Origin of the sequence: Photobacterium sp. TLY01, assembly GCF_021432065.1 — a bacterium.
Classification (GTDB): domain Bacteria; phylum Pseudomonadota; class Gammaproteobacteria; order Enterobacterales; family Vibrionaceae; genus Photobacterium; species Photobacterium halotolerans_A.
Map to the genome: position 1 here is coordinate 1,378,423 of NZ_CP090364.1, position 114,940 is coordinate 1,493,362.

Below are 114,940 nucleotides of genomic sequence, written 5' to 3' on the forward strand. Positions count from 1 at the left end.
GAAAGCTCAGGCATCAAACGACAAGCTGGTCACGCTGAAGGACTTCGAGACCATTGCTGAGCCAAGTGAGAATGCACCGGTGAGTTATTACTCCAATGTGCCTTCAACCATGCTCACAACCATCCTGAATCAATTCGAAGGCTCGTTGATGTGCACAATCACGCCATCAAATTCCACTGAGCAAACATTCTAGGACATATTATGTTTGGACGATTAACACTGGACGCCATCCCGTTCCATGAGCCCATTCTCATGGTGACTATGGCGATCATCATGCTGGGCGGCGCGGCCCTGGTAGGCGGTATTACCTACCTGGGTAAGTGGCGTTACCTATGGACAGAGTGGTTCACGACTGTCGATCATAAAAAAATTGGTGTGATGTATATCATCATTGCCTTTGTCATGATGATGCGCGGTTTTGCCGATGCCATCATGATGCGTAGTCAGCAAGTGCTGTCTGCCGCGGGTGAAACCGGCTATCTGCCGCCACATCACTACGATCAAATTTTCTCTGCGCACGGCGTAATCATGATTTTCTTCATGGCGATGCCTTTCATCATTGGTCTGATGAACATCGTCATTCCGTTGCAGATCGGTGCGCGTGACGTTGCTTTCCCGTTCCTGAACTCCCTGAGCTTCTGGTTGTTCGTGGTGGGTGTGGTGCTGATCAACCTGTCGCTGTTTGTCGGTGAATTCGCGCAAACTGGCTGGCTGGCGTATCCGCCACTGTCGGGCAAGGAATACAGTCCCGGAGTAGGGGTCGACTACTGGATCTGGGCACTGCAGATATCCGGTATCGGGACCACATTATCGGGCGTGAACTTCTTTACGACGATCATGCGCCTGCGTACACCGTCAATGCCGTTGATGAAAATGCCAGTTTTCACCTGGGCTTCTCTGTGTGCCAACGTGCTGATCATTATTTCGTTCCCGATCCTGACCGTGACCATTGCGCTGCTGACGCTGGATCGTTACCTGGGCACGCACTTCTTCACCAATGACATGGGTGGCGACATGATGATGTACGTCAACCTGATTTGGGCCTGGGGTCACCCTGAGGTTTACATTCTGGTACTGCCGGTCTTCGGTGTGTTCTCAGAAGTTGTGGCCACGTTCTCGCGCAAGAAACTGTTTGGCTACACCTCGCTGGTGTGGGCGACGGTTGTGATCACCATCCTGGCCTTCGTGGTCTGGCTGCACCACTTCTTTACCATGGGTGCCGGCGCAAACGTGAACGCCTTCTTTGGTATCGCCACGATGGTGATCTCCATACCAACCGGTGTGAAGATCTTCAACTGGCTGTTCACGATGTACCGTGGCCGCATTAAGTTCACGACACCGATGCTGTGGACTGTCGGTTTCATGATCACCTTTACCATCGGTGGGATGACAGGGGTGCTGCTGGCGGTACCGGCTGCGAACTTTGTTCTGCATAACAGTCTGTTCCTGATTGCACACTTCCATAACGTGATCATTGGTGGTGTGGTATTTGGTTGCTTTGCCGGCTTTGCGTACTGGTTCCCGAAAGCAACGGGCTACATGCTGGATGAGAAATGGGGCAAGCGTGCCTTCTGGTTCTGGATTACCGGTTTCTTCGTGGCCTTTATGCCGCTCTATATCCTGGGCTTCATGGGCATGACCCGTCGTCTGAGCCAGCACATTGAACCACAGTACTTCCCAATGCTGGCGATTGCCGCCTTTGGTGCAGTCCTGATCCTGTGCGGTATCCTGTGTCAAATCATGCAGTTATACGTGACCTTCCGTGACCGTGAAGCGCTGCGTGATGTGACCGGCGACCCTTGGGATGGCCGTACCCTGGAGTGGGCGACCTCATCACCACCGCCGTTCTACAACTTTGCCCATTTGCCTGAAGGGAATGAACTGGATGCGCACTGGTATCAGAAAGAACGTGGTGAAACCGAGCAGTCGCGTGATTATCAGCCCATCCACATGCCGAAAAACACCGGCGCCGGTGTGATTATTTCTGCGTATGCACTGGTATTTGGTTTTGGTCTGATCTGGTACATCTGGTGGCTGGTCGCTATCGGTGTAGTCGGCATGATCGGGACTTGGATCAAGCACAGCTTCAACGAAGACGTGGATTACTATGTGACGGTTGAAGAAGTGAAAGCGATCGAAGAAGCACATAAAGCCCGTGTTGCAGGCGCAAGCACTAAACCTGTCACCAATAACGACGACGAAGATGAGATGGAGGTCGAATATGCAAACTAATGCTGTCGATCATCACGCGCACGACGAACACCATCACGACATCGGTGAAACCAAGCTGCTGGGCTTCTGGATTTACCTGATGAGCGACTGCATTCTGTTCGCAACGCTGTTTGCTACCTATGCCGTATTGTTTAGCAATACGGCAGGCGGTCCGAGTGGGAAAGATATCTTCGAGCTGCCGTTTGTGTTTACCGAAACCATGATGCTGCTGTTCAGTAGTATCACTTTTGGCTTCGGTATGATTGCCATGAAACGTAAAGATGTTGCTGGTCTGAAGCGTTGGATGTACGTCACCTTCCTGCTGGGCTTCGGCTTTGTGGCGATGGAAGTGTATGAGTTCCACCACCTGATTGAAGAGGGCTTTGGTCCGGATCGCAGCGCGTTCCTGTCTTCCTTCTTTACCCTGGTGGCGACTCACGGTCTGCACGTGACTGCCGGTCTGATCTGGATGCTGGTGTGCATGATTCAGCTCAATACCAAAGGCCTGAACGAGACGATGGAAACCCGTTTCCAGTGTCTGAGCCTGTTCTGGCACTTCCTGGATATCGTGTGGATCTGCGTGTTTACCATTGTCTACCTGTTGGGAGTATTGTAATGGCGAATCAAGCACATCAAACCGGTTACGGTGATTACATCAAAGGATTCATTGCGTCATTAATCCTGACCATTATTCCTTTCTACTTTGCGGCGACCAAAAGCCTGCCAACGACGACCACAGTCATCATCCTGGTGGCCTGTGCTGTGGTTCAGCTGGTGGTTCATCTGGTGTATTTCCTGCACCTGGACCGCTCTGAGAAAGGCATGTGGAACTCAATGTCCTTCGTGTTTACTGCGATTATCGTCCTGATCCTGATTGCTGGCTCCGTCTGGATCATGGTCAATCTGCACGACAACATGCTGCTGTAATTCGGATGACGATCATGATCAAAGGATACATTTCCATTACCAAACCTGGGATCATCATCGGTAACCTCATCTCTGTGCTGGCCGGATATTTTCTGGCTGCGAAGACGGAGGGGCTGAACGGGCCCCTCCTGATTTACACATTGCTGGGTGTGGCTCTGGTGATTGCTTCCGGTTGCGTGATCAACAATATTTTTGACCGGGATATCGATCAGAAGATGTCCCGCACCCAAAGCCGTTTACTGGCGAAAGGGGCAATCAATGCAGACGCCGCCTTTGTGTACGCGGTTGTGTTGCTGTTGTCAGGTACGGCGGTGCTGTATCAGAAAGCCAATCCGCTTTCAGCGGTCGTGGTGCTGCTGGGGTTTGTGTTTTACGTCTTTTTTTACACCATGTGGTACAAGCGTACCTCGGTGTACGGCACGCTGGTTGGTAGTGTGTCAGGCGCTGTGCCGCCTTTAGTGGGCTATCTGGCGGTGACCAATTATATCAGCCTGGAAGCCATGCTGTTGTTTGCGATGTTCTGCCTGTGGCAAATGCCGCACTCATACGCGATTGCTATGTTCCGCATGCAGGATTACAAAAATGCTGAGATCCCTGTATTACCTGTGGTTGAAGGCATTCACAAAGCCCGCCGTCATATGATGGCTTATGTGGCTGCGTTTACTGTTGTTGCACTGGCAATGTTTGCTTTAGGTTTCAGCGGTTATGAATATTTACTGGTGACGTCTGGTGTGTGCCTGTGGTGGTGCATCGTCACTTTCCGTCCTCTGAGCGAGGACACCTATGTACAGTGGTCAAAATCAGTATTTAAGACATCACTGTTTGTGGTAACCGGAATCAGCTGTGTGCTGGGCCTGGAATTGATTCCGTTCATATGACGGCAGGCGGTTCATCACAATTTACCGATTCAACACTCTCTTGGCTAACAACTTAATTAGCTACTTTTGTTCCGGTTTGGGTTTTTCCTGCCTCGATACTATCTCCATCGAGTCAGAGAAAACCCTTTTTTTTTTGCCTAATACCCGTCCTACTTGAAGCCGCAGCGGTGTTGGCTGCGTGCATTCCTGGAACGCCAGTCCGACCCAATCACATAGTTAACTATGCTCATGGGGATTCATTTACTTGCCGCCTACCTGCGACTCCAAGTCGTTTGGGTATTGCTCGATGACGACAACTGTTACTTCACGTAGCAGGCAAAACCTTTCAGGTAGAAACCTTCCGGATACGCAGAGTCGAGTGGGTGATCAGCTGCCTGGCTGAAACGCTCAATAAACTGTACTTCACGTTTCGCATCCAGTGCTGCATCGGCGACAATTTTCTGGAACAGGTTGCTGTCCATCAGACCAGAACAGGAATAGGTCAGCAGTGTGCCGCCCGGTTTCAGGATCTGCATCGCCAGCATATTAATGTCTTTGTAACCCCGGCAGGCGCCAACCAGTTGTGCTTTGGATTCAGCAAACTTTGGCGGGTCCATGATCACCACATCAAACAGCTCTCCACGCTCCCGGTACTCGCGCAGCAGTTTAAACACATCGGCATTGACGAATTCTGCGTTCTCAACCGGCAGACCGTTGATTTCAGCATTTTGACGTGCCGTATCCAGCGCAGGCTGAGAAACGTCAACGTTGATGACTTTGTCTGCACCGCCTTTGAGCGCATACAAACCGAAACCGCCGGTATAGCAGAAACAGTTCAGCACCCGTTTGCCTTTCACATACTTGATGGCTGCCTGGCGACTGTCACGCTGATCCAGATAGAAGCCGGTTTTGTGACCACCAACGATATCAACGTGAATTTTGATGCCGTTTTCTTCGATGGTGACAACCGGTGGCGGCGTCTCGCCGTGCAATACACCGGTGCGAGGCTTCAGGCCTTCTTTTTTACGGACTGAGACATCAGAGCGCTCATAGATGCTGCACTCCGGGTAGCAGGTTTTGAGTGCTTCAATCAAATTGTCTTTCTGTGCTTCTGCGCCGGCACTGAGCAACTGACACACCAGGAAATTCTGGTATCGGTCGATAGTAATCCCCGGCAGTCCGTCTGACTCAGCTGCGATCAAACGGTAACCTGTCAGTCCGTCACGTTCAGCCAGAATGTCACGCAACCCCTGTGCGGCGTTCAGACGCTTGATAAAGAACGCGGTATCAATGGTATCGTTTTGCTCAAAGGACCAGACACGGACACGGATCTGAGACTGAGGAGAATAGGCACCACGGGCGAGCCATTCACCCTTGTGATCAAACACATCAACGGTGTCGCCCAATTCCGGTTTTCCTTCGACACGTTGAATACCACGTGAAAAAACCCAGGGATGGCGGCGGCGCAGTGATTTATCGCGACCTTTCACCAAATAGATAGAAGCTGTCATGTTAGGACCAGAAGCTGTAAAAGAATGGAGGCGTATTATCTTGTTCAGTGTGAGGAAAATCAACCGCAAGTCCGGGCATTTCAGTGATACTGAAGTTCCTGCGGGCAAAAGGGTAAGCAAAGAAGAAATTTCCCTCCCCTGATGAAGGGGAGGGTGGGGTTGATACAGCGATGACTGAAACCACGATGATTCCCTCCCCTTGGCAAGGGGAGGGTTAGGGTGGGGTTCGTGAGGCGAGCGCGTATTCTGCGCCAGTGCCAGCTAACCCCCGCCTAGCCTCCCCCTTGAAAAGGGGGAGGAACCAAAAGGCATTTTAATTCTCTCCCCCTAGGGGAGGAACGAAGAAGCAATTTCAGACAGCCAGGTATCAGGCTTTTACGCCATTCATCAGAATTTCCAGTTGTTGTGCCTGTTGATTCAGGCGCTCAATATCACTGGCTGTGTGGGCAATCACTTGCTTGACCTGGCGCGATTGCTCCCGCACCTGTTCGACGCTGCTGGCAATCCCATCCGCGACCGAGCCCTGCTGCTCAGCGGCAGCAGCAATTTCCGTGCTGCGATCTGAGATATGCTGATTGCGCTCCGATATCTGAGTGATTTGCTGATCAACCGAGCCCATCAGGGTTTCACTCTCACCGGCGTTGGTGACTGTGCTTTGCATCACAGCCATCAGGGTCTGGCTGTTTTTCTGCAGCGATTCTATCATCTGCTGGATTTCGACGGTCGCCGTTTGCGTCCGGCCCGCCAGGGTGCGCACTTCGTCCGCGACCACGGCAAAACCACGCCCTTGCTCGCCAGCGCGGGCTGCTTCAATGGCGGCATTCAATGCCAGCAAGTTCGTTTGCTCAGAAATGGCGTTGATGGTGGTGACCACAGCGTCAATTTTTGCGGCATTACTGTCGAGCGCATTGACCGCTTCAGCGGCCTGATGAATTTCGCGAGTCAGTTGATTAATGGCCTGCTTCGTATGGCTGACCTGAATACGGCCCTGCTCAGTCACGTCCTGGGCTTCCCGGGTTTGCGTTGAGGTGTCGTGCGCATGGGCGGCCACTTCACGAATTGAAGAGGCCATCTCTTCTGTGGCACTCGCAAGCGAGTCCAGGTGTGCTTGCTGGTCGGCTGAAAGATTTTCAGTTTGCATTGAGCGTTGACGAAGCTCGCTGCTGATCTGCTGCATGAGCGCCGTTGCTTCCTGAGTGGCCAGCACCAGTTGCTGTTCGCGCTCTGCAACTTTGTCGATCGTGATGGCAATGGTGCTGAATTCATCCCGGACTTTAAAAAAGTTCAGGCGTTGCGTCAGGTCGCCATCTGCCAGCGTCGACAGGGCTCTGTGTGTGGTGAACATCGCACCGCCAATAAAGGTCATGATGTAGTACACCATGGCACAGGCCAGTAAAACAACCAGGACACCTAATCCCATCTGAAACTCGGTGAGATAGTCAAACAGACCTGAAGATTCAGTGGATATCAGGCTGTAATGCATTCCCGCCACCGATACCGCATGCTCGCCACGCCCTACAGCGATCCCCGTATTACTCAATAATTGCGCTGCATCAGACTGGGAAACTTTCAGCTCAGATAATAACTGGGCTGAAGCCTGTAACTTTTGTGTGATAAGTGATTGATACTGCTTTTCTCCAGCATCAGCTAAAATTGCACTGACAGTGATCATTCCGATCAGCGGCAACAGGAACAAAAGGTAAAATTTTTCCTGCAGCTTAAGGTGAATGAGGTATTTATCAATCCATCGAAATGCAACTTCTTTCATTTTGTCTTCCTGAATAAAGGGTGGTGTGGCGTAAGTGAATACTAATATTTTATCTTTTAAATAGGGCTAATCTTGAGGTGATATATGTCACAAATTTGCGTCTTGGTCAGAGTCACGGGCCATGTTCAGGGAGTGGGGTTTCGTTTTCATACTGCGCATGAAGGATTGAAAATCGGTGTGAGCGGCTATGCGAAGAATTTACCCGACGGCAGCGTCGAAGTGTTAGCGTGCGGGAAAGCTGAAAAAGTCGAACAACTGGTGGATTGGCTGGCCAGTGGCCCGCGCACATCCCGGGTGGACAGTATTAGCCGGGATGAGCTGGAATGGCGTGCCATGGATGGTTTCGAAATCATTTAGCCGAAGCTGTATGGCCCCGGCTAATGGATCACAGACATTTTGCCGGTTTAGGTAACCCTGCCAGTTTGGTGGCTTGTTTCGCCGGTCCTTTGGGAAAGAGTTTGAACAGATACTTGGAACTGCCTTTTTCTTCACCGTATTTTTTTGCCATTGCCTTCACCAGCATGCGGATAGCCGGTGAGGTATTAAATTCCAGATAGAATTCACGAACAAAAGTGATCACTTCCCAGTGGGCATCAGTGAGCGCTACACCTTCTTCTCTGGCCAGCAATGGGACCAATTCGGGTGTCCAGTCGCTGACATTTTTTAAATATCCCTGGGCATCGGTGTCGATGACATTTCCGTCAAATTCAAGCATGGTACGTCTCGCAGTTGTTAACCCGGCAAGGATAGTGATATCGCTCTTCCTTCGCAAGTATCTGCGCATGAATACTTTGCAACCCAAGGCTGTTGATTGCATCGCAGAAAAACAAAAAAGCGCCCCGGAGGGCGCTTCTGGTATTGTCAGTAACAGACGGGATTAATCGTCGCTGCCCATGATGCCCAGAATTTGCAGCAGGCTCAGGAACAGGTTGTAAATAGACACATACAGGGTCACGGTTGCAGAGATATAGTTTGTCTCACCGCCACGAACAATCGACTGAGTAGTCAGCAGGATGGCCGCAGAAGAGAAGAGCACAAACATACCGCTGATCACCAGAGACAGCATTGGCATTTGCAGGAAGATGTTTGCAATCACAGCAACCACGATGGCGATAAAGCCAGCCAGGAGCATGCCGCTCAGGAACGACAGGTCGCGCTTGGTGGTCAGTGCATAGGCAGAACACGCCATGAAGGTCAGTGCCGTACCGCCCAGTGCCGGCATGATCACATGTCCCATCCCTGCGCCGATATACATGTTCAGGATTGGGCCAAGGGTGTAACCCATGAAACCCGTGAGCAGGAAGGTAAAGACCAGACCCAGGCCGCTGTCACGGTTCTTTTCTGTCAGGAACAGTAAGCCGTAAAAGCCAACCAGAGTGATGATTAAACCCGGATGCGGCAGGTTCATCGCCATAGAAACACCGGCGACCACGGCTGACCACAGTAAGGTCAGAGATAGCAGGAAATAAGTGTTGCGCAGAACCTTGTTCGTTGACAGTACGCCTTCGTAGCCATTACTACGGACAATACGATCGTTCATAAATGCTTCCCCTTAGGGTTAGTGTTGAAATTTACTATGCCATATATGGCGGCAACATCGGTCACTTTCAAGATTAAGTCATTGAAACTTTGAACCGACATTGAAAAAAATCGTTGAAAGTATTGGCTTAAATATACTGGAGAGCTGGCCAATACCTATGATCAAAGATGTAACAGTGTGTAAATCTGCCGGTTCGATCCGCCAGTTCAGGCCAGACTAGCGTATCGGGGGCGCATAATGCAAACCTCCCTGGGTCCAGAGGCTGTTTTGTGCCCGCTGAATATGAAGCGGAGACTGGATACCAACTGTACGATCAAAGCTTTCGCCGTAATTCCCCACTTGCTTGATGATCTGATAAGCCCAGTCAGGCTTCAGCCCCAGACTTTTGCCCTGCGGGCCGTCTAAGCCAAGAAACCGGCGAACTTCCGGAATTTCACTGCTTTTCATCTCATCGATATTCTGTGAGTTGATCCCCAGCTCTTCGGCATTGATCATGGCATTCAGTGTCCATTTCACGATGTTGTACCACTGATCGTCCCCCTGGCGGACTACAGGTCCCAGCGGCTCTTTGGAAATGATATCCGGTAAAATAATCGCGTCTTCGGCATTTTTCAGATTCAGCCTTAAGCCGTAAAGGCCGGACTGATCCGCGGTCAGCACATCGCAGCGCCCTTCCTCAAAACCCATGATCGTTTCCTGTGCAGTATCAAACGGCACCAGGGTGTAAGTCAGGTTGTTGAGTTTGAAATAGTCTTCAAGATTCAGCTCGGTCGTGGTGCCGGACTGAACGCAAATGGTGGCGCCGGACAAATCTTCCGCTCGGTTGGCGTTGAGGGATTTTTTCACCATAAAGCCCTGGCCATCGAAATAGAGGATGCCGGCAAAATGCAGTTCGAGCGCTGTGTCGCGCTGTAAAGTCCAGGTGGTATTGCGTGACAATATGTCTATCTCGCCTTTTTGCAGCGCCGCAAAGCGCTCCCGGGCATTGAGCGGGATAAATTTGACTTTGCTTTTATCTCCCAGGGTTGCAGCGGCGACAGCCTGGCAGAACTCCACATCCAGGCCATACCATTCGCCTTTCTGATTGGGCATGGAGAATCCGGGCAACCCGGTACTGACCCCACATTCGAGGTAACCTTTTTCGGCGATGTGTTCTAAGGTCGGAGAAAAACTAATCTGTTTGCTCAGCCGGCCCCTGAGTGTATTGACTTCTTTTTCAAGCTCTTCGACACGTTGCGAATCCTGACTCAGGACGTTCTGAACCGGCTGCTCTTCCATCTGCTGTTCGAGCATCTCGACTTTATTTTCCAGTGCTTTGATTAACGCTTTGTCTTGCGCATTGTCGCGATCGCATCCTGAGATCATCAGCAGGCATAGGGTTCCCAGCAGACAAGCCTGAATCGTGTCCGTCATAACGTGTCCTTCTGCTTCATCGGCCTGTAGGCGAGAACCGACAGGTAATGCTTATGAATAGAAATATCAATCTTCAGTATAGGAACCGTTCACGGATGTGCGAGTATCAATATTTATAAAGGGATCAGGGGTTTGACAGGTGACATGTTAATCACCTCCCGTTTGGCAAACAGATCCGTCAGTATCCGGGTTTCCATGTCAGTGGGCGGGCGGCTGACAGTCAACCGGAGAATGGGATCTGTTGAATTGGTCTGGCGGGTTAAAGTGTCCAGATCCACAACCGAAAGCAGTGCATGAAATTTGTGCACATAGTCGCGGGTTTCTTTCGGTAATGTCAGGGCGGTGAACTGACGGCTGTTGGCTTTTTTGATGGCCCGGCCAACCCGGCCTTCGCCGGCATTGTAGGCGGCCAGTGTCAGTGCAAGGTCCTGATCGAACTTGTTGTACAGAAATGACAGATAAGCGACGGCGGCCTGAGTGCTTTTCTGGACATCAAAGCGCTCGTCGTTATCGGCTTGTACCTGCAATCCGAACCGTTCGGCAGTGGCTGGGATCAGCTGCCACAGACCGGCTGCATTGGCTGAGGAGACCGCATCCACTCTGAAAGTCGATTCAATCATGGGCAGTAATGCCAGATTGGCCGGGAGTTGTTTAGCACGCAGAACCTGCTCAATATCACGCAGTGTTTCTTGATTACGCAGCAGGTGTTGCTCAATCAGATGGCGGTGGGGCAATAACTTGTCAACCTGTGCCTGTAAGGCATCAGCACTGAGCGAAAAAGACGACAATGCCGGGCTGGCCAATGCGACACCCGGCAGGAAAAAAAGTGTGAACCAACAACAGAAACCGGCCCAGAAGGGGACGCCGGTTTTGCGGGCAATCGACATATCAGCTCTGCATCAATGCCGTGCCATAGGCAGGTTCACCTTTAATCTGCATCAGCAATTCACCGTAAGAAGCGGACAGATTGCCGTTCACCTGATTGGTTTTCTGGCAGGACTGGACATGACTCTCCAGTTGCTGCCAGCTCTGGCGAACCTGGGCGTTTAGTGGGGAAGGCAGTTTTTTCATCAGCATTGTCATGCCTTGCTTATCGGCAGGCAGTCCGAGCTGTTGTAACAACTGCCGGCGCTGCGAGGCACTGTGCTGAAGCTGAGCAAGCACGTGTTCCTGCTTTTTGACCAGTTCGGTTAACGTGGTGCCGTTAAATTGCAGATAACTGGCTTGCTGTCGCAACAGTAATTGTCCGAGTTGCTGGTAAGCCTGAAGGTCGTGGCGGATCCCCTGAATCAGTGCTTTCACTATCTGCTGCTTGCTCATGTCTGGCCTCATTCGTGTCCGGTGTGGAATTCCAGAATTGCGCTGGACAGGGTATCAATGTCCAGTTTGAGATCGCCTTTTGCCAGTGCCTGCTTCACAGCATTCACTTTTTCCATATCGATGTCCGGTAAGTCGGCCAGTTTTTCCTGCGCCTGTGAAATGATCTGGTTGCTGGCGCTGATCACCGGTTCCAAACCTTTCGATTTACCTGCGGTTTCCACTTGTGCCGGGCTGGACGGACGTTGGGTTGATGACGCCACCTGAGAATTAATTACTTTGTCAATTTTCATGAATGTATCCTGCTCGTTTGTTCTACCGCTTGAATTTAAGTAACTGCTAAAGAGGAAAAGCGACCGCTTCCGGGCGGAAATTAAAAAATAGTTTCAACTTTTCCACGCTCAACCACGACAGCCTGAATGACCTTTCCTGAACTGATATTGCGGACAGAAACCTGTTCACCTTTAACACCATTTTGCAAGGCTTCTCCTTTCATGCTGGCCTCCAGACCATTCTTGCTGGCGACGATGATGACAGTGTTGCCTTCTTCAACCAGCCACAGCGGCTGGAGCTGCAGCGGATTGATGATCTGACCACTCCGGACTCGTCTTAACGTCCGCTGACCAATGAGCTGCTCCGGGTGGGTCGCAAACGCTTCATCGCGGGTCAGGGTCAGTACCTGAGATTTGAGCATCGCCGCCGTCAGTCTGGTATCACGCCGGATGTGTGTCGCCGAGACGATCACCGGTAACCGGAGACTGACCTGCGCGGTAATGTTCAGTTTCCATGGCTGAGCGCCGGACTGGCATTCAAGCTGACGGCGCAGATAACCCACCGGCAGGCTCTGCTGATCGGCGGCGCTGATATACAGCTCAGTGTCACAGGCCGGCAGGTGATCCACAGAAGCCGGCACACTGATACTAATCTCAGTGTCATAGTCCGGCCATTGTTGCCTGGCGGCATAACTGGCGATTTCCTGCGCTATCTGAGCCTGGGTCCAGGCCACCAGTTCAGACGCATTCTGTTTATTGCCACTGTCTGCCAGGGCGACAGAAGGCAGCATCAGCACTGCAGTCCACAGCGCATGAAAGTAGCCGGATTTCCTGTTTCCTGATTTCCGCCTGTGTGTGAAAGGGCGGAAGTTCCGCTTCCTTTCCTCTTTGTAACTCACTGAAAAATAAAGCATAAAATATTGGCATGTTTCTTGTTAGTAGTCATGGTGCAAGCGTGACCGATTTAAAGGAAAAACAATGGCGATCAGTTTTGAAAATGCGCTGGGTGTCCATCCTGATGCGCTTAATTTCAGGGTACAGCGCAGCAAAGTATTGGCAAGCAACTTAGCAAATGTCGATACCCCTGGATATCTCGCCAGAGACCTGGCGTTTGAAAGCGTGATGAAAAACACAAGCTCACGCGTGGATACTCCTCCACCGCAGTTGGATGTGAGCGCGAAATACCGGGTGCCGTACCAGAACAGCAAAACCGGTAACACCGTTGAGCTGGGCGTGGAACAAGCCAAGTTTGCCCAGAACAACATGGATTTTCAAACCAGTCTGACGTTTATGAACATGAAGTTCAGCGGACTGGCCAAAGCAATTGAGGGTCGTTAATTACTATGGCTTTTACGGACATCTACTCAATCGCTGGTTCTGCAATGACGGCGCAAACCGTCCGTCTGAATACGGTAGCCAGTAACCTGGCCAATGCCGATGCAGTAGCCAGCAATCCGAATGATGCTTACAAAGCGCTGAAACCTGTGTTTGCCACTGTGTACAGCCAGACACAATTATCTGCCGACAAAGATGTGTACCCGAATGCGGAAGTGCGCATTGTCGACGTGGTTCAGCATGATGGCAAAGTGGATAAGCGTTTCGAACCGAATAACCCGCTGGCGAACGAAGAAGGCTATGTCTTCTATCCGGGCATCGACGTTGTGGCGGAAATGGCAGACATGATGTCCGCCACCCGCAGTTACGAGACCAATGTTGAAGTGATGGCCAATGTGAAAAGTATGCAGCAGGGCCTGCTGCGTCTGGGGGAGGGTAGCCGATGAGCTTAGCACAATATACCGCTTTATCCGGGGATAGCCCGACAACCACAAGCGGCAATACCGGTGTTCAGGCAAACCGTGCCAGTGATAACAGTGCGGATGCGCTGCAGAACGAGTTCCTGACCCTGATGGTGGCTCAGATCCAGAATCAGGATCCGCTCAACCCGCTGGACGGCACCGAATATGTCGGTCAGCTGGCGCAGTTCTCTCAGGTTCAGAGCACCGAGAATATGTCCAAGATGATGCAGAACAGCATGGTCTTGATGGACAACATGCAGGTACTGGCAACGGCGGGTTTAGTGGGACAGACAGTGTATGTCAGCACTAATGAAATGACCCTGGGTGAAGGTACCCAGAGCGGCAAGATTGAACTGGCGCACGCGTCTAATCAGGTGAACCTGCTGCTGGAAGATGACTATGGCCGTGTGACCAAAGTACCGCTGGGCGCACACGGCGCAGGCGATGTGGATTTCACCATTGACCCGGAAGCGCTGGAACTGCCTGAAGGAAACTACACAGTGTCGGTGGAAGTTCAGTCCGGTCAGACCGAGCCTAAGGTGCTGCTGGCCGGTCAGGTTGAACAAGTACGTGTTCCAAGTAACGGGGGCTCAGCCCTGGTCAATGTTGCCGGTGTCGGCAGCGTTCCTTTCTACCAGATTAGCCAGTTCGGCAGCTGATTTTCATACAAATTAACGAGGATATTATGAGTTTTGATATCGCGCTGAGTGGCCTGGGAGCCACCAATACACAGCTGAATACCATCAGTAACAACATTGCAAACGTGTCAACCACAGGCTTTAAAGAGTCACGTACTGAGTTCTCTTCTGTTTACAACGGTATTCAGGCCGGTGGTGTTGAAGTGGCTGCCATCTCTCAGAATTTTGATAAAAACGGTTCTGTGAGCGGCACAGGTCGTTCATTGGATCTGGCTATTGGCGGTAATGGCTTTTTCGTCACCAAAGACACCAGCGGCCAGGTGGTTTATACCCGCTCTGGCGTGTTTAACACTGATAAAGACAACTACATTGTCAGTAACACTGGCATGAAGCTGCAAGGTTATACCGTTGACGCGAATAACAACCTGCAATCGGGCGCTGTGGGCGATCTGCAAATTAAAACCGCGTCACTGGCTGCACAAGCCACTGATCGTGTGGATTTTGTTGCCAACTTCGATTCACGCGTGAATACACCTGCGGTTGCGCCATTCGACATGGCTGATCACGATACCTATAACTCTTCTTACACCACCAAGGTGTATGACTCGCTGGGTAATCCGCACACCATGACCCAGTATTTCGTGAAAACCGGTGCCAATGCCTGGGATATTCATGTGTCTGTTGACGGTGCTGCGCCAGCGACCACGCAAGCGGCCACGTTTAATACCGACGGTACGCTGGCAACCCCTGCGGCCCCTTTCAATGTTGCCTTTAACCCTGCCGGTGCTGACCCTATGAGTGTGGATATCGACCTGCTGGGGACCACCCAGTTCGGCGCCGATTTCGGCACCAGCACCAACAACCCTAACGGTTATTCATCCGGTGAGCTGACAGGCGTGCGTGTGGAAGACAACGGCATGGTATACGCCACTTACACCAACGGTCAGTCTCTGCTTCAGGGTCAGGTCATGCTGGCCGATTTTGCTAACCCACAAGCCCTGGTCAAAGTCAGCAACACTGGCTGGCAGCAAAGCTTTGGCTCTGGTGCACCGATTACCGGTCAGCCTGGCAGCGGTATTCTGGGCAGCCTGACGCCGGGAGCACTGGAAGGCTCTAACGTGGACCTGACCAGCGAACTGGTCAACCTGATGACAGCACAGCGTAACTATCAGGCGAACGCCAAAACCATCTCGACCACAGAGCAGCTGACTCAAGCGCTGTTCAACGCGATTTAAGGGTTAGTTGATGGATAGCTTGTTATACACAGCAACCAGTGGAGCAAGTCGGGTACTGAGCGCACAGCAGGTGCGCTCAAACAACCTGTCGAATGCCGATACCACAGGTTTTCGTGCCGACATGGAAAGAGCCAGAAGTTACGCCGTTCAGGGGCGCGGTTTTGACGGCAGCACTATGGTGGTGACGAACTCGGCCTCGACCCGTTTTGATGCCGGTGACATGGTGAAAACCGGCCGCAAACTGGATATCGCCATCAATGGCGAAGGTTTTCTGACAGTACAGAGTCCGGATGGCGGCGAGTCATACACCCGGGCCGGTAACCTGAAAATTGACCAGCAGGGCAACCTGACAGTCAACGGTTTTCCTGTGATGGCAGAAGGCGAGCCGATTGTGATTCCGCCGAACCAGAGCATTGAAATCAGTGAAACCGGCATGGTGACTGTGATTCCGCCGGGTGGTGGCGCAGAGCTGGAAGTCGGTCAGTTAAAACTGGTCAATCCGAATATTGCCGATGTTCAGAAAATGAATGATGGCTTGTTTCAGGCTCGCAACGGTAATGATTTCGCCGCGGATGCCACAGTGCGTCTGGCGCCTGAGCACCTGGAAGGCAGTAACGTTTCCGCGATTGAAGAACTGGTCAGCGTGATGTCGCTGACGCGTAATTTCGAAATGCAGGTGCGGATGATGAAGACCGCAGAAAAACTCGCTCAGGCTGGTAACCGCCTGTTGCGTAACGGCTAATAAGAAGGAGAGATCACATGCATTCTGCATTATGGGTCAGCAAAACGGGCATGGCGGCGCAAGACACTAAGATGACCGCCATCTCGAACAACCTGGCAAACGTTAACACAGTAGGTTTTAAACGCGACCGCGTTGTTTTTGAAGACCTCTTCTACACCATTCAGCGTCAGCCTGGTGCGCCGGTCGATCAGGTGAACGAACTGCCGACAGGTGTGCAGTTGGGTAGCGGTGTGCGCGTCGTCGGCACACAAAAAGTGTTTACCCAGGGCAATTCGCAGAACACCAGTCAGGAATTGGATATGGCCATTATGGGTGGCGGTTTCTTCCAGATTGAAAACTCTGACGGTGAAGTCATGTACAGCCGCAACGGCCAATTTCATGTCAACTCGGAAGGCCTGATTGTGAATACTCAGGGTTTGCCCCTGATCCCTCAAATTGAGATCCCGGATGCGGCAACCCGCATCAGCATCGGTGTGGACGGTACCGTCTCAGCGCAGGTGGCCGGGGATCCTCAGCCTCAGGAACTGGGTCAGATCACCCTGGCGCAGTTTGTGAACCCGGCCGGTCTGGAAGCCCTGGGTGGCAACCTGTACCGAGAAACAGAAGCCAGCGGCCAGCCGGATGAGCTGGTACCGGGTCTTGATGGTGCGGGCAGCATCAAACAGGGCGCACTGGAAGGCTCTAACGTGCAGGTGGTGGAAGAAATGGTCGATATGATCACCACGCAGCGCGCGTATGAAATGAACGCCAAAGTCGTCTCAGCTGCGGATGACATGCTGAAGTTTGTCGCGCAGTCAGTTTAATGCTTACACCGAAAGGAAATCCTATGAAGTGGCTGATTCCATTTCTCATGGTGTTATTGACAGGGTGCACCATGCGCCCTGAGTTCTCCGCACCCGAACCCGATGATGAAGCCTTCGCGCCACCGGTACTGGATTACTCTTTGCCGGAAGCGTCTGACGGCAGTCTTTATCGCAATAACTACATGATGACCTTGTTTCAGGATCGCCGTGCTTACCGGGTCGGTGACATTCTCACGATCGTGCTGGACGAAGAAACCCAGTCGAGCAAAAAAGCCAATACTCAATTCTCTAAAGACTCTGAAGTTGGCATCAGTGCGCCGGTATTTGGCAATTACACCGCCGATAATTTATCGGCTAGTGTGGACGCCAGCCGCGGCTTTGATGGTTCCTCACAGAGCTCACAGGGCAACAAACTCAAAGGCGCGATTACCGTGACGGTGAATGCCGTGTTACCCAACGGGGTGCTGCGTGTCCGCGGGGAAAAATGGCTGCGCCTCAATCAGGGCGATGAATTTATCCGCCTGTCAGGGATCGTACGTGTGGATGACATTAACCGCTTGAATCAGGTGTCTTCGCAACGGATTGGTGATGCGCGTATCACCTACTCAGGTCGCGGAGCACTGGCAGACAGCAACTCAGCCGGCTGGCTGACTCAATTCTTTACTAGCCCATGGATGCCGTTCTGATGAAATCGTTCAAAACTCTATTGCTGTTGATGGCAGTGGCGCTTTGGGGAGCTCACTCTGTCTCTGCCAACGCCTCCATTGCCATGCCGATTATGGATTTAGTGGATGTGCAAGGCATTCGTGGTAACCAACTGGTGGGCTATGGTCTGGTCGTTGGCCTTGATGGCACGGGCGACCGTAATCAGGTGAAATTCACCAGCCAGTCGGTCACCAATATGTTGCGCCAGTTTGGTGTGCAGATCAGCGAGGGCACCGATCCTAAGCTGAAAAACGTGGCGTCCGTCAGTGTGACTGCCTTTATCGATCCCATGGCAGGGAAAGGCCAGACAGTGAACATTGTTGTGTCCTCTCTGGGGGATGCCAAAAGCCTGCGCGGCGGGACATTGCTGCTGACCCCGTTGCGGGGCGTGGACGGTGAAGTTTACGCCGTCGCGCAGGGTAACGTGATTGTCGGCGGCGCCAGTGCCGAAGGCCTGAGTGGTTCGAAAGTGACCATTAACACCCCAACCACAGGCCGCATTCCTAACGGCGCGACACTGGAACGTGAAATCCCGACCGATTTCAATCAAAAGCCGAATATCACGCTGAATCTGCGCACCCCGAGCTTCACCACAGCGAAAAATATTGCCCGCGCCGTCAATAACACCTTTGGTTCGGGTGTGGCAACGGCGATTAATAAAGCCAAAGTCGAAGTACTGGCTCCAATGGATACCCAGCAGCGCGTAACCTTTATGTCGATGCTGGAAGAGCTGGTTGTCGAAGAAGGCCGCCGTCCGGCCAGAGTCGTCTTCAACTCCCGCACCGGTACTGTGGTGGTCGGCAAAAACGTGACTGTCAGCGCCGCTGCCGTCAGTCATGGCAGTCTGACCGTCACTATTCGTGAAATGCAGTCGGTCAGTCAGCCAAACGCTTTTGCCGACGGTGAAACCAAGGTGGTGAATAACTCACTGGTCGATATCAATCAGGACGAAGCCCCGATGTATATCTGGCCGGAAGGGACTGAACTGAGCACGATTGTCGATGCGGTGAACAGCCTGGGTGCGACACCGGATGATCTGATGTCAATTCTGCAGGCCTTGCATGAAGCGGGTGCGCTGAATGCTGAGCTGGTGGTTATCTAAGGAGTGGCAATGAAAATTGATGGTCAGGCGAATGCCCTGCTGTATCACGACAACAGTGCAGTGAATAACCTGAAATTTCAGGCGGACAAAAAACAGGCGCTGCATGAGGTGGCCGGTCAGTTTGAAGCCATGTTTCTGCAGATGGTGCTGCGCCAGATGCGCAGCAGCAGCGATGTACTGGCAGCGGAAGACAACCCGTTTTCGAGCAAAGAGCAGGGCGTTTTCCGCGACTTCTATGACGGCCAGCTGGCGATGGACATGGCGAAGCGGCAAAGTGCCGGTATTGCCGACATGCTGGTGAAGCAACTGAGCCCGCATGACAGCAGCGATTCGGCGCTCAGCCGTGAAAATCTGGCGGCCAACAGCGCCTCGCTGTCACCGGAGACGGGCAAATTTAACAGCGCCAGTGCGCAGGTCGCCCTTGATAAAGAACAACTTCCGGCGACTCAACGAGTGACAGCCATAAATAATATGGCATTTCAACAGCCGTTAATTACCAGGATTGATGCGAAAATGGAGCACGGATCTTAATGAGCATTATCAATATTGCATTAACCGGTTTGAATGCAAACCGTGTTGGCCTTGATGTGACCGCGCAAAACGTCGCGAATGTGAATACCCCGGGCTACAGCCGTCAGCAGGCGCAGTTTGCGGCGCTCGGTCCCAGCTCCGCTCTGGGAGTCAGCGCAGGGAATGGCGTGGAAGTCACCAGTATTCGTCGTATATCTGATGAATTTGTGGTGAGACAAACCTGGGCGACTCAAAGCCAGGCATCTTATTCTTCCCGTTATCTCAGTAATATGTCCCAGCTTGAAAGCGTGATGGGGGCAGACAGCTTCAATATCGCCAAAGGCCTGGACAACTTGTACGCCGCCCTGAATGATGCGTCGGTGAAACCCGAGTCTACGCCACTGCGTCAGCAAATCATCAGCGAAGCTAACGCCCTGACGCGCCGGTTTAATACCCTATCTGAGTCTTATTACGCTCAGCACAAAGATCTGAGTGAGCAGCGCACGGCGGCAGTTGAACTGAGTAATAGCCTGCTGGTCAATATTGCCGATGTGAATAAGCGTATTGTGGAAATGAGCTCGACTAATGGTAATCCGTCCCATTTGCTTGATGAACGTGACGCCCTGATTGGACAATTGTCTGAAATGATGTCGATCAAAACCAATCAGCAGCCGGATGGCAGTTTGCAGGTGACTCTGGCCTCTGGTCAGCCACTGGTATTGGGTGATCAGGCCTCTCAGATTAAAGCCATTCCTGATCCGTCAGATCCTTATCTGGCCGACATGGAAATCAATTTTTCAGGCCAGCGTTTCCCGATTAACGGTGATATTGGTGGTGAGCTTGGTGCAATCACGGATTATCAGGTCGACACTTTGCTGCCTTTTCGCCAGACCCTGGACGAAATGGCTGTTGCGTTCGCCGATGCCTTTAATAACACCCTGGCAACCGGGCAGGATCTCAACGGCAATCCCGGCCAGCCCCTGTTCAGCTATGATCCGGCCAGTCCGTCTTCAAGCCTGAAAATCACGGGATTGGATCCAGAAGAGCTGGCCCTGTCTTCAGACGGGACTCCGGGTAACAGTGACGTACTGACCGATTTAGTTGCTCTAAGCAACCAGACCTTTGCGATTACAGGGTACGGTAATATCGCCATCAGCGATACGTTTACCGCTATGGTTGGGGATACGGCGATTAAAGCACGGCAGGTCACTTCTGATGCGAAAGCGGCTGAAAGTCTGAATGCACAGGCCATTTCTGTCAAAGAAAACCTGAGTGCAGTGAACAGTGATGAGGAAGCTGCCAATCTGATGGTCTTTGCCAATGCGTATCAGGCAAATATGAAGGTGATCAGTACGGCGAATAACCTGTTCGATACTGTACTAGCTCTATTTTAAGGAATAATTATGCGTATCAGTGACACTCAATTCAGCCAGATGATGCTGAGCAGCCTGAGCAAAAACAATGTGGGTTTGGGCGAAGTGATGCAACAGATGTCGACCGGTGATCGTTTGACCAAATTGTCGGACGATCCGATTGATTCCATCAAACTACTAAACCTCGGTCGGGAAGGCAGCGCACTGACTCAGTATCAGGCCAATATCGCCAACGTGAAAACCACACTGTCAAGTCAGGAAGCGTATTTAGACACGGCAAGTGAAAGTTTAAAGAGTTTACGTGATCTTGTGCTATGGGGTTCAAATGGCACCATGACAGATGACGATCGCAAAGGCATTATGACGGAAATGGAAACCCTAAAAGAGGGTTTACAGGCAATCTTTAATTCGCAGGACGAAGAAGGTATTTATTTGTTTTCCGGCACCCAGACTGACACGCAGGCACTGACGGATACCGACACAGGTTATACTCTGAACGGCAATGCCGATAAGCGCTTGGTGACGGTGGCCAAAGGGGTGACGATGGAATCGAATGTCACGGCACTGGAATTGCTGGATTTGGGAGGCGGTGCCACCGTCTTTCAGAAAATTGATGACCTGATTGCCGAATTTCAGGTCCCGACGGCTAATTTCAGAACCGAAGTGAATGACACGATAGCTGCTATTGATAGTACGTTCGGAAATGTCCTTGGCGCGATGACGGAAATGGGTGGCCGTCAGAATAATCTGGATTTAATTGCAGAGGGACACGTCGATAACAAATTATTCGTTGATAAGGTCGACGGTGAGCTGAAAAATCTGGACTACGCAGAAGCGTCCGTCCGTTTGAGTAACTATCTCTCGGCACTTCAGGCCACACAGGCCAGCTTTACCAAGATTAACGATCTGTCATTGTTTGATCGCTTATAAGGAAGAGAGAACACTATGGTGAACTCTACTGCAGAGATTCGGCAACAGTCGATTTCACTGCTGAAAAATGACAAGGCAACAATTTCACCACCGGCACCCGCCGGTGGCTCTGTTTCCGCTGTTCAGGACACAGTGCAGACACAACGTCCGGCTGTCGTCAAAGGCGGATACACGGCAACCAGCGAGTTATTCTCGCAGGGCCAGCAACAAGTGACCCGGGGGCAGATAGCGCATCAGAGTCTGATCAGTGTCGGGCGTGATCTGCAGGGGATGAAAAAAATTCTTACGCAGATGCTGGGAAGCTCGACCGCGATTACCCAAGGCCGTGTTGACCAGCTTCAGCGCCACCACAGCCATCTTCAACAAACGCTCAATGCCGGTCAGTTTAATGGGGAACGAGTGCTGGACAGCCAGCTTCAGTTTCAGCCCAAAGGCGATCCCAAGCAAAGCTTTACTGTGAACGGACTGAATCTGGTACGCCAGCGTCAGCAAAGTGAGCAGTTGCACCTGACGGTACAAGACCGCGGGACCGCGCTGCTGACATTCGACGCCTCGCAAACTGATCGTCAGTTAACCCAGCAAATCGACAAAGCGGTCATTCCGCTCGGTTTGCGTGCGGCGGCAACGGAAAGCGGCGATGTGATCTTTTCAACCTCTCAGTCGGATTTCCAGACTTTGGGTCAGCATGTGACGATCAGCGGTCAGGGGCATCGTTACCCGGCAGGTCAGCCGAATCGTATTAAAGTGCAACCCGAGCCACAGGGCATTGAGAATATCGCACTGAAACTGGCCGATGGTGAGCAAATCCGCCATACCATGCGTCATGTCAATCAGGGGTTACAACAGGTTCAGAAAGGCCTGGATCAGCTGAGACATTTCCAGGCCGATCTGGACTCGAAAGTTGGCAAGGCGATGGCCGGTCAATCTGTTGAGAGTATTGAGTCCAAGCTGCAATCGTTGCAGAACTCCCAGTCTTTCGCCGCCGCCTTCCAGGTGGTCTCTGCTCAGGCGAACGTTCACCGCCATACCGTGGTTGCTTTGCTGAAGTAACGACTGTATTGAAACCGGTGATTTGCTGAAAAGCCGGAAGGGGAAACAAAGCTTCCGGTCAGAAAACGGTCTGCTGTGCAGGCCGTTTTTTTATGCATGAGAAGGTGTATCCGCCTGATATCTGCTGTCTGTCACTGCAAAAATCTGTGCAAAGCCACAGATATGCATGTAAATAGATTTTCAGTGGTGAAACTTTGCTCATATCAAATTAAGATGCCCGACAGAGACCTTATTACAAGTTCGAGTTAACAGGTCAGTCATGTTATGAATTTTAAGTGGCAATAAATATGGACATTTTAGTCAAACATATCGAACCAGGAAATCGTGAACATAAAAATCTATTTGAGTCTTTGTTCAGAGAGTATCTATCCAGTTTTTCTGTAGCGTTTGAACCTGCAGTCATTGAACAACTGTTTGCGTTACCCTATTTTCATGGTTTTATGAGTTTCATTGACAGTAAACCTGCAGGTTTTGCTGTTTGCTTTGAATCTTTTTCTACATATCGAATGCAGCGAGTCATGAACATTCATGACTTTATGGTTTCGAATCGCTGTAGAGGTCAAGTGGTGGGTAAGACACAACTCCATGCAATAGAGCAGTATTGTCGTGATAATCATTATCTGAAAATTACCACTGGAAGTGGCCGATGATAATGTTGCTGCTAAGAAACTGTATCGCTCATCTCACTACGAAGATTACAGGGTAGTTTTGAAAAGTCAGCAACATTGGCAAAAGTATCTCAGTGAGTGCTGATGATAATTTACGATAGGTTCAATCGCTGGTTTTACTGATCCTTTTATCACACATGGCACAACATGAAGTACCAAACTTAAGATTGGATATTCATAGAGTAGGGCAATCACGTTATCAGTAACGAATAACAATGTTCAGTTAAACCAGATAGAAAATCTTAAAAAACACATTAATTGAATCCTCTCGCAACTATAAGCTAACACTTTCGTTTGCGGTGGATTAATCATCTGAATCAAGCATTAATATTGCCTGCAGCTTGTCGCCCTTAGCTGTGTGTGGAACCTGTTTGATGACGACGGCGTGAATGATTGACCTGCCTTTCAGAATTTTTACAGGTTTCAGTGAGACTTCTATTGATAAAAATAAAGGTTGGCAGGTATGCAATATTATTTAAATGCGATCAAAAAATATGCGGATTCAGAAGGCAGGGCGCGTCGTCGTGAGTATTGGATGTTCTGCCTGATCAATGCGCTGTTAAGTTATCTGTTTTTTTTCATTGGCGAGGCCATCAAGGATGACTATGCACTGTTCGCAGTGTATACCAGCCTGACTGTCATCCCTTCGCTCATGGTTACTGTACGCCGATTGCATGATACCAATCGTAGCGGTTGGTGGATGCTGATTGCTTTTGTCCCCTTGATTGGCGCAATCATTGGTCTCAGTGTCATGATGGAAGCAGGGACTTCGGGTGAGAATGACTATGGTCCAGACCCGAAAGCGATGCCTGACTCAATTCAATATGTGTAAAACAAGGAGCGTGACGTGTATCAGAGAGCCATCGTTTTCATTGCTGCCATTCTGACTGTTTCGGGCTGTACAGATCGGGATGACACCTATGCAAACCCGCCGCAGCAAGTCCTGCAGCAGGTTGAAAGGTTACTGCCGGCCGCAGAACAGTATGTACGTGACAATGAAGCAGAAGCATTGGAAAAGGGTGTGCCGTTAAACGCAAATCAGTTGAGAATTGCTGCCAGGGTTGGTTTGAAATCTGCAAACAAGGTGCGTGTTTATTATGTCGATAAACTTCCTTTTCCCGAGGATCCTGAGCTGGCTGCGTTAGCCAAAAAGTATGGCTACAGTTCTCCATTAACGGGTGCCTATACGTATGGCTACGGTATCTGGATCAAACGCTCAGAGAAAGGCAATCAGGAACTGCTGGCACACGAGCTCATTCATGTCCGTCAGGCAGAGCAGATGGGCGTTCGGGAACAAACAAAACAGTACTTACTGCAATTGTTTATTTACGGCTATCGCGATGCGCCTATGGAGCTTGAAGCCTATCGAGAAGCCAGCCAGTACCTGTGAGCGCTGAATCTGTGATGGAAGAACGGGCTTCGTCGGCAGGTTGAACCACACTGAAATAAATATCAGGGAGTGATTGGTACTCAATGCCACCATCAGGAAAAGACATGGACGAGAGAGTAAAAGGCAAATTCGACAGTTATCCGGCTCATATCAAAGCTGTGATGATCAACTTGCGCAGTTTGGTGTTAGGTGTTGCTGAAACCCATGCTCTGGGGAAGGTTGAAGAAGCTCTAAAATGGGGCGAGCCCAGCTATCAGGTGAAAGGCGGCAGCCCGGTCAGGATGAATTGGTTGGAGAAGGCTCCTGACCATTACTTTCTCTATTTCAACTGCAATACCAGGTTAGTGGATACTTTCCGTGAAGTATACGGACACGCACTGTCTTTGCAGGGCAACAGGGCTATTGTCTTGAATGTTGCTGATCCGCTGCCCGAGCCGATTGTCTGTCATTGCGTCGAACTGGCGTTCAACTATAAACGCCTGCGTCATTTACCGCTGCTAGGTGTGTAACTGAAGCTAAATTGTGATCCGTATCACTGTGTATCGTGATGCCGTAACAGCAGCTCTTTTTGCAGACTATGCTAATGCATGCTTACGTTTGGCCGGTTTATCAGTGCAAACCTGAGTGATTCCCCATATGCGTGTTTTGCCGTCATCACTTTTGAACTGTCTGGTTACTTGTGCCGTCTGGTAATGAGGAGAATTCAACATGAAAGCTGTGTTTCAACCCGGTCATAATATCGCCATGAAGATACCTTCCCATGAGTATGAGCAAACGCTGCATTTTTATCGGGATATCATTGCCATTCCGGAACTGGCTCGTGAGAAAGACACGGATACACCCCGGTTTCAGTTTGGCGATAAAACGTTGTGGCTCGATAACGTCCCGGGAATCAGCCAGGCTGAAATCTGGCTCGAAATTGTGACGAATGATCTCGCCGCTGCTGCAGAACATCTTGCAAACCACAAGGTGACCCGATGCGATGAGATAGAACCTTTGCCGGAAGGATTCGCCGCATTTTGGGTTGCCAGCCCTTCGAATATTATCCATCTGATATCGCAATCTGACGAAGGCCGTTCAGGCAACTGACTCGGCACTTGCCTGAAGCACCTGAAAGCAGGCAATATGGCCAGATTGAATCGGTAAGGTGAAATTGTCATGGTTGTTTGGCCTGCAGTGTTGAAATATGAGGGTGATCAGGAGCTGAGTGTAGTGGCTGATCGCCAGACCTGGGAGTCGGATGCTGATTTGCATTGTTTTGGCTTTCAGCCTGATGATGTGCTGATCGATTCGACCGGGCAGGTGTTTCGACCTCTGAGCCTGCGTCCGGGCGAGACCCGTTTAGAAACGTCGGAAAAGACAATGCGCCTTGAGGATATAGTTGAACTCATCAAAGCGCATCAGTCTTGTCTGGGCGCATGTTGTGCGGCCAAGGTAGCTTTTGATTCTGTCGCAGAGGCAATTGATGCCTTATCAATGAATACTTTATAAAAGTGTACTGTAAAAAGGGCAGTCAGCGAGTACATGCGAACAGGCCAGTCAGCCGCTCAAACGGTTGCTGATTTTATTCCCAGCCGAACACGGCATCGTAGGTCTGGCAATTACTGACCAGTGTTTCCGTATCTTCAAGGTAGAGCTGCTGTTCTGCCGACACCGGGTAAGTCAGCCATTCTGAACACTGCGCACTCTGCCCATTGCCGATCACCAGTTTGCTGCCTGGCTTCAGTTCGCAACGGGTCATTTTGTCCAGCGGCGACCATTGATAGCAAATTTCGTAGCCTTCCCGATACTGGGCCACTTTTCCGTTTGGCTGGTTTGCCGCCCACCAGGCACCAAACTGGCTGTTGGGGTTGGTACTGTTCCAGGCCCGAAAGACAGTCAGCGATTCCCCTTCTTTCACTTCATAAACCTGTCCCTGACACAGTTTGCCTTGTGTCGGCTGACCCAGAGAACTGGCCAGTAGCTGGGGATCATCGACACGGTTGAGCTTACTGGCCCATGCCGCAGGCGGTTCGGTTGAACCGATACAGGCGCTGGCATCAAGGATGTCCTGTGTGGCGGTGGCAGGATTGGCCGTCTCAGTTTGTGCAGTGCTGCCCGGCGTTGATGTACAGCCTGAGAGCGTAAAACTGGCCATAAAGATAGCGGTCAGAGTAAGCCTTGTTTTCATTGCATGATCCTTATGTATCTCACTGAATATGTACTGATTATTGTACTTTAGTGGCTTGTTTTTCGGATTGAGTGAAAGCAAAGGATCAATTTGCGACGCAGATAACAGTTTATAGCTGGCAGGGAGTCAGCAGGAGAGTGGAGGGCAAACAGCAGAGAAAAAACCGGAATACTGGATTCCGGTTCTCGTGTTTATTTTCGGGCGTTGACTTGTTTTCTGGTATCCGTGACAGGAGTCGCCGCTGTTGATGCCGAAGACGCTGCAGGTTTAACCGCTGTTGCTGTTGCTGCTGCGGTTGCATTTGCTGCTACCGGCGCTGCGCTTTTATCAGCAGAGCTGGATGTGTCTGCTGATTTGAGCTGCGTTGGTGGTGTCAGTGGTGCGGCCTCTTTAGCGTTTTCTTTCTTGCTGAGTTCTTGTGAAGGCTCGGCAGCTTTGACCGGCTCCTCTTTGTTGATGGTGACGACTTTTTCCTTATCTGCCGGGTAAGTCTGGCCATGGAAGCAGCCGCCTCGCTCAATGCAAATGTCGTTGGTGTAGATCACGCCTTTGGCTTTGCCTTTTTCCAGGATCTCAATGCTGTCGGCGTGACAGGCACCTTCGTGCAAACCGTTGATGACCACTTTACTGGCAAAGATCTCGCCCGATACACGGCCTGTTGCGCTGATCGATAATGTCTGTTCTGTGCGGATACGTCCTTCAATGTAGCCGTCAACCTGGATATTACCACTTAGTTCGATATCGCCTTTGAAGGAACAGCCTTGTGCAATGATAGTTGCAGTTGAGTGCTTGCCTGTGCTTCCAGCACTTTTACTAAAGAGTCCCATTGGATGCTCCTCTCATGGTTAAACAGATAGTCAAAGTTGTCGGGCCCCCAGTTGATGAAATACTTGGGATTTAAAGCCCGACCCAGAAAACGAACCTCATAATGCAGATGGGGGCCAGTTGAGGTACCACTGTTGCCTGATAATGCAATTAAATCGCCTTTTCTGACGAAATCCCCGGTTTTGACTTTGAATGCTTTCAGGTGCGCATACAAAGTCATGAATCCAAAGCCGTGGTCAATTTTCAGCAAATTGCCGTAGCCTTTCTTGCTGGGCCGTACCAGCTCTACCACGCCATCAGCAGGCGAGTGGACGGATGTTCCTGTGTGCCCGCTGAGATCGATCCCCAGATGACGACGCTTGTTCCCGTAAACCGGATGGTTACGAGAGCCGTATGAGGAAGAAATACGCCGGTATTCCATCGGACTACCATTCGGTATCACCTTCAGCATGGCGACACGGACCGCTGAGTTCAGGGCTGCAGTATCGAGTCGGGTTTCCAAAGGCTGTTCGCCTTCGCTTTCAATCCCCAACACGTTTTCCAGCTCATTCACACGGCCAGAAATTTGTTCCAGTTCATAGCGCCTATCAGCCAGATTCTGTTCCAGCGACTGCCGATCGCTTTCCAGGCTCAGAATTTCATCTTTCAGCTCATTGGCATGCTGGTTTAACTGCGATTTTTCCTGTTGTGTCTGATCAACGGCATTCCATAAATACTGAATCGAGAATGCCATCACCACGACGGAGACAATGAACAGCAGCAGAGTCGCCATCAGGTTTCGCCGTAAATACTTACCCAGTTGAAAATGGTAAGACCCGTTAATTGTTGATATCGAGATAGTGAGTTGATCTTTCATTACGCTAAGCTCATTCGCTTTCTCTTACCGCATAAGGCGACAAGCTGGATGCAGGATTAACTCTAGCCAGGAAAGGATGATGCAAAACTGTGCTCTGTGGCATAAGTTCCTGAAATGTCCTGCTGCCTGTCCCGTTAAGCGATGAGAAAGAAAAAATACAAAAATAGAATAAAAGCCAGCAATATCGCGGCAAGCGTCGGGTAGATAATGTAAAAATCACCGCTGCGCCGGGCGCGTTTGAAACACAGATAGGAAAGCAGTCCGTTGTAGCCTAAAAGCAGTAAACTGATTGTCGTCCCTGTATTCAGTGTCATGCTGTGCATCCTCAGCAAAAAATGGCTGAGCAGAAAATAATCCAGCACGATGAGCCAGAGAAATAACTTTTGCAGACTGTCCGGCCGTCGTACGGGAGGGACAACTGCGGAAGAAGATGCAGCTCTTTTCATGGGTTAACTTCGCTAACGTTCTCCGGGCGGCAAAGGGATAACCCCTTTGCCGGTTTTATACACTAAGACGCCTTGATGTAGTCCTGACGAATCACAGGCTGATTGAATTCCGCTTTCTCACGGGCCTGCTGTAACACCGGGCCATCATCGTGGCTTGGTGCCCCTTTGAACAGTGTTTCCACCATACGTGCTGCCACGGAAGTGAGGACAAACAGTTCAATGCGCCGGTTTTCACTGGCTTCCGGTTCTTCAGGATTCAGAGGCGCGCGGTCTGCCATGCCGGCAACCTGCAACACATGGTTTTCAGGTGCACCGCCAGCGATCAGGGTCTGACGAGCAACGTTGGCGCGTGAAGCGGACAGTTCCCAGTTCGACTTTTCGCTGAAGGTGCCGCTGTAACGAACTGCATCCGTGTGGCCACTGATAATCAGCGGATTCTGAATTTTATGGAAGATAGGGGCCAGTGCCAGCAATAAATCTTCAAAGAAAGGTGTCAGTTCACTGCTGCCCCGGTGGAACATGTTCTGGCGGAAGTCGTCCTGCAAGACGATCCGCAGCCCCTGGGGTGTCACATCGACATGCACATTGCCTTCCGCTGAAACCTGTTTTGCAAGCTCTTCAACCACTTGCGCCAGCACTTTCAGCTGCTCCTGCGTTTCATACGTGCCCTGAACCAGCGCATCGGTTTGCGAACCATCGCCATTACCGTCGTAGAAGGAGGTAACAGTCACAGCAGCATCGTGCGAGCTGAGGTCTGCTGCTTCACCACCCAGATCAATCGGCGACAGGCTGGTGGACGTATTAAAAGGATTCCCAGAACCCTGGTCGAATAAACTGGAGCTGTTGAGATAAGCCACGATCGCTTTACGCTCTGTTTTGTCGACAATGGCCAGGATCCACAGCACCAGAAACAGCGCCATCAGGGCTATCATGAAGTCGGCAAATGCGACTTTCCATGCCCCGCCATGACCTGCTTCATACGAGTTCCGGCGTGCTCGTTTGATGATGATCTGATCGTGCCGTTGCATTATGCCTCCTGCTCAGACAGCCATTTTTCCATGTCATTGAAGCTTGGCTTCACATCGAGCTGAATGTGTTTACGGCCAGCATCTATCGCCAACAGGGTCGGTTTTTTGGCCACATAAGCAACCAGCGTGGCGCGGACACATTCAAAGGCGGTCATATCACGCTTCACTCGTTGCGACATGGCATTACTGGCCGGGTCAAGCACACAGTAACAACCGAAAATACCGAGGAAGGTGCCAACGAGCGCGGCGGCAACTTTATAGCCAATTTGCGCAATAGAACCGTCGATGAACTGCATGGTGATAATGATGCCCATCACAGCCGCCAGAATCCCGAAGCCAGGCAGGGCCTCAGCAGTGCGGTGCAGTGAACGTGAAGGCAGCAGAAGATCGTCTTCAATAGCCATGATTTCCTGCTCCAGCAGGGCTTCGAGCTCATGGGGAGACATCTGGCCCATGGCCATTAAACGCAGGTTATCGGTAATGAAAGCCACCAGGTGGCTGTCGTCTTTGACCAGCGGGTAACGTTCAAAAATCTCGCTGTTCTGAGAATCTTCAATGTGACTGTCCAGTGACTTGAAACCGCCGTTGCGTATGGTTTCCAGCAGGAGTTGCATCAGACCCATCAGCTGCATGTAATATTCTTGTTCGTTTTTGCGCGGCTTCATGATCTGACGAAGCTGAATCCGCATTTCACGAATCACATGCGGTGGGTTACCGATGATGATAGAACCCAGTGCGGCACCGGTAATAATGAGAATTTCAGCCGGTTGCCAGATGGCCATCAACGTACCGCCGGCCCATAGGTAACCGCCGAAAACACACAACAGAATGACGATTGCGCCGGTAAATTTTTGCATGTCAGTTTGCTCCTATCAGCAAAGATATTGATTCAGTTGTTTCAGAGCCTGCTTATGAAGCTGGCATACACGAGGCGGTGTCAGGTTGAGCACCAGTGCAATTTCGTGCAGGTTCATATCATGTTGATAGAACAGGGTCAGCAGCAGCTGTTCGCGTGGCTTGAGCTTGCCAAGCGCGGCAGACAGGGTCCGGCGGATATGTTCATGACGAACCGACTCGCCGCCATCATGGTTCATCGAGAAATCAGAACCGCTTTCAAGCAATTGATCCAGGCTTTGCATTTCGCTGGCCATGGACGCGTTCAGACGCTGCAGATAGTCGGCCTGGTCAGTCCCCAGGGCTGCGATGATTTCGGCCTCAGATGGCTGGCGGCCGAGTTTTTTCATTAAGTCGCGGGTTACGTCATTCAGCTCATGGGCCTGTTGACGGGTTTGGCGCGAGCGCCAGTCAAGACGGCGCAGCTCGTCGAGAATGGAACCGCGGATCCTGCATACGGCAAACGACGGAAAATTCGGGTCTTCCACGTTACCGTAACGACGGCCTGCTTCGAGCAGTCCCATCAGACCAATTTGCTGCATATCTTCCAGACTGCAGTGGGTGCTGACATGACTGCGTAGCTGATTGACAACACGTTTGACTAAGATCAGATGATCACGGATCAGCTTATCTTCGTTCACGGCCGGGCTGTTACGCCCGGTGTCGTGTTTGTTTTCGTACTCTTCAGTCGGGTTGATATCTAGCATAGGCGCCTCACTGAATCACATATTTGGTCAGCAATACATTGTCGATGGCGCGGGCATAACGTGTCTGACTGAAAGCGTTCAGTAACGTCCCTTTGACTTCATCCTGAAGCTCTTCAATCGTCCGCTGGTTCTGCAGTTGCTCATAGGTTTTATTGCTGAAGAGTTTGAGCAGGGCATTACGGACAACTGGCATATAGTTATCAATCCCTTCAATTGCTTCCGCATTCCGTGTTTCCAGCGCCAGTTCCATCATGATGAAGTGCGTCTGACGCTCGCCTTTCACCGACAGAACCAGTTTTTCCAATGGATGGAATACAGGATCGACATTCTCAGGTTGGCTGAAGGGGAGACTGAAACTGGCACCGCCTTCGCCCTGATGACTTTTGACGTACCAAAGGGTACCGCCAACACTGGCCGCTGCGACCAGTACGCTGGTGATCAGCATGATGATAATGATCAAGACGAGATTACGCTGGGACATGTAAATGGCTCCTCATCAGGCTCTGGTGGATAACCAATGGCCTGAATCTGTTGTTGTTATCTGGCTGTCATCAGCCTGATTGTTGGCAAAAATAACGGGTTGTGAGTCTTCTTCAGCTTGCGCTTGTTGCTGACCCTGACGGCCATCGCCGACATTGACATCAACATGAACAAAGTTTTGTTCTTGTAACTCCGCTCTCAATCGCTCGGATACCTGAACCAGCGCATCTCGGACGGCAGACTGGCTGGCGTGGATTTGTACATTGAGGCGATCACCATCCAGACGAACGGTTAAATCCAGCTTGCCCAGATCCGGTGGATCCAGTCGAATGCGTGCTTCCTGCAAATTCTGGCTGGCCTGCATTTGTACTCTGTCCTGCAGCACCTGAATCATTTGTTCTCCCCATTTACCCTGCTGGCCCTGAGGCAATTTAACGCTGGCCCATTCCACAGGAGCCGCAGCGTTAGGGGCCTGTTGGGATGAGGCGGATTGCACAGGAGCGGAATTCGCCGCACCGTCTGCAGACAATCCTGCGATCAGCGTTTGCAAAGAAGGTGCTGCACCTGCGGCTCGGTTTTCAAACGATCCGGAAAACGCGGGATCAAGCTGAACCGGCGACTGGCCGCGTTGCTGCAGCAGGGCGGTCAATCGTGCGTTGTCACCCGGTTGCGCGCCGTTGGTCTGGCTGTCAGTCAACATGGCCGGTGTTGTACCTGTGCCGGATGCCATTAAGCGCGTTTCTCGCATGCCGGTATTCCCGGACGCTGACATGGCGCTTTCTGCAGTACTGACAGCCGCTCCGGGCATCCCGGTATTGGTTGCCGAGTTTGCGCCAAGCTGCTTCTCGGCCTGGGCCAGCAGATTGGCAATGATGTCCGCCGCAGCTGCCGGAGACAGTGCCGGATTGTTATCCGTGTACTGCGCTGGGTGCGAGGCAGAGTCGGCCGTATCAATGGTCTCGGCAATGGTGGCTTCCTGTGATTCAGTGGCGGCATTGGACTGCAGCGTGTCGCCGAAGCTGGAGACAGTGCCATCATTGGCCGGTTTGACTTTGCCGGACAGTTTGTCCGGCGACTCGCTGTCACCGTTAGCCAGTTTGGAATGTGAGACAATCGTGTTCATTAAAGCTCCATATTCATGGCCATTTGATATGCCAGAAGTCCTTCTTTTCCTTCACCGACGGCATTCATGTCTTGCTGTAACTGCTCTTTCGCTGCATTGACTGCAGCGATGGCTGTCTGATGACTGTTTTTCAGATGGGCAAGCGCCTGAAGATAATCTTCAGTAAGCTGCGTGCCTTTCAGGTTCCGCAGTACTTTTTGTAACGTCTGGTCAAGTTGCTGAAGGCGATCCCAGTCGCTCTCAGCCACGGTACGGTCAAGGTGCTGCCTGAGAGCCACAAGCTGGCTCAGGGTGATGTTAGGCATGCTGACCAAAACCTTCCCATCCTTCACGGACATTTGTCATGACGTTTTCGACGGTCACCAGATGCTCGATTTTGTTGTGGGAGCTGGCCTTAAAGAGCTCGCTGATGCAAAACTCGTAAAGGTCGTGAAGATTGGCCGCCAGTTCGCCGCCCGCTTCTACATCCAGTGCACTGTCGAGGCCAATCAGGATGTTCATGCACTTACTGATGCCTTTTCCTTTGGCTTCCAGACGCTTGGATTCGATATGACCTTTGACCCGGACGATTTCATCCATCAGGCCGTCAATCAACATGATCACCAACTGGTGAGGGTTTGCTGATGCGGCCTGGGCATCCAGATCGACGCTTTGATACGAATCAAAGCCCGAGTTTTGCATTAGCATGGGTCGCTCCTTTAAATTGCGAATAAACTGCTTGTTTGATTCATTTGTGTCATCAGCTGGTTCATCTGAGTGAATTGGGCAAGATAACGGTCGTATGTCATCTGGTATTTACGCTCGAGATTAGACAGCTTGTCATCTATACGGCCGATGTTTTGCTGAAGGCTGTCTTTACGGCTTTTGAAGACACCATCCGAGAAGGACAGATACGGTTTAATTGCAGCTTCCAGTGAATCGAAAACTTGATCGGTCCCGTTGAACATCTCACTCAGTGCGGCCGGATCGGCTGCCTGGGCGGCTTCGAACTTGTCATTGTCGATTGTCAACTTGCCATTACGATCAAAATTGATTCCCACCGAAAACAAGCTCTGGCCGTTGTATGACTGACGGAAGATACTGCTGATCTGGTTTTCCAGAGACCGAATCGTCCCGTCACCGGCCAGCACGCCACGCTTTTCATCTTCAGAGCCAGTTTTGGTGTATTTATCAATTTCAGTCATCAGCGCGTTATATGCATCGACCATCTTGTTCAATTGCTCAGTAGTGGCTTCTTTATCAGCGCCTACAGTGATGCCGATGGGCTGATCACCACTGGTTTGTGCTTTAGAAACGGTCAGATCAACGCCGTCAATCACACCCTCAAAGGTATTGGCGCTGTTGGTCAGTTTCAGGCCTGTACCTTCTGCACCCAACCAGATCACTGCATCTTTCGGTGTGCTGATATCCGTGCTGTTGGCAAAGGCATTTTCGAAGTTTGCATCACCTGTCCCCGTCACGCTGACGGACACTGTATTGGCGACACCGGTTTCCTTGCCGGATAACATGAAATGGGTTTCGCCGTTGGCACGAACTAAACTGGCGTTCACTCCGGGGTTGTTTTCATCATTGTTGATGGCGGCAGCCAGTTCCTGAAGGGTTGCAGTGCCATCGTTGTCTGTGTCCACGGTTGTCAGATCAAGGGTCATGGTATTGCCATCCATCGAGATGACCATGCTGCCTGTGGCTGGAATGGCACTGTCGGCTGTGGTGCCGGCGCCTAGATCAATCCCCATCTGATGCGAGGCCGCAACTTGTTCAACAAAGATCTGATATTCACCTGCCAGTGCACTGGCATCGACACTGGCACTGATATTGCCTTCCTGTGAGAAAGTGGCCCCATTCTTGACAACGCTGTCATTCAGACCATTCATCTCTTCGACTGCAGTCCGGAATGTCCGTAGGGCAGTTTCAATTTTGCCATAGGCCAAAATCTGGCTTTGGTACTTGTTAGACTGTGTCTGATAGCGTTGCTCAAATGGCTGAACCTCATAGGTGGCCAGCTGTGTTGCCATACTGATCGGATCGATGGAACTCATGGAAAAACTCCTATATTTAGGACTACTAAAGCAATTAGTGTGCCACTATATTAATTGATTGAAATGATTAGGGTTGTCATGGTTTTTCCTCACAAAGCGGAAGCAAGATTTCCGATCAGGTTTCCGCTTTATCTTCCGTCTGACAGTGATTGCTTCCAGACGGAAACTGCTCCGTTTCAGCAGAAAATAGACAGGTAAAGCCAATTCGCTTTGCAGGATCATCTTGTGATCGATGCAACAATCCCTATGAAGTAGGGCGGCGAATCGGTTGGGGTCATTAAGAAGCGCAACGGGAAAACAGGGACGGGGAGAGCGTTAACAATTAAGAACCGGAAACCCGATAGATTCCGGTAACTTTGGTGCGGTTAAAATATCAGGGGGAAACATCCCCCCCTGATACTGGTATGTCAGTGCAGACTACTGAGTAGAGGCTTCAAGTGTTACACCAGAGAATTGGCGATAGCCATCCAGCATAATAGAGTATGTGCCTGGGGTTGCCCCGGCAAAGGTACAGACTTCGTTATTCCCGTTCCGGTACGGTCGGCAATCCCAGTTTTGTTTGCTGGCCTCCGAGCCAAACGTCACATACAAATCGACATCCCCCGAACCGCCGGATGTACTAATTTGCAGTGTTTTCTGTGCTGGCAGTTCGAAGCTATACCGCACCTGACTGCCTGTTGCACCGGACAATCCGTTCACTGGTTCGCCATCTTTGAGCACGTTACCTGTCGGCGGCGGGGTTCCGCCTGTGGCATTGGCCATTTCAATGGCGTAGGCGAGGCCCAGCTTGGTGAACTTCACCGCATGAGAACCGGTGGGATCTGAGTTCTGTAGTGTGTCGTTTGGTGTGTGAATCATCGGGTTGTAGTCATTGAATTTTGCTTCAAAGGGCATGGCAGCAGAAAACCCGGCTTTATGCCATGAAGCGTGATCTGAACAGGCATAGCCGCAGGTGTCGAACCCGTAGGTTAAACTTGGCAGATACTCGTCAACCAGCTGGCTGAGAAAGGTGGTCAGATTGCTGTCTGTGTAATCCGTGATAAACACAATATCTTCTACCGAGCCCTGATAGTTGGTCATGTCCAGCTGCAGCGCAGAGATAACCTTTTTGCTTTCCGCTTTATATTGGTTGGCCAGATCCTGAGATCCACGTAATCCCACTTCTTCCGCAGCATAAGCCATAACGGCAATGCTGCGTTTCGGCTGGAAATTGTTTTCCGACAGCACGCGAATAATTTCCGTGACGCTGGCAATGCCGGATGCATCGTCATCGGCGCCGGGCGCAATACTCTGCTCATTGGTGTGAGAGCCGATGGTGGAGTCCAGGTGACCGCCCAGTACGATTCATTCATCCGGTTTTTCTGAGCCTGTTATCGTAAAGACAACCGATTTCTGGTTGTAACCAAAGTGCGACACTTGCTTGACGCTTGCATTGGGCAGTGACGCGCTCAACGAACGCCATTCACTGGCCAGCCAGTCCGATGCCTGCGCACCGGAAGTGGTGGTATAAAAACGGTTGATGAAGCTGGTCAGTGAAGTAATTGTACCGGTAATCGCCTGTGAGTTGACCTGAGGCAGCCAGGCGTTGACTGTGTCTTGCTGGCTGATCACTGGCATCGAAAAAGTAGCGAGTGACTGCGGCATATTACTGGCGGCAATGGCACTTTCCGCCGAAGAATGAACCATGTAACCGCCGCAGCGCTGATGGTCCTCGTGCATGTGGTGCGATAACTCAGCCAGCTGGCTGTAGTCCACTTGTCCTACCCACACTGGCCCGCTGCTGGCCAATGATTCTGGTAATAAAGCTTGTGCTTTGTGCTGCATGACAGATTTCACTGTCTGGCTGGCATCCGACCCGATGGAAATCCAGACTTTGTCTTCGGCATACGCCTGAGAGCAGACTGCTGAAATGAGTAAAGCCAAATACGTTGTTGTGTTTTTCATTTTCTCCTCCCTGGAGATTGTTATGAAACCAACAAAACGTAGGCCAGTTTGAAGGAAAAGCGAAATTATCCTTTTGCATCAGTGTGTAACGCAGGGTTGTCATAAAATTATCAATAAGGAATTTAGCGCCGTCTGGGAAAGGAGTCTTCATAATAAACTTCTTAGTAACTGTCTTTAATTGACGTTATACGCAGAAATTTAGGATAGATATGGAGAAATATATTGTTGATATGGATTGATATTAGATTTCAATTTTGCGAGCTATGCAACGCTAGTTAGGAATTAAAGGGACAGACATCTCAACTAGCAGCAGTAGAAGGACGGTCCTTTTTGATCGGTCCTTTTTGATCGTCGCTTCTGGTCACAGGTCTGATTTGGTCTTGATGCTACCAAGTAGCTGCCAAAGTGACTTTAAGGTGCTGAGTTACCGTGTTTTTTGTTAGTTACAGTGGATTTTTGTTGCTGGCATGGCTTTCAGGAGAGCGAGATCGTACGCATTACGTTCAGTATGTTGTATGAAGAGGAGACGGAGTGGCGTGCATAGATTATGGAATTTGTAAGGCGGTTCGTCGCTGTCTGTTAAACAGGAGGAGTGCGGTTTGAATTGCAGCATCAGAACCAACGAGAGTACATTTTTCTATCCTGGTACAAACTGTTAGCCACGCCCCGGCCTCAATGCCCAGCCGCTCAAGAATAGAAAGTTGGGCTGATTGGATGTGTCCGGATGTATCTCCCCTGATTTGACGTCCTGTCCAGTCAACCAGTTCAAGATAATCTGCCAGGTAAAATGGTAGTCCTTCTGGCGTAGCATCGCTCGGATTACCGGCGAAGGGAAAAAGTGATGGGGCCGTGACCTGCTCTTTACGCAACGATTTTATACGTGCTCTGACCGATGTGAAACGGGAGGTTTCTGGTGTGGCTGCAATACCGGCTCGGATGGGGTTGAGATCAACGTATGCCATCGCAGCAGCCAAGGCTTTTTCATCCAACAGCGCCTGGCTTTTGAAGCGTCCTTCCCAAAAGTGGCCCGTGCAGTTATCTTCACGATTGGCCGCACTTGCTATGTATTGATTGAGCAAACGCATGAACCAACTGATGGAACAGAGTCTTTCCCGCCAGGTCTGGATGAGGGTCAGGCAGGCTTTTTGCTCGGTCTCAGATAAGCTTTCGCTGTTTAAGAATCGCTGAACCAGCACGGGAGCACGATGTAAGGTGAGCCATCGCTCAATGACTTCGTGATTCGATAAGCGATAGGCCTGCTCTTTGTTGATATGCAGAACGACATGGTAATGATTGCTCATGATGGCGTAAGCACAAATATCCACACAGAATACGGTAGCAATTCGTTTCAAGCGTTTTTCGACCCATGCTCGCCTGTGTTCATAGCTGGTTTGGGTCAGTTCGTCATACCCGCACAGAAATGAACGCCGAACACAACGAGAAATACAATGGTAATAAGGCGTTGCTTCTACATGAATGAGTTGACTGCGTGCTGTTGTCATTGGTAATGATTGATTTGTACTGGATGGATTTACAGTATCTGTATTTGATCGTAGACGAAAGGGATAAGTTCAGAATTTCGGGTCAGGTATGAAAAGCATGAAATTGATGAGGTTGTCTTTTTCTTAATGTGTCTGTCCTTGTCAGGGTGCTGCTTCGTAATATGCCTGTCCTTCTAGGGGAAAAGCGCCAATATCGTTCAGGGGGACGTTCAGGGGCAGGAGACAAAAAAAGCCCCGAACATCGGGGCTTTGAACATTGGAGTGACTTTGGCTAGGTATCTGAGACTAATCCGTTGATTAGCGCAGCAGAGACATTGCCATGCCAGACAGCTGGTTCGTTTGAGACAGTACAGAAGTACCGGCCTGCATCAGCATCTGGTTCTTGGTCATGTTAGAGGTTTCAATTGCAAAGTCAGTATCAGTGATACGGCCTTTAGAAGCTGAGGTATTCTCAACCATGTTGCCCAGGTTAGTGATGGTGTGTTCCAGACGGTTGATGTTGGCACCCAGAGTCGCACGGGTAGAGCCCAGCAGACCTAGCACACCGCCATCTGCAGCTGTACCGACAGCAGCACCTGTTGAGTCAGAGTTGCTTGTCAGGGCATCCATCATATTTTGAGGGCTATCACCTGCACCAGCAGCTGTAAAGTCAATCGCTTTAGCTGCAGTAGCAAAAGTTTTGATTGCTGTGATATCAGCGGTGATAGTAGAACCACTAACAGTCGGGGTTGCGCCACCTACAGCCAGTGTCTCATTGGTTGTTGAGCCGATTTGCAGCGTAAAGCCTGTAGCCAGTGCACCGCCCGCATCCAGCAGGTTTTGTCCACCAAAGTTAGTGTTAGCAATAATGTTTTCCAGCTCTGCGCCCAGTTGCTGGAATTCACTTGTCAAAGCAGCTAAATCTGAATCTGAGTTAGTACCATTGGCAGCTTGCGTAGCAAGATCGTTCATACGATAGCCAATGTTTGTCATCTCATCCATGGCACCTTCAGCTGTTTGCAGCATAGAGATGCCATCTTGTGCGTTACGCTGTGCAACAGACATACTGCGAGTTTGAGCTTCCAGACGGCTGGAAATTTGCAGACCAGCTGCGTCATCAGCGGCAGAGTTAATACGGTAGCCAGTCGCCAGACGCTCCATGGCTTTGTTCAGCATGTTACCTGTGCCGTTCAGGGTGTTTTGCGTAACCAGAGATGCGTAGTTGGTGTGCATTGATAGAGCCATGAAAATTCTCCTAAGTATTGCTTCTTTATATTGGTTTATATCGGCACACAAATCAGTTTGTTGTTCTGTGTGGCCGTTATTCCTACTCGCTAATATGAGGCGGAAGAGGCTCTGAGAACATTAATCAGAAAAGTGAAAAAAAATGATTTTATCTTGATGTTTAGCGGTTTTTTTTCTGGTTAAAATGATAAAAATTAATTCAAAATCAATAACTTGATTTTTATATGGAATGCTAAAATAAATTTTGAAAAATTTGCTGAATTCATCGTTTTCAGCGGTAAAAGCCATGGTCTGAGGTTTCAATCTTATTAAACCTGGCGATGAAATAATCAGCTAAGGTGCTGGTTAGAGTAAATGGTCTACAGCTGAATGAGTGAAAGATTCAGAAAAGAGCCAGTTAAGCGGGAGCAAAGCGATGTGATCGAGATTCAATCATTGGCGGGCAAGGTCAGAAAGAAAAACGCCAGCTGAAGTGCTGGCGTGGTCAATACTCGCGCTGAAAAGAATCGTTTGAGTGTCTATTGAACGAGTTTAAATTTTCTCGGTGCCGAAAAAGAGGTGGGGATGTCGCTGATGTACCCGAAATAATACCCTGCACCAAGACGGCGAAAACGAACCAGATCGTACTGAGTGGCAACCCGTCCGGCGACAAACTCGACATGGCATTGTCTTAAAAAGCGGATGACCGGCAGCAAACCTTGCTTAAATGTCGCGTCTTCATTGAACTGGGCAATTTTAATGGCTGCCGGCGAATACCGCTCCAGCAGAGGGAGATAGGCGGTTGGCAGCCTGATATCAACCCAGTAAGCCGGACAGACACCGTGTAACCAGCCCAGCAATTGGCCCAGTTGCTCTGAATCCAAACCGGGCTGGAACAGCTGAATGCAGGGCACCACGTCCCGCATCGCCTGGTGATGATGTTCAAACAGAGAAGACAGAAAATGCTGGCCGGGTTCCCATTTCAGTAAGGTTTCCACCTGCAGGGGAACGACCAGCGGATTGATCAGGCTGGCATGAATGGTTTCCTGCTGAAATTTGATGTGCCTGACCGCCAGCAGCAGCCCGAACAGATCCAGTGCATAACGCATTTCTTCAGACAGATCGAAACGGTAGACACTTTGTTCGTTATTGCTGCCGAACCGTAAAGTGAGGTGCTGGAATGTGACCTCGTTGGTTTCTGTGTGTCTGATCGGCTGACAGACATGACGGATATCATTGTGCTGCATGGCCTCAAGCAGAATGTGATCATCCGGAGTCCGGGCCGCCTGAATCAGCAGCCCGCGTGCATGCTCGCCTAACGCGGCATCGGTAAACAACTTAGCCAAGGTTTCCTACCACATTAATTTGCTTGTGTTCTGGAATCTCATTATATGACAAGACCGCCAGACCTTGTGCAAATGTACGCGCATAACGTGACAGAAGTGGCCGAAGTTGTGGCATCACCAGCAGAACCGGGGGCAGATTTTGCTGCTTCAGCTGCTGTTTGACTAATGGCAGGTTTTGCTGGAATTGCTGGAGAATATTGGGTTCCACCGGAAAACTGTCCAGCATGACCTGGCCGTTTGATTGTGCCTGTTGCAGAGATTTCAGCAAAATCTGCTCCAGGTCATCAGACAAGGTATACACATTCAGGTCTTTGCGGTCACCGTTGATCAGATTGACCAAAGTGCGGCGTAAGCTGCATCGTACATCAGCGGCCAGCAAAATCGGATCTTTGGTGTTTTCCGCGCTGTCGAGCATGGTGTTGGCAATGGTGCGGATGTCTTTGACCGGCACCTGATCCTGTAACAACTGACGGAACACCTTGAGTTGTTGCGCCGGTGTCATGACATTGCCCAGTGCCTCGGCCAGTTTCGGGGCCTGCAGCGACAAGCGGTGGAGCATGTTGTCAACATCGTCGTGCGTGAACAGATCGGCCAGGTTGTTTTTCATCACTTTGCTCAGGTGCGTCGCAATGACGGTGGCATCATCAATAACCTGGTAACCCATATTCAGTGCTTTGGCTTTATCGCCGGGCTCAATCCAGACGGCCGGTAACTGATAGGCCGGGTCTGTCCCCAGGATGCCGTCAATATCACCATAGGTTTCACCCACAGCAATGGCCATCAGGCGATCCGGTTCAATTTCACCCTGTTCGACGATTTCGCCCTGAACGGCAATGGTGTACTGATTGGGACGCAGGCTGAGGTTGTCCTGAATACTGACTTCGGGCAACAGATAGCCCACTTGCTCAGACAGGGTTTTACGAATGCCACGGATCCGCTGCGACAGCGGGGCACCCTGATCTTTATTGACCAGATGAACCAGGCGGAAACCCAGGTGCAGCGACAGGCTCTGAACATGCGGAATATCATCCCAGGCCAGTACCTGCTCGCTTTCACGGCGCATGGCATAGCCAAGTTGTTCAACCTGTTCCAGTTGATCGTCATGAGTGGGCGATTTGAGTTGCCGCCAGCCGGAATAGGCCAGGACAGCAGCGAAGGCATAGAACGCCAGATGCGGCATGCCCGGTACACTGCCGACAATCGCCATAATCGCCGCTGCGGTGAACAGAGTGGCAGGGGTTGCCAGCAGCTGATTGCGCATCGACTCAGCCATATCATCATCGCTGTCATTAACACGCGTCACGATAATCGCCGCAGAGGTGGCCAGCAGCAGGGACGGGATCTGGGCAACCAGGCCATCACCAATCGTCAGCAGAGCGAAAGTTTTGAACGCATCAGCGCCTGTCATGCCGTATTCGAACACGCCGATACTGATACCACCAATAATATTGATGAACAGAATCAGCAGACCGGCGATGGCATCACCACGGACAAACTTTGACGCACCGTCCATTGAACCGTAGAAATCAGCTTCGTTCGCAATTTCTTTCCGGCGCTGTTTCGCGCGTTCCTGATCGATCAGACCGGCGTTCAAATCGGCATCAATGGCCATTTGTTTGCCCGGCAGGGCGTCCAGGGTGAATCGGGCTGCGACTTCTGAAATACGCTCGCCCCCTTTGGTGATCACCACAAAGTTGATGATCATCAGAATGACAAACACCACCATACCGACGACATAGTTACCGCCGATCACCACTTCACCAAAGGCCTGAATGACTTTACCGGCTGCATCGCCGCCGTTGTGACCTTCAAGCAGAACGACCCGGGTTGACGCCACGTTCAGGGTCAGACGCAACAGTGTCGCGACCAGCAAAATGGTCGGGAAGATAGAAAAATCCAGCGGCCGCTTTGCCGTGGTACTGACCAGCAGCACCATGATCGCCAGCACGATGTTGAAGGTGAACATGGCGTCCAGCAGCATAGGAGGCAGAGGCAGCATGACCATGGCCAGTATCATGAGCAGCGCAAGCGGTATGCTGATCGTGCTGCGCTTTAAATGGTTCAGTTTAGGTAGCCTGTTTAACATGGGTTTGATCTCTCTCCTGCCTTAATACTGTAAGTGGCGTGGAATCGCAAAAGTCGGTAATGCCTGTGGTTTGCCGCCTTTCCCGGAACGGAAAGCTTTCAGCTGCATGACATAAGTCAGAATGTGTGCCACGGCGATATACAGCTGGTTCGGCACCGCCTGTTCCAGCTGAGTGGTATGGTAAATCGCCCGCGTCAGGGGCGGAGAATTCAGTATTTCCACCTTGTTTTCACGGGCAATGCGCTGAATATGCAGGGCCATTTCATCGACCCCTTTGGCAACCACAAAAGGAGCATCGTACAGAGCCGGATCATATTTGATGGCAACGGCATAATGGGTTGGGTTGGTAATGACCACATCCGCCTGAGGGACGGTTTTTTCCACTTTACGTCGCGCGAACTGCTGCTGAATCTGGCGGATCCGTTGTTTGACTTCCGGCCGGCCTTCGTTGTTTTTGTATTCTTCTTTGGTTTCCTGTTTGGTCATTTTCAGCTGTTTTAAGTGTTCCCAGCGTTGGTAGGGCACATCAAGCAAGCCAAAAATGATCAGCGCAACGCCCATCAGCAGCACGCCATGAAAAAGGATACTCATGACGGCGACAACCCCCTGACGTAAAGGCAGGCTCTGCATCGCCATCAACTCAGCCAGATGATCGTCGAGATAGAGGTATAACAATAAGAAGATAACGGTCACTTTGAGGGTTGATTTCAGCAGTTCAACCAGCGAGCGTACCGAAAACATACGTTTGATGCCGGCAATCGGGCTGATCTTCGACAATTTGGGCAGCACACCGGCAGGGTAGAACAGCCAGCCGCCCAGCAGCAGACTGCCCGCGATAGCCGCTATCAGTATCACCGCAAACAAAGGCAGCAGCAGCTCGATCAAAATCGCCAGGCTTTGCCCCATATGTTCAATGCCTTGCCAGGGTGACTGCAGATCTTCGCGGGTCAGTTGCATGTTGAAGCGGAACACACCGCTGAGCGCATCCCAGATGGCCTCAAGCTGAACCGAGAAAAAATACACCACAACGATAAAAATCACCGCGGCGGTGAGATCTTTGGCCCGTGGGATCTGCCCCTGCTCTCTGGCTTTACGGATTTTCTGGGGCGTGGCTTTTTCTGTTTTGTCCTGCGTACTCTGGTCACTCATAGGCCGTTTCCTGCAACATAATAGGTCAGCTCCTGCAAGGTGGTATGCACAAACTGGGTATAGCGGCTGGGTACACCGCTGATAGCAATGAGAATACTGAACAGGCCCAAAAGCATGGTCATCGGAAAGCCTAAGGCGTACACGTTCAGGCTGGGTGCGGCCCGGTTCATGACGCCAAAACTGATATTGGCGAGCAGCATGGAAACGATGGCAGGTAAGGCCAGCGCCAGTGCCGAGGCGAACATCCAGCCGACCATGGACATAATCTGGTGCAGCGTCGCTTCACTGATACCTGAACCTACAGGCCAGACATGAAAGCTCTGGACCAGAATATCAATCACGATCAGATGGCCGTCCAGTGCCAGAAAAAGCAAGGTGCTGAACATCAGGAACAGGCGACCGAGCAGGGCGACAGACATGCCGTTCACCGGGTCATTCATGATCGCCATGCTCAGGCCCATCTGCATCGAGACAATCTGCCCGAGCATGGTCATGGTGTTGAACAACAGGTGAATGATAAATCCGAAGAACACTCCCCAGATCGCTTGCTCGAAGGCGAGCACCAATGCTTTAAGGGAAAGGGGATCGACAGCTGGCATTGCCGGCATCAGCGGTGCAATCAGAATGCTGATCGACAGGGCAAAAAGCAGTCTGATCCAAATCGGTATAGCGCCGTCGCCAAAAAAGGGCATGGCCACGAGCGCCGCACCGAGGCGGAAAAAAGGCCACCAGACTTGCCCCAGCCAGGCTGTGATTTGCGCGAATGTCAGATCCATCAGCCAATCATTCCCGGAATGTTATGGAACAGATAAGTGAACAGGTCGACGAGTTTTCGGATCATCCAGTGGCCGGCGAAAATGACCATCAGCAGGGTGACCAATAAACGCGGAAGAAAACTCAGGGTTTGTTCATTAATCTGTGTTGCCGCCTGAAACACAGCAATGAGCAGGCCGACAAGCAGCCCCGGAATGACCAGTACAGTGACGATGGTGATGATCATCCACACGGCATCTGAAAACAGGGTAACAGCGAGTTCCGGTGTCATGATGTTCTCCTACCCGAAACTGGCTGAGAGTGTGCCAACCGTCATCGCCCAGCCATCTGCCAGCACGAAGATAACCAGCTTGAACGGCAACGAAATGATCAGGGGTGACAGCATCATCATCCCCATCGCCATCAAGACGCTGGCAACCACCAGGTCGATAATCAGGAAGGGAATAAACAACATGAAACCAATCTGGAATGCCGTTTTCAGCTCACTGATAACAAAAGCGGGTAACACAACTGCAAAAGACAGATCTTCAGCGTTTTGATTCATGGGCTCATTGGCAATGTGCAGCATCTGTTCGAGCGAACTTTGCTGGGTTTGCTTGAGCATGAAATCTTTGACGGGTTTTTCTGCAACTGCAAAGGCATCCATCAGTGTCATCTGGCCTGCGTCATAAGGCTTAAAAGCGTGTTCATAGACGTCTGTCCACACCGGACGCATGATGAGCAAGGTTAACGCCAGCGCGATGCCGACCAGCACCCGGTTCGGCGGGCTTTGCTGCAAACCGAGTGCCTGACGCAAGATGGCCAGAACGATGATAATCCGGGTAAAGCTGGTGGCCATCAGCAGGAAAGCAGGCAAGAAGCTCAGCGCCGTCATTAAGAGCAGCACCTGCAGCTTGACGCTGTATTCCTGATTGGCGGCCCCATCAGACACTGTCATCAGCGTCAGGCCACCGCTTTCCGCTGCAAATACCGGATGTGAAAACAGAAGAAAGACGAGAAAACCGGTGATACATAGCCCGCCTGCGCGGGCTACTCGGAAACAGGTACTGCGGAGCATCATCAGGATTCCACGGAGTTAAGCGGCGAATCCACGATGTCGATCAGGCGCAGACCATATTTATCATTCACCACAACGACTTCGGCATGGCCCATCAGCGATCCATTAACTTTGACATCCAGTGGCTCACCGTTCAGTTTATCCAGCTCAATCACGCTGCCTTCGCCGGCTTTCATCAGCTCACCCAGCGACACTTCAGTACTGGAGACTTCCAGCGTGACCGTCACGGGAATTTTTTTGAAGAAGTTGATATCGCGAGCCGGCACGTCATCGAAAGGGATAAAGGGCGAGCTGGCAGCGTTCTGTGCAGGCTCAATGTCATCATCCAGCTGGTCCAAATCCAGGTCATCAAAGTTCAGATCGTCTTCGCTGAATGCGTTTACGTCTGTCATCTCATTCATATCAGTCATGTTTCAATCCTGTCATCGTGTTATTTATCTTTAAGAATCAGAACGAGCTGGCCGTCTTTATCAGCCACGCATCCGTTAAATAAATGTTCCTGTCCGATACGCACAGGGACATTGGTGAGCAGATCAATGTTCAGCACATCATCAGGGCGCAGTTTAAGTACATCATCCAGCGGCATTTTTTTCTGGCAAAGCGTAGCGTGAAGCTGAACCGGCGTATTTTCCAGCGCAAGCCTGAAATCATCGCTCAGTTGATGATTGGTCTGAAATGCCATGTCATCCATCAGCACCTGAAGCATGCTTTCGTCGAAATACAGTCGGAATTCGGCCACTTTTTTTCGATAAGTCACGGTAAACGTGGCCAGTAAGCCAACCCCGTAATGGATGGCATCGTCTGTCAGCTCCCACGCCTTTTCATCGGCCATCAGTGAGCAGAACCGCTGGAGTAATCGCTGCTGAAGGCGCAGGTCACTGGCCGTCAGCGAGGAATGCGCGTAGCTGGTATCGCTGCGATCGATATCGGCGTTGTAAAACTTATCTGACAGCGCCAGCAACAACCGGGTATCCAGTTGCGCTTCGATTAGCCCGCCAGCTTCATGCCGGATAACAGAGGCATGGCTGCTTTGCTCAGTGGCATCCCGGCTGGATAGTTGAATGTCAGCCAGTTTAATGGTCAGATTTTTGTCTTTTACCCAGCGTTGTAAATCCTGGGTAATTGACGAATCTGCCTGCGAAAAGATTTTCTGCAATTCTTCCCGGATGACATGGATTGGGCGCCCTAAATGTTCAACGTTCAGTGTGGGGAAATGTTGAGCACTGTTTAACTCAATTTTTTTCATATTGGCATATCCGTCAGAACTCATATGCAACTTATTAACGGTTGCGAATTTAATTTACTTCTATTTTGGTAAAACCACTATTAGTTTCGCTAAGTCTAGCCTGAGCTATTTCCTGTGTTTTAGTTATTGATTTTGAATTTGTGACATTAGTCCACATGTTGATTATATCTTCATTTATAGGGTTTTCTTATATATGAATTGATGAGACTTTTATGGCCGCCTTTGAAATGCTCAGTGTTTTATAGGTTTTTTACGCCACAAGTAGCTGTTTTTGAAGCCATATCAAAAAAACCATTCCGACTGGTAGGATGTCGATAAGGTGTCAATTTCGTGTCAGGTTGGCGTCAAATATAAATTGAATCAAGATCACTTTTATTTATTAAAGGTGATTTTGAGCAAGAAACAAAAAATATATAAACAACAAAACCAATTTGGCTGTTTAATATTTTGTGGCTAGGTTGGATATTATGATTAGAAATGAATTTTGGTTTTTTCCAAAATCTGAGAAGGGTAAAAATGTACATTTCATTTATTAAGAAATACACATTCTTATTTATTGCTCTTGCGGCAGGCTCAGTTGAAGCAAAGCTTGTTTCAACACCGATGGATCTTGTCGAGTGGAAATACCAAGGCGACAAGTTTCACTGTTCATTAAATCAGCAGGTGAATAATTTTGGTCAGGTGAGCTTTATTGCAGATGCAGGAGAAACGCTGACGCTGGAAGTGAAGCCGCTGCGTCCTGTGGTTCAGTTTCAGTCTGCAGGTCTCTATCTGCAGGATGGTCCTTGGGTCGTGACACCCAAGCAGACATCACTGAGTCCGGGTAAGCAGATCAGCCCGTCAACAGTGAAGTTCACTCAGGCAGTAGATGCACTGCTGGATGGTATGACAGCCGGTCAGTGGGCGCGGGTGGCAATGATTTATCAGAACAATAACACCCCGGTCGACCTGTTGTTGTCGAGTGTCAATATGGCGCCGGCATTGGCTGATTTCACGCGCTGCCGTTCTCGCTTACCGGCGATGTCGTACAAGCAGGCTCGCGATATGGTGTTCCAGTTTGAGTTGGGCCAGCGAACCGTTACGGCTGAGCAAAAAGCCACGCTGTTAAATCTGGCTGAATATATTCGCCTGGATACCTCAGTCAATCAGGTGCTAATTGACGGCCATACCGATAATGTCGGTTCAACGCTGGGTAATGTTCAGGTCTCCAAAGTCCGTGCCGATGATGTGGCCAGTTTTCTCCGGGAAGCCGGTGTGAAAGACGGCCTGATTCAAATCAGGGCACATGGTTCCCGCTATCCGATCGCGAATAATGACACAGCGAAAGGACAGTCACTTAATCGTCGGGTAACAGTCCGTGTGATGCGTGCTGGCAACAATGATGAAAGCAGGGTTCAGTAATGATTACGAAGACAATTCAGTTCATTGAACCGGACAGGCAGCAGGCTCAGCAAGTGATTCAGGTGCTGGAGCAGGCGGGCTATCAGGTAGATTATCTGACTTCAGGCAAAGCCGGTTTGCAATCACGCCAGGCGGCGATCACCCTGGTCAGTTCCGCGCTGCCGGATATGTCACTGACCGAATGGGTCCGTTACAGCCAGACTGTTGCTGATACCCAGCAGCGCCGGATTGCCATTGCGATTGTGGACCAGCACGAAGGCTTGCTGGCGGCGGAAGCGATGAAAGCCGGTGCGACCGATTACCTGTTAAAGCCATTCGAGCCCAGCCAGTTGCTGAGCCTGATTGCCCGGGTAGAAGCGCTGCAAAAACCCATGTCTGACATCGTGGCGGAATCCTGGCGCAGTAAGCAGATTCTGCAGCTGGCCCATCGTGCAGCCTGTACCCATGCCAGTGTTCTGATCACCGGCGAATCAGGGACAGGCAAAGAAGTGCTGGCGCGCTATGTTCACCAGCAGTCACCGCGCAGCAAAATGCCGTTTGTTGCGGTGAACTGTGCCGCTATCCCGGAATCCATGCTTGAAGCTGTGTTATTTGGTCATGTCAAAGGGGCCTTTACCGGGGCAACCGGCAGCCAGAGCGGCAAGTTCGAAGAAGCGAACGGCGGCACCATCTTACTGGATGAAATTGCCGAAATGTCGCCGGCGCTGCAAGCCAAATTACTGCGTGTGCTGCAAGAGCGCGAAGTGGAGCGTGTGGGCAGCCATAAAACCATCAAGCTTGATATCCGGGTGATCGCTGCCACCAACAAAGATCTGCGCGTTGCGGTGCAGGAAGGCGTTTTCCGGGAAGATCTTTATTACCGTCTGGATGTGTTACCGCTGCACTGGCCACCGCTTCGCGAGCGCCCTGAGGATATTCTTCCGCTGGCCGATTATTTTATCGATAAATATCAGCAAGGCAGTGCCTGCCAGCTTTCCGGGGATGCTCAGCAAATGATGATGCAGTACCACTGGCCGGGCAATATTCGCGAGCTGGAAAACGTGATCCAGCGTGCACTGGTGATGAGACACGGCGACTTTGTGACGGCCCAGGATCTGATGTTGCCGGTCGACAGCAGCAAGATTCAGGCGATCAAACCTGAATATATGCCGGCATCGGCGGGCAGCGCAGGAACAGAGCAGGGCCATATCGGCGCGAAGAAACAGGCCGAATACCAGTATGTGCTGGACGTGCTGAAACAGCATGAGGGTAACCGAACACTCACAGCGAAAGCGCTGGGTGTGACGACAAGGGCTTTACGTTACAAATTGGCGGCAATGCGTGAGCAAGGCATTGATATTTCGCAAATTGGCTCAGCAGCCTAACGATCAGGAGACACAAATATGCTTGCGACGAATCTGACGCAGACCACCACCGCCCAGCAATTAATGCTGGATAAAATGCAGCTCATGCAAGCTCAGGCTGAACAGGACATCACTGTGAAAGCCAATCCGTTAGACCAGCAGGTGAAACCTCTGGCTTTCTCTTCAGCCATGACGCAAGTGCTTGATCTGGTCAACGGCCATCAGGCTGCGGCGAGTGCGAAAATGACGGCGGTTGAAACCGGGAAAAGTGATGATCTGGTTGGCGCCATGATTGCCAGTCAGAAGGCCAGTTTGTCTTTTTCTGCCTTGATGCAGGTCAGAAACAAAGTGGTCGGTGCGTTTGAAGATGTAATGAAAATGCCGGTATAAATTATGACCATGATTACTCAAGCAACAGCGGCGGAACTGACCGCATCTGATAATTCTTTGTTAAACCGGGCGAAGAACGCCTGGTACAGCAGCCAGCGTAATCTTGTCTTGTCTGCCGCGCTGGCGGCTGTGGTGGCTGCCATCATTGTGGTTGCACTCTGGACTTCAACGCAAAGCTATCGTCCGCTCTACAGCCAGCAGGAACGTTTTGATACCAGCGAGATTATCTCGGTACTCGAAGCGGAAGGCATTCCATACCGCTTACAGGAAACCAACGGCCAGGTGCTGGTCGAAGACGGCAGAGTCGCTGAAGTGCGTATGTTGCTGGCTGCCAAAGGCGTGAAAGCCAAACTGCCGACCGGGTTAGAAACCCTGCAGACCGATTCGGCGCTGGGAACCAGCCAGTTTATGGAAACCGCCCGTTACCGCCACGGTCTTGAAGGTGAGCTGGCCCGTACCATTATTTCCCTCAATGCCGTCAATAATGCCCGTGTGCATCTGGCAATTCCCCGTCAAACCTTGTTTGTGCGCCAGAATACAGAGAAGACCACGGCCTCTGTGATGGTGGAGCTGAAGCCGGGTGAAGATCTCAAACCTGAACAGGTCGAAGCAATCGTCAATCTGGTGTCGGGCAGTGTGACCGGTATGACGGCAGAGCACGTCTCTGTGGTGGATCAGTTCGGTCGTTTACTGAGCGCAGACATCGGCTCAGAAACCTCCGGCCGGATGAACACCAAATACCTGGAGTATCAGAAGAATCTGGAGAAGCAGGTCATTCAGCGTGCTTCAGATATGCTGACGCCGGTGCTGGGCCCGAGTAACTTCCGGGTGCAGGTTGCGGCCGATCTGGATTTCAGCCGCATTGAAGAAACCCGTGAAATGGTGGATGACAATCCGGTCGTTCGTTCAGAACACAGTATTGAGAACAACTCCACCGATAAAATCGCTTTAGGGGTACCGGGCTCTCTGAGTAATCAGCCTCCGACTGTGGAAGAAGAGGGCGATGCGGAAGCACCGAAGAACACCAGCGAGCGCTCTGAAGTGAATCGTCAGTATGCCCTGGGCAGCAGTGTCCGACATACCCAGTACCAGCAGGGGCAAATCAGAAAACTGAATGTATCGGTCTTGCTGAACAATGCGGTCGCACCCGATGGTACCGCCTGGGATGAGGCGCAGAAAGCCGAAATCAGCCAGATGATCTCTGAAGCGGTCGGTCTGAATGCCGAGCGTGGAGACAGCCTGAGCCTGATGAGCTTTAACTTTACGCCCGTGAACATTGAGCCGGTTGCGCCGATGCCCTGGTGGCAGGATACCGCGCTGCAGCAGCCATTGCGTTACATCATCGGCGGCGTGCTGGGACTGGCGATGATCTTTTTTGTCCTGCGTCCTTTGATTCGCCACCTGACCGGCGTCGATAAAGCGCGTCAGGAAATGGATATTGCAAGCTTGCCTGACAATATTCTCAGCAAAGAGCTGGATGAACAGGCGCAAGAGAATGAACTCAATCGACGTCTGTCCGACAGAGGCCTGAGCCATACCACCAACGGGCTGGATGCCGATGCTGAAATGATGCTGCCGCCTTCCGGTTCGCCGCTGCACATCCAGCTGAAACATCTGACATTAATTGCCAGCGAAGAACCACAGCGCGTTGCTGAAGTCCTCAAACAATGGGTAAATGGAAATGAGCACAACCGAGACAACTAATCCGGCAGACATGCAAACGTTGAGCAGCGTGGATAAAACAGCGCTGGTTTTGCTGGGCATGGGAGAAGATGCAGCCGCTCAGGTTCTGCGTTATTTCTCACGCGATGAAGTCCAGCGTGTGACCCGCTCCATGGCAAAACTCACTGGTATCAAAAGTGAGAACGCCAAGGTCGTGATTCAGCGGTTTTTCGATGATTTCCGTGACCACAGTGGTATCCGCGGCGCGTCGAAAGATTATCTGTCGAATACGCTGTCGAAAGCCCTGGGCAATGATCTTGCCAAAGGCGTACTGAACAGCATTTATGGTGACGAGCTGCGAAATAACATGCAGCGTCTGCAGTGGGTCGATACCGACGTCATCGCAAAATTTATCAGTCAGGAACACCCACAGATGCAGGCCATTTTCCTGGCTTATCTGCCACCGGAAACCTCGTCTCAGGTGCTGGCGAAACTGCCATCAGAACAGCATGATGAACTGATTTACCGCGTGGCCCGTCTGAGCGAAATCGATCATGAGATTGCCAAAGATCTGCATCAGCTGATTGATCGCTGTATTCAGCAGGTTTCGGGCGGTCAGGGCGCATCGGTACTGGGGGCCAAACAGGCTGCCGACATTATTAACCGCTTCGAGGGTGATCGTGCTCAGCTGATGGAAATGCTGAAACTGCATGACGAAAAAGTGGTCAGTGAAATCGAAGAAAATATGTTCGACTTCGTGATTCTTGCCCGTCAGCGTGAGGCCACGATGGATCGTCTGATCCAGGAAATCCCGCTCGACTTGTGGGCAACAGCGCTGAAAGGGGCAGAGCTCAAGCTGCAAATGGCCATCAAACAGTCCATGCCGCAGCGTATGGCCAACTCGCTGGATGATGAAATGGCCATGCGTGGTGCGATGCCATTATCGCGGGTCGAAAGGGCGCGACAGGATATTATGCAAGTGGTTCGTGAACTGGCCGATGCCGGTGAAATCGAGCTGAGCCTTTATCAGGAACAAACAGTGGAGTAAGTGATGCGTTCAGTCAAAGTGATGCAGCTGAATCCTGGTGAATACCGCTCACACCGCTTTCCGCCCATGGTAAAGCCAGTTGTACAGCATGAGGGTGTGTCACAGGATGCTGACAGTTATGTTGCGCAGCCGGAATTCAATACCAAAGAACATCAGGCTGCGTTGCAGAAACAATTGGAAGAGGGGTTTCAGCAAGGCTTGCAGCGGGGCCATGAAGAAGGCCTGCGTCAGGGGGTTGAGCAGGGACGTCAGCAAGGTTTTACCTTAGGTCAGCAGGACGGTTTTCAGCAGGGGTATACCAAGGGCGAAAGCCAGGGCCGTGAAAAGTATGAGTCTGTGATTGCGCCGGTTCAGGCACTGCAGGCACAGATTCAGCAATGGCAGGATGAGCGGGAACATGCCCAGCGCGAGCAGATTTGTTCTCTGGTGCAGAAAGTTGCCCAGCAGGTGATTCGTGCCGAACTCACACTGATGCCGCAACAGATTCTGGCGCTGGTGGAAGAAACCTTGGATAGCATGCCGGGGAGCAGCGATAAGGTGGTGATCCACCTCAATCCGCAGGATCTTGAGCGTATTACCAATCTCAACCCGACCCTGCACCCGAGCTGGAAGCTGGTTGCGAACAAAGAGATGCCCATCGGCGGTGTTCAGCTGGTTACAGATCATGCAGAAGCCGATGCCAGCAGTGATGCCAGACTGGAAGCCTGTATGGAAACGCTGCGCGAGCATTTGCTGGAGAATCCAGTGCAGCAGCCGCCAGCGACTGAAACCAGTCATTCAGTAACAGCAGCAACGGCGGAGAGTCTCAGTGAGTGACGGCGCATTTCATGAGCGTTTGAATGATGCGATTGCCTCCATGTCATCCATTCCGATTGCCCGGGTCACCGGGCGATTGGTGAAAGTGAACGGCCTGATGCTTCAGGCCGTTGGCTGTAAGTTCAGACTGGAACAGCGTTGTCTGGTTGAAACCGATGATGGCGAAGCCATTGAAGCCCAGGTGGTGGGTTTTGACCGCGATGTGGCGTATTTGATGCCTGTGAGGCAATTAGGCGGACTTTACGCCGGCGCAAAAGTGGTCCCGCTGGACGGAGACAGCACAGTCGCGCTCGGTGATCACTGGCTTGGCAGGGTCGTGAACGGTCTTGGCGAGCCATTTGACGATCTGGGGCCGCTCAAAGGCGGAGAGAAAGTCTCACTGAACCCTTCTCCAATCAATCCGTTAAAACGTCGTCTGGTCGATACACCACTGGATGTGGGTATTCGTGCCATCAACGGATTGCTGACCCTGGGCAAAGGCCAGCGTATCGGTTTAATGGCAGGCAGTGGTGTGGGTAAGAGTGTCCTCATGGGCATGATCACCAAAAACACCAAGGCCGATATTGTTGTGGTGGGCCTGATTGGCGAACGTGGCCGGGAAGTCCGGGAGTTTATTGAACGCAATCTCGGCTCAGAAGGCATGCGGCGGGCAGTGGTGATTGCCGCGCCGGCAGATGAATCTCCGCTCATGCGTCTGCGAGCCACGAAACTGTGCCATCGCGTCGCGGAGTATTATCGCGATAAAGGCAAAGATGTCCTGCTGTTGATGGACTCATTAACTCGTTACGCCATGGCGCAGCGTGAAATTGCGTTATCGCTGGGTGAGCCGCCGGCTTCTCGCGGCTATCCGCCGTCTGTGTTCAGCCAGTTACCTCAACTGCTTGAACGCGCCGGTAACGGTGAGCACCCGGACGGCAGCCTGACGGCAATTTACACCGTACTGGCAGATGGTGACGATCAGCAGGATCCGGTAGTGGACTCTGCCCGTGCCATTCTCGATGGCCATGTGGTGTTGTCCCGAACGCTGGCCGAGCAGGGGCATTATCCGGCAATCGATATTAATGCCTCGATCAGCCGTTGTATGAGCAGTTGTACCGAAAATTCTCATGTCACGGTGGCTAACCGTTTCAGGCAACTCAATGCCAACTATCTGCAAGTCAAAGAGTTGTTGCCATTAGGCGGGTATCAGCCCGGACAGGACGCCGAACTGGATCTGTCCGTTCAGGTGTTTCCGCAGCTCAAAGATTTTCTGGTTCAGCAGGTTGATGAAGTGACTGACTACCAGCAATCGCTGGTCCGGCTCGCTGAGTTGTTTACGCAAACGCAGTCAGGTTAGGAGACGGTTTAATGAAGGGCAGACTGAAAGCCGTAAGCCAGCTTCAGCAAATTGCTGAGCAGCAGCGTGACAGGCACGGACAGCATTTTGCGCGTCAGCAGGATCAGGTTGGCTTTTTTGCCCGGCAACTTCAGGCGCTGGCAGGGCTGAAATCGGGCTGTCAGCAAGAAGGTAGTGCCGGGTTGAATGCACTGGCACTACAGAACACCACGCAGGTGAATGCCATGCTCAGCCGCCTGATTTCCCATCAGCAGCATGAAATGGCACTGATGCACGCAGAAAGCCAGCGCACGAAGAAAGCACTGGAGCAAAGCCAGGTCAAGGTGAAGGGACTGGAAACTGTGATGGAGCGCTGGCAAGCCAGGCAGCGTTATGAGCAGGCCAAGAAAGAGCAGAAGTTCATTGAAGATTTGATCAATGCCAGAAGCAAACTGAAAAAGATTTAATGATTTATTTGTTAGTAACAGGGATAAATGTTTAATCTTTGTGAAAAATTGGACGCCTTATTAATTTGCTACCTGAGTACCCGTGAAAACTGTTGTTAAGCCAATCGCACAGTTTTCCATAGCGGTACGCTAATAGCGCATATCCTGTTCCCATTAGGAACATTTTCACCACTATTTGTTTGCCCGGCCCCTTTGGATGCCGGGTTTTTTTTGTCTGTCCCGTCTCGCTCAGCCGTTTTGTCTTCAGTAAATAAACAAAAAAAGCACAGCCAGCCGGCTGTGCTTTTCAAGAAGAGTCAGACGGACCTTTATACGGCTGTTGGCGCCACCTTCTGCTGAGCCACTTGTCCGCTGACAGGCTTGGTGATGAACGACAGCAGTACAGCGACTGCCAGCATGCCAGAACACACGGAATAGGCCAGCGTGTAGGTGCCGGTCATATCGACGGCCACGGCGGCGACGACAGGGCCAATGAAGCCACTGACACCCCAGGCCGTGTAGAGCACGCCATAGTTCGCCCCGTAATTCTTCAGGCCGTAAAAATCGGCGGTGATCGATGGGAAAACGGCAAGCAGAGTACCATAGCCAACCCCGGCGACGGCAGCGCCGACCATCAGGCTGAACTCGTTGTCGAAAGTGGCGAACATCACCATGTTGATGGCTTGCATGATAAAGGCAATCATCAGGGTTTTCACACCGCCGATTTTATCGGACAGCATACCGGCCGCGATACGGCCACCCGAGTTGAACACAGCCAGAATCACCACCAGAAACGCCGCATCAGACAGGTCGGCCTGAGCCGCGGCAATCGAGGTAATATTGCCGATAATCATCAAACCGGCCGCGGAGGCAAAAGCGTACATTACCCACAAGGAGTAAAACTGGGGTGTTTTTACCATGTCACGCCAGCCCATATGAATCGCCGGTGCCGACGTGGCTGAGGTTGCTTCTGCAGAGGGCGCCTCTGGCTGGTAACCTTCCGGTGGGTTGTTAATGGTGCAGGCCAGAGGCACAGCAATCAGCAGCACAGCGATACCAAGGATCAGGAAGCTCTGGTTAATACCGTAATCAGCAATCAGGGATGATGTCAGCGGCGCCAGATATACAGCAGCCAGGCCAAAACCGGCCGCAATCAGGCCGTTCACCATACCTTTCTTCGACGGGTGGAACCATTTCATTGCTGAAGGGCTTAAACAGGCATAGCCAAAGCCGATTCCGCAACCGGTCAGTACCCCGAAAGTCAGTACCAGCAGCAGTGGCGTGGTGGCAAAGCTGGATACGATCATGCCCAGGCCGACCATGGTTGTGCCAAGCAGCAACACTTTACGCGGACCGATTTTATCCTGAAGAATACCGGCCAGTAACAAAGAGAGAGAAAAGGTAATGATAGCAACGGTATAAGGCAGTGATGCATCGGCGTTTGACCAGCCAAGATCCACCACTAAGGCTTTCTTAAATACACTCCAGGCATACAAAATGCCCATACATAAGTTAATACAGAACCCTGCCAGCAGGATTTGCTTGGCGCGATCAAATCTTTTCATAGGTCTCTCTAATGCCGAACGGCAACTGCTTTACTAAACTTTTCTTGGTGTGAATCAAAAAAAGATGTATTTGTTGTTGAGGGCGCGGATTCTATCAATAAATGTTAAGAAAATACCGGGAGGAAACGTTTTGTTACAAATGGCTTGTGTGGTGCTGGTGAGGCGTCGATGAGGAAGAGTCTCCACCCCCGCTGCAGCAAAGGGTGGAGTCAGTAAAAAGCAGACAACATCAGTTCATGAGTATGTTGTAAATTTTATCTTTCAGCTGCAACCGTTCCATTTTCAGTTGGGTGAAGTGGTGATCTTCGGTGGGAATATTGCTGCATTCCAATCCCCGTATTCTGTGGTCCAGTTGATGGTATCTGTCTGACATGGCCTTGAAGCTTTCGTCGCTGGTCTTCAGCTCTTTAATTTTGTCCTGCATTTCGGGGAACTCAATGAAGAGTGCGTGATTTTCACCTAACATGTCTGTCACTCCGTAAATCTTAGTGAATGAAAGCCCTGCATTTTCGTCATTGTTCTTATAAAGGTTCAACTACTTGCATATTGGTCAGAGAATACTGCTAGCCAGCGCATCCCTTGCAGTTAAAAATGTTTGCTCGTTTAAGCATAGTCGAATGAGGTCATTTTCAACCTCACTGAGGCTGAAAATCAGATGAAAGGCACAAAATGCACAGTGACGTTGTCACATGCAGTGTGAGGCAGGCGAACAGTGAGCGGGTGATTACTGATACTTTTTGGCGCGTAACGTTTTTTTGAGTGACTCAATATAGGCGATTCTGTCGGCATTGGCAGGTGTTGCCTGAGTGTGCAATTTAGCCTGAGTCTGCGCTTCTTCCTGTGACATGTAACGGCCATTAATCCTGACATGAGGTGCTTTGGTTTCTTGCTCGGCGCGCACTGAAGCATCTTCCTGAGCTTTGGCTATTGCGTCACGCGCCGTACTCTGGCTGGTTTTGTCTTCCATGCGCTGTTGCAGCCAGGCTGGTTGCTGTTTGTTCTGAACCGGCTTACTGGCCTGTTGCTGGCGTTGCTTCAGCACTGTTTCCAGATAATCGTTAAAATCCATGTTTCTATCCTCGCCGACACTGAGTGTATTGTAATTGGCTCTTGGCAGAAGTGAAAGCTTACAGACCCGGCAAGCTGAATCAGTAAGTCGACTGTTCTTTTCTGTTCCGGACTGGCTGTAAAAATCTTGTCTCAAACTCCGAAAGCGGCAGGGGTTTACAGTACAGAAATCCCTGAAATTCTTCTACACCGATGCTCGCCAGAAAATCTGCCTGTCCTTTGGTTTCCACACCTTCTGCCACCACATCAATATTAAGATTATGGGCCAGTTCAACAATCGCGTTCGTGATGGTGACAGATTCTTTATTGAGGGGTAAATCACGGACAAACTCGCGATCAACTTTGAGTATCTGAATCGGAAATCGGCTGAGGTAGGCCAGAGAGGAATAGCCAGTACCGAAATCATCAATGGCTATTCTGACCCCCAGCGCATTGAGCTGGCGCAATTTACTGAGTGCCAGTTTTACGTCTGACATCACGACACTCTCTGTGATTTCCAGCTCTAAAAAACTGGGATCACACTGGCTGCTCTGTATGGCTTTGCTGACAGTACTGACAATATCGGAATTAAGTAACTGCCGGGCTGAGATATTCAGGGCAAAATGCAGCCAGTGGCCTTGCAGCTGCCATTGGCGTAATTGTTTGCAAGCCTGTTGAATCAGATGTTCACCGACCTCAATAATCAGGCCTGTGGTTTCCAGAATCGGGATGAATTCAGTTGGTGACTGAATGCGGTTTTCATCATCAACCCAGCGCAGCAGCGCTTCCACACCGCTGAGCTCACGGGTTTGTGAGTCAAACCTGCCCTGGTAGTAATACTGATAACGTTCTGTGCCGCAGCTTTGCCTGAGCTGAGCTTCCATCTCCAGGCGCTTGACACTGTTGGCCCCCATTCGTCTGTTATACACCCGGTATTGCTGTTGCTGTCTGTTGTCTTTCGCTTTGTAGAGTGCAATGTCTGCTTGTCTGAGCAGGGTTTCGCTGGTCGAGTGGCTGCTGTCGCTGTATGTGATACCAATACTTGCACCGACCACGACTTCTTTGCTGCCCAGTGTCATGGGTTCGCTGAGATGACGAAGGATACGCTCGGCTAATTGTTCCAAAGCCGGTAGCCGGTTATCAGAGACCACCAGAATGGCAAATTCATCACTGCCTAATCTTGCCAGCATATCATTTTCACGCAGAATCGCCTGCAGCCGTTCACTGACTCCTAACAGCACCTGATCGCCTGTGTCGTGACCCAGAGAATCGTTGATTTGCTTGAAGCGGTCCAGATTCAGGGTCAGCAGACCCATGACCGGACAGGGCGATTGCTGCAGCAGGTGATCGATCTGCTGTTGAAGCATCAGCCGGTTTGGCAACTGGGTGAGTATGTCAAAATGCGCCAGCTGTTTGAGTTTGCTTTCAAATAACACTCTGTCGGTAATATCTTTGCCTGTCGTGATGTAATGGCTGATTTTTCCCAGGTTATTGCGGATAGGGGAAATACGCTTCTCCATATACACCAGGCTGTTGTCTTTTTTTCGGTGTGAGATGATACGGTTGACCGTCTGGCCTTTGACCAGTTGCTGCTGCAATTTTGCCAGCTCTGCAGGATTTTGCAGGGCAGTCAGAATCAGGTGCGCGGCATCACTGCCGATCAGCTCGTTGGCATTGAGTTCGTTGTACTTTTCAAAGCTGTGGTTAACATACTCGATGATCCCTTTCTCGTTGGTGATGATAATCGAGTCGTCACTTTGTTCCAGCGCGCGGGACAGGCTTTTCAGTTTTTCTTCCCGGTCCACCCAGACAGTGACATCCCTGATATTCAGTAAAATCTCATTCCCGTCATGGTAGGCGGTTTCGCTCGCAATGATTTCAAGGTGCTGAACCGGCGTCGTATTCATCGTGATTTGCTGGCTCACGGGCAGGTTATCACCCTGATCCATATGACTGTGGACCTGGTTGAGCAATTCGGCCAGTTTGCTGCTCGCTTCCGGGTCACACACCAGTGCAGTAATGTCCTGGTGCACGGCGTGCTTTTCAGTGAGATTCAAAATCTGGCAAGCGGACTGATTGATATTGAGTACAGTGTTGTCCCGTTTCAGCAAAATCATGCCGTCCGGCGCATATTTGAGAACATGGCTGAATTTTTTGACCATGTCGTGCAATTCGGATTTCAGATGCTTTTCATGACGAAGCATTTTGTGCAGATGCCAGGCCAATACCAGACAGCCGAGAAGAAAGCCAAAAGAGATCAATGAAAACAGTGTGAACTTTTCAAGTTTCTCCTGAGAGTGTAAGTTATTGAAAATGAACTGATTCACACTGAAGTAGTTCAGGGCTGAGTGTAAAATGTCGAAGCTTTCCCATTGCTCTGCCAGAGACTGCAATCCGTCAGACAGAAAAGTGAGATGATCAAATGGTGATGAAGCCTGAGAAACCGGAGGCTCTCGTTGTTCCTGGCTGGACAGCGGACTGGCGTTGAGAAAAAAAAGACACAGCAAAAAAATAAAGAGCAGCGGAATCAACAGCAGCGTTTTTAACCGAATCACATATCTCTTCATATATCATCCATGACAGAGCCGAGCCTCTAAAAAACAGTATAGTGACGGTTTTCTGGGCATGCATAACACGCTATTCATGCGTATTAGGAATTTCTTGGTTTATCGCTGAACAATAGACAATATTTTTCAATATGAAAAATACAGGCAGCGTGAGGGCTGCCTGTAATAGAAGAGCTGACTCGGAATGGCGTCGGTCAGTTTGACGTGGATTGTGCTTCAACCAGTTGCTGGCGCTGACTGCTGACAACGAAAGAGAAGCCGATCAAAACAAAGACACAGGTTCCGGCAATGCTGAAAGCAACAATGCTGAGGCCTTGATCAGCAAATGCCGCCACCACGGAGCTGGCAGCAAAACACCCTAAGGTTTGCAGAAAATTCATCAGTCCGGCCGCGGTAGCGCTGCAGTGCTTGAAATCTTCCAGGGCTTTACTGATCACAATGGGGTAAATCGCACCGTTCGCCACGGCAATGAAACAGAAAGGCACCAAGATAGGCCAGATGGAGTCTGGTTGATGCTGAACCGTAACCAGCAGGATGACCAGCGCACTGCCGATGAACAATTTCAGCAGCCAGGGCAACAGTTTTTTACCTTCCATACGGCTTAACAAAGCCCGGCAACCGTAGCCACCCACCAAAAAGGCAATCGTCTGCGGGACATAACTCAGGCCGATATCTTCGCTTGAGTAGCCCATCGCAGACATGATGAAGGGTGAACCGGTCAGGTAGGCGAAAAATGCCGCAGAACAGGCCGCAAAAATGAGCATGTTACCCATGAATTTTTTTGACTTGAGCAGGCTTGTATAGTTAATTGCCAGTTCTGACAGGACGTTGCCCTGCTTTTTATCACCTTTGGCACTTTCAGGCTGCAGGGTCGTCATCAGGGCTAAAATCGCGCCCAAGGCAATCAGACTCAGGAAAATGGCACGCCAGCCAAAATGCGACTGAATTGCTGCGCCCACTAAAGGCGCAAGGGCCGGTGAAAGGGCCACCAGAGGCATGATGGTTGCGAACACTTTCTCGGCAAGTTTTCCTTCATAGCGGTCAACGACGATGGCCTGCCAGAGCACAGTGGCACTACAGGCGCCAAGAGCCTGAAGAAAACGGAACGCCAGCAGGGTTTCCACATTCGGCGCCATTGCACAGCCCAGAGTGGCAAGACTGAACAACAACATGGCACCCAGCAAGACTTTCTTTCGGCCTAAGCGATCAGAAAGAGGGCCATAGATCAACTGGCCAATGGCCATGCCTAACAGGAAAATGCCGAGCGTCATGCCGATCAGGCTGGATGAGGTATTCAGATCGGCCTGCATCGCGGTAAAAGCAGGCAGATACATGTCGGTGGCCAGAAAGCCGAGCATGCTCAGTAAGGCAAACCAGGCAAGCGTCACGGAAGTCGGTTTTGTCGTCATTTGATTGTAACCAGAAATTTTTTTAGTCATCAGATTGTAGTCGTGGTGATTTGTGCTGTGAAACGCTAAAATTTCAACATTGCTTTCAAAAAATTTGATTCAACATCTCGCGAAATGAAATAGCAGGATATATGTTTTCTTTCAATGATTTGCAGGTAATTGATGTGGTTGCGAGGCGCGGCAGCTTTTCTGCAGCTGCAGAAGAGTTGCACAAAGTACCCAGCGCAATCAGCTACACAGTCAGGATAATCGAAGAGAAATTGTCTGTGACTTTATTTGAGCGCCACCATCGGCAGGTCAGTCTGACACCGGCAGGGCAGTATTTTGTGGAAGAGGCCAGACAGTTGCTCAAGCAAATGGAGCATATTCAGCTGCAGACGCAGCGTGTTGCCAATGGCTGGGCTGAAAATGTCTCGGTGGCACTGGATACGGTTGTCAGACAAAGCCGTGTCAGCACCATGGTGCGGGATTTTTATCAGGCGTTCCCGGATGTTGAGCTGCATTTGACGATGGAAGTGTATAACGGGGTGTGGGACGCCCTGGCAGACGGCCGGGCAGATCTGGTGATAGGTGCGACGGCGGCCATTCCGGTCAGCGGGGATTTTGATTACACCGATATGGGCAACCTGCACTGGGTGTTTGTGATGGCGCCGGATCACCCGCTTACGGAAAGACCGTTGCCTTTGCAGGAGTCAGAATTGGCAAAGTACCCGGCGATCTGCCTGGAAGACACTTCACGGACACTGCCCAAGCGCACAACCTGGTTAATGAACAATCAGCGCCGCATCATGGTGCCGGACTGGTCCAGCGCGTTTCAGTGTCTTGAAGCCGGGCTGGGGATAGGCGTCGTGCCTGAACATATGGCTGCACCCAGGCTGAAACGAGGCAAACTGGTGACCCGCACGCTGCCGCATGCACCGCCGGTCAGCCCCTGTTGCCTGGCATGGAACAAAGCCAGTCTTAACCCGGCACTGACCTGGCTGCTCGAGTACCTGGGTGACAGCGAACAACTGCATCGTGAGTGGATGCGATAGCGCAGATAAATAGTCAGGCTCGTGGTGGGTTATAGGTGAGCGAACTTCTCGGGGTTTGTATAAAAAAACTGCAAAAGGATAAAAATCTTCTTATAGACTGCGCTGAGTCATAATTCTTTCATTCAGACCGCTTAGGATGCCCTTCGTCAAATCCATTACGTCATAGAAATATGAATAAAAACACTGTGTTGATGATGAAGAGAACGACAGAAAAGAATGAAGGTATGCTGGCAATCGCGATTGATTACATCTATCAGGCCTTTCCAAACCTGAGCTACCGGCCCAGACCGGATGACGTTAAGCTGCTGGCGGCCTTTCTGCAAAGCCAGAATCCTGATTCACCGGCCTGTCTGGGCGAGTTGATGAACAGCAGCTATGACGCTATCGATATTGAAATCAATAAATTTCACAGCCGGCAGGAAAAGCATAATCAGAGAATTCCGAACTTTAGCTAGAAGAGTGGTGAAAAAACGGCAGTTGCGGAGATCAGCGTTGCCGTTTTTTGCTGCTGATATGTTTCTCTGCCAGTGCTATCCGGCCGGTGTTTTCAGGGTTTGATAGCCAGCCCAGATCCGGGTTGCAGTGGTCACCCAGCACAGTGATCCGAAAATCCATGCGATGATCGCAAAGTGTGCCGGTAACAGGCAAAAGAGCACAAAACACGCGATCGTTTCTGTTCCCTCCGTCAAACCCCCTAAGTAAAATAAAGATTTATGTTGATAAACCGGGTTATCAATATTGCGTTTGCCTGCCATGATGGCAAAAGCCAGAAAGCTTGAACCAGTGCCGACAAAGGCGAAGATCAAAAATGCACCGGCAACTGCATTCTGCACCGGATCTGCCAGAATGAAACCAAAGGGCACCAGGGAATAAAACAGAAAATCCAGCGTGATATCCAGAAAACCGCCACAGTCTGTGATGCCTCTGCGTCGGGCCAGTGCGCCATCCAAACCATCAAAAATGCGGTTGAGGATGATCAAACACAGTGCCAGCCAATATTGCTGGTAGATGAGCGCAGGCAATGCCAGCACACCGATAGCAAATCCGACCACCGTAATTTGATTGGCGGTGAAAGGCGTTTTATCCAGCAGTACGCCGAGACCGTCCACTGGCGCTTTGATGAGTTTGATGGCGTAGCGATCAAGCATAGGACGGTTCCTCCTCCAGCGGGGCGGGCCAGTGCAGTACCTGACCATCGGGTGGCACATCATCTTGATCATGGGTGACCATTAACGCTGGGATATTCAGTTGCCGGATTTCCTGAAACACCAGGTCGCGGAACTGGCTGCGTAAATCTTTATCCAGCTTACTGAACGGCTCATCCAGCAGTATGGCGTCCGGCTCTGCCAGCAGGCAGCGCATCAGACTGATCCTGGCCCGTTGTCCGCCAGAAATCTGGCTCGGACACTGACAGGCCAGCGCTGTCAGGCCTAACGCCGCTAAGGTGTCATAGGCACGGGTTTTTCGTTCTGGTTTTTTCACACTGGACGGTAAACCAAAGGCCAGGTTCTGCCACACATTCAGGTGCGGGAATAGCAGATCATCCTGAAACAGCAGGCCAATGCGGCGTTTATCGGGCGCTGACGCGTTGAGCAATCGGTTATTGAGACTGATTTCACCCTGATAATGACAGTCGGGCGGAATATGGCCGGCAATCACACCCAGCAGCGTCGACTTCCCGCAACCGCTGGGGCCCATAATCGTCAGTACTTGTCCCTGCTCAACCGTCAGCGTCAGTGAACTGAGCAATCGCTGATGTCCATTATTTATAGTGAGGTTTTTGACTGACAAGCACATTGGCTTTTGCATTCCTTGTGTAGTTTCCGGATGTCATTCTTGATTGATAGTAACGGCTGGCGAAGGTTGCTAGCGCAAAGAGGATGAAGGGCACCAGCCCTTGCAGCAGTCCGTAAATTGCGCTGACTCTTCTGTCCTGCCCGCTGGCGAGCGCAACGGCTTCCGTGGTCAGGGTGCTGACCCGGCCGGCTCCCAGACTGAGGGTTGGTAGGTACTGAGCCAGACTGACACTGGCGCCTACGGCCAGTGCCAGACAAATGGCCGGCATCAGCATAGGGCGTTTGACCCGCCACCAGGCCTGTAACTCAGATAATCCAAGACTGCTGGCCGTTTGGGTATAGCGGCGGTCAAAGCTGCGCCACGGGCCATCCAGTGCAAGGTACAGGTAGGGAAACACAAACAGTACATGGCTCCATATCACCCAGAGCAGGTGGTGCTGACCGGGGATCATGTAAGTGGTGATCTGAATCCCGAACAGCAAAGAAACCTGCGGCAGCACCATGGGCATGGCGAGCAGCCAGCCTGGAATACCGGTTCCGGTTTTGTCGCGGTATTCCAGGCAGCCAATGGCCAGACAAAGGGCAATTGCGGTACTGATACCGGCCAGCATCAGGCTGGTGGAAGCCAGCTCGGTAAACACGGCAGTTTCCTGTTGCCAGAATTGCACACTAAACCGGCTGGGTAACAGATCGGGAAACCGCCAGCGTAGTGCCACGGACCAGAGCATGAGGACCGGAATGACCAGCAGCGGCACTGCGATTAACGGCCAGTGAAAGTAACGTCCGGGCAATCGCTGTTTGCGATGTCCGGCATATTGCCAGCCCTGAAAGCCTCGCAGAATCAACCATTCCAGTGCGCGAAATACAGCAAGCAGGCAAAGGCCCAGCATCAGCAGCATGAATGCGCCGACGGCGGCTCTGGGCAGCAAAGCAACATCCGGTTCATTGAACCACTGCCAGACCAGTACCGCGAAAGTTGGCGGGCGGGTCGGGCCAAGAATCATGGCCATGTCGACCACGGAAATGCCATAAGCCAGCACGGCGTAGATGGGCAGTCGCATCCTGGGGAGCCACTGCGGCAGTATGACGTTGAGCCATGTCGATGCCCGGTTGTAGCCCAGCCCATTGCCGGCAGCCAGCAAGCGGCCGACATTCAGTTGCTGCAGAACAGAGATACTCATGAGGAGCAGAAACGGGGTTTCTTTGATCGCCAGGGCCAGGGTGAGCCCTATGCCATAAGGGTCTTGCAGCAGAGAGAGCTGACCGGGGTCGCCGCCGAATGTTGCGATCAAACGGGCGATGATCCCTGTGGATGAAAAGGTGAAAGCAAAGCCAATGGCGAAGGCCACATGCGGAATCGCCAGCATCGGAGAGAGCCAGGATTCTATCTGCTGCCAGCGGTGTGAACCCCAGTACCTCTGCAGGATCAAAAAGGTAAATGCTAATGCCAATACAGTACTGACGACGCCTGTGGAAAGCGTCAGCAGGACAGATGCAGACAAACCGGGCCAGGCGAGTGCCTGATAGAAAGCCTGCGGCCCGGGATGCGTCAGGCCGGCAAAGGGCAACCAGGACAAGGCAGGCAGCAAAATGCCTAACAGGCCCGGTAACAACGGCAAACAGCAGATCAACAGCGTGGCAAGAAACATCAGATACAACATATTGCAACGTTCGCCTAGCAGATGTCTGGAATAAGTTTACAGGGAGTCAGGAAACGCTCAGTGTCCATATCTTTGCTGCCAGGCAGCCTCCAGTGCCGTTTGCCAGCTCGGATGCGGCTCAGGGATGGCACGGTACAGCTCAAAACCTTGCGTTTCGTCGGCACCCATCGCTTCAGGTGTCAGCACAGCAGGATCACCCCAGATCTGGATATTTGCTTTCCGGCGTTGCGCTTCAGGGCTCATGAGAAAGTTAATCACGACCCGTGCGCCTGCTTTCGCGCTGGCATTCCAGGGAATGGCCAGAAAATGAATGTTGGAGAGGGCACCTTGCTCAAAGGCAAACGCCTTGGCTGATTCAGGCAGATCGCCGCGCTCGATTGCGGCTTTGGCTTCATTCGGATTAAACGTAATGGCGACCAGAAGCTGCCTGTCGTCTAAAAGTTGCATCATTTCCGTTGAGCTGGCCGGAAAGCGTTTTCCCTGTTGCCAGGCAACGGCATGGAGCTGATCCAGATATTTCCAGAGTGGTGCTGTGATGCTGGCGAATTTCTTTTCTTCCGTTGTCAGATCAATGGGTTCATAGAGGGCTGGCGCTGCGTTGGTCAGTTCAATCAGTGCGGCTTTCAGAAAACTGGTGCCATGAAATGCAGGCGGCTGCGGATAGGTCACTTTACCCGGAAAGGCAACGGCCAGACTTAACAGTTCTGCAAAACTATTGGGTGGGTTGCTTAAGGTCTGGCTGTCATGAATGAAGACCAGTTGTCCGACTCCCCAGGGGGCTTCGAGGCCTTCTGTGCTTTCAGTAAAATCCTCATAAACCGGCAGTTGCTTATCGACCAGTTCCCAGTTGGGTAGTTGGGCGACAAACGGGCCATCCAGCAAGTGATTGGTTTTCATGGTGCGGAAGTTTTCGCCATTGATCCAAACCATATCGACACTGCCGCCGGTTTGCTTGCCGGCCGCTTTCTCTGCCAACAGTCGTTGCGTGGTTTCAGCAATGTCGGCCACTTTGACATGGTTGAGCGTAATGTCATAGCGGCTCTTTACTTCGCGGGCAACCCATCGTAAATAGCTGTTGATGGGCTGGCTGCCGCCCCAGGCATTCAAGAAAACCGTTTGCCCGCGAGCCTGCTCTTCAATCGCTTGCCAGCTCATCTCCGTGATGGGTGGGGTGTCCGTCTGTGCTTCACTGGCCAGGGCTGGCATCGCTGCTGCGATTGCCAGTCCAAGTGCTATCCATGTCATTTTCATTGCTGATCCTTACTTTCCTGCAGATGCGTCTTCAGATGCTCGCGCTGTGATTTTTGTTGCTGGCCGTTGTCGCCACCCCGTCGCCAGCGATGAAATTTCTCCAGCCATGCCAGAACCCGTTCCGGTTTATGGGCATTTTTCCAAACGCCTGCGGTGTATTTATTGGCTTCACTCATGGTGGGATAAGGGTGAACCGTACCCAGAATTTTATTCAAGCCAAGCCCGTGTTTCATCGCCAAGGTAAACTCCGCGAGCAGTTCACCAGCCTGATGGCCCACAATGGTGGCACCGAGGATGGTATCTTTCCCTTTTGGCGTCAACACCTTAATCAAACCATAGTCTTCACCGTCGGCAATTGCGCGATCTAAATCGTTCAATTGATACAAAGTGACTTCTGCATCTATACCCTGAGCCCGTGCTTCTTTCTCATTGATGCCCACACGGGCGACTTCGGGTGCGGTGTAAGTGACTGCGGGCAGGACACGGTAATCTGCTTTGAATTTCTTCAATTGCCCGAAAAGACCGTTTACAGCCGCATACCAAGCCTGGTGCGCGGCGGCATGCGTCAATTGGAACGGACCGGCAACATCGCCGACGGCGAAGATATTGGGATAGCGGGTTTGCAGGTAGTCGTTCACGTCCAGAGTTCTGCGCTCGTTCAGTGTGATGCCCAGCTCTTCCAGACCAAAACCTGTGACATTGGCGGCACGGCCTAATGCCAGGATAACCGCATCAAATTCAATCTGATGCTGCTGCCCGTGGTTGTCCTCCAGAATGACATACTGAAGGGTTTCGCCGGAATTTAACGTCGAACTGTTAAACTTGACGGCTTTGTGTTGCAGCTTTATCTCTACGCCGTCTTTGGTCAGGCTGTCCTGAACCCGCTTGGCTACATCTGTATCTTCCCGGACTAAGAGTTGATCGGTCATTTCCACCTGAGTGACCTGGCTGCCCAGGCGCTGAAAGCTCTGTGCCAGCTCACAGCCAATCGGACCGCCACCCAGCACAAGCAGCTTTTTGGGTTGCTCCGTGATGGACCACAAGGTGTCCGAGGTCAGATAGCGCACTTTTTCAAGGCCATCAATCGCCGGAACCATGGGGCGGGCGCCGGTTGCGATCACGATGTTGCGTGTGGTGATGCGCTCGCCGTTCACCTCTACTTCCCAGGGGGAAAGGATACGCGCTTCGCCCTGAATGCAGTTCACGCCAAGCTCAGTGTAGCGTTCGACGGAATCGTGCGGTTCGATCGCTTTGATCACGCGGTGAATACGTTGCATGACAGCGGGAAAATCAACCTGAGCTGGCTGGCTGTGAATGCCGAACTCCGGTGCCCGGGTCACGGTATGCAGCGTATGCGCGGCCCGAATGAGCGCCTTAGAGGGCACACAGCCGGTATTCAGGCAGTCACCGCCCATCTGGTGTTTTTCAATCAGCGTGACTTTGGCTTTTACGGCTGCAGCAATATAGGCGCTGACCAGTCCGCCGGCACCGGCGCCGATGACCACCATGTTCTGATCAAAATGCTCAGGCTTCTGCCAGCCTTGATAGACGCGCCGTTGTTGAATAAAGGCCATGACGGCTTTAGCAAGAAAGGGAAAAAGTCCCAGCAAAACCAGAGACACCAGTACAGGAAAAGCAATCAGTCCGGACAGCGACTGAATCTCCCCCAGCTGTGTGCCTGCATTCAGGTACACAGCAGTTCCCGGCAGCATACCCAACTGGCTGACCCAGTAAAATGTTCGCGGTCGCATCGGGGTCAGTCCCATCAGCAGGTTGACCAGAAAAAAGGGAACCACGGGAATCAGACGCAGCGTAAAGAGGTAAAAGGCCCCGTCTTTTTCTATCCCCCGGTTAATTGCAGTCAAACGCAGGCCAAATTTGCGCTGCACCCAGTCCTGCAAGATGAATCGGCTGGTCAGAAAAGCCAGTGTTGCACCGATGGAACTGGCAAATGAGACGATCAGCAGGCTCCACCAGAAACCGAACAGGGCAGCGCCAAGCAGCGTCATGATGGCTGCCCCCGGGAAGGACAAAGCCGTCATAACAACATAAATGAGGAAAAAGAGTCCGCTGGAGAGCAGAGGATTTGCGGCAATGGTTGCCTGTAACGAGTACTGGTAGGCCTTCGCCTGTTCCAGGGTGAAATAATCGCCGAGATCAAAAGCGAACCAGGCAGCGATGGCGGTAAGGATAAATGCCAGCAGTAAGGTTTTTTTCATATTGTTCATCATTGATTATCTGCGTTGTTGTTGGCTTGCATTGCTATGCGACGGCTGGTCTTTTTGCTCAGTGTGTTTGTGATCCTTTGTTAAAGGAATAGTGCAAAACGCCTGAGAAGGGACATCTAACGCAGTATTAAATTTTGCAGAAAGGTTTTGAAAGCTGACCAATGCGGTTAATTCAACCAGGGCATCGTCGTCGTACCACTGTTTCAGATCATCCAGCATTTGCTGTGTGACTTTCATGCCGGTCACTGTCATGGCTTCTGTATAGGCAAGAACGGCTTTTTCTTGTGCGTCGAACAGCGGGCTTTGCTGCCAGTCAGACAGAGATTGTATTTTTTCGACAGACTGGCACCGCTGTGCCAGTCGCATACCGTTGGCATCAATGCAAAATGCACAATCATTGAGTTGCGAAACACGGACGCAAATCAAAGAACGCACCACATCAGAAATAGGGGAACGTTTTCTGTCGAGATAGCCAAAAAAACTCGCAACCAGATAGAAGAGGACGGGGCGGCGACCCCAGAGCAAAGCCGGGTTCAGGGGTTGGCCAAAGTTCTTTCTCTGAAGCCAGAGGAGTGGACGGATCCAGATCGAATATTGCTGTTTTGGGGTGATGCGCACCTGAAAGTCTCCGGATAAAGCGATTTAAAATACCGACCGCAGATACCCGGACAAATTTCAGAAAACCGTGAAATGTGTGTGTTCTTGCTGTTAGTTGACTGAAAGTTGAACACTGCGAGGGGCAAGGTGGTTTGCGGCTGTGTTCGGTTCGTGCTGTTCCAGAAACATATAACTGCTTGCGATCACAGGTAAAAGTGCAATGAACATGGTTTTGCCGATATGGTAATTCCGGTACCAGTGTTTACGCGCTTTGACTTTCAAGATGATGCCCCAGAAAAAAAGCAAAATATTGAGCGCAGAAGCCATCATGCCGGGGATCAGTATCTCATCAAAGCTCACTGCGTCAGCATGCAAAAGTGTGACGAGAAAGGCTGGCGGTAACAAGCTGATGAAGACCAGGTAACGCATCAGCTTTGGCCATTTGCAGAATTTATCTCTGAAAATCTTGTCATTCTGACCCGGAAACGGCGATGACGAACGCATGAAACCTCCATGAGGTGGTGGCAAAACATACATTCTAAAGCTGACGGCGCTGAAAGGAAGTTAACTGATAATCTTGTAACTTGCGTTTGTGAGTTGTGTCTTCATTTTACACAGCCCTGACGGAGCGTCAGGGCTGGAAAGCAGGTTTTACACAGTCAGGACTCATTACAACGAATGAAACACTGACAGAGCAAACCTTAGTGATGGGCAGTTAAAGCCGATGTTTCAAGCTTTGACAGCAGCTCATTTCGGCGTTGTGGCGTAATGACAGACCAGTGTTTACCACTGACTGCACCTTCCAACGCCCAGAGCAGATCCAGACTCAATGACTCGTGATGAGATTCCTGTAACGCTTGGAAAGCACCAATCGCACCGACTTCGAAGAGCTGATCAACAGAACTGATGCCGGCTTTTTTGAGCATGCGCTCATTGGCCAGGCGAAGGTTGGGCAGATCTTTAATACGATTCGGGCTAGCCTGCTGTTTTTTCTCTTTATCTGCCTGAGCAGCATTGAGAGAACGTTCGGCATGTTCCAGGATCACATCAGGGGTTTCCCACCAGTTATCCGGGATGGCATAGTGCTTTGTAACGACAGGAAAACCGCGTTTCTGATAAACGTACGGTTTGAGGTCTGCTTGTTTGAAGGCTTCTTCATTTCTCGCATTAGCGCGTAGATGCAGCTTGTTGTTAACAACAAGGGCGAACATCGTTTCACCTGCGAAAATACCAAACCCGCCAAACATAGAGCGAGATTTTATTTGACCAAATTTCTCAAATAAACGAATTGAATCTTTCAGTAATGGTTTGTCCATGCTTCTTTTCTCGGCAATTATTTTCAACAAAAGAAGTCACTTAACAAAGGAGCGAGGATTCAATTATGCATAAGAATATGAATGCTTTGTCATAATTATGACAAAAACAGCCTATAATCTTTTACTTCATCCATCGGCAACCCCGCTACCATGAGTAAAAACTTATTTAGTAATTACTTTTAGGCCGGAAGCTTTGCGTCTCATTCTTTCAAATGGTTTGCCTTGTTCGTGACTGTTTAATCATATATCAATAAGACTAATTTGATATGGATCGCATAAAAAATTTGTGAGGTAAAACGCAATAAAAATCGTATAAATTTTACAGAATGTGTTGGTTTGTCTCATTAATTCCCCCATAGCGTAGTAATATTCCATATGCAAATAGCCGATACTCAAATTTATATCGGCTACATATCGCATTTTATGGAGGATAATCGTTTATTTTTTACTTAATGCGTTTGACGGAATGGCGAACAATCAGCTCCGGATTGATTTCAAATGTCTGGAAATCATGGCTTTTGCTTTTCACTCTTTCCATCAGGATACCGACCGCCGTTTTGCCCAGACGCCGCTTCGGCTGGTGGATAGTCGTCAAAGGCGGGGAAAAGTAAGGTGCCAGATCGATATTGTCATAACCGATAATTGACACATCTTCAGGCACGCTCACACCGGCCTGTTCAAATGTGCTGATTAATGCCATGGCCATGATGTCATTGAAACAAAAAATGGCCGTTGGCCGCTCTTCCATCGCAATAAAGGTTTTGGCAGCCGCAACCGCAGACTCACATTCGAAATCACCTTCCAAAATCCAGTCTTCATTCACAGTCAGACCGGCTTCGCGCATCGCTTTATGAAAACCTTTCAATCTTTCACGGCAGGTGGATTTATCTTTTTGACCAGACAAGCAGCCAATTTTTGTGTGTCCATTGTCAATAAAATGACGGGTTGCCAGGTAACCGCCCAGCTCAGCGTTATCCTGTATATTGTCGGTTTTAGGGCGTGCCGGACCCCAGTCCATGATCACCATAGGCAGATCAGGCTGACGCTCCAATTGCTCCAGCAACTGATCATCCAGATCAGAACACATGACCAGTAAGCCATCGACACGTTTTTCAGACAGCATGCGCAGATAATCTTTTTGCTTGTCGAGATTACCTTCAGTGTTACAAAGGATCAGCGTGTATCCTGCTTTATAACAGTATTCCTCAACACCATGCACCAGTTCTGCAAAGAAGGGATTCGTCGATTTTGTGACCAGCATGCCGATTGTGCTGGTTGTGTTGCACTTCAGGCTGCGTGCGACAGCACTGGGTGCATAATTGAGCTCTTCAACTGCAGTCAGGACTTTTTTCTGTGTCGCTTCCGCTACAAAGCGGGTCTTGTTGATCACGTGTGACACTGTGGTGGTCGAGACACCAGCCATACGTGCAACATCTTTAATGGTTGCCATAATTGTTCTTCTAGTCATCAGGCCCTGTGGGCCTCTTCGAGTCTTAATGTTGGCCAGACGCTAAAAAGCCACTTTTACATAAAAAAGTGGCAGGAAATGAGTGACTCAGGCCCGGTCGTTAATCATGTTCTGTCGTTGCTGTGTGTTCTGAGCATGTCCAGAAAAATACCCACAGCGCACTGTCAATGGAAACCCGAAAGGCTGTTGCCCCAGGGTGCGCAAACCTGATAAAAGTGTGATTGACTTTTACGCTTCGTTTCATCGGTTAATCGCTTGCGATCACATTTTACTGAGACTCACGCGCAGTGCAACGTTTCTCTTGGTGTGTGGAATGATTCTTGATAGAGGTCAATAATAGGATGCAACAATTGTACGCAATCGGCGGGATGATACGCCGTAGAAGGCACAGCATCTGTGCCTTCATGTATCTTAAGCTGACAGCACGACTGGAAAATGGCCGCGTGGGTGAGATTCGATGATGACAGGCGCACCATAGACAGACTGAATATGCTCAGCCGTTAAAGTGTGCCAGGCATCGCCGTCTGCCTGTATTTTCCCGTGATTGAGTAATATCAGACGGTCGGCATACTCTGAAGCGAGATTCAGATCGTGAATCACAAGAATGACTGCCGCGCCCTTGTCTGCCATCTTCCTCGCCAGAGTTAAACAGGTTTGCTGATGAGCAAGATCTAAAGCAGAGGTGGGTTCATCCAGCATTAATATACATTGATCACCGGCAGCGCTGAGTTGTGCCAGGACTCTGGCAAAGTGGACGCGTTGTTTCTCCCCACCGGAAAGCGAAGGATAAAGCCGTTGACTGAGATGGCTGATACCCACGTTGGCCATTGTCTGACTTGTGATTCGTTGGCTGTCTTTTATGCTGAGCTTTAAGGGCATTGTGCCCAGTTCTGCAACTTCCTGAGCGGTAAAGCCAAAAGACAATGTAATGTGCTGGGGAAGGACGCCCATATGACGCGCCAGGCGACTGGCATGCCAGTTTTGACGATGTTCACCAAAGATGTAGATATTGCCTTTGGCATGTATTTCCCCCGATAACACTTTGAGCAAAGTACTCTTACCGGCGCCATTGGGTCCGAGCAAAGCGGTCAGCTCGCCGCTGCGAAAACTGATGCTCAGGTTATCGAGCAACACTTTACCGCCCAGCGTCAGCGACAGTTGTTCTGCTGATATTGCTACTGGCCGGTTTCTGCCAGCTTGTTTTTTGGGCTGACGCACGATGTGATGAATCATTGCAAACGACCTCGCTGTTTTGTTAGCAGGACGATAAAAAAGGGTGCGCCCAGAAGAGCTGTGATAATACCCACCGGCAGTTCGGCGGGCGCGGCGACAACACGGGCCAGCATGTCGGCAATCAACAGAATCAGCGCACCTAGCAGTGCGGAAAGGGGCAACAGTGTTTTATGGTTAGGTCCACTGAGCATACGGCCAAGGTGCGGTACGATCAGCCCAATAAATCCAATTACACCGGATAACGAGACGGCCACACCAACCCCGGCGGCACACAATAAAACCAGTAAACGCTTCAATGCCTGAACATTCACACCTAAATGCTGGGCTTCAGACTCACCCAGCAAAAGGGCATTTAACGCATTCGCCTGACGTGAGAACAGGCAAAACAGAAAAGCAAGGGTAACAAAAGCCAAGGCAATCCCCGGCCAGGTTGCACCCGCTAGAGAACCCATTGTCCATAGCGAGAGATCACGCAGTGCCTGATCATCGGCATAGAAATTTAGCAACCCGAGCGCAGCGCCGGATAAAGCACCAATCGCGACACCGGCAAGCAGCATGACAGTAACCGAGGTACCGGATTTATCTGTACCGAGAAAATACACAATCCAGGTGGTGATGGCGCCGCCCAAAAAAGCAAAAACCGGTACGGTTCCCAGTGTCAACAGCAGCGGGAATGACGCTGCCAGTGAGCCGAATAACACAATGGCGAATGCTGCGCCTAAACTTGCGCCGCCTGAGACGCCTATAATCCCCGGATCAGCTAATGGGTTTCGGAACAGACCCTGCATTACCGCGCCGCAGAGTGCCAACACCCCCCCAATGGCAATACACAGCAGCGTACGGGGTAAACGAACCTGTTGAATTATGAGCTCAATATGAGGAGCTACACTTTGCTGTCCCGGCAGAAAAACCTGCCAGATGTCAGCAACAGAAATCGCCATTGGCCCAACGATGATGGAAGCGGTTGCCGCAAAAAACAGCAACAGACCTGTCGCCGGGATGATGACTGATGAGGGAAAACGCAGTAAGGACGACAAGCGCCTGCGTTGCATTGTCGGGGCAGACAGGGTTTTACTGGTCATACAGAACCTTGTTCAATCGTTCGGCTTCTTCCAGACTTTTGAGATTCAACCCGCCAATCAGGGCTGTACCGTCAAGGGTATAGAGTGCTTTGTGCTGCCCGGCCGGGGTGGCTGCCAGCAAAGGTAATTTTTCCAGCAGGCCATCCAGCCCCCTAATCGATTCGCTGGTGTGTTGACTCAGCAGAATCACCTCAGGCTGCATCTCTACCATGGCTTCCATAGACAGTGGTTTGTAAGATTCAACCACTGCTGCGGCCGGGTTCTCACCGCCAGCCAGTTTGATCACGGTATCAGCAGCGGTCTGGCTTCCGCCGACCATGGGGGCTCGACCAGAGTGGATCACTAAAAACAGGATGCGCTTGCGAGCTTTTTGAGCGGCAAGTCGTGACTCTATATGCTTGACCTGTTTTTGAATTTTTCTGTTTAACTGGGCTGCTTCCTCCGATTTTCCTGTGAGCTGACCGACTTGTTCTACACGTTGAAGCAGGTCATCAATTTGTTCACCTGAATTGAGAATGTTGACCTCGATACCCGCCTGGCGGAGCAGCGAAAGGGTCGTTTCCGGCCCCATCTCTTTTGAACCAACGATCCGGTCTGGCGTTAATGCAATGATGTTTTCTGCAGAAAGCTGTCTGTGATAGCCCAGAGTAGGAATCTCATGACTGATGTAGGCTTTGCTGGTGATATCAACGCCGACAAGCTGGTTCTCTGCACCCAGTGCAAAGATGAGTTCGGTAATGCCGGAACCTGCACTGATGATTCGTTCGTGTGCCCAGGCAGATGTAGCTGCAAAAAAAAGCGCAACAGACAGTACGGCGCGTCTCATGAAAATCCCCTCAAATTGTAATGACAAACGACCTGAATCAACCAATAAATATCATGCTGTTATGTGCGTCTGGCAGAATAAGCACAGTGAAGTTCAGCACTGACGTTACATCGGTAGCAAATGATATCGTTATCACAAGTGATAATTATTATTAGTCGCATCATTATCCATGAATGATAAACAATATCAATTATCATTTGCAAAAGGTCATAGAGCACCTTATCATTTTCTCAAATACAATTAATTATCAATTAGGTTTTGTGTTGTGTGCTTCCGCATAGCGATGAGGCAGGCCTTGCGGACTGACTTCATGGCAAGCAGCATGGTGAAGGAGAGCGTGAGTGTTTGAAAAATTCAGTCTGGCAGCGCTGAAAGCAGAAGTCAGTACGATGCTGGAAGAGAACCCTAATTTGCATGCAGTGTTGATCGCTGAAAAGCTGGGTGTGAGTGAGGGTGAAATTATCCTGGCGCTGCCGGAAGAACTTGTGACCCATATTGCGGGGGAGCATGCGCAAGCGATTTTAGAGGCGTTGCCTGCGTGGGGAATGATGACAACCATTGTTCACTCAATGGGATCAATCTTTGAAGTCAAGGCGCCATTCCCGAAAGGCAAAGAAGCACGTGGCTACTACAATCTGATGGGGAAAGCGGGTGAAATGCATGGTCACCTGAAACTGGATCGCGTGTCGGATGTGGTGCTCGTCAGTAAACCTGTACAAGGAAACCCAAGTTATTTCATTGGCTTTCTGGCGGACAATGGTGAATGTATTTTCAAAATTTACCTTGGCAGGGATGAAAAGCGACAGCTGATCCCTGAACAAGTTGAAAAATTTAATGCGTTGAAACAGGCTTTTGTTGGAGAAAAAGTGTTATGAGCGAAGTGAAACAAGAACGTCTGCAAAATCGTCTGGAACCGCAAATTCAGGCGTTCAGAGATACCTGTCAGACGCTGCAACTGGCAACCGTAGACTCAGAAGGAAAGCCGAACGTGAGCTATGCGCCATTTGCTTTGCTGGATGACGGCTATTATGTGCTCATTTCAAAAATTGCCCGCCATGCCCGAAATCTGCTGGAAAACCCGCAGGTATCGCTGATGATGATTGAAGACGAAGCGACGTCTAAAACCATTTATGCGCGTACCCGTTTAACCTTTGAAGCCAATGTGGTCCTGGTTGAGCGTGACACCGAGCGCTGGCAGTTGGGTGTTGCAGCGTTGAAAGCGCGTTTTGGTGAGATTGTTGACGGGCTGAGTGGCCTGGAAGACTTTAAATTATTCCGCCTTGAACCGACGCATGGCCTGTTCGTGAAAGGCTTCGGCCAGGCATTTCAAGTGACCGGCGATGATTTGGTTGATTTTGTTCACCTGACAGAAGGGCATAAACGCATCGATAAGAGCAAAGATGTGAAGTCAGCCTGACACAATCCCCCCCCCCAAAAAAACGGACAGTTAATACACTGTCCGTTTTTTTATGATGGCCATTTAATGGCTGGGATTGGCCTGAGACAGAATACGCGCTGTGATCGCGTTGATCTTAGGTAAGCTTTGCTGGCTGGTTAATGCCAGTTCTTTCTGCTCTTTGAGCACGTCACTCAGAATCTCTGGTGTGGTCAGCGGATTGGCCAGTACCACACGAAAGACTGTAGTGATCCGGCGATCCCATTGCTCGGGCATCAAACGAGTCCGTGAGACAAAGGACTTCCCTGATTCACGCTGGCGCTTCTGAATGTACTGAGTCAAATCGTTCAGGGCTTCGTGAATCGCTTGCTTGTCTTCATCATTCGCAATAGCCAGCGCTTTCTGTGTCTTTTCAGGCACGTATCTGTAGGTTAGCAGACAAAGTTCTGGTGCTGAGATCAACTCAAACTCGGGGTCGGATTTGATCAGCTCGGCAAAGTATCTGGCTTTTTCGATGCTGTTGTTGATCAATAACTCATAGCCCTGACGGCTGATAATGTTCAGGCTGGCAAACACCAGCATGGCCATACCATTTCTGGACCCTTCAAGCGTGTGACTGCCTAGGTCTTTGGAGCCTTTACGGAGGATGTACTCAGCATGGTGCTCAATCGCTGCCATAGACGCGGGATTTTTAAAAATCACCATGCCAGCCCCCATCGGGATATAGAGCTGTTTATGGGCATCAATTGTGACTGAGTCTGCCCGTTCAATACCTTTCAGTAACGGACGATATTGGTTCGACATCAAGGTCGCGCCGCCCCAGGCCGCATCAACATGGAAATGGCAATTGTGTGCAAGTGCGATATCGGCTAATTCATCCAGCGGATCGATATTACCGGTTTCTGTTGTTCCTGCCACACCCACAATCGCGAAAGGCTTGATATTCCGGGCTTTGAGGTTTTCGATGGTGTTCTGCAGATCCTGGGTACAGATCTTATTGTTCGCATCGGTTTTGATGGCAATCAGGCTGTCTCTGCCAATACCGAGCACATCAGCGGCTTTTTTCAGAGAATAATGGCCGCGTTCAGACACCAGGATAGCCAGATCATCGTAGCCGTAATGTTTCATCGCCCGGAACAGCCCTTCTTGCGCTACCCCTTTAAAATCGCCGTCAGGTTTGAGCAGGTTGTTACGGGCAACCCAGAGCGCGGTAATGTTGGCGATTGTCCCGCCGGAACAAAATGCGCCTAAAGAATGTTCAGCACTGTGCATCCAGCGCTGATAAAACGCATCTCTTTCACCGTAGATCAGATTGTGAAGAATCCCCAGTACCTGTCTTTCCAGTGGCGTGAAGGCTTTTGAGGTTTCAATTTTCACCAGATTCTGGTTCAAACCAATCATGATCTTCGACAGCGGCATCAAAAAGTAGGGCAGCGCCGATGTCATATGACCAATAAATGTGGGTGCCGATGTGTGAACAGACTGAGCAACCAATTTTTCCAGCAGAAAGTGAGTATGTTCAGAGACAAAACTGGGCTGCTCAGGCACAGAAGCACAAGAGAAATCTTTTTCAATTTCAGTGAGCGGCTTTTCCTGAGCGGCAATGTGAGTCTGTAAAAAGGCGTTGAGGTTTTCGGAGATCTCTTTCTCGATCCGACCAAGCGTGGAGTCGGGCGCTTCCGGCACAGTAAAGATACGGTGCAGGGTATCAAGAGATGCTTCAGCTTGTCTGTTTTCCACTGCCATAATGAGTTGTTACTTTTAGTTAACGTCGGCAAATCCGGCTAATTTACTGGAAATGAGGATAATTGTCTTGAAATATTTATCATCTGGCACCGAACGGGCTTCGTCCGGTGCCAGATGGTTAGACATTATTCGCACTGAGTTGCAGCAATAGCGCTCATTTGTCGGTTGTATTCTTTGAGGGGCTGATCGATCTCATCCGGGTGTGTTAACAGGTCAGCAAAGGCGCTACGCAGCTCATAATTCTTGGGGTGCGGCGTGCTTTGACGATCTTCAAAGACTTTTTTGGCGTAATCGCCAAGATTACCTTGCTGGGCCGACAGGGCTTTAATGTCCTGCTGAGTGAGTTTAAGCCAGGATTCAACAGACTGTGACAGGTCTAAATGGCTTTTGTCGTTTGCCAAGTACCAGTCGACGGCTTCACGTTTCAATTCAAAATGATGGGTTCTTCCTTCCATGAACCAGTCGCCGACTTCCTGCAAATCGGGATCTTTTTGAATCGTCAACTGGACCAGGCTTTGGTACCACTCAAGCGAGGCATCAATGTACTGATGATATTTATTGCTTTCACAGGTTTGTTCGGAAGCGAAAGCAGCAGTGGGTAGTAGGGCGAACGAGAGAACAAGAGCTGGAAACTTCATGGTCTTTCCTTGAACGATTTGATAGAAGCAATTCACGCCATGTCATTATGATGTTTAAGCTTCTGGAGTATTTTTGCAAATTGTAGCGGTAGAAGCGCCTGAAAGGAAAGAGATCTTGGTATCATTCGCTCACATCGTGTGATGATTATGAATTAAGACGCATTTTTGGCGGTGGCTCGGTCCCTGCAGCAGGGAAAGATACAACAAGAGGCCCGAAGGCCTCTTGCTGAGAGAAAGGGGTTATCCCTTGTTTTTCATCGCTACAGAGATGCAGTACGCTGCGCCTCCCCAGGTAATTCCCAGGCCGAATAGCATCATGATGATCGCTCCAGCAGTCATACTTATCCCTCTTTCTTATCCAGTGGTTTAGATGCAACATTGATAATTACTGCAATTACAAACATCGCTGCAACCAGGCCCCAACCCAGCATCAACAAATCAGACATTGCGTAACCACCGTAACCGTTATTAAAGGTATTGGTCAGGTTGGTACCCAGGATGATTGCCAGCATGATTGGGCTGACAAAGCGGATACAAATCTCGAACCATTTCCCGATAGTGAACTCAGAAATGCTGTTCACATAGCTGCGGATGTCAGAGACTTTCAGCAACCAGCCAATAACCAGCAATTCAATCAGGCAGCTTGCAAGCAGGGCAACGTTGTTGATGAAGTAGTCAACCAGATCCAGCAGCAGCAGGCCGCCATTGGTTGCGAATGCCATTGAAACGACAAAACCAACACCGCAAACGACAGACGCTGCTTTTTTACGCGACCATTTCAGTTTATCGATGATCGCAGACGTCACGGCTTCAATAATAGAAATGTGTGAGCTCAAACCAGCAACGACCAGCGCCAGGAAGAACACCGGACCAAGAATATACGGCGCCGGCAGCAGGTTGATTGCCGCAGGAATAGTAACAAACGCCAGGCCCACACCGGCTGAAACGACTTCAGTAAGTGGTTTTGCCTGTTCCTGAGCCATATAGCCAAGCACAGAGAAAATCAGAATACCTGCAACCATAGAGAAGCCACAGTTAATCAACACCGTCATAAAGGCATTGTTATTAATATCCGACTTCTCAGGCAGGTAGCTTGAGTAGGCGATCATGATGGCGAAACCAACACTCAGGGTGAAGAAGATCTGACCATAGGCCGCAGACCATACTTTTGCGTCCAGAATTTTACTGAAATCAGGCTGGAACAGATAGTTCAGACCGTCCAGTGCACCATCCAGGAAAATAACACGGGCAATCAGTGCCAGTACCATCAGGAACAGCAAAGGCATCATGATTTTATTCGCACGCTCAATACCACCTTTTACGCCGGTAAAAATAGCTGCGAATGTGATACCCCAGGCAATGACCATAGGAATGGCGATGTGCAGTTGCAGCCCGCCCAGGTTACTAGGCGAGTTATCACCGAGTTTCAGGTATTCACTAAAGAAGAAAGCATTGGTATCACTTCCCCAGCTTTGTGTGAATGCAAAGCCCAGATAAGAGATGGCCCAACCAATCACGGCAACATAATAAACCGCGATGACAGACGCAATAAACACCTGGAACCAGCCCAGCCATTCTAGTCGTACACCCAGCTTGGAGAAGGCTCTTGGCGCCGCGCCCCGCAGTTTGTGTCCCAGGCTGAACTCCATAATCATAAATGGAATACCGGCCGTTAACATGGCGAAAAGGTATGGAATAAAAAATGCGCCGCCGCCGTTTTCGTAAGCCATATAGGGGAAACGCCAGATATTCCCTAAACCTATAGCAGAACCCACAGCAGCCAGGATAAATCCGGCACGGGTTCCCCATTGTTCGCGTTTCATAAGTATCTCCTTGTGTACTGTTTTTCTCTATGAAACAGTATCTATTAAGTTTTTTATTCTAAGTATTTACTTCCTGTATCGTGGAATTTGGTTTGAAACCCCACGCAGTTAAAACGAGATTAACCACTGATACTTACCAGCGCAATAGACAGTAACTTTTGGACTATTGGTTATATATAGGTATTACTATTGACTTATCCCTCCGTACTGTGAAAATAACAAGTTGTTAATGGAATGTTTAGATGATCACACCGTGATGCAGTGATTATTGAGTGAATTGTTTTATTTTAATTTTTTGGTACCGATGACTAATAAATAGTCAAAAATTAGACTTTTGCAACATGATGAAGACTAATTGTACTCATTAGGTAGTTTAGTATTTTCTTTCAGAACACAAAGCTGACACCCAGATTGGTCTGATAAACATTTAACCAGTCACTATCAATATTGATGTTACATGCTTGTGTACCGGTTGATGTCTGACAGTCAGCCGTCGTGCTGCCGTCGACACGGCTGGCTAACCATCTGGCTTCTAACCGAATTCTGGCATTGTTATTGATGAAGAAGTCAGAACCAAAAAATGCGCCGCCCGAAATCAGAACATCCTGTTTTGACCAACTGGCATCCATGAGTGTGCCACCCAGACTTAAGCCGATGAAACTGGTCAGCATCGGGGCGACGCGATAATGGCTGCTGCTTTGAAAATGAAAAAACGTTGCGCTGCCGTCGTCATCAAAGCCTTTGGTTTGCATTTTCATGTGCTGCGCCGTAAATCCAATCCGACCGTTGAATAACGATTGTTTTCCATAATTACCTTCGATGGTGACACCGAAAAGACCCGCATTATCCGGGGAGATTGTCATCCCTTCTTCAGAGTCGATACTGTCAGGAAAGGCGTAGCCCCAATACGGCGTCACATAGATTGGTTTTTGTGAGCTTGCTTGCGTTTCAGGTGTGATTGCCAGAGCTGAAGCAATGCATGCTATGAATAAACAATTGTTATTTAAAGCCATTTTTTCTTCCTTGCGCCAGTATTGAATAATTGTGATAGCCGCCCTAAAACCATGCTATCTATGTGGTCAAGATCAACGCTCAGCTTTACAATCTGCTAATGTTAATAGCAGTGAATGGTGCTGGTTGCTGGCATACACAGTGATAGTAAATATGGAGCGTATATGAATCATTTAACCCCTGAATTGAAAATGGCGTTAACCATTGCCTTTATCATTATGATAGTCCTTTTCGGATTTGGGTTGACGGCAATAACGCATTAATCGTTATATATCACCCTGTTAATATTTATCTCCTGTTGTTGAGCATTCGCTTTACAATGAAAAGTGGGGGAAGGTTTTTTGTTTTTTAACAGAGTGAGTTAGGTGTATGAATCACTTGCCTTTTAGTCTCGGGGATCTTGATGACAGCCTTGTCGACACATTTTCTGCGAAATTGTCGGAATCAAAAAAGCAAAAAATTGCACTGGTGGTCCAGGGGGGCGGGCAGCGTGGTATTTTCACAGCCGGTGTTTTTGATGCCTTTCTGGAAGCCGGGTTTGACCCGTTTGAACTCTACATCGGTACATCTGCCGGGGCGCTGAATCTTTCTTCTTTCATCAGCCGCCAACCCAAATTCGGCCATGACTTCATCGTCAACCTGACAACCCAGCAAGAGTTTTTTAACCTCTACCATTATCTGAGTCAGCAAAAGCCGATGAATCTGGACTGGGCGTTTGATCAGATCGGACTGGATGGCAAGACGCCCTTAGATGTTTCAACAGCCCGCCGCGTACTGACCTATCGCCAGGCATTTGCCTGTGCCACGCGCAAAGATACCTTGCAGGATATCTATCTGCCGATGTACGAAGAGAACTGGCGGGATGTCTTGCGCGCGTCCTGTGCGATTCCACTGCTCTATAACTTACCTGTCAGCCTGAATGAACTTGAGTGGGTTGATGGCGGCGTGAGTGCGGCTGTGCCTGTGAAAGAAGCCTGGAAACGAGGAGCTGAGCTGGTCATCGTGGTTCGTACTGAGCCTCTGCAGATGATGCAGCCAACCCCCGGTGTACTGGACGACTGGAGAGGGCGCATCGAAGTTGCTCTGCCGGAATATATTGAGCGATTCAGTCTGAACGAATCGATCGACAAAGTGAAAGCAGTGAGTCATGAATTAACCGATAGGTTCGAGAATTGGAAACGTTTGTGGCTGGATAAAGAAACACAGGGCATGATCGCAGCCGATGAAATGAATCAAGCTCTTGAAGAAGAGAAAAAAGCGGTGAATGGCTACCGGAAATGGCTCAGTGGCCTGAACGTTGAGCGTTTTCTGTCCTTAACCGGAAAACGCTCCGAAGTGTTTGATATGCTCAATCGTTATTATCAAACTTATAAGGATGTGAATGATTTTCTGATTCATCCTCCTGAAGCGTTAAAAGTGATTCAGATTGCACCACAAAAAGCCCTGCATAGTAAGGCGCTGCTAAGCAGCCAGCAGGATTTGAACCTCGATTATATGCAAGGCAAAGAAATCGGCCGTGAATTTCTGGCATACTTTGCCGATATGCTCAACACCAAAACGACGGTCAGGCAATAACCTGATCTTTCGTATCGCAACAGTGAAGGCTGCATCATGGCCGCCGGCGATGACAGTGGCCATTGTGATGAGAGATCAGGTAAAGACGGAGAAAGCGCCGCTGACCCATGGAGAAAATAATGCAATCTGGTTTTTATATTGGGGACATGTTTTGTCAGCCACACTTTTTTCAACTGCCTTTGGATTATCAGAATCCTGAAGGGAAAAGGATTCAAATTTTTGCCCGTGAAGTGGTGGCAAGAGGCCAGGAAAACAGTGAATTACCCTGGCTCGTGTACTTGCAGGGCGGGCCGGGATTCCCGTCACCAAGGCCGGAGGCCGAAAGCGGCTGGTTGAAGCGAGCGCTGAAAGATTACCGAGTTCTGCTGCTTGATCAGCGGGGCACAGGGCAGAGTACACCGGTTCATGCGCAGACTCTGGCTGGCTTAACGGCGCAGCAACAAGCCGATTACCTGTGCCATTTCCGGGCAGATAATATTGTGCGTGATGCGGAAGCGATTCGGGATGCGTTAGGTCTCAGACAGTGGTCACTCCTGGGGCAAAGCTTTGGTGGATTTTGCGCGCTGCATTATCTTTCTTTTTACCCGGACAGTCTGACCAGCGCGTTCGTGACAGGTGGTATTCCGCCCATCGCAGGCCATGCTGATGAGGTGTATCGGGCAACTTATCGCCGGGTGCTGGATAAGAATGCCGCATTCTTCAAACGTTTTCCTGCCGCTCAGGCACTGTGTAATCGCATTGCGGATCATTTATTGACCCATGATGTTTTTCTGCCGAACGGGCAGCGGTTTACCGTTGAGCAGTTTCAGTTAATTGGGATCAATCTTGGCAGAAGTGGCGGGGATCTGGCGCTCTATTATCAGCTGGAGAGTGCATTTGTCGAGGTGAACGGACAACCGGAACTCAGCTATAGTTTCCTGAACGCCATGCTGGCGGAACAGTCTTACCAGACCAATCCGATTTATGCGATTTTACATGAATCGATATACTGTCAGCAGCAGGCGTCTGGCTGGTCTGCACATCGGGTGCGTGATGAATATCCTCAATGCCATTATCAGCCTGGACAAGATTTTTGTTTTACCGGCGAGATGGTTTACCCGTGGATGTTTGAACAACTGGACACGCTGAAACCATTGCGTGAAGCAGCCGCTATTCTGGCCGAGAAAGCGGACTGGCCGATGTTATATGATGCCAGCCAGCTGGCCGTGAACAAGGTTCCGCTGGCGGCTGCGGTTTATGTTGAAGATATGTACGTAGAATTCGATTACAGCCGTGACACTCTGGCCGGTATCCCGAACAGTAAAGCCTGGATGACAAATGAATTCGAACATAACGGGCTGCGTGCAGATGGCGAGCGTATTCTCGATACACTCATACGTTTTAGTCTGGACATTCAGGATCAGTTCCAGGGTTAACGCGCAGGGCTCTGTGGCATACAGAGCCCTGTATCTAAAGCGGCTATCATCATTGCTTAGGCCTTGATTGTTATGTTATAACAATTTGTGGGTGTCATGTTGGCACAGAAGACAATGGTGATGACTGTTTTCGTGTCATAATTTTAGATATCATCAGCGCCACATGCATACCAACAGCGCATTGAAGTCAGCGGTCTCATGAACTGTGCCGGTAGATAACATAGCAATCAATGGTCGTCAGACTGTGGTTGTATGAGAGGTAATAAAACAAGATGGTAAATGTAAGGGCCAGAGTCCCCTTTAAAGTCGGTACGAAAAGCCATATCCCTGCCGATATTCTCTCTTTTGATGGCCTAGCTTCAGGAAAAGAGCATGTTGCGCTTATTTTCCGTGATGCCGATAAACAACAGATCCCCCCTTTGGTCAGAATGCATTCTGAATGCCTTACCGGGGATGTGTTCCATTCGTCACGTTGTGACTGTGGTGAGCAGTTAGATGAAACCATAGAACGCATGGCCGAAGACGGTGGCATTATCTTGTATCTGCGCCAGGAAGGCCGTGGGATTGGTTTGTATAACAAAATCGATGCCTACCTGCTGCAGAGCCAGGGTATGAATACTTATGAGGCAAATAACCATTTGGGATTTGGTGATGATCTTCGGGATTTTTCCGAAGCGGCACAAATGCTCAAAGCACTAGGTGTTGAAAGCATCAGATTGATCACCAATAATCCGAAAAAAATTCAGGACCTGGAAGCTTTAGGCATTTCAATCGAAGAAGTTGTGGGAACAAAAGCACACTTGAAAGAGGGTAATGAAAATTACCTTCGTGCCAAAGCCAGCCGTGGTAAACACCGTTTTCATTTTGACTGAAACCGGTATATACCAATGGAAAAGTGAGCTGAAACGCTTAATGCCGTTCGGATAAGCATTAAAAGTTATATCTAAACGGGTATTTGGCAGGAACGAAGAGGACTGAACGTGGAGACGTTCGGTCCTCTCGAGCTTGAGCTTGTAAATATCAAAAACTTTAATTTTGACAAGTAAATATTCTATAACTTCATTATCTTCTGAAATTTGAAAAAATCAGCTTCACTTAGTCCTGCGTCATCGATATCGACATTACCAGTCTGAGCATCATTTTCTTGATGGTATTTGTTAAAGAATTCAACAATAAAAAAACCACACTTATTTACATAGAAATTAATATTTCTCTTTTCAAAATAAGGCGTGACTGTTGTCCAGACCTTAGTTTTCGGGTACGCAGCTTCAATGGCTTTCCATGCTGCCAGTCCTAGACCATTGTTATGACTTCCGGGGTAAATAAAAAACAGATCGAGACTGTTGTATTGGGTTTCTGTATTAATATTCAGCACAACACCACCCACTTTCTCCTCTCCGAAGAATATATGATTTATTACAGCACCCTTGGCATTAAAAGACTCTGATATATCTTCATCGGATGGTATCGGCTCACTGTGCGATGGGCCAAATTGCTCGACCAATGCATCGGTAAAAGTCTGCTGCAACTTAGTTTTAAAAGCCGATAGTTCTTCTAATCCTACTGGTACTAAACGTACACATTTCTCATTCATAACCTAAATTAACCTTTTGAAAATAGCTTTGTTATTTTCTTTTTTAAATTCTTTTTATTTCGAACAAATCCACGAAAACTGACTGTCACATGAAAGCATCGAATCAGTGACAATGTTATATCAGCCCACCACCTAACGCTTTATATAGAAATACCGCGTTATTTAGTTCTTGTTGTTTGAGTTCCAGTAACGTTTGTTTAGCTAGATAAAGTTGTCGCTGCGAATCCAACAGTTCTAAACGTCGCTCCATACCCGCCTTGTAACGAAGATCAGATAACTTAGTTCTTCGCTCGGCTGCAGATACGACTCTTTCTTGCGCTGTAGTTTGTAACTTATACGTTTCACTGCCGACCAATCCGTCTGCGACTTCTTTAAACGCAATTTGAATTGCTTTTTCATATTTTGCAATTGAAGTCGATTTACGAACTTTAGCCAGTTCTAACTCTGCATCGAGTCTCCCGCCTTGAAATATAGGCAATGTAACTTGCGGTGCGATTGACCAAGTCTCATACCCAGAGCCTACTAAATTCCTGACATCTTGGCTTACATAACCGATCGAGGTTGTCAGTGATATGCGAGGAAAATACGCAGCTCGAGCCGCACCAATATCCTCGTTAGCGGCAATCAAATTCTGCTCCGCTTGCAGGATATCAGGTCGATGCAGCAACAAGTCTGACGGTAATCCTGCCGGTAAAGACGTTTTCACCGATTGATCAGAGAGTAAATTTGGCTCTGGAAGATCAGTCGGTATGTCTGAGCCCACTAATTGACGCAGTGAGTGCCTTGCCTGCTCTAAAGCTCGCTTATTCGCAATCTGAATCGCTTCTGCACTTGCAACTTGCCCCTCAGCTTGGGCGACATCAAGCGCACTGTTTTGACTCGCCATTCGTAGTTGAATTGTTAACTCTAGCGATTTTTTCCAATCCGCCAACGTATCTTCCGCCAATTTAAGTTGCTCATACGCGAGTTGTTCAGAAAAATAGGCTTCACAAATTGAACTAATCAAAGAAATTTGTGCCGCTTGACGCCCGTAATCACTCGCTAGATAACGGGCAAAGGCAGCATCTGACATTGAACGTGCACGACCAAACAAATCAATTTCGAATGCACTAATTCCAACAGTTAAATTACTCTGCTTTTCTATTTGAGATATCTTGGGATCGCCACCGGTAACTGAGCGTTGTCTCGTGGTATCAAGAGAAGCGCCCACACTCGGCAATCTTGCAGCGCGTTCTATTCCATATTGAGCTTTCACCGATTCAACATTCAGTGTCGCGATACGCAGATCCCTGTTGTTGGCCAACGCTAGCTCAATCAGCGCCTGTAAGCGCTTATCGATGAACATTTCACGCCAAGCCATTTCCGCGGTTGGCTTTGATGATGGAGGTACAGCTTTTCCATCTATAGTAAATACTTCCGGAACTGGCGCGGCTGGCTTTGTCATTTCAGGAGTCAGTGAACAAGCTGAAAGAAATAAAACCATAACAAAAACAATATAATGCATAGTATTAACCTTCAAGCTGCATAGGTGACTTCTTATTTGTCTGTTGCCAAGACTTTAAACGCTCTTGAATACTCATCACGAACACGAAGAAAGCAGGTACAAAGTAAATGGCAAGTAATGTAGCGCTGACCATTCCACCGAACACACCTGTTCCTATTGCACGTTGAGTTTCTGCACTAGCGCCTTCTGCTAGCATCAGTGGCATAACACCAAGACCAAATGCCAGAGAGGTCATCAAGATAGGTCTTAGTCGCAACTTCGCAGCTTGAACGGCTGACTGAACCAATCCGTTGCCTTGCTCTCTCAACTGTTTGGCAAACTCAACAATCAGAATCGCGTTTTTCGCCGAAAGACCAATAACGGTGATCATCCCGACTTTGAAGAAAACGTCGTTTGGCATGTCACGTACTACAATAGCGAGTACCGCACCTAACAATCCCAAGGGCACAACTAACATGACCGATAAGGGAATAGCCCAACTCTCATAGAGTGCGGCCAACACTAAGAAGACAACAAACATCGATAGCGCCATTAGCATAGGTGCTTGTTTCGCTGAGTGAAGCTCTTGCAATGCCTGTCCTGTCCATGCAATGGTAAAGCCTGACGGAAGTTGCTTAGCCATTTTCTCTATTTCAGCCATCGCCTCGCCGCTAGAAACTCCAGAAGCTGCGCTACCAGAAATTCGAACCGCTGGATAACCCTGGAAGCGAATAAATTGCGGTGCCGACTCAGACCAAATAGGTGTCACGATTTCTGATAACGGAACCATTCCACCATTAATGTTTCTCACATAAAGCTTAAGTACGTCCTCAATCTGCATCCTTGATGAAGCATCTGCTTGCATGATGACTTGCTGCATTCTGCCTTCATTCGGAAAGTCGTTGATGTATAACGATCCAATCGCAGTTGATAGCGTCTCACTAATACTCGTGAATGAAACACCTAACGCCTCAGCTTTCTGGCGATCAATATCTAAATGAATACTTGTACCCGCAGGAAGCCCATCAGAATAGGCATCGCTAAGTGATTTACTATTTTTCGCCAACTCTAACATCTTGGCCTCAGCGGCTTTTAATGCCTCGTATCCCTGATTTCCACGATCTTGCAAGAAAAACGTAATATCAGAACTCGTTCCTAACTCATCGATTGAAGGAGGCAGCATGTGCATAACGGTTCCCTCTGTCACGTCTGCCATTGCCTCTTCAGCAAGTTTTAACTCATCCAGTGTTGAGGTATCGTTGCGTGTTTCCCAATCTTTCAACGTGGTAAAACTCTGCGCGGTGTTAGTACCTGAACCGGAAAATCCAAAGCCAATAACCGTCATTGTTGACTCAATTGCTGGACGGCTTAACGCATGCTGTTCAAATTTTTTCACAACATCCAACGTACGTACTGTAGTTGCGTCTGCCGGAAGCTGAATATTGGTAATAAAATAGCCTTGGTCTTCTTCTGGTAAAAACGATGACGGCAACTGTCTATACACAAGAACCAAAATCGCGCACAGAAACACAAAGACAAGCATCATTCGTCCTTTGCGATTCACTAACACGTTGACCTGAGATTCATACCGATTGTTCATTCGGTTAAAGCCACGACTAAACCATTTAGCGAATCTTGTTTGCTCGTGGTGATTAGCATTAACCGGTTTTAGCAACGTGGCACAAAGCGCCGGCGTTAGGGTTAGCGCCAAAAATGCTGAGAACAGAATTGATACCGCCATCGATAATGTAAACTGCTTATAAATGGCGCCGACCGAATCACTGGCAAATGCCATCGGGATGAAAACCGCCGTTAGCACAAGTGTGATACCTATAATGGCGCCAGTAATCTCTTTCATCGCCTTTGATGTCGCTTCTTTCGGAGATAAGCCTTTTTCCGACATCAAGCGTTCCACGTTTTCGACAACGACAATCGCATCATCGACGATAATACCTATCGCCAGAACCATACCGAACATCGTTAACACGTTGATCGAAAAACCGGTTAACAGCATGACGGTGAACGTCCCCAATAAGGCTATCGGTGCAACAATGGCTGGGATCAGGGTGTAACGAATATTCTGTAAAAACAGAAACATAACAAAAAATACCAGCACCATAGCTTCAACTAAGGTATGGACAACCTTATTGATTGAAACTTTAACGAAAGGTGCTGTATTAAATGGAATTGAATAGGTCATCCCAGCAGGTAGACTCTGACTCAACTCCGCCAAACGCTTTTGTACCGCATCCGCAGTTTTAACCGCATTCGCTCCCGGTGTGAGCTGAATAGCCGCAGCCGTCGCTGTTTTACCATTTTCACGATTCAAATAACCATAGGATTGAGATCCGATTTCTACACGTGCAACGTCGCTTAGGACGACTTTCGAACCGTTGTTGTTTGCGCGAAGAATAATATTTGAAAATTCTTCAACACTGGTTAACTGGCCTTGCACGGTTAATGGAACGGTTACTCGTTGTCCTAATACCGTCGGCGCAGCACCGATACTTCCTGGTGCGATTTGTGTATTTTGCTGAGTGATAACCTGACTAACATCATTCATTGTTAAACCTAATGAATTGAGCTTACTCGGGTCAACCCAGATCCTCATTGCCTTCTCAGCACCAAATGACTGTACACGCCCAACACCTTCAATACGGCGCAGTTCATCTACGATGTTGCGAGCCAAATAGTCGTTCAGTGCTATTTCATCAAAGCGGTTATCATCAGATTTCAACCCGACAATCATCAGAAAGTTTGATGTAGCAGATTCTACTGACAAGCCGCTTTGGCGAACCACCTGCGGTAAACGTGACTCGACTGCTTTTAGTTGGTTTTGTACATCAACTTGTGCCAGATCTGAATCTGTTCCGGGTTTAAATGTTGCCGTAATCGATGCAGAACCGGAGTTGTCAGCAGACGACTCGAAATACATCAAGTTCTTAACGTTCGACAGTTCTCCCTCGATAAGACTAAGAACACCGTCGTTCATTTCCTTCGGGCTGGCTCCCGGATACGTCGCCATAATACTGACCGTCGGAGGCGCAACAGAGGGATAACGGGAAATAGGCAACTTCGGAATCGAAATGCATCCAAACAAAATAATGAAAAGAGCAATAACCCAAGCAAATACGGGGCGATGAATAAAAAACTGAGACATAAAAAAGACACTCTAACCTTAATCAGTTTGTCGCGGATGTTAAAAGAATCTCAGATTCTTCCCATTTGCGTTGGTCTACGAGAATACCGTCCTCAAGTCTTTCTTTACCCTCTACTACGATATTTTCACCTTTTTTAACACCCGCTTTAATGTGGTACTGACCATCGATCAATTCTCCGAGCTTTACAGGTTTTAAATGTGCATGCCCATCCTGATCAATACTCCAAAGATGAGGAGCGCCAGCAAGATGCATAACCGCCTGTTGCGGAACAATTAACGCGTTGTTGTAACTCGAATGAAGTACCCTTGCTTTTACGAACATACCCGGTAATAACAAGCGTTGAGAGTTATCCACGAGTACACGTAGCAATACATCGCCTGTGCCTACATCAATATTGATTCCAGAAAACAGGATTTCACCTTTGACAGAATAAGGAAGTCCGTTGCTGCGTAAAATTTCAATTTTTGTTCCAGCAATACTGGGTTCGCCATCAGAATTCGCTGCTAAAGCCTCACGAATAGCTTCTAATGAAGACGCAGGTCGACGAATATCAACAAAAACTTGATCGATCTGTTGGATACGCGTCATCGGTGTTGCGTCTGTACTACTGACTAACGCGCCCTCAGTAACTAAGGTTTGCTCAATCAGTCCAGATATCGGCGCTTTTACATTGGCGAATTTCAAATCAAGCAGACGTCGAGTCAACGTAGCTTTAGCCACAGCTACTTCTGCAGCAGCTTGATCACGCTGTAAGACAACATCGTCATACTCTTGACGACTAATAGCATCGGCTTCCACCAAAGGTTTTAAGCGTAGTTCTTTGTCCAGAGAACGTTTATAAGTCACCTGCGCTCTCAGTAAGTTAGCTTTGGCAGTGTCAACTTCCGCTTCAAATGGCGCTGGATCAATCTGGAATAGCGACTGACCTGCTTTCACTTCGGCACCTTGTTTGAACAAGCGATGTTGTACGATTCCAACCACTTGTGGACGAATCTCCGCAACGCGCACAGCCATCACTCTTCCGGGTAATTCTTCATAAACATCTAAATGTTGTGGCTGCGTCGTTATCGTTGAAACTAAAGGTAAATACTCTTGTTGTCCGGCTTCAGTTTCGTCTTTATTGGATTGATTACAGCCAACTAAAAGGAAAAGCACCAATATATGTAAGCTGCTAGATACACATATATTTCTCTTTTTCACTGAGGTATCCTCTGAACTCATTCAAGCGGGCTATCCGCTGTAGATAAATGCTGAGTCTAATACCTGAGTGTTGAGGTCCTGCTGAGTGAATGTGGAGATTCGATGGAGATGAACAATTTGTACATTGAAGGGCAGAAATTTGCTGCGGATTCCGATCAAGATACAGAGGCTGGGTCTTACCATCAGGCTGTGATTCTGATCGTTGAGGATGAATTTGAAATTGTCGATATACTATCCGCGTACCTAACTCGCAGTAATATGCGTACGATTCACGCTTCAGATGGACGAAAGGCACTTGAACTTCATTCATCCATGAAGCCTGACCTTATTCTGCTTGATATCCAAATGCCAAAAATGGATGGATGGAAAGTGTTGTCGGAACTTCGTCAGAAAAGCAACACGCCTGTCATCATGCTTACAGCGATGGACCAAGATTTAGATAAACTGATGGCGCTTAGAATCGGGGCTGATGATTATGTTGTTAAGCCATTTAACCCGGCAGAAGTTGTAGCGCGAGTTCAGGCCGTTCTTAGGCGTACTTTAGGAATTAATCAAACTGACAGAAAAAATATGCTGCGGACAGAGCCGTTTGAAGTTGATTTAGAAAGTCACGAAATTGTTGTCAATGTGGAGGGAGAACGTCATGCCCTAGTGCTAACTTTAACTGAATTTAAGCTGTTGACGCATTTCATTCGTTCACCTAAGCGAGTGTTTAGCAGAGTAGAGCTATTAAACTCCTGTTTACCAGAAGGGGACACGCTGGAACGAACGATTGACAGCCACATAAGCAAAATCCGCAAAAAACTTGAAGTCTTTGGTATTCATGGTATTCCTGCTGGTGTGCGTGGCGTTGGTTATCGTTTCAGGGGAGACCAATGAAATTAAGTGGTTTGAGCCGTCAGATTACATTATCCATGATGAAGATAGGCATAGGCTCTGCATTAATTACAACTTTTGGCTCGTTCTTTTTTTATTATCTTTGGGATAAATACTGGCCCAATTATATACCAAGTGATAACTATATTACTCCCTCCTGGCCAGAATGGATTTGGATTGCTTTGACATGCATTATTGTCATTCTGCTCGCTGTCAGTCTCGCTATTAAGTTATCCCAACGTATCTTGGAACCTCTCAGTGCAGTTGCTGAAGGGATGCGAAAAATCGCTGAAGGCGACCTACATTTTCGCGCTAACGTTGGTGACCGGTCATTAGGAGAAGCCGCTTTATTAGTGGATGATTTCAATCTGTTAGCTGAGAAACTTCAACGAATGACTGAAGATCACGCCTTTTGGAATGCCGCTATCGCTCATGAACTCAGAACCCCAGTGACAATTTTGCGGGGCCGATTACAGGGGTTAGCAGAAGGTGTATTTACGCCAGATAAAACCCAGTTCACTAAACTATTAGTACAAATTGAAGGGTTATCTCGTTTAATTGAAGATCTCCGTGTTATTAGTTTAATGAATAGTGATGAGTTACGAATAAATATAAAAGAAACTAACTTAGCTAAAGAAATAAAATTACTCACTGATTTATCGGTCAATATGCTTCATGAAGCAAACCAATATGTAGAACTGAATTTAACAACACAACCCGTCTTTTGCGACCCCACCCGAATAAGGCAAGCCTTGTTAGCTATACTGGAGAATGCGAGTAAATATGCTCTTCCAGGAGCAATAAGAATCACCACTCAACTGAAAGATGGTTTTTGCTATTTGAGTGTGGAAGATTCCGGCCCGGGGATTTCACTGGAGTTAATTCCGCATATTTTCACAGCATTTCGCAGTGCTAAGGATAATCCCCAAAGCGGCAGTGGATTAGGCTTGGCTGTCGTTGCTGCTATTGCAACCGCGCATAAAGGAACTGTTAGCTGCCGCATAAGCAAAAAAGGCGGGACTATCATTGAACTTGGTTGGCCAACTAACTCTTGAGCCAACATAGAAAAATCCCTACTCACAGTGAGTGGGTCCATCGTACGATTCAGGGATCGTTCAAGTCTTTAAATCAATGGAAAAGCGAGCTGAAATGCTCGCTTTTTTTTGTCCGTAAAGACGTAACAGAAAGATTAGTTTTTATAATCCGAATCATAACAAAGTATCGTGCTGCTCAGGTTAGGATTTACTTGTTGTTCGCCTTGCCTGCTATTACTATCCCGCTCGAAAGCTCGTCATAACGTTACTTGATGTAAATGGTCGATTCTGCAGCCATTTCTCAAGGTTCATTTTCCGCATAGATTTATGATGACTTGAACTTATCTTTTTCTTTGTATTGTTGTAAGGAGTGAGGTTGTGCAAAGGCAATCTTATTCTGCCAGTGTGGCAAAAATTTTGTTCCTGATTATTATTCTGGCCGCCGTTGGGCAAATGACCCAAACTATGTACGTGCCAGCGATCCCACAAATGGCAGCGGCATTCAGTGTTAAGCCCGCTCTCTTGCAGGCTGTGATGGCCTCGTATCTCATTCCATACGGTCTGTCGCAGTTCGTCTACGGTCCGTTATCGGATCGGATTGGACGTAAGCCTGTGATGCTGGCCGGTATGAGTATTTTCATTCTCGGTACAATACTGGCACTTTTTGCTCCTTCATTCGAAGTCTTTCTGCTTGCCAGTTTTATTCAGGGCATGGGAACCGGATGTGGTGGTGCAATGTGCCGAACGATTACCCGGGACTGTTACGAAGGTACAGAGCTGCACAAAGTAAACAGTCTGGTCAGTATGGGCATTATTTTCTCGCCATTGATTGCGCCGGTTCTGGGTGGATACCTGTCGGAGGCACTTGGCTGGTCGGCAAGTTATGTCTTTTTACTGGTTTTGGGTGCTGCTGTAACTTTAATTATTTTCTCCCGCTTTACTGAAACCCTGCCTAATGAGAAGCGTAGGGTAGAGCGTGTGACTGTCAGCTATAAATATGTGCTGAGTAATCGCAAATTTCAGGGCTATGTCATGTGCTTAGTGGCAACCTTTTCAGGGCTTGCCGTATTTGAAGCTGCCGCGGGTGTGTTGTTGGGCAATGTACTCAAACTTGATCCGACGACAGTGAGCTGGTTATTTGTGCTGCCGTTACCGGGATATCTGCTGGGCTCATGGATGTCGACTTTGTTGCTCAGGCACATGGGGCAACAGCGGGTGCTCTATGTCGGGCTGGCAGCACTTGGCTTCGGCGCAATAACCATTTTACTGCCCGGAATGGCAGGGCTAGTTACTGTCAGCTCACTGATTGGCGGCGCATTTCTGTATTTCATTGGCGCCGGGATTGTTTTTCCGGTCAGCACCACAGCTGCGGTAGAACCTTTTCCTTTCCATGCCGGTACGGCGGGGGCGGTGCTGGGCGGTTTGCAGAACTTAGGTGCGGGTGTTGCGACGCTGGTGGCATCGATGCTGAGTGCAAAAGATCAGTTTAGCCTGGGCGCGATAATGACGTGTATGGTGCTGATGGCGATCGCCAGCCTGCTCTGGGTCAGACGTTGTCAGCAGGAAGAAACGCCTGTGTTGGTATGATAAAAAAACGGTGCTGAAATGAGCACCGTTTTTTTTTGTTTCTGGCTTAATCACCTGATTAGTCGCGCTTCCACAAGATGTGGCAGAATTTATTGTCCGGGTTACGGCTTATCAGCATGCGGGCAAAGATGTCATCTAATTCATCGTTGGCTTCGTTCACCAGCCCGATCCGCACTTCTGCATATTCTTCGCCATCAACAGCGAAGCCAACATGGCCTGGCCAGTCTTCTCCGGTCTCTACAACCTCAGCTGCACCACGGTCATCAAATTGAGCCGTGAACAACAAGACATCGGCGGGTTCCAGACTGTCTTGTGCCATTTCCAGAAAAATATCGTAGGCAGCTTCAATAACGTCGTCGTATGAAATCAGGTCTAAGTTATCCATGTTTGGGTCAACATCAGTTTTATTGAATAGAACCGGGAGTATACCAAGGCCACCTGTCGATGGCTATGATACAGACGATTGTGCTGTATCTGACGAGGGCAGGCCTTAGTTGGTTGAGATTGCAGCGTTTAAGTCTGCCGCCAACTTTAAGGCTGTCACTTTCATGTTATGATGCAGACAGACAGTGCGGTGCCCCAGGAAACAGATATTGCCAACATTTCTTCCCGTCATTGATAACGACCGGCCTTTTCAACCGGTGTTTCAACCCTGTATTAATGAGACTTTGCAGCACCTTGGTGTCCTGTTCAAAGAAACACTTCACAGTGTCTACCTTGCAGGTAGTGTTGCACGTCGTGACGCCGTGCCCGGGCAGTCTGATCTGAACCTGACGCTGGTGTTTGAGCGGCCTTTGAACGAGCTGGAAAAAAGCCGGTTACACAGCCTGAGCACCTATATAGCCAGACGTTACAGGGCAGTGAAACGACTGGACATCAGGATGGCCACGACGCGTGATGTCTTGTCGCTGGACGGTATTTTTCAGTGGGGCTTTTGGCTCCGGCATTGCTGTGTCTGCCTTCAAGGCGATGATTTGTCAGCTCGATTTGGTGCATTTGAACCCAGCTGGGACGCGGCAAAATCATACAATGGTCCTTTTGAACCCATCCTCACAGAATACCGGGAGAAAATCCTGAAAACACGGGTGGCGGAGCATTACCTTGACTACTGTGAATATATCGGCAAGAAAATGCTATGGACGGCCTACACGCTCGTGTTTCACCGGGAAAAAGTGCTGGCCCTGTCAGTCAGAGAAGCCACAGCGCTGTTTTTGAAAAATTATCCTGATAAAGCTGTCGACATCGAGCGCGCGTACATCCTGATGAGTCGCACCCAAGTGCCGAAGAAGGCATCCTTGTTTTTGATGCAGAGTTTCGGCCAGTGGCTGGTTGATGAGTGGAATAAAATTGAACGCAAAATCGGCTAAGCACCGTCACATCCAACCCGGGCAAACCTCTCATTCTTCAATGCTGCAGGCGGAAGGGTTCGTACTCACCCGGCAAAGTCGCGACAGGCAAGGGCAGACCCAGATTGTCCTCTGGGTAAAAACGGACCAAGGGCCTTGCCAGCTGGTTATTGAGGGCGAAAAGCCCGTGTGTTTTATTCCGGCCAGTGAACAAGAAAACGCAGATACAGTCCTGACCCGGCACGGTCTGTCCGTCAACTGGCGCACGCTGGACATGAAAGACTTCCAGCATCAGGCCGTGGCGGCTTGCTACACCTCAACGATCAGCACCAGCCTTCGGATCGGCGCACTGTTGTCAGCAGAAGGCATTCAAGTATTTGAAGATGACATCCGGCTTGCTGACCGTTATCTGATGGAGCGTTTCATCCGCGGTGGAATCGCCTTCGCAGGGAATGCCGTTATCAGAGATGGGTATACCGAAATTCGTCAGGTGAAAACCAAATCGGCGGATTATCTGCCTTCCTTGTCTGTTGTCTCACTGGATATTGAATGTTCAGAGAAGGGCATTTTGTATTCTGTCGGTCTGCACAGTGAGGCTGACAGCCGGGTGATCATGGTCGGTGAGCCTCTCAATGCTGAGCAAGAGCAACTGTCATGGATTGAATGGGTCAGGGATGAAAAAGCCCTGCTGATTGCCATGCAAGAATGGTTTATCCGCTATGATCCTGATGTCGTGATCGGCTGGAACGTGGTGGATTTTGACTGGCGTTTATTACTGCGGCGTGCAGAATGGCACAAATTGCCTCTTCGGCTTGGTCGCGGCAGGCAGACGCCGCACTGGCGCCAGTCCAGTCAGAACCCGAATGCCGGTTTCATTACCATTCCGGGCCGGGTGGTGATGGACGGTATTGATACGCTGAAAACCGCCACCTATAACTTTCGTTCCTGGTCGCTGGAATCGGTTGCGCAAGCGCTGCTTGGCGAGGGGAAGGCGATTCATAATGTCTATGATCGCATGGCTGAAATTAATCAGATGTTCCGCGAGGATAAAGTGTCTCTGGCACGCTATAACCTGCAGGACTGTAAACTGGTTACCCGGATCTTCGAACAAACACACTTGCTGGATTTTGCGCTGGAACGCAGCCGGCTGACTGGGGTAGAGCTGGACAGAGTCGGTGGCTCGGTTGCTGCGTTTACGAACCTGTATTTACCTCAGTTGCATCGCGCTGGCTATGTGGCCCCCAACCTTGAAAGTGAAAACTGGATCGCCAGCCCCGGTGGTTATGTGATGGACTCGAAACCGGGCTTGTATGATTCGGTGCTGGTGCTGGATTTCAAATCCCTGTACCCGTCCATTATCCGCACATTCTGCATTGATCCCATGGGGCTGGTTGAAGGTTTACTCCTGGAGGAAGGTAAAGCTGAGCAGCAGGCCATTGCGGGTTTTCGGGGCGGGCGATTTCACCGGCAAAAGCACTTTTTACCAGAAATGATTGAAGCGTTGTGGGCCGCACGTGATCAGGCGAAAAGAGACGGAGAAAAAGCGTTTTCGCAGGCGATAAAAATCATCATGAACTCTTTCTATGGCGTGCTGGGTTCCTCCGGCTGTCGTTTTTTTGATCATCGTCTGGCTTCTTCGATCACCATGCGAGGTCATGAAATTATGAAGTTGACCCGTGAGCGCATTGAAGCACAGGGTTTTGAGGTGATATACGGCGATACGGACTCGACCTTTGTGTCGCTGAAAAAGGCCCACAGTGGTGACGATGCGGATGCCATCGGTGCCCGGCTGGTGGCTGATATCAATGCCTGGTGGGCCTGCCATCTGCAAGCGCATTACAACCTGACTTCCGCCCTTGAGCTGGAGTACGAAACCCATTATCACAAGTTTCTGATGCCAACGATCCGGGGCCAGGAAACCGGCAGCAAAAAGCGGTATGCCGGTTTGGTGGTTCGAAATGGACGAGAGGAGATGGTCTTTAAAGGGCTGGAAACGGTCCGCACCGACTGGACTCCCTTGGCGCAGGAATTTCAGCAGACCCTTTATCACAAAGTGTTTCATGACGAAGACGTGGAAGAGTATGTGCGTGCTTACGTGGAAATGACCGGGCAGGGCGCATTTGACGACAAACTGATCTACCGAAAAAGGTTACGCCGTCACCTATCAGAGTACCAGAAGAATGTGCCGCCTCATGTCCGTGCCGCCCGGCGGGCCGACGAAGTCAATCAGCAGTTGGGGCGTCCCTTGCAGTATCAGACAGGCGGCTGGATTGAATATGTGATTACCACCCATGGCCCGGAACCGGTAGAAGCCAGGCAAAGCCAGATCGATTACGACCACTATATCGATAAACAGTTAAAGCCGATTGCAGATGGTATCCTGCCGTTTATCGGCCGGCATTTTGACGATATTATTGCACCGCAACTGGGGCTGTTCTAAATCAGGTTTTCTTTCACGGCATAAGCGGTGAGCTCAGCCGTGGAGTTCATGTTAAGTTTATGCTTGATATTCTGGCGATGGGTTTCCACCGTTCGGGTGCTGATCCCCAGTTCCATCGCAATTCTTTTACTGCTTTTACCCAGCGCCACCTGACGCAGTACGGTTTCTTCCCGCCGGCTTAATGTCGCCAGTACTACTTCGGCTGGCTCAACCGGCCCAATAGGGGCGGCGAATAAGGTATCGGCGACCAGCCTGCAAAAATACCGCCCGCCCTGATGTACGGCTTCTATGGCTTGTACCATTTCCTGCGCGGAAACTTCTTTGAGAATGTAGCCACTTGCTCCTGCCTGCATCACCTGAAGGATGTATTCGCGATTGTCATGCATGGTCAGAATCAGCACCTTGATCTCCGGAAAGTGCTGGCGGAAATGGCGTGTGGCTTCAATGCCGTTCATTTCCGGCATACTGATATCCATGAGCACCACATCGGGCTGGTACTGTTCGGCATTTTTCAGTGCGTCTGCGCCATTGGTTGCAGTGGCAATTACTTCGATGTTGCTCTCGTTGTCGAGCCGGGCTTTGAAGCCTTCCATGACGACCTGATGGTCATCCACTAACAGTACTTGAATTTTTGCCATAAATGTCCAGTCCTTGTTTCAGAGGAAGGTTAACCAGGATTTCCGTCCCTTGTCCCGGTTCGCTGCTGATATCCAGTTCGCCACCCAGAAATTCCAGCCGTTCGCGCATATTTCGAAGGCCGATTCCTTTGCCATTCATGGCCTGTTGCACGCTAAAGCCCGTTCCGTGATCGCGAATCATGAACTGCAGGTTTTCCTGTATGACGGAGAGCTCGATATCAATCGTGTCTGACTGGGCATGCTTGCTGATATTCACCAGGGACTCCTGAGCGACCCGGTATAGCGTTGTCATCATATCTGTGGATAAGCTAGCGGTGCCAAGTGCCAGAGATTGATTCACACTGATGCCGGTCGAAGCGGCAAAATCACTGAGCAGGTTATCCAGCGCTGCAATCAGTCCGATGTCATCCAGGGAGCTGGGACGCAGGCTGTGTGAGATACGCCTCAGCTCAGCAATGGCCTGTAATAAAGAGGATTCACTCAGGCTCCGGTGACGTATGGCCTGCTCGATATCGGATTTGGCCATCTTGTCCTGAAGCAGTTCCAGATGGCACTTGCAGGAAACCAGTAACTGGTTCACCCCGTCGTGGAGTTCTCTGGCAACATGCTTTTTCTCTTCTTCCTGAAACATAACCGTTTTATGTGCCAGTTCCTTTAAACGGCTGTCTGCCAGCCTGTGTTCATGAAGATTGATTGCCAGTGTGGATGCCAGAATGAGCAGGGTGGTGATGGCGACCAGAACAATCACAGAAATGAAGGTTGTGCGTATGTTGGACTGGACTCCCTGTTCGACCTTCGCCATCTGGCGGGCGACATCTTCAATGTACAGGCCGGTACCTATCATCCAGCGCCATTTCGGCAGCCATGCTGCATAGCTGAGCTTGGTTACGATTAAATCACTGGACGGTTTATGCCACAGGTACTGATGGAAACCACCGCCAGACTTTGCTGTCTCTATCAGCGCCTGAATCAGGAAGTCCCCATTATTGTCCTGCAAATGAAACAGGTTTTTCCCGACCAGTTCGGGCAAAACAGGGTGGGCCAGGTTGGTGCCATCTTCATGATAGACAAAGAAATAGCCGTCGTGGCCGTATCTCAGATCGCTCAGGATACGTTTGACTTCTGCTTTGGCTTTTTCATCATCGATGGCAGCGTTGTGATAGATGTGATTGATGCTGTCGAGCGCAAGATCGACTGTGTCTTTCAGCGCTTGCTCTTTAGATGCAATCAGGCTGGCACGAAAGGTGGCGATTTCTTTCTGTCCCAGCGAGGTTGCCTGATGGATCGCGATCCAGCTGATCGCAGCGCTGATCAGCAGTAACGGGAGCAGTGTCAGTAAAATCAGCTTCACTTTCAGGGGCATGGTTGCAAACGTAGGGCTTATGAGCGATTGCATGGTTGTTTTGAATGTTAACAACTTGTTGGGAATATCAAAGCAAAATAGCGGCACTTTATGGAAAAAGTGCCGACTAGCTCTAGATTTGCCGGATTTCATGACAAGACTACAATCCGTAGAAGCCGGGGAAAATTAATACCGAGGCCAGGATCAGGATCTGGATGGTAATGAAGGGCATGACGCCTTTATAGATATCCCTTGTGCTGATGCCATCCGGCGCAACACCCTTCAGGTAAAACAGGCTGAAACCAAAGGGGGGCGTCAGGAATGAAGTTTGCAGGTTCATGGCAATTAAAATGGCAAACCAGAGCATATTGATCCCCATTGCATCCGCGATCGGCGCAAGAATCGGTACCACGATAAAGCAGATTTCAACGAAATCGATAAAGAATCCCAGAACCAGAATGATGAGCATGGTCAGGATCAGGAAGGTCCATTCTTCACCGGGCAGTGCCAGCATCCACTCTTCAACCAGATAATCACCGCCTGTGTAGGTGAACGCCATTGAAAAAGCCGTTGCACCCAGTAGGATCCCAAATACCATGGCGGTGACTTTGACGGTTTCGAATGCACTGTCATACAGCATCCGCCAGGAAAACTGCCGGTAAACGACAGACAGCAGCACTGCGCCCATGCCGCCCAGCGCGGCCGACTCGGTTGGTGTCGCGATCCCTGCAAAAATGGACCCTAACACCACGATAATCAGTGCCAAGGGCGGCAACACGGCTTTCAGTGCCGTGATGATCTCTTGGCGGCGTGACTGGTCGGGATCCCGTTCCATCGGCTGGGTGGCTTCCGGATTCAACCAACTGTAGATCACGATATAGATGATATAAGCCATCACCAGTGCGAGACCAGGCCAAACCGCAGCCTGGAACAGATCGCCAACCGGAATTCCCAGTACGTCACCTAACAAAATCAATACGATGGATGGCGGGATGATCTGACCCAGCGTACCCGATGCGCAAATTGTGCCGGTTGCCAGACCTTTGCTGTACTGGTATTTCATCATCACAGGCAGGGATATCAGGCCCATAGCGACAACAGAGGCCCCGACCACACCGGTTGACGCGGCCAGCAGTGAACCCACTAATACTGTTGAGATCGCCAGACCGCCGCGCACACTCCCGAAAAGTTTCCCCATGGATTCCAGTAACTGCTCTGCCAGACGGGTTTTTTGCAGTACTAAACCCATGAAGACGAACAGTGGGACGGCCATGAGCACAGTGTTTTGCATAATGCTCATAATACGAAACGGCATGAAGGCAAAGATTTCCGGTCCTTCAGCCCAGACGCCAAACAGCAGTGCGATGCCACCAAAGGTAAATGCCACTGGAAACCCGAGTAACAGGGCAAACAGGGCCACGATAAACATGATGATACCAACCACGGAATATTCCTTATTTTTCGTGGAACAGACTTGGGTTAACCAGCCGGTTAATGTTGTGCAGCAGCATTCCGATCCCCGAAATGGCCATAAACAGGAAAGAAAGCGGGATCAGACCTTTAATCAGCCAGCGATAAGGCAAGCCGCCCGGGTCGCCGCTGGACTCACCAAGGGAGTAGGATTCTTTCATATAATCAATGCCATACCAGAACACCAGGATACAGAATGGCAATAGGAAAAAGAGGGTGCCCAGCAGATCGATCAGGGCACGGGTTCTGAGAGAGAAACGTTCGTAGAACACATCGACCCGCACATGACCACCGGCCTTGAGTGCATAGGGCACACCCAGCAGGAAAACGGCTGAGAACAGGTGCCACTCCATTTCCTGCATGGCAATGGAAACATGGTTAAAGGCATACCGCATGACCACGTCATAAAAAACGTTGAACATCAGTATGATAAAAAGAGTGCTGGCTATCCAGCCAAGCAGATCAGAAAACCGGTTGATGATTTTCTCAAAGGCTAACAAGCTTCGCATAATGACTCCGTCGCGAGGCAACATTCCAGACTGATCAACGAGCATGCACCGGACAAACCGGTGCATGACTTGCGTGTTATTTCTGCTCAGCCTGACTGTCGAGGTAGGCTTTATCGGCAATCAGCGTCCATTCACGGGCTTTTTCCAGATAGGCCGCTTGTGAATCCAGGATCTCTTTGGCCAGCGGATCATTCTTGGCCTGTTCTTCAAGCAACTCATCGTTGGCCTGACGAATGGCCGCCATAACGTCATCCGGGAAGTTCATCACTTTGATGTTGGGATATTCTTCCTTCATGGTTGACCAGTTCTCGGCACTGGCATGGGTATTTAAGATATACATGTCGTAGGCTGAGAGGCGCATGGCTACGCGCAGAATTTCCTGCAGATCCGCAGGTAAACGCTCCCAGGATTGCTTGTTGACCAGAAACTGCAATTCAGTGGCAGGCTCATGCCAGCCGGTATAGTAGTAAGGCGCGATTTTGTGGAAACCCATTCGCAGATCCAGACCTGGTCCCACCCATTCCAGCGCATCAATGGTACGGCGCTCAAGCGCTGTATAGAGTTCACCCGGCGCAATATTGGTTGGACTGGCGCCCAGTTTAGCCAGCACTTCACCGGCAAAGCCCGGAATACGGATTTTCAGACCTTTCAGATCGTCAACTGTTTTGATTTCTTTCTGAAACCAACCACCCATCTGAACGCCTGTATTCCCCCCCGGAAATGACAACAAATTATGCGGGCCGTAGACTTTTTCCATCAGTTCCATACCGCCACCGTGATAGAACCAGGCATACTGTTCGGCCGCGACCATACCGAAGGGCATCGTGGAGAAATAAAGGGTATTCGGTACTTTGCCTTTCCAGTAGTAAGACGCCGAGTGGCCAATGTCATACTGGCCGGCTTTGACCATATCAAACACGCCCAGTGGCGCTTTGTGTTTATTGGCAGAATCGATGCGGATCTGTAAACGACCATTGGACATTTTCTCTGCCATTTCGGCCATCGCTTTAGTGGTGTCACCAAAAATAGGGAAGTTTGCACCCCAGGTTTCGGCCAGTTTCAGGCGATAGACTTTCTCTGCGGAATAAGCGGCGGTACTGGAAAGTAAAACCGCAACCGTGCTGGCTGCCACCAGAGCATTGCGTACAGTGCGTGTTACCAGACTCATGTTTCACGTCCTCATTGTTATTGTGGTAGCGGGATAATCCCTATGCAATCAAAGCATTAAACAAACTATAGGCATGAACAAGCGCAATAACACGGATTGGACAGCAAATAAGAAAGGAATTAATCGCGACTAAAGTCGTAAGTATTATTACGTAAAATAGTCTTGATTCTGTGAGTAAGGGTTTGATTTTTAATGAAATTAAAACTCGGCAATTTTGCATTTATTGCGTAAATTACTGAGAAAGGCCACAGGTAATTATGTTAACTATTTGTAATGGGTGTGAAGTGGCTCACTTCAGGTTAAGCAGACAACACTTCACTTTGTGTCAACTGATGGCCGACTGGCGTTATCAGCATAAAGTCGTTACTATCACTTTGTATGTAATTTAAGCTGTTCGTCGTTGTTACGAACGTTTCGCTGTATGGCACGCAAAGAACCGAGGAGGGGAGATGGAGCAATTAGAACTCTTTACAATTCCCAGCCCGTGTATTGGTGTTTGCCAGGTGAATAACAGAGGATATTGCAAAGGTTGTCTGAGGAACCGTGAAGAGCGGTTTCACTGGCAGGTCATGAGTAACGATCAGAAACGACATGTGATTAAATTATGCCGACAGCGTTATCAGCGTTTGCTCAAGCGCAAGCGGGAACTGGAGATGCAGGCTGCGAATGAGTCAGCCAGTCCGCAGCAAGATCTGTTCTAGAATTTTCATGTCATGCCCAATCACCAGACACAAAAAAAGCGCCCTGAGGCGCTTTTTTCTTCAGCGTTTTCACACCAACCGCAATTAGATGCGGATGAAGTCCATGTGCTGAACTTTTGGCTTGAACGGGTGACGCTGGATGTCTTGTGGCTTAACGTTCACTTCTTTACCATCGATTACCAGAGTGATGGCATCGTAGAAGCCTTCTTTATCCATCTGGTTGATCACGTCATCGTGGTTCAGTTCGATAGAAATTGGTGCTTCAGTGCCACCGTAAACGATTGCAGGGAACTTGTTAGCGTGACGCAGGCGGCGGCTCGCACCTTTACCCAGGTCTGAACGTACTTGTGCTTCAAATTTCATAATACTTACTCTTTATTGAGTGAATGAAAGAATGGTAAGTCAATAATGCGACCTTACTGACTACCCTCAAATCGAGCGCGGATACTAACACTCAAGTCTGCTGTAAACAAGCATATTTTCAGAAATCCCTCAATCACCTCGGAAGCAGGCACTTCATACAGCATTTTCCAACCATAGCTGTTTCTATTATTCAATGAGATTAATCAAACTAGTTTCATAATTTGGACTTAGTTCCAATAAATTTAGCTAACTGTGATCTAAATAGCATTGAGATTGATAGTAATTATCATTTGTTTTTGTATAATCGTGTCACTAACAAATTTGAATGATAAAAAATTGATAGCAGGGTTTATGAATCACAAACAACTTTCACTGATTGCCAGTTCTGTATTGCTGGCCCTTTCTCCTTCATTGCATGCTCAGGAAAAAAAAGCGTACACAGATGAAATTGTGGTCACAGCCACACGAACCGAACAAAGTATTAAAGATGTTCCGGGTTCTGTATCAAAGATTACCGCTGAAGATATGGAAAAGAACCTGGCCAATGATCTGCAAGATGCCCTGAAATATGAGCCCGGTGTTCAGGTAAATGGCAATGGCCGCTTCGGGATTTCTGATTTCACGGTGCGTGGTGTTTCCGGCAATCGCGTGAAAGTGATGGTTGATAATGTGGAGCAACCGGCGGGTTATAACCCGGGTGCTGACCAGATGCGAAAATTCTCGAACGGTATTGAAATTGACACGCTTACCGCGATAGAAGTCAGTAAAGGTCCTGGCTCAAGCCTGTACGGAAGTGATGCCATGGGGGGGACAGTCTTGCTGAGAACGAAAAATCCTGAAGATGTAATACAGACTGGAGAGAACAATCATCTGGCTGTCAAAACTGGTTATGCGAGCGACAGTGATCAATACAAAGCAACCGTTGAAGCGGCGAACCGTACCGGTGCTGTAGAGAGCCTGCTGATTTATACCTACCGTGATGGTAAAGAAACAGAAACACATGGTGATGGTGCAGACATTGAAGGTCTGGACCGCGGTCAGGCTGATCCCCTGACGTTCGCCTCTCACAATCTTTTAGGCAAAGTCTACGTTCAGCTGAACGACGCCAACCGCGTTGGTTTCGTTGCTGAATACTTTAACCGCGACACTGACACTCAGATACTGAGTCGTGAAAATTATGACGCTGGTGGCGGTTTCATGCCGGGTTACGTTTATACCAACGTTAAAGGTCATGACGAAGATGATCGTATCCGGCTTGGGTTGAACCATGAATGGCAAGCAGATAACACTGCATTTGATACGCTGAACTGGGCGCTGAACTGGCAGCAGAGTGAAAGTAAACACGATAACTATGACCACACAGGAGCGAACGGGAATCGTAACCGATATCGTGCCGGTGAAGATTCAAGCACCCAGTTTGATGCCCAGTTTAATAAAATCATTGCATTGGCTACGACTCGCCATGAGCTGACCTATGGTCTGAATGCGGTGAAAAATGAATTTGAACTGGATTATAAAAACTATTCGTTAGACACAGGGGACGTGACCCCGGGACCGGTCGAAGTGCCAAATGCAGAATCTGTGAAGTATGGTCTTTTCCTGCAGGATCAGCTGTATTTGATGCAAGAGCAACTGGTGGTGACTGCCGGTATCCGCTACGACAACTATCAGGCCGAACCAGCTGCCTCTTCGGGTTTGGACAAGCATGAAAGTGATGCGGTTACCGGCCGTCTTGGCGCGGTTTATCACTGGAATGAGTCGTTCAATACGTATGCTCAAATCAGTCAGGGCTTCCGCTCACCGTCGATCGGTGAAATGTATGAAGACAAAGACAACAGCATGTTTGGCTATAAGATTGTTTCAAATCCGGATCTGAAGCCAGAGAAGAGCATTGCCTATGAAATTGGCGCAAGGTCTCAGGGTCGCATCGGTGCAATGAATGTCGCGGCTTTCTACAATGATTACAAAGATTTCATTGTGAGCAGCACGGAAGAAGTGAATTCGATTGAAGTGACCACGAACGCTAACCTGGATGCAGCCAAGATTTATGGTGTCGAGTTTGGTGCAGAAGTTTGGCTGGATGAAGCGCTGAGTGCGCCTTATGGCACTTATGCCAAACTTTCTCTTGCCTATCAGGAGGGCGAGGACAAGAAAACAGGAGACTCTCTGGATTCAGTTGCACCGTTCACTTCTGTGGTTGGTTTAGGGTATGACGCGCCAAGCGGTGTCTGGGGCAGCGAGATTAATGCAATGTATGTCGCGTCGAAAACTGGCGATGACTGGACCGATGAAAATGTCGATGCACCCAGTTACACAGTGGTTGATCTGACGACCTATTACACGCCGACAGAGAACCTGGTACTCCGTGCTGGCCTGTTTAACGCATTTGATAAAAAATACTGGCGTTATCAGGATGTTGACGGTTTGACAGCCAGTACGAGTGGTTTAGATCGCAGAACACAGCCAGGCCGTAATTGGGGTGTGAATCTGGACTACGCATTCTGATTGTTGAAGAAAAACACTGCCTGAATTGAGCCGCACACTACTGTGCGGCTTTTTTTCTGCTATACCAGACTTACTGTTTGTATTGATCCAGGTCGAACAACTTATCCCGGATTGCCCAGAAGCGGCCGCTTTTGCGGGCAATAATGATTTCCGGCGGGCGCAGCCGGTGTTCGTTGCTGGCTACTTTGGTGGGCGCGGTCTCGGTAAAGGGCCGATGGCGGTCGACCAGATGCGGATTGATGAATTTCTTCAGGAATTCTGATTTCTGGGTTTTGTTCGTCAGCTGCCAGATTTCACTGATCTGGCCGTCCTCTTCACTGAAATAGGTCACTTTCAGCTGAGGCTTGCCGTACTGGTTCTTCCCCGGTTCCAGTTGCATGTCGGTACACTTCATGATCATCGCATCTTTGAGTTTCAGCGCGTCACGCAGTTTTTTGTCCGGATCGACCATCACCGCATCGCACTGATGACAGCGCCGGGCAGCAATATCGTTGTCTGCACCGCATTCCTCACAGTATTTGGCACGAAAACGGTAGCCACACTCTTCCCGCTCACCGGTGTCATCATCTTCAAAATAGCCCTGACAACGACGGCCATAATGTTCTATCAGAAAACCGGCCGGGTCGAGCTTTCCCCAGAAGCTGTTTTTAAAGCCGCAAGCCGGGCAGGGCACCATAATGACTTCACTACTACTGTCTGGTTTGGGATCACCGACTTCCGGCTGATACAGGTCATAACAGTTCCCGGCATATTCGAGTACCAGGCAGTCTGTTTTTCCTTCGGCCAGCCGCAAACCACGACCAACAATCTGCTGGTAGAGGCTGATAGACTCGGTCGGGCGCAGGATTGCAATCAGATCCACATGCGGGGCATCAAAGCCTGTGGTGAGTACAGAGACATTCACCAGAAATTTGATCTGTTGGTTTTTGAAATCTGTGATAATCCGGTCCCGCTCTTCAAGCGGGGTATCGCCGACCACAAGTGCGGCAGATTCGTTGGCCAGATATCCCATGATCTCTTTGGCGTGATTCACCGTAGAAGCGAAGATCATCACGCCTTTACGATCTTTAGCATAATCAATGACTTGATCAATAATCATGGGTGTCGCGCGTGCGGATTTGGCAATCACAGCGTCCAGATCCGCTTCACGGTAATGACCATGATTGGCAGGTTTGAGGCTGGAAAAATCGTACCCGATGACGGCCATATCCATGATTTTGGGTTCGGTCAGGAAGCCTTCATCCAGCAGATAGCGGATCGGCAGTTCAAAAATGCAGTCACGAAAGAAGCGATCCTGCTCGGTACGCACCTGACCGCGGGTGTGATATTTGTAGATCCAGCCCATACCCAGCCGGTAGGGTGTGGCGGTCAGTCCCAGAATCTTGATGCCGGCATTGATGGCCTGAAGGTGCTGGATCACACGCTGGTAAGCACTGTTTTCATCGTCCGGCACGCGGTGGCATTCATCGATGACCAGCAAAGAAAATTCTGCATCAAACTGATCCAGACTGTTCACCATCGACTGCACAGAAGCAAAAACGACTTGCTGGTCCGTTTCTTTTCGCCCTAATCCGGCAGAAAAAATTGATGCCTTTAAGCCGTAGCTTTCATACTTGGCATGATTTTGCTCGACCAGCTCTTTGACGTGCGTCAGCACCAGCACCCGGCCACGGGCTATCCGGGCCAGCTCGGCAATCACCAGGCTTTTCCCGGCACCGGTTGGCAGCGCCAGCACGGCCGGTGTGCTGTGTTTACGAAAATAGTGCACTGTGGCTTTCACACAGTCTTGCTGATAAGGACGCAGGGTATACATGGATTTGACTTGATTGATAAACAGCGCAGAGGAGTGTAACGGCTTTAAACTGTGGGAGACAAGTTTTGGTGGAAGGGTGGCATCAGGGCCCGGAGTGCAGAGCCCTGTTTTCAAGTCAGATTCAGGAAGCCATATTCAGTGGCAATTTTGACGGTTTGATGGTTTTGGTCATCATGCAGAACTGGCGGCGCGGAATAAAATCATGCTTCTCATAGAAGCTGCGGGCGCCTTTGTTACCAATGTTTACTTCCAAAGTCAGTGCATGGACACCGGCTTCTGCGCAATGGCGTTCAATCTGAGGCATCAGCTCGGTACCAATCCCTTGCTGGCGCCATTCGGATTTCAGATAGAACTGATCAATCAGGGCGATTCGTCCGCCGTGCTCAAGGCTGAAGCTGTAACTCAGAATAATATGCCCGGCAATCATGGTATTGCCTTCGTGTTCAACTTCAATAAACCAAACCTGACCCAGTTCAGGATTGTTCAACATCTGGTGCACTGCCTGTGTGGTTTGCTCGCGCTTTTGTGGCAGGACTTCGTATTCAAAGAGTTCCCCAACTAGTGTAAGCAGCATGTCCACAGAAGACAGGCTAGGCGCTACAAGTGAGATGTTCATAAGTCAACCTTAGTTGTTCGGTGTTTTGATGGCACAGTGATGAGTTGTTCAAGGTGTTTATACGGATAACATATGCCCTCTGTCTATAAGTGAAGACCGTGAAAATGGATAAATGTTCTACTTTTTGAGCTTAGTGGCAGTTCAGGCAATGCAATGTAAAAATTTGTGATCAGAGGTTGCAATTAGTGATATCGCTCCAGCTGGCTCAGGTTTGAGATTTCACGTGCAACACGCAGGCCAGCTTTTTATAATGGCGCTTTTGCACCACGCGGAGCCTGCAATGCGGCTTGATAAATTTTTATGTACCGCCCTGGGAATTACCCGTAAGGAAGCCGGTAAAATACTCAAAGAAAAAAGAGTAGAAGTGAATGGTGAGATCGTCAAAAACGGTGCACTGAAAATCACGGATGACTGTGACGTTGAGTTTGATGGCAACTCGCTGCACATGACGGGCCCGAAATATTTTATGCTGAACAAGCCTCAGGGCTATGTGTGTTCGCATGTGGATGATTTTAATCCGACCGTTTTTGTCTTGTTAGATGAAGTCAGTCCGGAAAAACTGCATGTGGCGGGCAGACTGGACGCAGATACCACAGGTTTGGTGCTGCTGACGGATGATGGTCAGTGGTCGCACCGTATTACGTCGCCACGTCACGTCTGCGAGAAAGTGTACTATGTGGAAACGGCCGATCCGATTCCAGCCTCAGCAATCAATGAGTTCGCCGAAGGGGTACAGCTGCGCGGTGAGAAAGAACTGACCCGGCCGGCAAAACTGGAGATTCTTGAGGAGTGCGCGGCTCTGATCACTATCTCTGAAGGGAAATACCATCAGGTGAAACGTATGTTTGCGGCAATCGGCAATAAAGTAGTGGCGTTACACCGCGAGCAGGTTGGCGCTGTCGTGCTGGATGAGAATCTTGAACCTGGTGAATATCGTCCCCTCACCGAAGAAGAAATCGCCAGCTTTTAATCTGTCAGGGCTTAACAATTTAGTGGCATCGTTTGAGGCGTCGGCTCTGTGTGGGTATCGGCGCCTTTTTCATGCCTGTGATTCACTCTGTTCCGGTTGCCCGAGAAAAACAGCGAAACTTCGCTGTCAGGCAACATCGTTACGATTTTTTGGTCAATACTTGAACTTTGTGATAACGTACGTCACAATTTTTCGCTAGTACACCATAAAAAGAAACTTATCATTTCCTGTCGGGAAAGATTTAAGTAGCGGAAATTGTCGTACAATCACTCCCTTTCCTTTTCAATATGCTAATAAGTGGTTTATGAATAAATCTGACAGTCCTGGCCTGAGCTTTTCGCTGATCCTCATTCTGGGGGCAATTGCCGCACTCACCCCGCTGGCGATTGATATGTATCTGCCTGCGATGCCAACGATCGCCAAAGACCTGGGCGTGAGTCCCAGTCTGGTGCAGGTAACCCTGACAGCGTATACCGCAGGCTTTGCTGTTGGACAGTTGATTCATGGCCCGCTTTCAGACAGTTACGGTCGCCGCCCGATCCTGATAATCGGTGTCATGCTCTTTGCGCTGGCGGCCGTAGTCAGTGCCATGAGCCATAATATCAATGAACTGACCTGGATCCGTGCCGCGCAAGGCTTTGCCGGTGCCTCTGCCGCCGTGATCATCCAGGCACTGGTGCGGGATATGTTTGAACGGGAAGAGTTTGCCCGCACCATGTCGTTTGTCACCTTAGTCATGACGATTGCCCCTCTGGCTGCACCCATGATAGGTGGTTATCTGTCGGTCTGGTTCGGCTGGCGCTCCATTTTCTGGTTCCTGGCACTGGTTTCCGTGATTGTCATTCTGGCCGTGTTGAAAATGATCCCCGAAACCCTGCCGGCCGAGAAACGACTGCCGTTTCATTTAGGATCCACTCTCCGAAATTATGCACGTATGCTGATATCCGGCCCCGCGCTCGGTTTGGTGGTGAGCAGCGGTTTTTCGTTTGCGGGCATGTTCGTATTCCTGACTGTCGGCTCATTTGTGTACATCGATCTTTACCAGGTCAGTACGGAAAACTTTGGTTTGTTATTCGGACTGAACGTGATCTGCCTGATTGTCATGACCACTTTAAATGGCAAACTCGTTCGCAAAATGGGCTCGCACTTTATGCTGCGTTTGGGCCTGATCATTCAGCTGGTGGCCGGGGCAGGGCTGATTGCAGGGCAAGTGCTTGAACTGGGTCTGTGGGGCGTCGTTGTGCCTGTGATGCTGTTTGTGGGCGCAATTTCTACTGTTGCCAGTAATTCAATGGCTTGTTTGTTAGCCAAGTATCCGCACATGGCGGGTACGGCGTCGTCTTTGGCTGGTACAATGCGCTTCGGCACAGGGACTGTGGTGGGTGG

At 49.8% G+C, this 114,940-nt stretch carries 115 protein-coding genes, 1 pseudogene and 1 riboswitch (2 of these 117 running past the window's edge); of the genes and pseudogenes, 49 read left to right on the top strand and 67 right to left on the bottom strand.

Going from position 1 to position 114,940, the window contains the following annotated elements; translation table 11 throughout:
* The 5 genes in view from cyoA to cyoE are tightly spaced (at most 14 nt apart) and all read left to right on the top strand, a layout consistent with a single transcriptional unit that may run on beyond the window.
* On the top strand, window positions 1-193 hold the end of the coding sequence (gene cyoA, locus LN341_RS06750; protein WP_046219182.1) for a ubiquinol oxidase subunit II. Its footprint begins 707 nt before the window's first position; 193 of the gene's 900 nt are visible here — the last part of the coding sequence; its start codon lies beyond the left edge, outside the window; it ends in the stop codon at window positions 191-193.
* A gap of 8 nt (window positions 194-201) precedes the next feature.
* On the top strand, window positions 202-2,232 hold the full coding sequence (gene cyoB, locus LN341_RS06755) for a cytochrome o ubiquinol oxidase subunit I (protein ID WP_046219181.1): 2,031 nt from the start codon (window positions 202-204) through the stop codon (window positions 2,230-2,232).
* The gene (gene cyoC / locus LN341_RS06760) at window positions 2,222-2,827 is read left to right on the top strand and encodes a cytochrome o ubiquinol oxidase subunit III (RefSeq protein ID WP_046219180.1); all 606 of its coding nucleotides are present in this window, start codon (window positions 2,222-2,224) and stop codon (window positions 2,825-2,827) included. The genes cyoB and cyoC overlap by 11 nt, the downstream gene beginning before the upstream one ends.
* A complete protein-coding gene (gene cyoD / locus LN341_RS06765) occupies window positions 2,827-3,138 on the top strand; it encodes a cytochrome o ubiquinol oxidase subunit IV (protein WP_234204492.1) in 312 nt (103 codons plus the stop codon). The genes cyoC and cyoD overlap by 1 nt, the downstream gene beginning before the upstream one ends.
* Before the next feature lie 14 nt (window positions 3,139-3,152).
* A complete protein-coding gene (gene cyoE / locus LN341_RS06770) occupies window positions 3,153-4,016 on the top strand; it encodes a heme o synthase (RefSeq protein ID WP_046219565.1) in 864 nt (287 codons plus the stop codon).
* A gap of 299 nt (window positions 4,017-4,315) precedes the next feature.
* Here the strand turns inward: cyoE and LN341_RS06775 are convergent, their stop codons facing one another.
* Entirely contained in the window at window positions 4,316-5,506 is a 1,191-nt protein-coding gene (locus LN341_RS06775) for a class I SAM-dependent methyltransferase (protein WP_234204493.1), read from the bottom strand.
* A gap of 367 nt (window positions 5,507-5,873) precedes the next feature.
* Window positions 5,874-7,274 (bottom strand): methyl-accepting chemotaxis protein, encoded by a 1,401-nt coding sequence (locus LN341_RS06780; protein WP_234204494.1) that lies wholly within the window; start codon window positions 7,272-7,274, stop codon window positions 5,874-5,876.
* An 84-nt stretch (window positions 7,275-7,358) separates the two neighbouring features.
* On the opposite strand from LN341_RS06780, the gene yccX reads away from it, so the two are divergent.
* Complete coding sequence (gene yccX, locus LN341_RS06785; RefSeq protein WP_046220757.1) at window positions 7,359-7,631, top strand: acylphosphatase; 273 nt, start codon at window positions 7,359-7,361, stop codon at window positions 7,629-7,631.
* A 28-nt stretch (window positions 7,632-7,659) separates the two neighbouring features.
* Here yccX and LN341_RS06790 read toward each other — a convergent pair whose 3' ends face one another.
* The 7 genes from LN341_RS06790 to flgA all read right to left on the bottom strand — a co-directional run bounded on the left by LN341_RS06790 (window position 7,660) and on the right by flgA (window position 12,607).
* The gene (locus tag LN341_RS06790) at window positions 7,660-7,989 is read right to left on the bottom strand and encodes a TusE/DsrC/DsvC family sulfur relay protein (protein ID WP_234204495.1); all 330 of its coding nucleotides are present in this window, start codon (window positions 7,987-7,989) and stop codon (window positions 7,660-7,662) included.
* A 162-nt stretch (window positions 7,990-8,151) separates the two neighbouring features.
* On the bottom strand, window positions 8,152-8,814 hold the full coding sequence (locus tag LN341_RS06795; RefSeq protein WP_046220755.1) for a Bax inhibitor-1/YccA family protein: 663 nt from the start codon (window positions 8,812-8,814) through the stop codon (window positions 8,152-8,154).
* A 216-nt stretch (window positions 8,815-9,030) separates the two neighbouring features.
* On the bottom strand, window positions 9,031-10,227 hold the full coding sequence (locus tag LN341_RS06800) for an amino acid ABC transporter substrate-binding protein (protein ID WP_082095749.1): 1,197 nt from the start codon (window positions 10,225-10,227) through the stop codon (window positions 9,031-9,033).
* 113 nt (window positions 10,228-10,340) lie between these two features.
* Window positions 10,341-11,114 carry a lytic transglycosylase domain-containing protein gene (locus tag LN341_RS06805; protein ID WP_052729978.1) on the bottom strand — a complete coding sequence of 258 codons (774 nt, stop codon included), beginning with the start codon at window positions 11,112-11,114 and terminating at the stop codon, window positions 10,341-10,343.
* A 1-nt stretch (window position 11,115) separates the two neighbouring features.
* Window positions 11,116-11,547: a flagellar export chaperone FlgN gene (gene flgN, locus LN341_RS06810; protein ID WP_234204496.1), complete on the bottom strand. Its 432-nt coding sequence runs from the start codon at window positions 11,545-11,547 to the stop codon at window positions 11,116-11,118.
* An 8-nt stretch (window positions 11,548-11,555) separates the two neighbouring features.
* A complete protein-coding gene (flgM, locus tag LN341_RS06815) occupies window positions 11,556-11,837 on the bottom strand; it encodes a flagellar biosynthesis anti-sigma factor FlgM (RefSeq protein ID WP_027252396.1) in 282 nt (93 codons plus the stop codon).
* Window positions 11,838-11,917: 80 nt separating this feature from the next.
* Window positions 11,918-12,607: a flagellar basal body P-ring formation chaperone FlgA gene (gene flgA, locus LN341_RS06820; RefSeq protein ID WP_234204497.1), complete on the bottom strand. Its 690-nt coding sequence runs from the start codon at window positions 12,605-12,607 to the stop codon at window positions 11,918-11,920.
* 187 nt (window positions 12,608-12,794) lie between these two features.
* On the opposite strand from flgA, the gene flgB reads away from it, so the two are divergent.
* The 18 genes from flgB to LN341_RS06910 all read left to right on the top strand — a co-directional run bounded on the left by flgB (window position 12,795) and on the right by LN341_RS06910 (window position 26,249).
* Entirely contained in the window at window positions 12,795-13,154 is a 360-nt protein-coding gene (flgB, locus tag LN341_RS06825; protein WP_027252394.1) for a flagellar basal body rod protein FlgB, read from the top strand.
* Window positions 13,155-13,159: 5 nt separating this feature from the next.
* Window positions 13,160-13,597 carry a flagellar basal body rod protein FlgC gene (gene flgC / locus LN341_RS06830; RefSeq protein WP_234204498.1) on the top strand — a complete coding sequence of 146 codons (438 nt, stop codon included), beginning with the start codon at window positions 13,160-13,162 and terminating at the stop codon, window positions 13,595-13,597.
* Entirely contained in the window at window positions 13,594-14,271 is a 678-nt protein-coding gene (flgD, locus tag LN341_RS06835) for a flagellar hook assembly protein FlgD (protein WP_120510661.1), read from the top strand. The genes flgC and flgD overlap by 4 nt, the downstream gene beginning before the upstream one ends.
* A gap of 26 nt (window positions 14,272-14,297) precedes the next feature.
* Window positions 14,298-15,485 carry a flagellar hook protein FlgE gene (gene flgE, locus LN341_RS06840; protein WP_120510662.1) on the top strand — a complete coding sequence of 396 codons (1,188 nt, stop codon included), beginning with the start codon at window positions 14,298-14,300 and terminating at the stop codon, window positions 15,483-15,485.
* Window positions 15,486-15,495: 10 nt separating this feature from the next.
* Complete coding sequence (gene flgF, locus LN341_RS06845; protein ID WP_046220750.1) at window positions 15,496-16,227, top strand: flagellar basal-body rod protein FlgF; 732 nt, start codon at window positions 15,496-15,498, stop codon at window positions 16,225-16,227.
* Between the two features lie 17 nt (window positions 16,228-16,244).
* On the top strand, window positions 16,245-17,030 hold the full coding sequence (flgG, locus tag LN341_RS06850; RefSeq protein ID WP_046220749.1) for a flagellar basal-body rod protein FlgG: 786 nt from the start codon (window positions 16,245-16,247) through the stop codon (window positions 17,028-17,030).
* A gap of 23 nt (window positions 17,031-17,053) precedes the next feature.
* A complete protein-coding gene (gene flgH / locus LN341_RS06855) occupies window positions 17,054-17,716 on the top strand; it encodes a flagellar basal body L-ring protein FlgH (protein ID WP_046220748.1) in 663 nt (220 codons plus the stop codon).
* A 29-nt stretch (window positions 17,717-17,745) separates the two neighbouring features.
* On the top strand, window positions 17,746-18,837 hold the full coding sequence (locus LN341_RS06860) for a flagellar basal body P-ring protein FlgI (RefSeq protein WP_046220787.1): 1,092 nt from the start codon (window positions 17,746-17,748) through the stop codon (window positions 18,835-18,837).
* A gap of 9 nt (window positions 18,838-18,846) precedes the next feature.
* A complete protein-coding gene (locus tag LN341_RS06865) occupies window positions 18,847-19,368 on the top strand; it encodes a rod-binding protein (protein ID WP_046220747.1) in 522 nt (173 codons plus the stop codon).
* On the top strand, window positions 19,368-20,741 hold the full coding sequence (gene flgK / locus LN341_RS06870; protein WP_234204499.1) for a flagellar hook-associated protein FlgK: 1,374 nt from the start codon (window positions 19,368-19,370) through the stop codon (window positions 20,739-20,741). Before LN341_RS06865 ends, flgK begins: the two co-directional genes overlap by 1 nt.
* Window positions 20,742-20,750: 9 nt before the next feature.
* Window positions 20,751-21,650: a flagellar hook-associated protein FlgL gene (gene flgL / locus LN341_RS06875; protein WP_234204500.1), complete on the top strand. Its 900-nt coding sequence runs from the start codon at window positions 20,751-20,753 to the stop codon at window positions 21,648-21,650.
* 15 nt (window positions 21,651-21,665) lie between these two features.
* Window positions 21,666-22,700: a flagellin gene (locus tag LN341_RS06880; protein WP_234204501.1), complete on the top strand. Its 1,035-nt coding sequence runs from the start codon at window positions 21,666-21,668 to the stop codon at window positions 22,698-22,700.
* Between the two features lie 287 nt (window positions 22,701-22,987).
* Window positions 22,988-23,350, top strand: a complete 363-nt coding sequence (locus LN341_RS06885) for a GNAT family N-acetyltransferase (RefSeq protein WP_234204502.1) — start codon at window positions 22,988-22,990, stop codon at window positions 23,348-23,350.
* Window positions 23,351-23,831: 481 nt separating this feature from the next.
* Entirely contained in the window at window positions 23,832-24,200 is a 369-nt protein-coding gene (locus LN341_RS06890; protein WP_234204503.1) for a DUF805 domain-containing protein, read from the top strand.
* A 15-nt stretch (window positions 24,201-24,215) separates the two neighbouring features.
* Window positions 24,216-24,758, top strand: a complete 543-nt coding sequence (locus tag LN341_RS06895) for a DUF4157 domain-containing protein (RefSeq protein WP_234204504.1) — start codon at window positions 24,216-24,218, stop codon at window positions 24,756-24,758.
* A gap of 104 nt (window positions 24,759-24,862) precedes the next feature.
* Window positions 24,863-25,267, top strand: a complete 405-nt coding sequence (locus tag LN341_RS06900) for a DUF1801 domain-containing protein (protein ID WP_234204505.1) — start codon at window positions 24,863-24,865, stop codon at window positions 25,265-25,267.
* A 199-nt stretch (window positions 25,268-25,466) separates the two neighbouring features.
* Window positions 25,467-25,847, top strand: coding sequence for a VOC family protein (locus LN341_RS06905; protein WP_234204506.1), 381 nt, complete (start codon window positions 25,467-25,469; stop codon window positions 25,845-25,847).
* A gap of 123 nt (window positions 25,848-25,970) precedes the next feature.
* On the top strand, window positions 25,971-26,249 hold the full coding sequence (locus tag LN341_RS06910) for a DUF4144 domain-containing protein (RefSeq protein WP_234204507.1): 279 nt from the start codon (window positions 25,971-25,973) through the stop codon (window positions 26,247-26,249).
* A 73-nt stretch (window positions 26,250-26,322) separates the two neighbouring features.
* On the opposite strand, the gene LN341_RS06915 is transcribed toward LN341_RS06910, so the two are convergent.
* The 23 genes and pseudogenes from LN341_RS06915 to LN341_RS07025 all read right to left on the bottom strand — a co-directional run bounded on the left by LN341_RS06915 (window position 26,323) and on the right by LN341_RS07025 (window position 47,633).
* Window positions 26,323-26,928, bottom strand: coding sequence for a hypothetical protein (locus tag LN341_RS06915; RefSeq protein ID WP_234204508.1), 606 nt, complete (start codon window positions 26,926-26,928; stop codon window positions 26,323-26,325).
* Between the two features lie 191 nt (window positions 26,929-27,119).
* Entirely contained in the window at window positions 27,120-27,755 is a 636-nt protein-coding gene (locus LN341_RS06920; RefSeq protein ID WP_234204509.1) for a polymer-forming cytoskeletal protein, read from the bottom strand.
* Complete coding sequence (locus LN341_RS06925; protein ID WP_046220737.1) at window positions 27,659-28,609, bottom strand: M23 family metallopeptidase; 951 nt, start codon at window positions 28,607-28,609, stop codon at window positions 27,659-27,661. The genes LN341_RS06920 and LN341_RS06925 overlap by 97 nt, the downstream gene beginning before the upstream one ends.
* Window positions 28,610-28,743: 134 nt before the next feature.
* Window positions 28,744-29,055 carry a hypothetical protein gene (locus tag LN341_RS06930; protein WP_046220736.1) on the bottom strand — a complete coding sequence of 104 codons (312 nt, stop codon included), beginning with the start codon at window positions 29,053-29,055 and terminating at the stop codon, window positions 28,744-28,746.
* Window positions 29,056-29,117: 62 nt separating this feature from the next.
* A complete protein-coding gene (locus tag LN341_RS06935; RefSeq protein WP_234204510.1) occupies window positions 29,118-30,083 on the bottom strand; it encodes a flagellar motor protein MotB in 966 nt (321 codons plus the stop codon).
* A complete protein-coding gene (gene motA, locus LN341_RS06940) occupies window positions 30,083-30,940 on the bottom strand; it encodes a flagellar motor stator protein MotA (RefSeq protein WP_234204511.1) in 858 nt (285 codons plus the stop codon). Before motA ends, LN341_RS06935 begins: the two co-directional genes overlap by 1 nt.
* Window positions 30,941-30,955: 15 nt before the next feature.
* Window positions 30,956-31,684: a FliA/WhiG family RNA polymerase sigma factor gene (locus LN341_RS06945; RefSeq protein ID WP_046220733.1), complete on the bottom strand. Its 729-nt coding sequence runs from the start codon at window positions 31,682-31,684 to the stop codon at window positions 30,956-30,958.
* 7 nt (window positions 31,685-31,691) lie between these two features.
* Complete coding sequence (gene fliL, locus LN341_RS06950; protein ID WP_046220732.1) at window positions 31,692-32,165, bottom strand: flagellar basal body-associated protein FliL; 474 nt, start codon at window positions 32,163-32,165, stop codon at window positions 31,692-31,694.
* Window positions 32,166-32,180: 15 nt separating this feature from the next.
* Window positions 32,181-33,287, bottom strand: a complete 1,107-nt coding sequence (locus LN341_RS06955) for a flagellar hook-length control protein FliK (protein WP_234204512.1) — start codon at window positions 33,285-33,287, stop codon at window positions 32,181-32,183.
* Window positions 33,287-33,592, bottom strand: a complete 306-nt coding sequence (locus LN341_RS06960) for a hypothetical protein (protein ID WP_052729973.1) — start codon at window positions 33,590-33,592, stop codon at window positions 33,287-33,289. Before LN341_RS06960 ends, LN341_RS06955 begins: the two co-directional genes overlap by 1 nt.
* Entirely contained in the window at window positions 33,585-33,974 is a 390-nt protein-coding gene (gene fliS / locus LN341_RS06965; protein WP_234204513.1) for a flagellar export chaperone FliS, read from the bottom strand. Before fliS ends, LN341_RS06960 begins: the two co-directional genes overlap by 8 nt.
* Window positions 33,975-33,985: 11 nt before the next feature.
* Window positions 33,986-35,326, bottom strand: coding sequence for a flagellar filament capping protein FliD (fliD, locus tag LN341_RS06970; protein WP_234204514.1), 1,341 nt, complete (start codon window positions 35,324-35,326; stop codon window positions 33,986-33,988).
* Between the two features lie 417 nt (window positions 35,327-35,743).
* Window positions 35,744-37,270, bottom strand: a pseudogene (locus LN341_RS06975) (M28 family metallopeptidase).
* 545 nt (window positions 37,271-37,815) lie between these two features.
* Entirely contained in the window at window positions 37,816-38,772 is a 957-nt protein-coding gene (locus LN341_RS06980) for a transposase (protein ID WP_234204515.1), read from the bottom strand.
* Between the two features lie 297 nt (window positions 38,773-39,069).
* Window positions 39,070-39,996 carry a lateral flagellin LafA gene (gene lafA, locus LN341_RS06985; protein ID WP_234204523.1) on the bottom strand — a complete coding sequence of 309 codons (927 nt, stop codon included), beginning with the start codon at window positions 39,994-39,996 and terminating at the stop codon, window positions 39,070-39,072.
* Between the two features lie 518 nt (window positions 39,997-40,514).
* On the bottom strand, window positions 40,515-41,321 hold the full coding sequence (locus tag LN341_RS06990; RefSeq protein WP_234204524.1) for a hypothetical protein: 807 nt from the start codon (window positions 41,319-41,321) through the stop codon (window positions 40,515-40,517).
* Entirely contained in the window at window positions 41,314-43,407 is a 2,094-nt protein-coding gene (gene flhA, locus LN341_RS06995; protein WP_046220725.1) for a flagellar biosynthesis protein FlhA, read from the bottom strand. Before flhA ends, LN341_RS06990 begins: the two co-directional genes overlap by 8 nt.
* Window positions 43,408-43,428: 21 nt before the next feature.
* Complete coding sequence (gene flhB, locus LN341_RS07000) at window positions 43,429-44,556, bottom strand: flagellar biosynthesis protein FlhB (protein ID WP_234204526.1); 1,128 nt, start codon at window positions 44,554-44,556, stop codon at window positions 43,429-43,431.
* Window positions 44,553-45,332: a flagellar biosynthetic protein FliR gene (gene fliR, locus LN341_RS07005; RefSeq protein ID WP_046220723.1), complete on the bottom strand. Its 780-nt coding sequence runs from the start codon at window positions 45,330-45,332 to the stop codon at window positions 44,553-44,555. The genes flhB and fliR overlap by 4 nt, the downstream gene beginning before the upstream one ends.
* Entirely contained in the window at window positions 45,332-45,601 is a 270-nt protein-coding gene (gene fliQ, locus LN341_RS07010; protein ID WP_027252354.1) for a flagellar biosynthesis protein FliQ, read from the bottom strand. The genes fliR and fliQ overlap by 1 nt, the downstream gene beginning before the upstream one ends.
* Window positions 45,602-45,610: 9 nt before the next feature.
* Window positions 45,611-46,387, bottom strand: a complete 777-nt coding sequence (fliP, locus tag LN341_RS07015) for a flagellar type III secretion system pore protein FliP (protein ID WP_046220779.1) — start codon at window positions 46,385-46,387, stop codon at window positions 45,611-45,613.
* A 2-nt stretch (window positions 46,388-46,389) separates the two neighbouring features.
* Window positions 46,390-46,788, bottom strand: a complete 399-nt coding sequence (gene fliN, locus LN341_RS07020) for a flagellar motor switch protein FliN (protein ID WP_046220778.1) — start codon at window positions 46,786-46,788, stop codon at window positions 46,390-46,392.
* Window positions 46,789-46,817: 29 nt separating this feature from the next.
* Complete coding sequence (locus tag LN341_RS07025) at window positions 46,818-47,633, bottom strand: FliM/FliN family flagellar motor switch protein (RefSeq protein WP_234204528.1); 816 nt, start codon at window positions 47,631-47,633, stop codon at window positions 46,818-46,820.
* Between the two features lie 516 nt (window positions 47,634-48,149).
* On the opposite strand from LN341_RS07025, the gene LN341_RS07030 reads away from it, so the two are divergent.
* Genes LN341_RS07030 through fliJ form a run of 8 tightly spaced genes read left to right on the top strand, consistent with a single transcriptional unit; the run spans window position 48,150 to window position 56,075 of the window.
* Complete coding sequence (locus LN341_RS07030; protein ID WP_052729972.1) at window positions 48,150-49,034, top strand: OmpA family protein; 885 nt, start codon at window positions 48,150-48,152, stop codon at window positions 49,032-49,034.
* On the top strand, window positions 49,034-50,398 hold the full coding sequence (locus LN341_RS07035; protein WP_046220721.1) for a sigma-54 dependent transcriptional regulator: 1,365 nt from the start codon (window positions 49,034-49,036) through the stop codon (window positions 50,396-50,398). Before LN341_RS07030 ends, LN341_RS07035 begins: the two co-directional genes overlap by 1 nt.
* Window positions 50,399-50,416: 18 nt before the next feature.
* The gene (gene fliE / locus LN341_RS07040; RefSeq protein WP_046220720.1) at window positions 50,417-50,767 is read left to right on the top strand and encodes a flagellar hook-basal body complex protein FliE; all 351 of its coding nucleotides are present in this window, start codon (window positions 50,417-50,419) and stop codon (window positions 50,765-50,767) included.
* 3 nt (window positions 50,768-50,770) lie between these two features.
* Entirely contained in the window at window positions 50,771-52,471 is a 1,701-nt protein-coding gene (gene fliF, locus LN341_RS07045; RefSeq protein ID WP_200896196.1) for a flagellar basal-body MS-ring/collar protein FliF, read from the top strand.
* A complete protein-coding gene (locus LN341_RS07050) occupies window positions 52,449-53,477 on the top strand; it encodes a flagellar motor switch protein FliG (protein WP_046220719.1) in 1,029 nt (342 codons plus the stop codon). Before fliF ends, LN341_RS07050 begins: the two co-directional genes overlap by 23 nt.
* A gap of 3 nt (window positions 53,478-53,480) precedes the next feature.
* On the top strand, window positions 53,481-54,293 hold the full coding sequence (gene fliH, locus LN341_RS07055; RefSeq protein ID WP_234204530.1) for a flagellar assembly protein FliH: 813 nt from the start codon (window positions 53,481-53,483) through the stop codon (window positions 54,291-54,293).
* 40 nt (window positions 54,294-54,333) lie between these two features.
* Window positions 54,334-55,629, top strand: coding sequence for a flagellar protein export ATPase FliI (gene fliI, locus LN341_RS07060; protein WP_046220774.1), 1,296 nt, complete (start codon window positions 54,334-54,336; stop codon window positions 55,627-55,629).
* A gap of 11 nt (window positions 55,630-55,640) precedes the next feature.
* Window positions 55,641-56,075, top strand: coding sequence for a flagellar export protein FliJ (gene fliJ, locus LN341_RS07065; protein ID WP_046220718.1), 435 nt, complete (start codon window positions 55,641-55,643; stop codon window positions 56,073-56,075).
* A gap of 308 nt (window positions 56,076-56,383) precedes the next feature.
* Here the strand turns inward: fliJ and LN341_RS07070 are convergent, their stop codons facing one another.
* The 5 genes from LN341_RS07070 to punC all read right to left on the bottom strand — a co-directional run bounded on the left by LN341_RS07070 (window position 56,384) and on the right by punC (window position 62,642).
* Entirely contained in the window at window positions 56,384-57,619 is a 1,236-nt protein-coding gene (locus LN341_RS07070) for an OFA family MFS transporter (RefSeq protein ID WP_234204532.1), read from the bottom strand.
* Between the two features lie 229 nt (window positions 57,620-57,848).
* The gene (locus LN341_RS07075) at window positions 57,849-58,085 is read right to left on the bottom strand and encodes a YdcH family protein (protein WP_046220716.1); all 237 of its coding nucleotides are present in this window, start codon (window positions 58,083-58,085) and stop codon (window positions 57,849-57,851) included.
* 258 nt (window positions 58,086-58,343) lie between these two features.
* The gene (locus tag LN341_RS07080; protein WP_234204534.1) at window positions 58,344-58,688 is read right to left on the bottom strand and encodes a hypothetical protein; all 345 of its coding nucleotides are present in this window, start codon (window positions 58,686-58,688) and stop codon (window positions 58,344-58,346) included.
* Window positions 58,689-58,767: 79 nt separating this feature from the next.
* Window positions 58,768-61,233 carry a bifunctional diguanylate cyclase/phosphodiesterase gene (locus LN341_RS07085; RefSeq protein ID WP_234204536.1) on the bottom strand — a complete coding sequence of 822 codons (2,466 nt, stop codon included), beginning with the start codon at window positions 61,231-61,233 and terminating at the stop codon, window positions 58,768-58,770.
* Window positions 61,234-61,427: 194 nt separating this feature from the next.
* The gene (gene punC, locus LN341_RS07090) at window positions 61,428-62,642 is read right to left on the bottom strand and encodes a purine nucleoside transporter PunC (RefSeq protein WP_234204539.1); all 1,215 of its coding nucleotides are present in this window, start codon (window positions 62,640-62,642) and stop codon (window positions 61,428-61,430) included.
* A gap of 131 nt (window positions 62,643-62,773) precedes the next feature.
* Here punC and punR point away from each other — a divergent pair, with 131 nt between their 5' ends.
* Window positions 62,774-63,676, top strand: a complete 903-nt coding sequence (gene punR / locus LN341_RS07095) for a DNA-binding transcriptional activator PunR (protein WP_234204541.1) — start codon at window positions 62,774-62,776, stop codon at window positions 63,674-63,676.
* A gap of 170 nt (window positions 63,677-63,846) precedes the next feature.
* Window positions 63,847-64,131 carry a hypothetical protein gene (locus tag LN341_RS07100; protein ID WP_120510707.1) on the top strand — a complete coding sequence of 95 codons (285 nt, stop codon included), beginning with the start codon at window positions 63,847-63,849 and terminating at the stop codon, window positions 64,129-64,131.
* A gap of 75 nt (window positions 64,132-64,206) precedes the next feature.
* Here LN341_RS07100 and LN341_RS07105 read toward each other — a convergent pair whose 3' ends face one another.
* The 12 genes from LN341_RS07105 to LN341_RS07160 form a co-directional block, all read right to left on the bottom strand.
* Complete coding sequence (locus tag LN341_RS07105) at window positions 64,207-64,824, bottom strand: CDP-alcohol phosphatidyltransferase family protein (RefSeq protein WP_234204543.1); 618 nt, start codon at window positions 64,822-64,824, stop codon at window positions 64,207-64,209.
* Window positions 64,817-65,473, bottom strand: a complete 657-nt coding sequence (locus LN341_RS07110; RefSeq protein WP_234204946.1) for an ATP-binding cassette domain-containing protein — start codon at window positions 65,471-65,473, stop codon at window positions 64,817-64,819. The genes LN341_RS07105 and LN341_RS07110 overlap by 8 nt, the downstream gene beginning before the upstream one ends.
* A complete protein-coding gene (locus tag LN341_RS07115; protein WP_234204545.1) occupies window positions 65,439-67,133 on the bottom strand; it encodes an ABC transporter permease in 1,695 nt (564 codons plus the stop codon). The genes LN341_RS07110 and LN341_RS07115 overlap by 35 nt, the downstream gene beginning before the upstream one ends.
* A 57-nt stretch (window positions 67,134-67,190) precedes the next feature.
* Window positions 67,191-68,384, bottom strand: coding sequence for an ABC transporter substrate-binding protein (locus tag LN341_RS07120; RefSeq protein WP_370643713.1), 1,194 nt, complete (start codon window positions 68,382-68,384; stop codon window positions 67,191-67,193).
* Window positions 68,381-70,603, bottom strand: coding sequence for an FAD-dependent oxidoreductase (locus tag LN341_RS07125; protein WP_370643714.1), 2,223 nt, complete (start codon window positions 70,601-70,603; stop codon window positions 68,381-68,383). The genes LN341_RS07120 and LN341_RS07125 overlap by 4 nt, the downstream gene beginning before the upstream one ends.
* 15 nt (window positions 70,604-70,618) lie before the next feature.
* Window positions 70,619-71,230 (bottom strand): carboxymuconolactone decarboxylase family protein, encoded by a 612-nt coding sequence (locus tag LN341_RS07130; RefSeq protein WP_046220709.1) that lies wholly within the window; start codon window positions 71,228-71,230, stop codon window positions 70,619-70,621.
* Between the two features lie 90 nt (window positions 71,231-71,320).
* Complete coding sequence (locus tag LN341_RS07135) at window positions 71,321-71,713, bottom strand: hypothetical protein (protein ID WP_052729970.1); 393 nt, start codon at window positions 71,711-71,713, stop codon at window positions 71,321-71,323.
* A gap of 197 nt (window positions 71,714-71,910) precedes the next feature.
* On the bottom strand, window positions 71,911-72,525 hold the full coding sequence (locus LN341_RS07140) for a TfoX/Sxy family DNA transformation protein (RefSeq protein ID WP_046220708.1): 615 nt from the start codon (window positions 72,523-72,525) through the stop codon (window positions 71,911-71,913).
* Between the two features lie 132 nt (window positions 72,526-72,657).
* A riboswitch (cyclic di-GMP riboswitch) is annotated at window positions 72,658-72,757 on the bottom strand.
* 213 nt (window positions 72,758-72,970) lie between these two features.
* Window positions 72,971-73,975: a substrate-binding domain-containing protein gene (locus LN341_RS07145; protein WP_046220707.1), complete on the bottom strand. Its 1,005-nt coding sequence runs from the start codon at window positions 73,973-73,975 to the stop codon at window positions 72,971-72,973.
* Window positions 73,976-74,404: 429 nt separating this feature from the next.
* Complete coding sequence (locus LN341_RS07150) at window positions 74,405-75,226, bottom strand: heme ABC transporter ATP-binding protein (RefSeq protein WP_234204547.1); 822 nt, start codon at window positions 75,224-75,226, stop codon at window positions 74,405-74,407.
* The gene (locus tag LN341_RS07155; RefSeq protein WP_234204953.1) at window positions 75,223-76,278 is read right to left on the bottom strand and encodes an iron ABC transporter permease; all 1,056 of its coding nucleotides are present in this window, start codon (window positions 76,276-76,278) and stop codon (window positions 75,223-75,225) included. Before LN341_RS07155 ends, LN341_RS07150 begins: the two co-directional genes overlap by 4 nt.
* Before the next feature lie 19 nt (window positions 76,279-76,297).
* On the bottom strand, window positions 76,298-77,134 hold the full coding sequence (locus LN341_RS07160; RefSeq protein ID WP_234204548.1) for a hemin ABC transporter substrate-binding protein: 837 nt from the start codon (window positions 77,132-77,134) through the stop codon (window positions 76,298-76,300).
* A 341-nt stretch (window positions 77,135-77,475) separates the two neighbouring features.
* Between LN341_RS07160 and hutX the strand changes: the two genes are divergently transcribed.
* Both hutX and hutZ read left to right on the top strand, forming a co-directional pair.
* Window positions 77,476-78,009 carry a heme utilization cystosolic carrier protein HutX gene (hutX, locus tag LN341_RS07165; RefSeq protein ID WP_234204550.1) on the top strand — a complete coding sequence of 178 codons (534 nt, stop codon included), beginning with the start codon at window positions 77,476-77,478 and terminating at the stop codon, window positions 78,007-78,009.
* Entirely contained in the window at window positions 78,006-78,551 is a 546-nt protein-coding gene (gene hutZ / locus LN341_RS07170; protein WP_046220704.1) for a heme utilization protein HutZ, read from the top strand. Before hutX ends, hutZ begins: the two co-directional genes overlap by 4 nt.
* Before the next feature lie 63 nt (window positions 78,552-78,614).
* On the opposite strand, the gene panP is transcribed toward hutZ, so the two are convergent.
* From panP to LN341_RS07195, 5 genes are all read right to left on the bottom strand, one after another.
* Window positions 78,615-80,276, bottom strand: a complete 1,662-nt coding sequence (panP, locus tag LN341_RS07175; RefSeq protein WP_234204552.1) for a pyridoxal-dependent aspartate 1-decarboxylase PanP — start codon at window positions 80,274-80,276, stop codon at window positions 78,615-78,617.
* A 125-nt stretch (window positions 80,277-80,401) separates the two neighbouring features.
* Complete coding sequence (locus LN341_RS07180) at window positions 80,402-80,914, bottom strand: hypothetical protein (RefSeq protein ID WP_046220702.1); 513 nt, start codon at window positions 80,912-80,914, stop codon at window positions 80,402-80,404.
* Between the two features lie 240 nt (window positions 80,915-81,154).
* Entirely contained in the window at window positions 81,155-81,253 is a 99-nt protein-coding gene (locus LN341_RS07185) for a MetS family NSS transporter small subunit (protein WP_120510723.1), read from the bottom strand.
* Between the two features lie 2 nt (window positions 81,254-81,255).
* Entirely contained in the window at window positions 81,256-82,737 is a 1,482-nt protein-coding gene (locus LN341_RS07190; protein ID WP_046220701.1) for a sodium-dependent transporter, read from the bottom strand.
* 386 nt (window positions 82,738-83,123) lie between these two features.
* Window positions 83,124-83,750 carry a hypothetical protein gene (locus tag LN341_RS07195; RefSeq protein WP_046220700.1) on the bottom strand — a complete coding sequence of 209 codons (627 nt, stop codon included), beginning with the start codon at window positions 83,748-83,750 and terminating at the stop codon, window positions 83,124-83,126.
* Window positions 83,751-83,966: 216 nt separating this feature from the next.
* Between LN341_RS07195 and LN341_RS21870 the strand changes: the two genes are divergently transcribed.
* The 4 genes from LN341_RS21870 (at window position 83,967) to ribA (ending at window position 87,610) form a co-directional block, all read left to right on the top strand.
* Window positions 83,967-84,011 (top strand): hypothetical protein, encoded by a 45-nt coding sequence (locus LN341_RS21870; protein WP_370643736.1) that lies wholly within the window; start codon window positions 83,967-83,969, stop codon window positions 84,009-84,011.
* A 106-nt stretch (window positions 84,012-84,117) separates the two neighbouring features.
* On the top strand, window positions 84,118-85,323 hold the full coding sequence (locus tag LN341_RS07200) for a patatin family protein (RefSeq protein WP_046220699.1): 1,206 nt from the start codon (window positions 84,118-84,120) through the stop codon (window positions 85,321-85,323).
* A gap of 119 nt (window positions 85,324-85,442) precedes the next feature.
* Window positions 85,443-86,738 carry an alpha/beta fold hydrolase gene (locus tag LN341_RS07205; protein ID WP_234204554.1) on the top strand — a complete coding sequence of 432 codons (1,296 nt, stop codon included), beginning with the start codon at window positions 85,443-85,445 and terminating at the stop codon, window positions 86,736-86,738.
* Between the two features lie 272 nt (window positions 86,739-87,010).
* Window positions 87,011-87,610 (top strand): GTP cyclohydrolase II, encoded by a 600-nt coding sequence (ribA, locus tag LN341_RS07210; RefSeq protein ID WP_120510728.1) that lies wholly within the window; start codon window positions 87,011-87,013, stop codon window positions 87,608-87,610.
* 179 nt (window positions 87,611-87,789) lie between these two features.
* On the opposite strand, the gene LN341_RS07215 is transcribed toward ribA, so the two are convergent.
* The 4 genes from LN341_RS07215 to LN341_RS07230 form a co-directional block, all read right to left on the bottom strand.
* The gene (locus tag LN341_RS07215; protein ID WP_234204557.1) at window positions 87,790-88,332 is read right to left on the bottom strand and encodes a GNAT family N-acetyltransferase; all 543 of its coding nucleotides are present in this window, start codon (window positions 88,330-88,332) and stop codon (window positions 87,790-87,792) included.
* 115 nt (window positions 88,333-88,447) lie between these two features.
* Complete coding sequence (locus LN341_RS07220; protein WP_234204559.1) at window positions 88,448-89,836, bottom strand: efflux transporter outer membrane subunit; 1,389 nt, start codon at window positions 89,834-89,836, stop codon at window positions 88,448-88,450.
* Window positions 89,837-89,840: 4 nt separating this feature from the next.
* Window positions 89,841-92,975, bottom strand: coding sequence for an efflux RND transporter permease subunit (locus LN341_RS07225; RefSeq protein WP_234204562.1), 3,135 nt, complete (start codon window positions 92,973-92,975; stop codon window positions 89,841-89,843).
* Between the two features lie 22 nt (window positions 92,976-92,997).
* Window positions 92,998-94,176: an efflux RND transporter periplasmic adaptor subunit gene (locus tag LN341_RS07230; protein ID WP_234204564.1), complete on the bottom strand. Its 1,179-nt coding sequence runs from the start codon at window positions 94,174-94,176 to the stop codon at window positions 92,998-93,000.
* Window positions 94,177-94,278: 102 nt separating this feature from the next.
* Here LN341_RS07230 and LN341_RS07235 point away from each other — a divergent pair, with 102 nt between their 5' ends.
* From LN341_RS07235 to emrD, 3 genes are all read left to right on the top strand, one after another.
* Window positions 94,279-95,055, top strand: a complete 777-nt coding sequence (locus LN341_RS07235) for a response regulator (RefSeq protein WP_052729968.1) — start codon at window positions 94,279-94,281, stop codon at window positions 95,053-95,055.
* Window positions 95,052-96,107 (top strand): ATP-binding protein, encoded by a 1,056-nt coding sequence (locus LN341_RS07240; RefSeq protein ID WP_234204567.1) that lies wholly within the window; start codon window positions 95,052-95,054, stop codon window positions 96,105-96,107. The genes LN341_RS07235 and LN341_RS07240 overlap by 4 nt, the downstream gene beginning before the upstream one ends.
* Window positions 96,108-96,464: 357 nt before the next feature.
* Window positions 96,465-97,673 carry a multidrug efflux MFS transporter EmrD gene (gene emrD, locus LN341_RS07245; protein ID WP_234204569.1) on the top strand — a complete coding sequence of 403 codons (1,209 nt, stop codon included), beginning with the start codon at window positions 96,465-96,467 and terminating at the stop codon, window positions 97,671-97,673.
* Between the two features lie 58 nt (window positions 97,674-97,731).
* Here the strand turns inward: emrD and LN341_RS07250 are convergent, their stop codons facing one another.
* Window positions 97,732-98,058: an HI1450 family dsDNA-mimic protein gene (locus tag LN341_RS07250; protein WP_120510734.1), complete on the bottom strand. Its 327-nt coding sequence runs from the start codon at window positions 98,056-98,058 to the stop codon at window positions 97,732-97,734.
* A 208-nt stretch (window positions 98,059-98,266) separates the two neighbouring features.
* Here LN341_RS07250 and LN341_RS07255 point away from each other — a divergent pair, with 208 nt between their 5' ends.
* A complete protein-coding gene (locus LN341_RS07255; RefSeq protein ID WP_234204570.1) occupies window positions 98,267-99,040 on the top strand; it encodes a nucleotidyltransferase domain-containing protein in 774 nt (257 codons plus the stop codon).
* Window positions 99,041-99,080: 40 nt separating this feature from the next.
* Window positions 99,081-101,459: a DNA polymerase II gene (locus tag LN341_RS07260; RefSeq protein ID WP_234204954.1), complete on the top strand. Its 2,379-nt coding sequence runs from the start codon at window positions 99,081-99,083 to the stop codon at window positions 101,457-101,459.
* Here LN341_RS07260 and LN341_RS07265 read toward each other — a convergent pair.
* The 5 genes from LN341_RS07265 to LN341_RS07285 form a co-directional block, all read right to left on the bottom strand.
* On the bottom strand, window positions 101,456-102,097 hold the full coding sequence (locus LN341_RS07265; protein WP_234204572.1) for a response regulator transcription factor: 642 nt from the start codon (window positions 102,095-102,097) through the stop codon (window positions 101,456-101,458). The genes LN341_RS07260 and LN341_RS07265 overlap by 4 nt on opposite strands.
* Window positions 102,066-103,460 (bottom strand): cache domain-containing protein, encoded by a 1,395-nt coding sequence (locus LN341_RS07270; RefSeq protein WP_234204956.1) that lies wholly within the window; start codon window positions 103,458-103,460, stop codon window positions 102,066-102,068. The genes LN341_RS07265 and LN341_RS07270 overlap by 32 nt, the downstream gene beginning before the upstream one ends.
* A 139-nt stretch (window positions 103,461-103,599) precedes the next feature.
* Window positions 103,600-104,883 carry a TRAP transporter large permease subunit gene (locus tag LN341_RS07275; RefSeq protein ID WP_234204574.1) on the bottom strand — a complete coding sequence of 428 codons (1,284 nt, stop codon included), beginning with the start codon at window positions 104,881-104,883 and terminating at the stop codon, window positions 103,600-103,602.
* Window positions 104,884-104,893: 10 nt separating this feature from the next.
* The gene (locus tag LN341_RS07280) at window positions 104,894-105,418 is read right to left on the bottom strand and encodes a TRAP transporter small permease subunit (RefSeq protein WP_234204575.1); all 525 of its coding nucleotides are present in this window, start codon (window positions 105,416-105,418) and stop codon (window positions 104,894-104,896) included.
* A gap of 76 nt (window positions 105,419-105,494) precedes the next feature.
* Entirely contained in the window at window positions 105,495-106,586 is a 1,092-nt protein-coding gene (locus LN341_RS07285) for a TRAP transporter substrate-binding protein (RefSeq protein WP_046220683.1), read from the bottom strand.
* A 449-nt stretch (window positions 106,587-107,035) separates the two neighbouring features.
* On the opposite strand from LN341_RS07285, the gene LN341_RS07290 reads away from it, so the two are divergent.
* A complete protein-coding gene (locus tag LN341_RS07290; protein ID WP_234204577.1) occupies window positions 107,036-107,287 on the top strand; it encodes a DUF1289 domain-containing protein in 252 nt (83 codons plus the stop codon).
* A gap of 84 nt (window positions 107,288-107,371) precedes the next feature.
* Here LN341_RS07290 and rplY read toward each other — a convergent pair whose 3' ends face one another.
* The gene (gene rplY / locus LN341_RS07295) at window positions 107,372-107,650 is read right to left on the bottom strand and encodes a 50S ribosomal protein L25 (protein ID WP_046220681.1); all 279 of its coding nucleotides are present in this window, start codon (window positions 107,648-107,650) and stop codon (window positions 107,372-107,374) included.
* Window positions 107,651-108,001: 351 nt separating this feature from the next.
* Between rplY and LN341_RS07300 the strand changes: the two genes are divergently transcribed.
* On the top strand, window positions 108,002-110,155 hold the full coding sequence (locus tag LN341_RS07300; RefSeq protein ID WP_234204579.1) for a TonB-dependent hemoglobin/transferrin/lactoferrin family receptor: 2,154 nt from the start codon (window positions 108,002-108,004) through the stop codon (window positions 110,153-110,155).
* Between the two features lie 70 nt (window positions 110,156-110,225).
* Here LN341_RS07300 and LN341_RS07305 read toward each other — a convergent pair whose 3' ends face one another.
* Both LN341_RS07305 and LN341_RS07310 read right to left on the bottom strand, forming a co-directional pair.
* Window positions 110,226-111,968, bottom strand: a complete 1,743-nt coding sequence (locus tag LN341_RS07305; RefSeq protein ID WP_234204580.1) for a DEAD/DEAH box helicase — start codon at window positions 111,966-111,968, stop codon at window positions 110,226-110,228.
* Between the two features lie 121 nt (window positions 111,969-112,089).
* A complete protein-coding gene (locus tag LN341_RS07310) occupies window positions 112,090-112,584 on the bottom strand; it encodes an N-acetyltransferase (protein WP_234204582.1) in 495 nt (164 codons plus the stop codon).
* 280 nt (window positions 112,585-112,864) lie between these two features.
* Between LN341_RS07310 and rsuA the strand changes: the two genes are divergently transcribed.
* Complete coding sequence (gene rsuA, locus LN341_RS07315) at window positions 112,865-113,554, top strand: 16S rRNA pseudouridine(516) synthase RsuA (RefSeq protein WP_234204583.1); 690 nt, start codon at window positions 112,865-112,867, stop codon at window positions 113,552-113,554.
* A 304-nt stretch (window positions 113,555-113,858) separates the two neighbouring features.
* Window positions 113,859-114,940, top strand: the 5' portion of a protein-coding gene (locus LN341_RS07320; protein WP_046220676.1) for a Bcr/CflA family multidrug efflux MFS transporter. It continues 109 nt past the right edge of the window; 1,082 of the gene's 1,191 nt are visible here — the first part of the coding sequence; it begins with the start codon at window positions 113,859-113,861; its stop codon lies off the right edge, out of view.

Excerpts from the sequence above, each read along its gene's own strand:
- cyoB (WP_046219181.1), top strand. The coding sequence starts at position 202 with ATGTTTGGACGATTAACACTGGACGCCATCCCGTTCCATGAGCCCATT.
- cyoC (WP_046219180.1), top strand. The coding sequence starts at position 2,222 with ATGCAAACTAATGCTGTCGATCATCACGCGCACGACGAACACCATCAC.
- cyoD (WP_234204492.1), top strand. The coding sequence starts at position 2,827 with ATGGCGAATCAAGCACATCAAACCGGTTACGGTGATTACATCAAAGGA.
- cyoE (WP_046219565.1), top strand. The coding sequence starts at position 3,153 with ATGATCAAAGGATACATTTCCATTACCAAACCTGGGATCATCATCGGT.
- LN341_RS06775 (WP_234204493.1), bottom strand. The coding sequence starts at position 5,506 with ATGACAGCTTCTATCTATTTGGTGAAAGGTCGCGATAAATCACTGCGC.
- LN341_RS06780 (WP_234204494.1), bottom strand. The coding sequence starts at position 7,274 with ATGAAAGAAGTTGCATTTCGATGGATTGATAAATACCTCATTCACCTT.
- yccX (WP_046220757.1), top strand. The coding sequence starts at position 7,359 with ATGTCACAAATTTGCGTCTTGGTCAGAGTCACGGGCCATGTTCAGGGA.
- LN341_RS06790 (WP_234204495.1), bottom strand. The coding sequence starts at position 7,989 with ATGCTTGAATTTGACGGAAATGTCATCGACACCGATGCCCAGGGATAT.
- LN341_RS06795 (WP_046220755.1), bottom strand. The coding sequence starts at position 8,814 with ATGAACGATCGTATTGTCCGTAGTAATGGCTACGAAGGCGTACTGTCA.
- LN341_RS06800 (WP_082095749.1), bottom strand. The coding sequence starts at position 10,227 with ATGACGGACACGATTCAGGCTTGTCTGCTGGGAACCCTATGCCTGCTG.
- LN341_RS06805 (WP_052729978.1), bottom strand. The coding sequence starts at position 11,114 with ATGTCGATTGCCCGCAAAACCGGCGTCCCCTTCTGGGCCGGTTTCTGT.
- flgN (WP_234204496.1), bottom strand. The coding sequence starts at position 11,547 with ATGAGCAAGCAGCAGATAGTGAAAGCACTGATTCAGGGGATCCGCCAC.
- flgM (WP_027252396.1), bottom strand. The coding sequence starts at position 11,837 with ATGAAAATTGACAAAGTAATTAATTCTCAGGTGGCGTCATCAACCCAA.
- flgA (WP_234204497.1), bottom strand. The coding sequence starts at position 12,607 with ATGCTGCCTTCTGTCGCCCTGGCAGACAGTGGCAATAAACAGAATGCG.
- flgB (WP_027252394.1), top strand. The coding sequence starts at position 12,795 with ATGGCGATCAGTTTTGAAAATGCGCTGGGTGTCCATCCTGATGCGCTT.
- flgC (WP_234204498.1), top strand. The coding sequence starts at position 13,160 with ATGGCTTTTACGGACATCTACTCAATCGCTGGTTCTGCAATGACGGCG.
- flgD (WP_120510661.1), top strand. The coding sequence starts at position 13,594 with ATGAGCTTAGCACAATATACCGCTTTATCCGGGGATAGCCCGACAACC.
- flgE (WP_120510662.1), top strand. The coding sequence starts at position 14,298 with ATGAGTTTTGATATCGCGCTGAGTGGCCTGGGAGCCACCAATACACAG.
- flgF (WP_046220750.1), top strand. The coding sequence starts at position 15,496 with ATGGATAGCTTGTTATACACAGCAACCAGTGGAGCAAGTCGGGTACTG.
- flgG (WP_046220749.1), top strand. The coding sequence starts at position 16,245 with ATGCATTCTGCATTATGGGTCAGCAAAACGGGCATGGCGGCGCAAGAC.
- flgH (WP_046220748.1), top strand. The coding sequence starts at position 17,054 with ATGAAGTGGCTGATTCCATTTCTCATGGTGTTATTGACAGGGTGCACC.
- LN341_RS06860 (WP_046220787.1), top strand. The coding sequence starts at position 17,746 with ATGGCAGTGGCGCTTTGGGGAGCTCACTCTGTCTCTGCCAACGCCTCC.
- LN341_RS06865 (WP_046220747.1), top strand. The coding sequence starts at position 18,847 with ATGAAAATTGATGGTCAGGCGAATGCCCTGCTGTATCACGACAACAGT.
- flgK (WP_234204499.1), top strand. The coding sequence starts at position 19,368 with ATGAGCATTATCAATATTGCATTAACCGGTTTGAATGCAAACCGTGTT.
- flgL (WP_234204500.1), top strand. The coding sequence starts at position 20,751 with ATGCGTATCAGTGACACTCAATTCAGCCAGATGATGCTGAGCAGCCTG.
- LN341_RS06880 (WP_234204501.1), top strand. The coding sequence starts at position 21,666 with ATGGTGAACTCTACTGCAGAGATTCGGCAACAGTCGATTTCACTGCTG.
- LN341_RS06885 (WP_234204502.1), top strand. The coding sequence starts at position 22,988 with ATGGACATTTTAGTCAAACATATCGAACCAGGAAATCGTGAACATAAA.
- LN341_RS06890 (WP_234204503.1), top strand. The coding sequence starts at position 23,832 with ATGCAATATTATTTAAATGCGATCAAAAAATATGCGGATTCAGAAGGC.
- LN341_RS06900 (WP_234204505.1), top strand. The coding sequence starts at position 24,863 with ATGGACGAGAGAGTAAAAGGCAAATTCGACAGTTATCCGGCTCATATC.
- LN341_RS06905 (WP_234204506.1), top strand. The coding sequence starts at position 25,467 with ATGAAAGCTGTGTTTCAACCCGGTCATAATATCGCCATGAAGATACCT.
- LN341_RS06915 (WP_234204508.1), bottom strand. The coding sequence starts at position 26,928 with ATGAAAACAAGGCTTACTCTGACCGCTATCTTTATGGCCAGTTTTACG.
- LN341_RS06920 (WP_234204509.1), bottom strand. The coding sequence starts at position 27,755 with ATGGGACTCTTTAGTAAAAGTGCTGGAAGCACAGGCAAGCACTCAACT.
- LN341_RS06925 (WP_046220737.1), bottom strand. The coding sequence starts at position 28,609 with ATGAAAGATCAACTCACTATCTCGATATCAACAATTAACGGGTCTTAC.
- LN341_RS06930 (WP_046220736.1), bottom strand. The coding sequence starts at position 29,055 with ATGAAAAGAGCTGCATCTTCTTCCGCAGTTGTCCCTCCCGTACGACGG.
- LN341_RS06935 (WP_234204510.1), bottom strand. The coding sequence starts at position 30,083 with ATGCAACGGCACGATCAGATCATCATCAAACGAGCACGCCGGAACTCG.
- motA (WP_234204511.1), bottom strand. The coding sequence starts at position 30,940 with ATGCAAAAATTTACCGGCGCAATCGTCATTCTGTTGTGTGTTTTCGGC.
- LN341_RS06945 (WP_046220733.1), bottom strand. The coding sequence starts at position 31,684 with ATGCTAGATATCAACCCGACTGAAGAGTACGAAAACAAACACGACACC.
- fliL (WP_046220732.1), bottom strand. The coding sequence starts at position 32,165 with ATGTCCCAGCGTAATCTCGTCTTGATCATTATCATCATGCTGATCACC.
- LN341_RS06955 (WP_234204512.1), bottom strand. The coding sequence starts at position 33,287 with ATGAACACGATTGTCTCACATTCCAAACTGGCTAACGGTGACAGCGAG.
- LN341_RS06960 (WP_052729973.1), bottom strand. The coding sequence starts at position 33,592 with ATGCCTAACATCACCCTGAGCCAGCTTGTGGCTCTCAGGCAGCACCTT.
- fliS (WP_234204513.1), bottom strand. The coding sequence starts at position 33,974 with ATGCTAATGCAAAACTCGGGCTTTGATTCGTATCAAAGCGTCGATCTG.
- fliD (WP_234204514.1), bottom strand. The coding sequence starts at position 35,326 with ATGAGTTCCATCGATCCGATCAGTATGGCAACACAGCTGGCCACCTAT.
- LN341_RS06980 (WP_234204515.1), bottom strand. The coding sequence starts at position 38,772 with ATGACAACAGCACGCAGTCAACTCATTCATGTAGAAGCAACGCCTTAT.
- lafA (WP_234204523.1), bottom strand. The coding sequence starts at position 39,996 with ATGGCTCTATCAATGCACACCAACTACGCATCTCTGGTTACGCAAAAC.
- flhA (WP_046220725.1), bottom strand. The coding sequence starts at position 43,407 with ATGTTAAACAGGCTACCTAAACTGAACCATTTAAAGCGCAGCACGATC.
- flhB (WP_234204526.1), bottom strand. The coding sequence starts at position 44,556 with ATGAGTGACCAGAGTACGCAGGACAAAACAGAAAAAGCCACGCCCCAG.
- fliR (WP_046220723.1), bottom strand. The coding sequence starts at position 45,332 with ATGGATCTGACATTCGCGCAAATCACAGCCTGGCTGGGGCAAGTCTGG.
- fliQ (WP_027252354.1), bottom strand. The coding sequence starts at position 45,601 with ATGACACCGGAACTCGCTGTTACCCTGTTTTCAGATGCCGTGTGGATG.
- fliP (WP_046220779.1), bottom strand. The coding sequence starts at position 46,387 with ATGCTCCGCAGTACCTGTTTCCGAGTAGCCCGCGCAGGCGGGCTATGT.
- fliN (WP_046220778.1), bottom strand. The coding sequence starts at position 46,788 with ATGAATGAGATGACAGACGTAAACGCATTCAGCGAAGACGATCTGAAC.
- LN341_RS07025 (WP_234204528.1), bottom strand. The coding sequence starts at position 47,633 with ATGAAAAAAATTGAGTTAAACAGTGCTCAACATTTCCCCACACTGAAC.
- LN341_RS07030 (WP_052729972.1), top strand. The coding sequence starts at position 48,150 with ATGTACATTTCATTTATTAAGAAATACACATTCTTATTTATTGCTCTT.
- LN341_RS07035 (WP_046220721.1), top strand. The coding sequence starts at position 49,034 with ATGATTACGAAGACAATTCAGTTCATTGAACCGGACAGGCAGCAGGCT.
- fliE (WP_046220720.1), top strand. The coding sequence starts at position 50,417 with ATGCTTGCGACGAATCTGACGCAGACCACCACCGCCCAGCAATTAATG.
- fliF (WP_200896196.1), top strand. The coding sequence starts at position 50,771 with ATGACCATGATTACTCAAGCAACAGCGGCGGAACTGACCGCATCTGAT.
- LN341_RS07050 (WP_046220719.1), top strand. The coding sequence starts at position 52,449 with ATGAGCACAACCGAGACAACTAATCCGGCAGACATGCAAACGTTGAGC.
- fliH (WP_234204530.1), top strand. The coding sequence starts at position 53,481 with ATGCGTTCAGTCAAAGTGATGCAGCTGAATCCTGGTGAATACCGCTCA.
- fliI (WP_046220774.1), top strand. The coding sequence starts at position 54,334 with ATGTCATCCATTCCGATTGCCCGGGTCACCGGGCGATTGGTGAAAGTG.
- fliJ (WP_046220718.1), top strand. The coding sequence starts at position 55,641 with ATGAAGGGCAGACTGAAAGCCGTAAGCCAGCTTCAGCAAATTGCTGAG.
- LN341_RS07070 (WP_234204532.1), bottom strand. The coding sequence starts at position 57,619 with ATGAAAAGATTTGATCGCGCCAAGCAAATCCTGCTGGCAGGGTTCTGT.
- LN341_RS07075 (WP_046220716.1), bottom strand. The coding sequence starts at position 58,085 with ATGTTAGGTGAAAATCACGCACTCTTCATTGAGTTCCCCGAAATGCAG.
- LN341_RS07080 (WP_234204534.1), bottom strand. The coding sequence starts at position 58,688 with ATGGATTTTAACGATTATCTGGAAACAGTGCTGAAGCAACGCCAGCAA.
- LN341_RS07085 (WP_234204536.1), bottom strand. The coding sequence starts at position 61,233 with ATGAAGAGATATGTGATTCGGTTAAAAACGCTGCTGTTGATTCCGCTG.
- punC (WP_234204539.1), bottom strand. The coding sequence starts at position 62,642 with ATGACGACAAAACCGACTTCCGTGACGCTTGCCTGGTTTGCCTTACTG.
- punR (WP_234204541.1), top strand. The coding sequence starts at position 62,774 with ATGTTTTCTTTCAATGATTTGCAGGTAATTGATGTGGTTGCGAGGCGC.
- LN341_RS07100 (WP_120510707.1), top strand. The coding sequence starts at position 63,847 with ATGAATAAAAACACTGTGTTGATGATGAAGAGAACGACAGAAAAGAAT.
- LN341_RS07105 (WP_234204543.1), bottom strand. The coding sequence starts at position 64,824 with ATGCTTGATCGCTACGCCATCAAACTCATCAAAGCGCCAGTGGACGGT.
- LN341_RS07110 (WP_234204946.1), bottom strand. The coding sequence starts at position 65,473 with ATGTGCTTGTCAGTCAAAAACCTCACTATAAATAATGGACATCAGCGA.
- LN341_RS07115 (WP_234204545.1), bottom strand. The coding sequence starts at position 67,133 with ATGTTGTATCTGATGTTTCTTGCCACGCTGTTGATCTGCTGTTTGCCG.
- LN341_RS07120 (WP_370643713.1), bottom strand. The coding sequence starts at position 68,384 with ATGAAAATGACATGGATAGCACTTGGACTGGCAATCGCAGCAGCGATG.
- LN341_RS07125 (WP_370643714.1), bottom strand. The coding sequence starts at position 70,603 with ATGAAAAAAACCTTACTGCTGGCATTTATCCTTACCGCCATCGCTGCC.
- LN341_RS07135 (WP_052729970.1), bottom strand. The coding sequence starts at position 71,713 with ATGCGTTCGTCATCGCCGTTTCCGGGTCAGAATGACAAGATTTTCAGA.
- LN341_RS07140 (WP_046220708.1), bottom strand. The coding sequence starts at position 72,525 with ATGGACAAACCATTACTGAAAGATTCAATTCGTTTATTTGAGAAATTT.
- LN341_RS07145 (WP_046220707.1), bottom strand. The coding sequence starts at position 73,975 with ATGGCAACCATTAAAGATGTTGCACGTATGGCTGGTGTCTCGACCACC.
- LN341_RS07150 (WP_234204547.1), bottom strand. The coding sequence starts at position 75,226 with ATGATTCATCACATCGTGCGTCAGCCCAAAAAACAAGCTGGCAGAAAC.
- LN341_RS07155 (WP_234204953.1), bottom strand. The coding sequence starts at position 76,278 with ATGCAACGCAGGCGCTTGTCGTCCTTACTGCGTTTTCCCTCATCAGTC.
- LN341_RS07160 (WP_234204548.1), bottom strand. The coding sequence starts at position 77,134 with ATGAGACGCGCCGTACTGTCTGTTGCGCTTTTTTTTGCAGCTACATCT.
- hutZ (WP_046220704.1), top strand. The coding sequence starts at position 78,006 with ATGAGCGAAGTGAAACAAGAACGTCTGCAAAATCGTCTGGAACCGCAA.
- panP (WP_234204552.1), bottom strand. The coding sequence starts at position 80,276 with ATGGCAGTGGAAAACAGACAAGCTGAAGCATCTCTTGATACCCTGCAC.
- LN341_RS07180 (WP_046220702.1), bottom strand. The coding sequence starts at position 80,914 with ATGAAGTTTCCAGCTCTTGTTCTCTCGTTCGCCCTACTACCCACTGCT.
- LN341_RS07185 (WP_120510723.1), bottom strand. The coding sequence starts at position 81,253 with ATGACTGCTGGAGCGATCATCATGATGCTATTCGGCCTGGGAATTACC.
- LN341_RS07190 (WP_046220701.1), bottom strand. The coding sequence starts at position 82,737 with ATGAAACGCGAACAATGGGGAACCCGTGCCGGATTTATCCTGGCTGCT.
- LN341_RS07195 (WP_046220700.1), bottom strand. The coding sequence starts at position 83,750 with ATGGCTTTAAATAACAATTGTTTATTCATAGCATGCATTGCTTCAGCT.
- LN341_RS07200 (WP_046220699.1), top strand. The coding sequence starts at position 84,118 with ATGAATCACTTGCCTTTTAGTCTCGGGGATCTTGATGACAGCCTTGTC.
- LN341_RS07205 (WP_234204554.1), top strand. The coding sequence starts at position 85,443 with ATGCAATCTGGTTTTTATATTGGGGACATGTTTTGTCAGCCACACTTT.
- ribA (WP_120510728.1), top strand. The coding sequence starts at position 87,011 with ATGGTAAATGTAAGGGCCAGAGTCCCCTTTAAAGTCGGTACGAAAAGC.
- LN341_RS07215 (WP_234204557.1), bottom strand. The coding sequence starts at position 88,332 with ATGAATGAGAAATGTGTACGTTTAGTACCAGTAGGATTAGAAGAACTA.
- LN341_RS07220 (WP_234204559.1), bottom strand. The coding sequence starts at position 89,836 with ATGCATTATATTGTTTTTGTTATGGTTTTATTTCTTTCAGCTTGTTCA.
- LN341_RS07225 (WP_234204562.1), bottom strand. The coding sequence starts at position 92,975 with ATGTCTCAGTTTTTTATTCATCGCCCCGTATTTGCTTGGGTTATTGCT.
- LN341_RS07235 (WP_052729968.1), top strand. The coding sequence starts at position 94,279 with ATGGAGATGAACAATTTGTACATTGAAGGGCAGAAATTTGCTGCGGAT.
- LN341_RS07240 (WP_234204567.1), top strand. The coding sequence starts at position 95,052 with ATGAAATTAAGTGGTTTGAGCCGTCAGATTACATTATCCATGATGAAG.
- LN341_RS07250 (WP_120510734.1), bottom strand. The coding sequence starts at position 98,058 with ATGGATAACTTAGACCTGATTTCATACGACGACGTTATTGAAGCTGCC.
- LN341_RS07260 (WP_234204954.1), top strand. The coding sequence starts at position 99,081 with ATGCTGCAGGCGGAAGGGTTCGTACTCACCCGGCAAAGTCGCGACAGG.
- LN341_RS07265 (WP_234204572.1), bottom strand. The coding sequence starts at position 102,097 with ATGGCAAAAATTCAAGTACTGTTAGTGGATGACCATCAGGTCGTCATG.
- LN341_RS07270 (WP_234204956.1), bottom strand. The coding sequence starts at position 103,460 with ATGCCCCTGAAAGTGAAGCTGATTTTACTGACACTGCTCCCGTTACTG.
- LN341_RS07280 (WP_234204575.1), bottom strand. The coding sequence starts at position 105,418 with ATGCGAAGCTTGTTAGCCTTTGAGAAAATCATCAACCGGTTTTCTGAT.
- LN341_RS07285 (WP_046220683.1), bottom strand. The coding sequence starts at position 106,586 with ATGAGTCTGGTAACACGCACTGTACGCAATGCTCTGGTGGCAGCCAGC.
- LN341_RS07290 (WP_234204577.1), top strand. The coding sequence starts at position 107,036 with ATGGAGCAATTAGAACTCTTTACAATTCCCAGCCCGTGTATTGGTGTT.
- rplY (WP_046220681.1), bottom strand. The coding sequence starts at position 107,650 with ATGAAATTTGAAGCACAAGTACGTTCAGACCTGGGTAAAGGTGCGAGC.
- LN341_RS07300 (WP_234204579.1), top strand. The coding sequence starts at position 108,002 with ATGAATCACAAACAACTTTCACTGATTGCCAGTTCTGTATTGCTGGCC.
- LN341_RS07305 (WP_234204580.1), bottom strand. The coding sequence starts at position 111,968 with ATGTATACCCTGCGTCCTTATCAGCAAGACTGTGTGAAAGCCACAGTG.
- LN341_RS07310 (WP_234204582.1), bottom strand. The coding sequence starts at position 112,584 with ATGAACATCTCACTTGTAGCGCCTAGCCTGTCTTCTGTGGACATGCTG.
- rsuA (WP_234204583.1), top strand. The coding sequence starts at position 112,865 with ATGCGGCTTGATAAATTTTTATGTACCGCCCTGGGAATTACCCGTAAG.